General features: G+C 69.4%; 101 protein-coding genes, 1 tRNA gene and 1 pseudogene (1 of these 103 cut by a window edge). 65 read left to right on the forward strand and 38 right to left on the reverse strand.

The genetic code is table 11. From position 1 onward, the window contains the following. Positions 1 to 335: 335 nt before the first annotated feature. Genes B9Y70_RS04975 through B9Y70_RS05010 form a run of 8 tightly spaced genes read left to right on the forward strand, consistent with a single transcriptional unit; the run spans position 336 to position 7,002 of the window. The gene (locus B9Y70_RS04975; protein ID WP_240309141.1) at positions 336 to 632 is read left to right on the forward strand and encodes a hypothetical protein; all 297 of its coding nucleotides are present in this window, start codon (positions 336 to 338) and stop codon (positions 630 to 632) included. Then, positions 622 to 924, forward strand: coding sequence for a monovalent cation/H(+) antiporter subunit G (locus B9Y70_RS04980; protein WP_085549167.1), 303 nt, complete (start codon positions 622 to 624; stop codon positions 922 to 924). Before B9Y70_RS04975 ends, B9Y70_RS04980 begins: the two co-directional genes overlap by 11 nt. After that, positions 921 to 1,844: a hydrogenase subunit MbhD domain-containing protein gene (locus tag B9Y70_RS04985; RefSeq protein ID WP_085549168.1), complete on the forward strand. Its 924-nt coding sequence runs from the start codon at positions 921 to 923 to the stop codon at positions 1,842 to 1,844. Before B9Y70_RS04980 ends, B9Y70_RS04985 begins: the two co-directional genes overlap by 4 nt. Further along, positions 1,841 to 2,110: an NADH-quinone oxidoreductase subunit K gene (locus tag B9Y70_RS04990; RefSeq protein WP_240309142.1), complete on the forward strand. Its 270-nt coding sequence runs from the start codon at positions 1,841 to 1,843 to the stop codon at positions 2,108 to 2,110. Before B9Y70_RS04985 ends, B9Y70_RS04990 begins: the two co-directional genes overlap by 4 nt. After that, positions 2,107 to 3,540 carry a complex I subunit 5 family protein gene (locus B9Y70_RS04995; RefSeq protein WP_085549169.1) on the forward strand — a complete coding sequence of 478 codons (1,434 nt, stop codon included), beginning with the start codon at positions 2,107 to 2,109 and terminating at the stop codon, positions 3,538 to 3,540. The genes B9Y70_RS04990 and B9Y70_RS04995 overlap by 4 nt, the downstream gene beginning before the upstream one ends. Beyond that, a complete protein-coding gene (locus B9Y70_RS05000) occupies positions 3,534 to 5,030 on the forward strand; it encodes a complex I subunit 5 family protein (protein WP_338025217.1) in 1,497 nt (498 codons plus the stop codon). The genes B9Y70_RS04995 and B9Y70_RS05000 overlap by 7 nt, the downstream gene beginning before the upstream one ends. Next, positions 5,027 to 6,523, forward strand: a complete 1,497-nt coding sequence (locus B9Y70_RS05005) for a complex I subunit 5 family protein (protein WP_085549170.1) — start codon at positions 5,027 to 5,029, stop codon at positions 6,521 to 6,523. Before B9Y70_RS05000 ends, B9Y70_RS05005 begins: the two co-directional genes overlap by 4 nt. Further along, positions 6,520 to 7,002, forward strand: coding sequence for a Na+/H+ antiporter subunit E (locus tag B9Y70_RS05010; RefSeq protein WP_240309143.1), 483 nt, complete (start codon positions 6,520 to 6,522; stop codon positions 7,000 to 7,002). Before B9Y70_RS05005 ends, B9Y70_RS05010 begins: the two co-directional genes overlap by 4 nt. On the opposite strand, the gene B9Y70_RS05015 is transcribed toward B9Y70_RS05010, so the two are convergent. Then, positions 6,962 to 7,966: a pseudouridine synthase gene (locus B9Y70_RS05015; RefSeq protein ID WP_143337528.1), complete on the reverse strand. Its 1,005-nt coding sequence runs from the start codon at positions 7,964 to 7,966 to the stop codon at positions 6,962 to 6,964. The two genes, B9Y70_RS05010 and B9Y70_RS05015, sit on opposite strands and share 41 nt — an antisense overlap. On the opposite strand from B9Y70_RS05015, the gene B9Y70_RS12855 reads away from it, so the two are divergent. The 4 genes from B9Y70_RS12855 (at position 7,965) to B9Y70_RS05030 (ending at position 10,408) form a co-directional block, all read left to right on the forward strand. Continuing rightward, positions 7,965 to 8,111 carry a hypothetical protein gene (locus tag B9Y70_RS12855; RefSeq protein ID WP_162841653.1) on the forward strand — a complete coding sequence of 49 codons (147 nt, stop codon included), beginning with the start codon at positions 7,965 to 7,967 and terminating at the stop codon, positions 8,109 to 8,111. The genes B9Y70_RS05015 and B9Y70_RS12855 overlap by 2 nt on opposite strands. Positions 8,112 to 8,250: 139 nt before the next feature. Next, positions 8,251 to 9,147 carry a universal stress protein gene (locus B9Y70_RS05020; RefSeq protein WP_085549173.1) on the forward strand — a complete coding sequence of 299 codons (897 nt, stop codon included), beginning with the start codon at positions 8,251 to 8,253 and terminating at the stop codon, positions 9,145 to 9,147. Between the two features lie 207 nt (positions 9,148 to 9,354). Further along, the gene (locus B9Y70_RS05025) at positions 9,355 to 9,624 is read left to right on the forward strand and encodes a GlsB/YeaQ/YmgE family stress response membrane protein (protein ID WP_085549174.1); all 270 of its coding nucleotides are present in this window, start codon (positions 9,355 to 9,357) and stop codon (positions 9,622 to 9,624) included. A 151-nt stretch (positions 9,625 to 9,775) separates the two neighbouring features. Continuing rightward, positions 9,776 to 10,408, forward strand: coding sequence for a TetR/AcrR family transcriptional regulator (locus B9Y70_RS05030; RefSeq protein ID WP_143337529.1), 633 nt, complete (start codon positions 9,776 to 9,778; stop codon positions 10,406 to 10,408). On the opposite strand, the gene yidC is transcribed toward B9Y70_RS05030, so the two are convergent. Then, on the reverse strand, positions 10,335 to 11,591 hold the full coding sequence (gene yidC, locus B9Y70_RS05035; RefSeq protein WP_159449783.1) for a membrane protein insertase YidC: 1,257 nt from the start codon (positions 11,589 to 11,591) through the stop codon (positions 10,335 to 10,337). The two genes, B9Y70_RS05030 and yidC, sit on opposite strands and share 74 nt — an antisense overlap. A 97-nt stretch (positions 11,592 to 11,688) precedes the next feature. On the opposite strand from yidC, the gene B9Y70_RS05040 reads away from it, so the two are divergent. After that, entirely contained in the window at positions 11,689 to 12,516 is an 828-nt protein-coding gene (locus B9Y70_RS05040; protein WP_085549176.1) for a class E sortase, read from the forward strand. Continuing rightward, positions 12,517 to 12,669, forward strand: a complete 153-nt coding sequence (locus tag B9Y70_RS12860; protein ID WP_143337530.1) for a hypothetical protein — start codon at positions 12,517 to 12,519, stop codon at positions 12,667 to 12,669. Here B9Y70_RS12860 and B9Y70_RS13025 read toward each other — a convergent pair whose 3' ends face one another. Continuing rightward, entirely contained in the window at positions 12,670 to 13,254 is a 585-nt protein-coding gene (locus tag B9Y70_RS13025) for a DUF2020 domain-containing protein (protein WP_085549177.1), read from the reverse strand. It abuts the gene before it with no gap. On the opposite strand from B9Y70_RS13025, the gene B9Y70_RS05050 reads away from it, so the two are divergent. Both B9Y70_RS05050 and B9Y70_RS05055 read left to right on the forward strand, forming a co-directional pair. After that, positions 13,253 to 14,536, forward strand: a complete 1,284-nt coding sequence (locus tag B9Y70_RS05050) for a sensor histidine kinase (protein ID WP_085549178.1) — start codon at positions 13,253 to 13,255, stop codon at positions 14,534 to 14,536. The genes B9Y70_RS13025 and B9Y70_RS05050 overlap by 2 nt on opposite strands. Positions 14,537 to 14,543: 7 nt before the next feature. Continuing rightward, positions 14,544 to 15,182, forward strand: a complete 639-nt coding sequence (locus tag B9Y70_RS05055; protein ID WP_085549179.1) for a LuxR C-terminal-related transcriptional regulator — start codon at positions 14,544 to 14,546, stop codon at positions 15,180 to 15,182. Here the strand turns inward: B9Y70_RS05055 and B9Y70_RS05060 are convergent. Both B9Y70_RS05060 and B9Y70_RS05065 read right to left on the reverse strand, forming a co-directional pair. Further along, positions 15,179 to 15,532 (reverse strand): histone-like nucleoid-structuring protein Lsr2, encoded by a 354-nt coding sequence (locus B9Y70_RS05060; protein WP_085549180.1) that lies wholly within the window; start codon positions 15,530 to 15,532, stop codon positions 15,179 to 15,181. The genes B9Y70_RS05055 and B9Y70_RS05060 overlap by 4 nt on opposite strands. Before the next feature lie 151 nt (positions 15,533 to 15,683). Further along, positions 15,684 to 16,319 carry a DUF6474 family protein gene (locus B9Y70_RS05065; protein ID WP_085549181.1) on the reverse strand — a complete coding sequence of 212 codons (636 nt, stop codon included), beginning with the start codon at positions 16,317 to 16,319 and terminating at the stop codon, positions 15,684 to 15,686. A gap of 56 nt (positions 16,320 to 16,375) precedes the next feature. On the opposite strand from B9Y70_RS05065, the gene B9Y70_RS05070 reads away from it, so the two are divergent. After that, positions 16,376 to 17,908, forward strand: coding sequence for a TM0106 family RecB-like putative nuclease (locus B9Y70_RS05070; RefSeq protein ID WP_085549182.1), 1,533 nt, complete (start codon positions 16,376 to 16,378; stop codon positions 17,906 to 17,908). On the opposite strand, the gene B9Y70_RS05075 is transcribed toward B9Y70_RS05070, so the two are convergent. Then, a complete protein-coding gene (locus B9Y70_RS05075; RefSeq protein ID WP_085549183.1) occupies positions 17,905 to 19,440 on the reverse strand; it encodes a cupredoxin domain-containing protein in 1,536 nt (511 codons plus the stop codon). The two genes, B9Y70_RS05070 and B9Y70_RS05075, sit on opposite strands and share 4 nt — an antisense overlap. A 46-nt stretch (positions 19,441 to 19,486) precedes the next feature. Then, positions 19,487 to 20,680, reverse strand: a complete 1,194-nt coding sequence (locus B9Y70_RS05080; RefSeq protein ID WP_240309144.1) for an MFS transporter — start codon at positions 20,678 to 20,680, stop codon at positions 19,487 to 19,489. A 70-nt stretch (positions 20,681 to 20,750) separates the two neighbouring features. On the opposite strand from B9Y70_RS05080, the gene B9Y70_RS05085 reads away from it, so the two are divergent. Next, positions 20,751 to 21,635 (forward strand): LysR family transcriptional regulator, encoded by an 885-nt coding sequence (locus tag B9Y70_RS05085; protein WP_085549184.1) that lies wholly within the window; start codon positions 20,751 to 20,753, stop codon positions 21,633 to 21,635. A gap of 57 nt (positions 21,636 to 21,692) precedes the next feature. On the opposite strand, the gene B9Y70_RS05090 is transcribed toward B9Y70_RS05085, so the two are convergent. Then, a complete protein-coding gene (locus B9Y70_RS05090; RefSeq protein ID WP_085549185.1) occupies positions 21,693 to 22,292 on the reverse strand; it encodes a superoxide dismutase in 600 nt (199 codons plus the stop codon). Positions 22,293 to 22,462: 170 nt separating this feature from the next. Here B9Y70_RS05090 and msrA point away from each other — a divergent pair, with 170 nt between their 5' ends. Beyond that, complete coding sequence (gene msrA, locus B9Y70_RS05095; RefSeq protein WP_085549186.1) at positions 22,463 to 23,134, forward strand: peptide-methionine (S)-S-oxide reductase MsrA; 672 nt, start codon at positions 22,463 to 22,465, stop codon at positions 23,132 to 23,134. Here the strand turns inward: msrA and B9Y70_RS05100 are convergent. After that, entirely contained in the window at positions 23,131 to 23,796 is a 666-nt protein-coding gene (locus B9Y70_RS05100; protein WP_085549187.1) for an HAD family hydrolase, read from the reverse strand. The genes msrA and B9Y70_RS05100 overlap by 4 nt on opposite strands. Before the next feature lie 102 nt (positions 23,797 to 23,898). On the opposite strand from B9Y70_RS05100, the gene B9Y70_RS05105 reads away from it, so the two are divergent. Beyond that, a complete protein-coding gene (locus tag B9Y70_RS05105) occupies positions 23,899 to 25,599 on the forward strand; it encodes an alkaline phosphatase D family protein (RefSeq protein WP_240309145.1) in 1,701 nt (566 codons plus the stop codon). Here the strand turns inward: B9Y70_RS05105 and B9Y70_RS05110 are convergent. Further along, positions 25,589 to 27,394: an alpha/beta-hydrolase family protein gene (locus tag B9Y70_RS05110; protein ID WP_085549189.1), complete on the reverse strand. Its 1,806-nt coding sequence runs from the start codon at positions 27,392 to 27,394 to the stop codon at positions 25,589 to 25,591. The two genes, B9Y70_RS05105 and B9Y70_RS05110, sit on opposite strands and share 11 nt — an antisense overlap. A 129-nt stretch (positions 27,395 to 27,523) precedes the next feature. On the opposite strand from B9Y70_RS05110, the gene B9Y70_RS05115 reads away from it, so the two are divergent. The 4 genes from B9Y70_RS05115 (at position 27,524) to B9Y70_RS05130 (ending at position 32,182) form a co-directional block, all read left to right on the forward strand. Continuing rightward, a complete protein-coding gene (locus B9Y70_RS05115; RefSeq protein ID WP_085549190.1) occupies positions 27,524 to 28,477 on the forward strand; it encodes an L-lactate dehydrogenase in 954 nt (317 codons plus the stop codon). A 79-nt stretch (positions 28,478 to 28,556) separates the two neighbouring features. Beyond that, positions 28,557 to 30,425 carry a pyruvate kinase gene (locus B9Y70_RS05120; protein WP_143337531.1) on the forward strand — a complete coding sequence of 623 codons (1,869 nt, stop codon included), beginning with the start codon at positions 28,557 to 28,559 and terminating at the stop codon, positions 30,423 to 30,425. Beyond that, the gene (locus B9Y70_RS05125; protein ID WP_085549191.1) at positions 30,426 to 31,139 is read left to right on the forward strand and encodes a glycerophosphodiester phosphodiesterase; all 714 of its coding nucleotides are present in this window, start codon (positions 30,426 to 30,428) and stop codon (positions 31,137 to 31,139) included. Between the two features lie 128 nt (positions 31,140 to 31,267). Then, complete coding sequence (locus B9Y70_RS05130) at positions 31,268 to 32,182, forward strand: DUF5926 family protein (protein ID WP_085549192.1); 915 nt, start codon at positions 31,268 to 31,270, stop codon at positions 32,180 to 32,182. Positions 32,183 to 32,246: 64 nt separating this feature from the next. Here B9Y70_RS05130 and B9Y70_RS05135 read toward each other — a convergent pair whose 3' ends face one another. The 3 genes from B9Y70_RS05135 to B9Y70_RS05145 are packed head-to-tail and all read right to left on the reverse strand — an operon-like array spanning position 32,247 to position 35,396. Then, positions 32,247 to 33,461 (reverse strand): LCP family protein, encoded by a 1,215-nt coding sequence (locus B9Y70_RS05135; protein WP_085549193.1) that lies wholly within the window; start codon positions 33,459 to 33,461, stop codon positions 32,247 to 32,249. Positions 33,462 to 33,471: 10 nt separating this feature from the next. Then, entirely contained in the window at positions 33,472 to 34,197 is a 726-nt protein-coding gene (locus B9Y70_RS05140) for a CPBP family intramembrane glutamic endopeptidase (protein WP_085549194.1), read from the reverse strand. Further along, positions 34,194 to 35,396: an amidase gene (locus B9Y70_RS05145; protein WP_085549381.1), complete on the reverse strand. Its 1,203-nt coding sequence runs from the start codon at positions 35,394 to 35,396 to the stop codon at positions 34,194 to 34,196. Before B9Y70_RS05145 ends, B9Y70_RS05140 begins: the two co-directional genes overlap by 4 nt. 40 nt (positions 35,397 to 35,436) lie before the next feature. Between B9Y70_RS05145 and pheA the strand changes: the two genes are divergently transcribed. Next, positions 35,437 to 36,372, forward strand: a complete 936-nt coding sequence (gene pheA / locus B9Y70_RS05150; protein ID WP_085549195.1) for a prephenate dehydratase — start codon at positions 35,437 to 35,439, stop codon at positions 36,370 to 36,372. Beyond that, entirely contained in the window at positions 36,369 to 37,055 is a 687-nt protein-coding gene (locus B9Y70_RS05155) for a histidine phosphatase family protein (RefSeq protein ID WP_085549196.1), read from the forward strand. Before pheA ends, B9Y70_RS05155 begins: the two co-directional genes overlap by 4 nt. Here the strand turns inward: B9Y70_RS05155 and B9Y70_RS05160 are convergent. Genes B9Y70_RS05160 through B9Y70_RS05170 form a run of 3 tightly spaced genes read right to left on the reverse strand, consistent with a single transcriptional unit; the run spans position 37,052 to position 39,207 of the window. After that, positions 37,052 to 37,399, reverse strand: a complete 348-nt coding sequence (locus B9Y70_RS05160) for a metallopeptidase family protein (RefSeq protein ID WP_085549197.1) — start codon at positions 37,397 to 37,399, stop codon at positions 37,052 to 37,054. The two genes, B9Y70_RS05155 and B9Y70_RS05160, sit on opposite strands and share 4 nt — an antisense overlap. Next, positions 37,399 to 38,427, reverse strand: coding sequence for a septum formation family protein (locus B9Y70_RS05165; RefSeq protein WP_085549198.1), 1,029 nt, complete (start codon positions 38,425 to 38,427; stop codon positions 37,399 to 37,401). The genes B9Y70_RS05160 and B9Y70_RS05165 overlap by 1 nt, the downstream gene beginning before the upstream one ends. 12 nt (positions 38,428 to 38,439) lie before the next feature. Next, entirely contained in the window at positions 38,440 to 39,207 is a 768-nt protein-coding gene (locus tag B9Y70_RS05170; RefSeq protein ID WP_240309147.1) for a GntR family transcriptional regulator, read from the reverse strand. Between the two features lie 105 nt (positions 39,208 to 39,312). Between B9Y70_RS05170 and serS the strand changes: the two genes are divergently transcribed. Genes serS through glpK form a run of 4 tightly spaced genes read left to right on the forward strand, consistent with a single transcriptional unit; the run spans position 39,313 to position 43,876 of the window. Further along, a complete protein-coding gene (gene serS / locus B9Y70_RS05175) occupies positions 39,313 to 40,572 on the forward strand; it encodes a serine--tRNA ligase (protein ID WP_085549200.1) in 1,260 nt (419 codons plus the stop codon). A 10-nt stretch (positions 40,573 to 40,582) separates the two neighbouring features. Further along, positions 40,583 to 41,518: a lysophospholipid acyltransferase family protein gene (locus B9Y70_RS05180; RefSeq protein WP_085549201.1), complete on the forward strand. Its 936-nt coding sequence runs from the start codon at positions 40,583 to 40,585 to the stop codon at positions 41,516 to 41,518. Positions 41,519 to 41,521: 3 nt separating this feature from the next. Further along, positions 41,522 to 42,358 (forward strand): HAD family hydrolase, encoded by an 837-nt coding sequence (locus tag B9Y70_RS05185; protein WP_085549202.1) that lies wholly within the window; start codon positions 41,522 to 41,524, stop codon positions 42,356 to 42,358. 9 nt (positions 42,359 to 42,367) lie between these two features. Continuing rightward, positions 42,368 to 43,876 carry a glycerol kinase GlpK gene (gene glpK / locus B9Y70_RS05190; RefSeq protein ID WP_085549203.1) on the forward strand — a complete coding sequence of 503 codons (1,509 nt, stop codon included), beginning with the start codon at positions 42,368 to 42,370 and terminating at the stop codon, positions 43,874 to 43,876. On the opposite strand, the gene B9Y70_RS05195 is transcribed toward glpK, so the two are convergent. From B9Y70_RS05195 to B9Y70_RS05205, 3 genes are all read right to left on the reverse strand, one after another. After that, positions 43,873 to 44,298 (reverse strand): HNH endonuclease signature motif containing protein, encoded by a 426-nt coding sequence (locus B9Y70_RS05195; protein WP_143337532.1) that lies wholly within the window; start codon positions 44,296 to 44,298, stop codon positions 43,873 to 43,875. The genes glpK and B9Y70_RS05195 overlap by 4 nt on opposite strands. Beyond that, positions 44,299 to 45,246, reverse strand: coding sequence for a hypothetical protein (locus B9Y70_RS05200; protein WP_085549205.1), 948 nt, complete (start codon positions 45,244 to 45,246; stop codon positions 44,299 to 44,301). It abuts the gene before it with no gap. Between the two features lie 161 nt (positions 45,247 to 45,407). Next, positions 45,408 to 47,408, reverse strand: coding sequence for an N-acetylmuramoyl-L-alanine amidase (locus B9Y70_RS05205; RefSeq protein WP_085549206.1), 2,001 nt, complete (start codon positions 47,406 to 47,408; stop codon positions 45,408 to 45,410). A 181-nt stretch (positions 47,409 to 47,589) separates the two neighbouring features. Here B9Y70_RS05205 and glf point away from each other — a divergent pair, with 181 nt between their 5' ends. The 4 genes from glf (at position 47,590) to B9Y70_RS05225 (ending at position 50,661) form a co-directional block, all read left to right on the forward strand. After that, entirely contained in the window at positions 47,590 to 48,783 is a 1,194-nt protein-coding gene (gene glf, locus B9Y70_RS05210) for a UDP-galactopyranose mutase (protein ID WP_085549207.1), read from the forward strand. 91 nt (positions 48,784 to 48,874) lie between these two features. Continuing rightward, positions 48,875 to 49,495 (forward strand): arsenate-mycothiol transferase ArsC, encoded by a 621-nt coding sequence (locus tag B9Y70_RS05215; RefSeq protein ID WP_159449784.1) that lies wholly within the window; start codon positions 48,875 to 48,877, stop codon positions 49,493 to 49,495. Beyond that, positions 49,496 to 49,906, forward strand: a complete 411-nt coding sequence (locus B9Y70_RS05220) for a phosphatase PAP2 family protein (protein ID WP_085549209.1) — start codon at positions 49,496 to 49,498, stop codon at positions 49,904 to 49,906. Positions 49,907 to 50,016: 110 nt separating this feature from the next. Continuing rightward, a complete protein-coding gene (locus tag B9Y70_RS05225) occupies positions 50,017 to 50,661 on the forward strand; it encodes a three-helix bundle dimerization domain-containing protein (protein ID WP_085549210.1) in 645 nt (214 codons plus the stop codon). Here the strand turns inward: B9Y70_RS05225 and B9Y70_RS05230 are convergent. Further along, positions 50,658 to 52,016, reverse strand: coding sequence for a DUF5129 domain-containing protein (locus B9Y70_RS05230; protein ID WP_159449785.1), 1,359 nt, complete (start codon positions 52,014 to 52,016; stop codon positions 50,658 to 50,660). The two genes, B9Y70_RS05225 and B9Y70_RS05230, sit on opposite strands and share 4 nt — an antisense overlap. Before the next feature lie 76 nt (positions 52,017 to 52,092). Here B9Y70_RS05230 and B9Y70_RS05235 point away from each other — a divergent pair, with 76 nt between their 5' ends. The 11 genes from B9Y70_RS05235 to B9Y70_RS05285 all read left to right on the forward strand — a co-directional run bounded on the left by B9Y70_RS05235 (position 52,093) and on the right by B9Y70_RS05285 (position 70,927). Continuing rightward, complete coding sequence (locus B9Y70_RS05235) at positions 52,093 to 54,054, forward strand: glycosyltransferase (RefSeq protein ID WP_085549211.1); 1,962 nt, start codon at positions 52,093 to 52,095, stop codon at positions 54,052 to 54,054. Next, positions 54,051 to 54,557 carry a phosphatase PAP2 family protein gene (locus B9Y70_RS05240; protein ID WP_085549212.1) on the forward strand — a complete coding sequence of 169 codons (507 nt, stop codon included), beginning with the start codon at positions 54,051 to 54,053 and terminating at the stop codon, positions 54,555 to 54,557. Before B9Y70_RS05235 ends, B9Y70_RS05240 begins: the two co-directional genes overlap by 4 nt. After that, positions 54,554 to 55,549, forward strand: coding sequence for a decaprenyl-phosphate phosphoribosyltransferase (locus B9Y70_RS05245; RefSeq protein ID WP_085549213.1), 996 nt, complete (start codon positions 54,554 to 54,556; stop codon positions 55,547 to 55,549). Before B9Y70_RS05240 ends, B9Y70_RS05245 begins: the two co-directional genes overlap by 4 nt. 44 nt (positions 55,550 to 55,593) lie before the next feature. Beyond that, on the forward strand, positions 55,594 to 57,534 hold the full coding sequence (locus tag B9Y70_RS05250) for an arabinofuranosyltransferase AftB family protein (RefSeq protein ID WP_085549214.1): 1,941 nt from the start codon (positions 55,594 to 55,596) through the stop codon (positions 57,532 to 57,534). A 161-nt stretch (positions 57,535 to 57,695) separates the two neighbouring features. After that, the gene (locus B9Y70_RS05255; protein ID WP_085549215.1) at positions 57,696 to 58,724 is read left to right on the forward strand and encodes an alpha/beta hydrolase; all 1,029 of its coding nucleotides are present in this window, start codon (positions 57,696 to 57,698) and stop codon (positions 58,722 to 58,724) included. A gap of 280 nt (positions 58,725 to 59,004) precedes the next feature. Then, positions 59,005 to 60,933, forward strand: coding sequence for an alpha/beta hydrolase-fold protein (locus B9Y70_RS05260; RefSeq protein WP_085549216.1), 1,929 nt, complete (start codon positions 59,005 to 59,007; stop codon positions 60,931 to 60,933). A gap of 2 nt (positions 60,934 to 60,935) precedes the next feature. Then, on the forward strand, positions 60,936 to 61,451 hold the full coding sequence (locus B9Y70_RS05265; RefSeq protein ID WP_085549217.1) for a hypothetical protein: 516 nt from the start codon (positions 60,936 to 60,938) through the stop codon (positions 61,449 to 61,451). Between the two features lie 15 nt (positions 61,452 to 61,466). After that, positions 61,467 to 62,375, forward strand: coding sequence for a cutinase family protein (locus tag B9Y70_RS05270; RefSeq protein WP_085549218.1), 909 nt, complete (start codon positions 61,467 to 61,469; stop codon positions 62,373 to 62,375). Positions 62,376 to 62,555: 180 nt separating this feature from the next. Next, positions 62,556 to 64,412: a FadD32-like long-chain-fatty-acid--AMP ligase gene (locus B9Y70_RS05275; protein ID WP_085549219.1), complete on the forward strand. Its 1,857-nt coding sequence runs from the start codon at positions 62,556 to 62,558 to the stop codon at positions 64,410 to 64,412. Positions 64,413 to 64,531: 119 nt separating this feature from the next. Next, entirely contained in the window at positions 64,532 to 69,373 is a 4,842-nt protein-coding gene (locus B9Y70_RS05280; RefSeq protein WP_085549220.1) for a type I polyketide synthase, read from the forward strand. Positions 69,374 to 69,376: 3 nt separating this feature from the next. Continuing rightward, a complete protein-coding gene (locus tag B9Y70_RS05285) occupies positions 69,377 to 70,927 on the forward strand; it encodes an acyl-CoA carboxylase subunit beta (RefSeq protein ID WP_085549221.1) in 1,551 nt (516 codons plus the stop codon). 227 nt (positions 70,928 to 71,154) lie between these two features. Here B9Y70_RS05285 and B9Y70_RS05290 read toward each other — a convergent pair whose 3' ends face one another. Genes B9Y70_RS05290 through trmB form a run of 5 tightly spaced genes read right to left on the reverse strand, consistent with a single transcriptional unit; the run spans position 71,155 to position 76,388 of the window. After that, positions 71,155 to 71,517, reverse strand: a complete 363-nt coding sequence (locus B9Y70_RS05290) for a DUF3054 domain-containing protein (protein WP_085549383.1) — start codon at positions 71,515 to 71,517, stop codon at positions 71,155 to 71,157. A gap of 10 nt (positions 71,518 to 71,527) precedes the next feature. Beyond that, positions 71,528 to 72,520 (reverse strand): lysylphosphatidylglycerol synthase transmembrane domain-containing protein, encoded by a 993-nt coding sequence (locus B9Y70_RS05295; protein WP_085549222.1) that lies wholly within the window; start codon positions 72,518 to 72,520, stop codon positions 71,528 to 71,530. A 1-nt stretch (position 72,521) separates the two neighbouring features. Continuing rightward, complete coding sequence (locus B9Y70_RS05300) at positions 72,522 to 74,885, reverse strand: MMPL family transporter (protein ID WP_085549223.1); 2,364 nt, start codon at positions 74,883 to 74,885, stop codon at positions 72,522 to 72,524. 12 nt (positions 74,886 to 74,897) lie between these two features. Next, positions 74,898 to 75,575, reverse strand: a complete 678-nt coding sequence (locus B9Y70_RS05305) for an NYN domain-containing protein (protein WP_085549224.1) — start codon at positions 75,573 to 75,575, stop codon at positions 74,898 to 74,900. A gap of 30 nt (positions 75,576 to 75,605) precedes the next feature. Next, on the reverse strand, positions 75,606 to 76,388 hold the full coding sequence (trmB, locus tag B9Y70_RS05310; RefSeq protein ID WP_085549225.1) for a tRNA (guanosine(46)-N7)-methyltransferase TrmB: 783 nt from the start codon (positions 76,386 to 76,388) through the stop codon (positions 75,606 to 75,608). 121 nt (positions 76,389 to 76,509) lie between these two features. Between trmB and B9Y70_RS05315 the strand changes: the two genes are divergently transcribed. The 4 genes from B9Y70_RS05315 to B9Y70_RS05330 all read left to right on the forward strand — a co-directional run bounded on the left by B9Y70_RS05315 (position 76,510) and on the right by B9Y70_RS05330 (position 81,911). Next, positions 76,510 to 77,538 carry a YjbF family lipoprotein gene (locus tag B9Y70_RS05315; protein ID WP_143337533.1) on the forward strand — a complete coding sequence of 343 codons (1,029 nt, stop codon included), beginning with the start codon at positions 76,510 to 76,512 and terminating at the stop codon, positions 77,536 to 77,538. Beyond that, complete coding sequence (locus tag B9Y70_RS05320) at positions 77,538 to 77,915, forward strand: hypothetical protein (RefSeq protein WP_085549227.1); 378 nt, start codon at positions 77,538 to 77,540, stop codon at positions 77,913 to 77,915. Before B9Y70_RS05315 ends, B9Y70_RS05320 begins: the two co-directional genes overlap by 1 nt. Before the next feature lie 120 nt (positions 77,916 to 78,035). Next, positions 78,036 to 79,865 carry a phosphoenolpyruvate carboxykinase (GTP) gene (locus B9Y70_RS05325; protein ID WP_085549228.1) on the forward strand — a complete coding sequence of 610 codons (1,830 nt, stop codon included), beginning with the start codon at positions 78,036 to 78,038 and terminating at the stop codon, positions 79,863 to 79,865. Positions 79,866 to 80,198: 333 nt separating this feature from the next. After that, entirely contained in the window at positions 80,199 to 81,911 is a 1,713-nt protein-coding gene (locus tag B9Y70_RS05330) for an ATP-binding protein (protein ID WP_240309148.1), read from the forward strand. A 2-nt stretch (positions 81,912 to 81,913) separates the two neighbouring features. On the opposite strand, the gene B9Y70_RS05335 is transcribed toward B9Y70_RS05330, so the two are convergent. Next, the gene (locus B9Y70_RS05335) at positions 81,914 to 82,672 is read right to left on the reverse strand and encodes a class I SAM-dependent methyltransferase (RefSeq protein WP_085549229.1); all 759 of its coding nucleotides are present in this window, start codon (positions 82,670 to 82,672) and stop codon (positions 81,914 to 81,916) included. A gap of 22 nt (positions 82,673 to 82,694) precedes the next feature. Between B9Y70_RS05335 and B9Y70_RS05340 the strand changes: the two genes are divergently transcribed. Further along, positions 82,695 to 83,804: a glycosyltransferase family 4 protein gene (locus B9Y70_RS05340; protein WP_085549230.1), complete on the forward strand. Its 1,110-nt coding sequence runs from the start codon at positions 82,695 to 82,697 to the stop codon at positions 83,802 to 83,804. Here B9Y70_RS05340 and B9Y70_RS05345 read toward each other — a convergent pair. Beyond that, positions 83,758 to 85,182: an MmpA family trehalose lipid delivery protein gene (locus tag B9Y70_RS05345; RefSeq protein ID WP_085549231.1), complete on the reverse strand. Its 1,425-nt coding sequence runs from the start codon at positions 85,180 to 85,182 to the stop codon at positions 83,758 to 83,760. The genes B9Y70_RS05340 and B9Y70_RS05345 overlap by 47 nt on opposite strands. Continuing rightward, positions 85,182 to 86,270 (reverse strand): porin PorA family protein, encoded by a 1,089-nt coding sequence (locus tag B9Y70_RS05350; protein ID WP_085549232.1) that lies wholly within the window; start codon positions 86,268 to 86,270, stop codon positions 85,182 to 85,184. The genes B9Y70_RS05345 and B9Y70_RS05350 overlap by 1 nt, the downstream gene beginning before the upstream one ends. Positions 86,271 to 86,432: 162 nt before the next feature. Between B9Y70_RS05350 and B9Y70_RS05355 the strand changes: the two are divergent. Then, positions 86,433 to 87,308 (forward strand): annotated as a pseudogene (locus tag B9Y70_RS05355) (acyltransferase family protein); the annotation flags it as partial. Here B9Y70_RS05355 and B9Y70_RS05360 read toward each other — a convergent pair. From B9Y70_RS05360 to B9Y70_RS05370, 3 genes are read right to left on the reverse strand one after another with little or no spacing between them, the layout of a single operon-like run. Continuing rightward, complete coding sequence (locus tag B9Y70_RS05360; RefSeq protein ID WP_143337549.1) at positions 87,299 to 90,418, reverse strand: alpha-(1->3)-arabinofuranosyltransferase domain-containing protein; 3,120 nt, start codon at positions 90,416 to 90,418, stop codon at positions 87,299 to 87,301. The pseudogene B9Y70_RS05355 and the gene B9Y70_RS05360 sit on opposite strands and share 10 nt — an antisense overlap. A gap of 3 nt (positions 90,419 to 90,421) precedes the next feature. Next, a complete protein-coding gene (locus tag B9Y70_RS05365; protein WP_085549233.1) occupies positions 90,422 to 90,619 on the reverse strand; it encodes a DUF2613 domain-containing protein in 198 nt (65 codons plus the stop codon). Positions 90,620 to 90,630: 11 nt separating this feature from the next. After that, positions 90,631 to 91,104, reverse strand: a complete 474-nt coding sequence (locus B9Y70_RS05370; protein ID WP_085549234.1) for a universal stress protein — start codon at positions 91,102 to 91,104, stop codon at positions 90,631 to 90,633. 38 nt (positions 91,105 to 91,142) lie between these two features. Here B9Y70_RS05370 and B9Y70_RS05375 point away from each other — a divergent pair, with 38 nt between their 5' ends. Genes B9Y70_RS05375 through B9Y70_RS05385 form a run of 3 tightly spaced genes read left to right on the forward strand, consistent with a single transcriptional unit; the run spans position 91,143 to position 94,403 of the window. Further along, the gene (locus B9Y70_RS05375) at positions 91,143 to 92,321 is read left to right on the forward strand and encodes a glycoside hydrolase family 3 N-terminal domain-containing protein (RefSeq protein WP_240309149.1); all 1,179 of its coding nucleotides are present in this window, start codon (positions 91,143 to 91,145) and stop codon (positions 92,319 to 92,321) included. Between the two features lie 51 nt (positions 92,322 to 92,372). Continuing rightward, complete coding sequence (locus B9Y70_RS05380) at positions 92,373 to 94,070, forward strand: VanW family protein (protein WP_143337534.1); 1,698 nt, start codon at positions 92,373 to 92,375, stop codon at positions 94,068 to 94,070. Beyond that, on the forward strand, positions 94,071 to 94,403 hold the full coding sequence (locus B9Y70_RS05385; protein ID WP_085549235.1) for a DUF2200 domain-containing protein: 333 nt from the start codon (positions 94,071 to 94,073) through the stop codon (positions 94,401 to 94,403). Positions 94,404 to 94,522: 119 nt separating this feature from the next. Here the strand turns inward: B9Y70_RS05385 and B9Y70_RS05390 are convergent. After that, positions 94,523 to 94,593: transfer RNA gene (locus B9Y70_RS05390), tRNA-Gly, on the reverse strand. A gap of 85 nt (positions 94,594 to 94,678) precedes the next feature. Here B9Y70_RS05390 and dcd point away from each other — a divergent pair. Together dcd and B9Y70_RS05400 are read left to right on the forward strand one after the other, a co-directional pair. Further along, positions 94,679 to 95,251: a dCTP deaminase gene (gene dcd / locus B9Y70_RS05395; RefSeq protein WP_085549388.1), complete on the forward strand. Its 573-nt coding sequence runs from the start codon at positions 94,679 to 94,681 to the stop codon at positions 95,249 to 95,251. A gap of 81 nt (positions 95,252 to 95,332) precedes the next feature. Beyond that, entirely contained in the window at positions 95,333 to 96,655 is a 1,323-nt protein-coding gene (locus tag B9Y70_RS05400; protein WP_143337535.1) for a UDP-glucose dehydrogenase family protein, read from the forward strand. Here the strand turns inward: B9Y70_RS05400 and B9Y70_RS05405 are convergent. After that, positions 96,652 to 97,857, reverse strand: coding sequence for a YibE/F family protein (locus B9Y70_RS05405; protein ID WP_085549237.1), 1,206 nt, complete (start codon positions 97,855 to 97,857; stop codon positions 96,652 to 96,654). The genes B9Y70_RS05400 and B9Y70_RS05405 overlap by 4 nt on opposite strands. 33 nt (positions 97,858 to 97,890) lie before the next feature. Between B9Y70_RS05405 and B9Y70_RS05410 the strand changes: the two genes are divergently transcribed. Next, a complete protein-coding gene (locus B9Y70_RS05410) occupies positions 97,891 to 98,862 on the forward strand; it encodes an LLM class oxidoreductase (RefSeq protein ID WP_085549238.1) in 972 nt (323 codons plus the stop codon). Here B9Y70_RS05410 and B9Y70_RS05415 read toward each other — a convergent pair. Both B9Y70_RS05415 and B9Y70_RS05420 read right to left on the reverse strand, forming a co-directional pair. Further along, positions 98,846 to 100,096, reverse strand: a complete 1,251-nt coding sequence (locus tag B9Y70_RS05415) for a pyridoxal phosphate-dependent aminotransferase (RefSeq protein ID WP_085549239.1) — start codon at positions 100,094 to 100,096, stop codon at positions 98,846 to 98,848. The two genes, B9Y70_RS05410 and B9Y70_RS05415, sit on opposite strands and share 17 nt — an antisense overlap. A 16-nt stretch (positions 100,097 to 100,112) precedes the next feature. After that, on the reverse strand, positions 100,113 to 100,733 hold the full coding sequence (locus B9Y70_RS05420; RefSeq protein WP_085549240.1) for a DUF1707 SHOCT-like domain-containing protein: 621 nt from the start codon (positions 100,731 to 100,733) through the stop codon (positions 100,113 to 100,115). Positions 100,734 to 100,846: 113 nt separating this feature from the next. Between B9Y70_RS05420 and B9Y70_RS05425 the strand changes: the two genes are divergently transcribed. Beyond that, the gene (locus B9Y70_RS05425; protein ID WP_143337536.1) at positions 100,847 to 101,641 is read left to right on the forward strand and encodes a CPBP family intramembrane glutamic endopeptidase; all 795 of its coding nucleotides are present in this window, start codon (positions 100,847 to 100,849) and stop codon (positions 101,639 to 101,641) included. A 31-nt stretch (positions 101,642 to 101,672) separates the two neighbouring features. Here B9Y70_RS05425 and B9Y70_RS05430 read toward each other — a convergent pair whose 3' ends face one another. Both B9Y70_RS05430 and B9Y70_RS05435 read right to left on the reverse strand, forming a co-directional pair. Continuing rightward, positions 101,673 to 104,501 (reverse strand): (Fe-S)-binding protein, encoded by a 2,829-nt coding sequence (locus B9Y70_RS05430; protein WP_143337537.1) that lies wholly within the window; start codon positions 104,499 to 104,501, stop codon positions 101,673 to 101,675. A 589-nt stretch (positions 104,502 to 105,090) separates the two neighbouring features. Next, positions 105,091 to 106,491: an FAD-dependent oxidoreductase gene (locus B9Y70_RS05435; RefSeq protein WP_085549242.1), complete on the reverse strand. Its 1,401-nt coding sequence runs from the start codon at positions 106,489 to 106,491 to the stop codon at positions 105,091 to 105,093. Positions 106,492 to 106,819: 328 nt separating this feature from the next. Here B9Y70_RS05435 and B9Y70_RS05440 point away from each other — a divergent pair, with 328 nt between their 5' ends. The 7 genes from B9Y70_RS05440 to B9Y70_RS05470 are packed head-to-tail and all read left to right on the forward strand — an operon-like array spanning position 106,820 to position 113,240. Then, positions 106,820 to 108,493, forward strand: a complete 1,674-nt coding sequence (locus B9Y70_RS05440) for a nitrite/sulfite reductase (protein WP_085549243.1) — start codon at positions 106,820 to 106,822, stop codon at positions 108,491 to 108,493. Further along, the gene (locus B9Y70_RS05445; RefSeq protein WP_085549244.1) at positions 108,490 to 108,738 is read left to right on the forward strand and encodes a hypothetical protein; all 249 of its coding nucleotides are present in this window, start codon (positions 108,490 to 108,492) and stop codon (positions 108,736 to 108,738) included. The genes B9Y70_RS05440 and B9Y70_RS05445 overlap by 4 nt, the downstream gene beginning before the upstream one ends. Next, positions 108,735 to 109,502, forward strand: a complete 768-nt coding sequence (locus tag B9Y70_RS05450; RefSeq protein ID WP_085549245.1) for a phosphoadenylyl-sulfate reductase — start codon at positions 108,735 to 108,737, stop codon at positions 109,500 to 109,502. Before B9Y70_RS05445 ends, B9Y70_RS05450 begins: the two co-directional genes overlap by 4 nt. After that, positions 109,499 to 110,413 (forward strand): sulfate adenylyltransferase subunit CysD, encoded by a 915-nt coding sequence (gene cysD / locus B9Y70_RS05455; protein ID WP_085549246.1) that lies wholly within the window; start codon positions 109,499 to 109,501, stop codon positions 110,411 to 110,413. Before B9Y70_RS05450 ends, cysD begins: the two co-directional genes overlap by 4 nt. Further along, positions 110,413 to 111,681, forward strand: a complete 1,269-nt coding sequence (locus B9Y70_RS05460; RefSeq protein ID WP_085549247.1) for a sulfate adenylyltransferase subunit 1 — start codon at positions 110,413 to 110,415, stop codon at positions 111,679 to 111,681. Before cysD ends, B9Y70_RS05460 begins: the two co-directional genes overlap by 1 nt. After that, positions 111,681 to 112,322, forward strand: a complete 642-nt coding sequence (locus B9Y70_RS05465; RefSeq protein ID WP_085549248.1) for a sirohydrochlorin chelatase — start codon at positions 111,681 to 111,683, stop codon at positions 112,320 to 112,322. The genes B9Y70_RS05460 and B9Y70_RS05465 overlap by 1 nt, the downstream gene beginning before the upstream one ends. Before the next feature lie 9 nt (positions 112,323 to 112,331). After that, a complete protein-coding gene (locus B9Y70_RS05470) occupies positions 112,332 to 113,240 on the forward strand; it encodes a sulfite exporter TauE/SafE family protein (protein WP_085549249.1) in 909 nt (302 codons plus the stop codon). Here B9Y70_RS05470 and cobA read toward each other — a convergent pair whose 3' ends face one another. Then, positions 113,241 to 113,596 carry the end of a uroporphyrinogen-III C-methyltransferase gene (gene cobA, locus B9Y70_RS05475; RefSeq protein ID WP_085549250.1) on the reverse strand. Its footprint extends 379 nt past the window's final position, so the window shows 356 of its 735 coding nt (coding positions 380-735); its start codon lies beyond the right edge, outside the window; its stop codon occupies positions 113,241 to 113,243.

Consider the following 113,596-nt stretch of genomic DNA (forward strand, 5'->3'; position numbering starts at 1 on the left):
GGAAGCTAAGCCTGCCCGCGCTGATGGTACTGCACTCGGGAGGGTGTGGGAGAGTAAGTTACCGCCGACACTAAAAACAACAACAACTCAATAACCCGAAGGGAGGGGCTCCGCTACACAGCGAAGCCCCTCCCTTCATCCGTGATTCCGCGGCCCGAAATTTTCACATCAGTGCGCAGCTGCGCACTCTTTTCCCGCGCTGACCGCAGGTGTCAGCCGGTTGGGACAGTACATGCCGGCGTCAACTTACAAGGTCGAGGTTTTCTGTATAGTTGTGGTGTTGACGTGCGCGGATGCGCAGACGATCCCGATCGACCAGGTGGAGGAGGCCGAGCGTGGACCTATTCCTCAACGGAGTGTTCACGTTCCTGCTCCTCAATTTCGTCGTCGCGCTCGTCGTGATCCTGCGTCGCGCACAGCGGGGTTCGTGGCTCCTCGTTCTTCTCCTGTCCGGTACGACGGGTGCCGCCCTGGCTGCCGTCGCCGCGGCAACCACTCCCGTGTCGTCCCGCCAGGGAGATCTCCCTCTGACGTTCACGGCACTTGCCGCAATCAGCGCGTTGGTCGCGGTGGCGGCGTACCGTACCCGCCTTCGTCGAGAAGCAGCCGGGGAGGCGGGCCATGATCACTGATGCGCTCGGAGCCCTGAGCATCACCATTGGCGTCGTGTTCTTCACCGCTGGCACGATCGGTCTCATCCGTTTCCCGGATGTGCGCAGTCAGCTGCATGCCCTGACCAAGGCGGACAATCTCGGTCTCGGCCTGGTGCTGCTCGGCGTCGGGATACTCTCCGGGAACCTGCTGGTTGCCGTGGTTCTGTTGCTCGTGTGGGTGGTGGCGCTCGGCTCGGCGTCGGTGTCCGCACAGTCTCTGGCGGAGCTCGACGCCGTGGAGGAGCACAGGGGCGAGGGGGCCGCCGCATGACCGTGACAGTCGTGGACGGGGTGCTCGGGCTGGCGACGCTCGCCTCCCTGGCGCTCATCGTGTTCGTCAGTGACCGGCGCGTCCAGGTGGGTTCCTTCCTGAGCTTCGGGGTCATCATCAGCCTGGTGTGGCTGCGGCTCGGGGCCCTCGATGTCGCTTTCGCGGAGGCGGCCCTGGGGACGGGCATGCTCAGCGCGGTTCTCGTCTGGCTGGCGGTCCGTCACCCTGTCGCCCCCGCCCATTCCCGGGACCCGGACGGGCCGGCCGCCCCGCACTGGCTCAAGGCGGGCGTCGGTGTGCTCAGCGGCGCGGTGCTCACCGTCATCCTCGGATCCCTGGTCCTGCAGGCCCGCCACCTGGAACCCGCCTGGACCACTGATGTTCCGCGGTCCATGCCGGAGGGCGTGAGCCACGGGATCACCGGGGTGCTCCTGGCGTTCCGCGCCTACGACACCCTGCTCGAGAGCGCGGTGCTGTTGTTCGCCGGTGTCATCGCTCTCGTGCTCAGCGACAACCGTATCCCCGCCGGCCCGCGGGCCGAGCTTCCCCCCGTCGCCGTGTGGTTCGTGCGGATGGCGGCTCCGGTGCTGCTGCTCCTCGGGCTGTGGCTGCTGTTCGCGGGCAGTTCAGACTCCGGGGGCGCGTTCCAGTCCGGCTCGGTCCTGGCGGCGCTGCTCATCCTGCTGCAGATGGCGGGCGTCGACATGCGGCGCACGCATCGCCTGCTGCGCCCCGCGCTCATCGTCGGGGTCGTCGTGTTCATCGTCGCAGCGGCCCTCGGGCCGGTGCTCGGGGATGCCTGGCTCACGTGGCCGGAGACGGGCGCGTTCGCGGTGATCCTGCTCGTGGAGATCGCCCTGACCATCGGTATCACCGCCGGCCTCTACCTGCTCTACCTGACGCTCGAGGTGGCCCCGTGACGCTCATCCAGTTCTACCTCGGGCTCGCCGTACTGCTCATCGTCGTGGGCATGGTGCGCATGTTCCTCGTCCGTGACCGCGTCGCACGACTGGTGGCCATGAATGTCGTCGGGGCCGGCACGCTGCTCATTCTCATCGCCCTGGCGGCCCGTACCGATTCCGTGGATCCGGTGCTCACCGCGCTGGTCATCACCGGGCTCGTCATCACGGTGGCGTTCACGGCGGTCGGGGCGCTGCTCATCTCCCGGATCGAGGAGGAGCCGTGACCCTCGCGCAGTTCTGCCTCGGCGGGCTCGTCCTCGTTCCCCTCCTCGCGGCCGCGCTCGCCGTGTACCCGCGGCTCGGACGCGCCGTCGGGCTCGGCGTGGCGGTCATCGTCCCGGTGCTCCTCGCGCCCGTGCTCATCGACGCCACCCGCGCCCCCGTCGAGCTCACCCTAGGCGGGTACGACGTCCCCCTCGGCATCGCTCTCCGCGCTGACGGCCTGTCGGTCCTCTTTCTCCTGCTCACCGCCGTGGTGGGTGGGTTGGTGACATTGGCCGCCCGGAAGGAGCGGGGCTTCTGGCCGCTGTGGTTGGGTTGCTGGGCGGGCCTCAACGCGGTGTTCCTGGCGGGGGATCTGTTCAACACCTATGTCGGGCTCGAGGTCGTCGGCCTCACCGCCGTGGGGCTGGTCGCGCTCGGGGGAGCAGAGGCCCGGGTCGCGGCGCTGCGGTACCTCTTCGTCGCGGTCGTCGGCTCCCTGCTCTTTCTCCTCAGCGTCGGGCTGCTGGTGGCGGTGACGGGCACCCTCGACATCCGGCAGGTGGGGGAGCGTGCGGCGGCACACCCCGAGGTGCTCAGTGTCGCGCTCATCCTCGCCTCCGTCGGCCTGGGCATGAAGCTGGCGTTGGCCCCCATGCACGGCTGGCTCATCCCGGCGCACGCCGCCGCCCCCAGCCCCGTGTCGCCGCTGCTCTCTGCGCTGGTGATCAAGGCGGCCTTCTTCGTGCTGCTGCGCCTGTGGCTGTGGGTGGCCACCCCGGAACTCGTCGCGGAGCTGGCGGTGGTCACGTGGGTGTTGGCCGGGGCGGGTGTCCTGGCCATCGTGGTCGGGTCCGTCATGGCGCTGCGGCAGACGCACATGAAACCGCTCGTCGCGTACTCCACCGTGGCGCAGGTCGGGTACTTCTTCCTCTTCTTCCCCCTCATCCCGGACGCCGATGCCATCCCCGGTGCCCTCGCCGGCACGCTGGGCCTCGCGCTCGGGCACGGCATCGCCAAGGCGGCGCTCTTCCTGGCGGCGGGCTACCTCAAGGAGCTCTACGGCACGGACGAGATCGCCCGGCTCCACGGCGTCGGGCGTGACCACCCCGGGCTCATCCTGGCGATGGGTCTGGCGGCGGTCGGCCTGGCCGGTATGCCGCTGTCCCTGTCGTTCTCCGGGAAGTGGCTGCTGAGCACCGCCGCGGTGAGCAACGGCCACTACTGGCTCCTCGGTGTGGTGGTGTTGGCGACGCTGCTCTCGGCGGCGTACCTGCTCAAGATGATGGGTCCGCTGCTCATCGAGGAGGACACGGACGGGGAGGTCGCCCAGCGCACCTCCCTGCCGGCCGTGGCCCTCGCCCCGCCGTTGGCGCTGGGCACCGTGACGCTGCTCGCCGGTTTCGGCGGCGTGTGGCTCACCGGGCTTCTGGAGGTGGGCGCACCGTGGTAGATCTCGTCCCCACCGCCTGGCTGACCCATGTGCCGCTGCTCATGCTGCTCAGCTCGCTCATCGCGGCGGTCCTCATCTTCCCGCTGCCCGAGCAGGCGCGGCGCGCCAGGTCGACGATCAACCTGGCGGCGGCCGTCGTCAAGCTGGGTCTGGTGTTCCTGCTCTTCCCGGTGGTTCTCGACGAGGGCCTGCGGCCCGAGTTCGCCGTCCCCTTCCTGCCGGGCATCGACCTGGTGCTGCGGGTGGATGAGTTCTCCCTGTTCTTCGCCACGCTGTCAGCGGTGTTGTGGCTGCTCACGACGATCTACGCCATCGGCTACCTGGCGGAGGGGCAGCACCGTTCGCGCTTCTTCGGCTTCTTCAGTCTGTGTGTGACCGCGACTGTGGGCATCTCGTTCTCCGGCAACCTCATCACCTTCCTCGTGTTCTACGAGATGCTCACCCTGGTCACCTATCCGCTGGTGGCGCACTGGGGGACGGCGGCGTCGATTCGTGCGGCCCGCCTCTACCTGCGGTACACGCTCAGCGGCGGGCTGGCGCTGCTCATCGGTGTCGTCTGGCTGACCAGTTATGCGGGGCCCGTCGATTTCGCCCCGGGTGGCGCGATCGGGGTGGCGGAGCTTGTCGACGCCCGCCCCGTGGTCGCGGCCCTCATCTTCGCCCTGCTCATCGGTGGTCTCGGCGTGAAGGCGGCACTGTTCCCGCTCCACGGCTGGTTGCCGACGGCGATGGTCGCCCCCGCCCCGGTCTCCGCGCTGTTGCACGCCGTGGCGGTGGTGAAGGCCGGTGTGTTCGGCATCGTGCGCGTCATCGACGACGTTTACGGTGTCAACGTCGCCGCCGACCTCGGGGTGCTCGAACCACTGCTCATCGTCGCGGTCGTGACCATCCTCTACGGCTCCTACCAGGCGCTGCGGCAGGTGGATCTCAAGGCGCGGCTGGCGTACTCGACGGTCTCGCAGGTCTCCTATGTCACGCTCGGCATCGCACTGGTGTCGGTCGCGGGCGCGACCGGCGGGGTGGTGCATCTGGTACACCAGGGGGTCATGAAGATCACCCTGTTCTTCTGTGCCGGCCTGTACGCGGAGGAGGCGGGGGCGAAGAAGATCACGGAGCTCGACGGCCTGGGCCGCCGCATGCCGGGGACGTCCGCGGCGTTCACGGTGGGCGCTTTCGGCATGATCGGCCTGCCGCCGACGGCCGGGTTCATCTCCAAGTGGCAGCTGGGGCTGGGGGCGCTGGACTCCGCGCACCCGTGGGTGATCGCGGTGCTGCTGGCCTCCTCGGTGCTCAACGCCATGTACTTCCTGCCCGTCGTTTACCGCCTGTGGTTTCGACCGGCCCCCGGGGAGCGGATCCGCGAGCCGCTGCCCCTGCTGGTCCCCGCCTTGTCGACGACCGCCCTCGTCCTCCTCTTCGGCACCGTCGCGTCCGCGCCGTTCATGCCGCTCGACATCGCCGGCCAGGTGGCGGAGAAGGTGTTCCGATGACCCTCGACATTCCCTGGCTGCTCTTCGGCTCCAGCTTCCGCCTCGACGAGGTCTCCGGACCGCTCGTGGCGGTGGCCACGGTGCTCTACGCCGTGGCGCTCGTCGCCTCCCGCGACCGCCCGCTGCGGGCCTTCCTCCTGGTCAGCTACCTGGGCAACATCGGCGTGTACCTCGCGGCGGACATCATCAGCTTCTACCTGGCGTTCGCGGTGATGAGTTTCGCGGCGGTCGGCCTGGTCATCCACACCCGCACGGAGGCGGCCCACCGGGCGACGGGGGTGTATCTCGTCATGACCGTGCTCAGTGAGACCGCGTTGCTCGCCGGCCTGTGGCTCACCGGGGCCGCCGGCGGCACGCTCATCGACGACGCCCCCGCCGCCATCGCCTCCTCCGACCACCGCGGACTCATCGTCGCGCTCCTGCTCGTCGGATTCGGGGTGAAGGCGGGCCTGGTGCCGCTGCACGTGTGGCTGCCACTCGCCCACCCGGCCGCCCCGCCGGCGGCCAGCGCGGTGCTCTCCGGCGTCATGGTCAAGGCGGGCATCGTCGGCTGGCTGCTCTTCCTGCCCACGGGTGTCGACGACCTGGCCCGGGTCCTGCTCGTCCTCAGTCTCATCGGGGCGTTCGGGGCCCCGCTCATCGGCGTGCTGCAGACCGACCCGAAGGTCATCCTCGCGTACTCGACGATCTCCCAGCTCGGCTTCCTCGGGGCCGTCATCGCCGCCGGACTGCTGGTGCCGGAGGCCTCCGTCACCGCGGCGGTGGTGGTGTACGCGGTGCACCACGGACTGGCGAAGGCGGCGCTCTTCCTCGGGGTCCCGGTGTGGCAGGCCGCCGCGCCGGGCGCGCGTCGTCGGCTGGCGGCGGCGGGACTCGGCTGGGCGGGCCTGGCTCTGGTCGGTTTCCCGTTCACCTCCGGGGCGCTGGCGAAGTACGACGCGAAGTACGCCGTCGAGGACCACTGGGTGGCGCTCGTCCTGCCGCTGGTGGCCACCGGTTCGGCGCTGCTGCTGGTCCGGTTCGCGTGGGCCCTGCGTCGCGTGGAGCCGGAGCCGCGCGGGGTCGACGGCGAACTGATCGGCTGGCTCACCCTCTGCGTGTTCGGACTGGCGCTGCCGCTCGTCCACGCCCATCCCGCCCCGGCACCGGACACCCTGTGGGACATGCTGTGGCCGCTGCTGCTCGCGGCACCCCTGGGCTGGTGGCTGTGGCGGCGTGGGGAGCAGGAGCCGCCGGTGCCGGCGGGCGACCTCGTCGTCGTGGGCGAACGCGCCCTGGCCGCCACCCGGGCCACGGGTGGGGCCGGGTTGGAGCGGGTGCACGGGGTGACGCGCGGCGTCGCGAAGCAGTGGGCCCGCACGTGGCGCGGCGCGGGTGGCCTCACCGAACGCAGTGTCGAGGGGCTCGAGTCCCGGGTCCGGGTGTGGACGTTGTCGGGCCTGGTCACGCTGGTGCTGCTCGGCACCCTGCTGGCGCTGGGGTGGTGGATGTGATCCGCGCCCTCTTCCTCGCCCTGCTGTGGGTGCTGCTCGCCGGGTGGGACGCCGACTACCTGGCGTACGGCGTGGTCAGCGTCGCCGCGGCCACCGCACTGAGCCACCTCCTCGTGCCGCGTTCCCGGCTGCGTCTGCACGTGGTGGGCACCGCCCGGCTCGTGGCGTGGTTCCTGCAGCAGACCGGCATCGGCGGCGGGGACGTGGCGCGCCGGGCCGTTACGCGCACGCCCGACATCGAACCGGCGGTCGTCGAGACGCAGGTGTGGCTGCCGGAGGGACCCGCCCGGCAGACGGCGATGCTGCTGATGAACCTCATGCCCGGCTCCATGGTGCAGCGCGAACTCGCCGCTGACCGGGTGGAACTGCACACCCTCAGCCCGACGCTGGCACCTGCCCAGCAGTTCGATGAGCTGCAGCACCGGGTTGCGGCGGCGTTCAGCCTGCCTGGCCGGGCAACAGACGCCGCGCAGCGGTGAAGCGGCGCTGCTCACCGCTGAGCGGATCGACGAAGGACAGGCCCGTGGACACCAGGTGCAGGGGGCGGGAGTGGTCCTCCTCGTCCTCGGCGTGGATGCGCGGGTAGAAGTTGTCGCCGAGGATCGGCACGCCGTGCTCCCACATGTGCAGCCGCAGCTGGTGGGTGCGGCCGGTCTCCGGGGCCAGGACGTAGTGCGCCAACGGCGGCTGCGGGCCGTGGACGGCCTCGAGGGTGGCCTGCTCCGCGGCGGTGAGCGGGATGACGTCGACAAGCGCCGTCACGGCGTTGGGCTCGCCGTCGACGATGTGTCCCTGGATCTCCCCGGCGACCTTGAGCATCCGGGAGCGCCACACCGTGCCTGGGCGCAGGGCCGGGTCGAAGGGGGCGATCGCCTCGTAGGTCTTGTGCACCTCGCGGGCGGCGAAGAGCTGCTGGTAGGCACCCCGGACCTCGCGGCGCAGCGTGCACAGCAGCAGGCCCGAGGTGAGGCGGTCCAGCCGGTGGGCGGGCGTGAGTTCCGGCAGGTCGAGGGCACGGCGGAGGCGGACGGTGAGCGTCTCCGTGATGTGCCGGCCGCGCGGCATGGTGGCCAGGAAGGGCGGTTTGTAGGCGACGAGGATGTCGTCGTCGCGGTGGAGCACGTCGATCTCGTAGGGAACGCGCGCCTCCGGGGCGGGCATGCGGTAGAAGAAGACGTCCTGACCGGGGGCGACCACATCGTCGAAGGCGAAGGGCACGCCGCGGCGGTCGACGACGAGGCCGGCGTCGAAACGCTGTCGGAGCGCGGCGGCATCGTCGAGTGGATGGCGGTGGCGCTGGGTGGCGATGAGATGCCCCACCCACTCGCCGGCGCTCAGCGGTGCGGCGTCCTCGGGGAGGCGGGCGCGGGTCGCGGTGAGGCCGTCGCGGACCGGCAGCGGCGACCGTTGCCCGCGTGGGGGCTGTACTACTCTGTCAGACATGAACTTCGACGCAATCCTTAACCCGGCCATCGCATTCTCCTCCGAGGGTATCGGAGCGGTGCTGCTCGACTTCGCACAGGTCATCTACACCTTCCTGTTCCCGGCGAACTCCGACGCGGCGCACCCCATCGAGATCCCGGCCTAAGCGCAGGTAAGACCAGGCTATCCTGGCTTGTCCGTCCTTCATCAACTGGTTGTAACATCTCAGTGAAAGCTGTCATCAACGGCTACAATTGTTGGTGATACTCAATATCTCATCCTCACAAAGGAAAGGGCGGAACGAGATGACTCAGGAAGATATCGTCGTCGTAGCAGTCGACGGCTCCGCAGCTTCACACAACGCTGTCCGATGGGCCGCGAACACGGCCAACAAGCGCGGTATCCCGCTGCGACTGGCGTCCTCCTACACGATGCCGCAGTTCCTCTACGCGGAGGGCATGCTCCCGCCGCAGGAGCTGTTCGACGACCTGCAGTCCGAGACCATGGAGAAGATCGACGAGGCCCGCGCCATCGCGCACGAGGTCGCGCCGGAACTGAAGATCGGCCACACCATCGCCGAGGGCTCCCCCATCGACATGCTGCTGGACATGTCCCGTGACGTCACGATGATCGTCATGGGTTCCCGCGGCCTGGGCGGACTGTCCGGCATGGTGATGGGTTCGGTCTCCGCCGCCGTCGTCTCCCACGCCTCCTGCCCCGTCGTGGTCGTCCGCGAGGACAACACGGTCGACGAGACCACCAAGTACGGCCCCGTCGTCGTCGGCGTCGACGGTTCCGATGTCTCCCAGAAGGCCACCGAGATCGCCTTCGCCGAGGCCTACGCCCGCGGCGCCGAGCTCGTCGCCGTCCACACCTGGATGGACATGCAGGTCCAGGCGTCGCTCGCCGGCCTGTCCGCCGCCCAGCAGCAGTGGGAGGAGGTCGAGCGGGAGCAGATCGACATGCTCACCGAGCGCCTCCAGCCGTTGACCGACGCACACCCGGAGGTGCAGGTCCGCAAGGTCATCACCCGTGACCGGCCGGTCCGCGCGCTGGTGGAGAACTCCGAGGGCGCGCAGCTGCTCGTCGTCGGTTCCCACGGTCGTGGTGGCTTCAAGGGCATGCTGCTCGGTTCCACCTCGCGCGCGCTCCTGCAGTCCGCACCGTGCCCGATGATGGTGGTCCGCCCCGAGAACGTCTAGGTTCCCGCGCCGCCCGCTTGTCGACGTCCCCCTGTGGTTCCCACGGGGGGACGTTGCGTTTCTGTGGGTTTCGGGGCGGTTAAGTTCTGTGTACTTATCTGCAACGATCCGATTACGTTGTGTTCTCAGGTTGCGCATAACCGCCCGGTTCGTGGCACACTAGGTATGTTCAATAGCGCATGAATCACAGAATTTAAGGAGAACACAATGCTCGGTATGGGAATCATCGGTTGGATCATCATCGGCGGCCTGGCCGGTTGGATCGCCTCCAAGATCAAGGGCACTGACGCCCAGCAGGGTCTGCTGCTCAACATCGTCGTCGGTGTCGTCGGCGGTCTGCTCGGTGGCTGGCTGCTCAGCCTCTTCGGTGTCGACGTTGAGGGTGGCGGTCTGATCTTCAGCTTCCTCACCTGTCTGCTGGGTGCGGTTATCCTGCTGACCATCGTCAACATGGTGACCGGCCGCAGCCGCAAGTAGCGGTCCCCGCTGCCTGACCCGCCCCTCGGGGCGGGTTTTTTCATGCCCGTCCCCGGACCGGACTGTCACAAGACGTACCGGTTTGTCTATATTGTGTAGGAGAGCCAGTATCGAGCATCCCGCACAACCCCAGAAAGGACCGGGTACGTCCGTGGCCGCAGGCACAGCGAAGAAGAAGACGACGAGCAGCCGCCGTCGCAACCGCCCGAGCCCCCGTCAACGACTCCTGGATTCGGCGACCAACCTCTTCACCACCGAGGGCATCCGCGTCATCGGCATCGACCGGATCCTGCGCGAGGCGGACGTGGCCAAGGCCTCCCTGTACTCGCTGTTCGGATCCAAGGACGCCCTCGTCATCGCCTACCTGGAGACGCTCGACGAGCAGTACCGCCAGGCGTGGGAGCAGCGGACGAGGGACATGACGGACGCGGAGGACAAGATCCTCGCCTTCTTCGACATGGCCATCGCCGAGGAACCGGGCAAGGATTTCCGCGGCTCGCACTTCCAGAACGCCGCCAACGAGTACCCGCGCCCGGAGGCGGAGTCGGAGCACGGCATCGTCGCCGCCGCCCACGAGCACCGCCGCTGGATGCACCAGACGATGACGGATCTGCTCACCGCGAAGAACGGTTACCCCTCGGCGACGCAGGCCAACCAGCTGCTCATCTTCCTCGACGGCGGCCTGGCGGGCGCGCGTTTCGCCCGGGAGGTCACTCCGCTGCAGACGGCCCGCGATCTGGCTCGTCAGATGCTGTCGGCTCCGCCGGCGGATTACTCGATCTAGTCTTCTTCTTCTCCTGCCGCCTGGCCTGCCAGGCGGCGATCCGGCGGACCGTCGGCCGCTTCTCCCACTCGGCGATCTTCTCCTGGGTGCGCTCCCGCTGGATCTCGGAGCGCACCTTCTGCTTCTCCTTGGCCAGCGCCTTCGCCTCGGCCTTCTGCTCCTCGAGTTCCGCCCGGCGGGCGGCCTTCTCCTCGTTGAGCTCGCGCCGGATCGCGGGGATCTTCCACGGCATCACCGCGCCCGCTGCTTTACGACGCCGCGTATCCCACTTCACCTGCCGTTTCTCCCGGTCGGCGCTCTTGGCGATGTCGCGTCGTTCGCGGGAGAACTCCTCGAAGTCCTCGCTCAGCGGGATCCTGCGGTGGACGAGCGGGTAGATGATGAGGGTCTGGACGAGGGTCCACAGGTTGTTGGCGAACCAGTAGAGGATGATCGCCACCGGCAGGGGGCCGGTGAGCGCCAGGGTGATGAGCAGCACCGGGATGAACAGCGTCATGCCGATGAGGAACTTGTTCATGCCGCGGGCCAGGCCGGAGTCCCAGTCGAGGGTCTGCATGTTGCGCCAGATGGAGGCGATCATGTTGCCCGTGGTGAACACCACGGCCGCGATGAGGAACGGCAGAACGAAGTCCCGGACCTCCCCGCTGGTGGTGCCCAGGCGGGCGAGGATGTCCTCCGGCATGGCGATGTACGCCGGCAGCGGAACACCGTTGACGGTGGCGTCGAGGAAGGCGTTGATCTCGTCCGCGTTGAGGAAACCGATGCGGGTCTCCGGGGTGACCTCCAGGCCGTCCCCGGGGCGGGCCATGCGCAGCAGCACCTGGTAGAGGCCCAGGAACACGGGGATCTGGATGAGTGCGGGCACGCAGCCCGCGGAGATCCTGTGCCCGTACTCCTCCCTGAGTTCCTTCTGTTTCCGCTCGAACTCGAGGATGGACTCCCGGTCCGTCTTCGTCGCGTACTCCTCCTTCAGCGCCGCCAGGGCGGGGCGCATGGCCACGCCGATGCGGGCCGTCTTGGCCTGGGCCCAGAAGAAGGGGATGAGGAAGGTGCGCACCGTGAGGACGAGGCAGAACATCGACACCAGCCAGGCCGTCGAATCGTCGATCCCGAACACCGAGTGGAGCAGCAGGTGCCACAGTTTGAGGATGCCGGAGACGGGATAGATGAACGGTTCGAGCACGGTGGAGACACACCTGACCTTTGACGGGACATGCAATTGGGACGCTAGACTGCAGTGAGCCTCAGTCGATCGTAGCGTTTCCAGGAGTGAATCCCGCATGAGTCACCGTTCCGGAGGGCAGCAGGCCCCGTCCCGGCAGGGATTCAGCGTGACGCAGTTCCTGGGTGAGCTGCTGCTCACCGCGGGCGTCATCATCCTGCTCTTCGCCTTCTACGAGTCCTACTGGACGAACATCGCCTCCGGCCGTCTCCAGGACGAGAAGGCCTCCGCCCTGCAGGACCGGTGGGGTGAATCCGAGGAATCCGGGGAGCGCGTCAACCCGCGCCAGAAGATCACCCCGGAGCTCGGCGAGGCCTTCGCCCGCATGTACATCCCCGCCTTCGGCTCGGACTTCCAGTTCGCCATCGTCGAGGGCACCGACGACGCGGACCTCATCGCCGGGCCGGGGCGCTACGTCGAGACGCAGATGCCCGGCGAAGCCGGCAACTTCGCCGTCGCCGGCCACCGTGTGGGGAAGGGCGCACCGTTCAACGACCTGGGCAACCTGCAGGTGTGTGACGCGATCGTCGTCGAGACGCAGACGGAGTGGATCACCTACCGGGTGCTGCCGATCGACGTCGCCGGGGACGCGCGTCGCGCCGAGGCCACCGGCTGCCTCACCCCGGAGCAGGTCGACCGGGTCACCCACGGCGAGTACGCGTCGGTGCAGGGCCGCCACATCACGCTGCCGGGTGCCGTCGAGGTGATCAACCCGGTGCCGGGACTGGCCGCCACCCAGGTCAGCCCCGAACTCGAGGGCATGATCACGCTGACGACGTGCCACCCGCAGTTCTCCAACGCGGAGCGCATGATCGTCCACGCCATGGAGGTCGAAGCGACCCCGAAGATCGCTGGCGAACGCCCGGCAGTACTGGAGGAGAGTTAGATGTACGGACCACTGTGGCGGGCCCTGCCGGGCCCCTGGCCGGTGAAGCTGCTCCTCGTGCTCATCCTCATCGCGGCGGTGTTCCTCCTGCTCATGGAGGTTGTGTTCCCCTGGGTGTCCACGCTCATGCCGTACAACGACGTGGCGGTCTAGCTAGAGGCCCAGGGTCGCGATGACCTCCTTGGCCACCAGCTCCGCCTTGAGGGACTGGTCCTGGTTGGTGAACACCACCACGGCCCGGTCGTCTTTCTGCACGGCGTAGAGCGACCCCTCCCGGTCGGGCACCAGCCCCGCGCCGGCGCGGCCGCCCGACCAGCCCTCCGGCTCCTCGGCGGGTTCCGTCGTGTCGATGGGGGCCGCCCAGTCCACGACCCGGATAGCGGCGTCGGTGTCCGGCATGTCCCGCACGATGACGGTCAGGTGCGGCTCCTCCGGGTACGACCAGAACACGCAGGACGGCGTGTCGAAACGCGTATCGACGCCCACCCCCAGCGTCCGCTGCCCGTTCGTGTCCGAGACCCACGCGGTGTCCAGGTACGGGCACTCCTCCCAGCTGTCCCGTCCCCCGGGGACCTCCGGCAGCGCGTCGTGCGGCAGGCCGGAGTCAGTGACCGGCGCCTCCTCTGCGGTGGGGGCGGGAGCCGCGACGTCCTCAGTGGTGTCGTCCGTGGGGGTGCAGCCGACGAGTAAGGCGGTGAGAAGGGCGGCGGGGAGGACGCTCGGTAGGCTCAGACGCATGGAGACCAGCCTAGATCCCCGGCCGGACATCGAGAAGTTCGGGCGCACCCGCGCGCCGGACGAGGACGCACTCATCGACGGCGTCCACATCCTCACGACGATCCTGCTCATCGCCACGCTCGTCTCCTCCGTCAACCTGCCCTTCGGGGAGGCCGCGCTCAACCTGCTCCTCGGGTCCGGTTTCGCGGTGCTCTACTTCTACGGCACCGCACTGCAGCCCGGGTGGCGGGAGGGAACGAGCCTGGCGTGGCTGCTCAGCCTGACGATGCTGTGGGTGCTGGCGATGCTCATGTCGCCGGTGGGCATCTACCTGGTGTTCTCCCTCTTCTTCCTCTATCTCCGCGTCATGGACGATGTACGCGGCGTGGTGGCGGTGGTGGCGGCGACGGCGGCGTCGATCCTCACCCAGGTGCCCGGCGGGCTCACCGTCGGCGGCGTCATGGGTCCGGCGGTCTCCGCGGCGGTGGTCCTGGCGATCCACTACGCTTTCCGCACCCTGGTGCGCATCAACCGGGAACGTGAGGAACTGATCACCCAGCTCATGGACACCCGCCTCCAGCTCGCGGAGACCGAACGCGCCGCCGGTGTCACTGAGGAACGCCAGCGTCTGGCGCACGAGATCCACGACACCGTGGCGCAGGGGTTGTCGAGCATCCAGATGCTGCTGCACTCCGCGGAGCGTGACCTGCAGCGCCTGGGTCTCAGCGAGGAGGAACTGGCGGGGCCGACCCGCTTCATCGACCTGGCACGCACCACCGCCAAGGACAATCTCGGCGAGGCCCGCGCCATGATCGCCGCCCTCCAGCCGGCGTCGCTGTCGGAGACCTCGCTCGAGTCGGCGCTGGAGCGCATGGCGGCCGGGTTCGCCGCGGCCGGGGACCTGCGGATCGAGGTCGGTGTCGAGGGCGCGGAGCGCCAGCTGCCCATGAAGACGGAGGCTGCGCTGCTGCGTATCGCGCAGGGGGCGGTGGGCAACGTCGCGAAGCATGCGGAGGCGAGTCGCTGCCGGGTGACCGTCACCTACGAGGCGGACGAGGTGCGGCTCGACGTGGTGGACAACGGCCGCGGTTTCGACCCGGCGGCGGTCGCGGAACAGCCCGCCGGGCTGGGCCATGTCGGCCTCGACGCCATGCGCCGTCGCGCGGCGGAACAGGGCGGGGCGGTGGAGGTGGAGTCGACTCCCGGGCACGGCACGGCCGTGTCGGTGGCAATCCCCGTTCCTGCCGACGCCGGTGCGGCGGCTACACTCGAACCAGAAACGCCGACCGAGGAAGGGGTCTGATGCTCTCATGATCCGAGTGCTGCTGGCCGATGATCATGAAATCGTCCGGATGGGACTCCGCGCCGTGCTGGAGGAGGCCGAGGACATCGAGGTCGTCGGCGAAGTCGCCACCGCCGATGCCGCCGTCGCCGCGGCTCAGGCCGGGGGCATCGACGTCATGCTCATGGACCTGCGCTTCGGCCCCGGCGTGGAGGGCACGCGCGTGACCACCGGCGCGGAGGCCACCGCCCGCATCAAGGCATCCATGTCGAACCCGCCCCAGGTGCTCGTGGTGACGAACTACGACACCGACGCCGACATCCTCGGCGCCATCGAGGCCGGGGCCGTGGGCTACATGCTCAAGGACGCCCCGCCGGCCGAGCTGCTGGCCGCGGTGCGGTCGGCGGCGGAGGGTGATTCGGCGATGTCGCCGGTCGTCGCCGACCGCCTCATGACGCGCGTGCGTACCCCGCGCACCTCGCTCACCCCGCGTGAGCTGGAGGTGCTCACCCTGGTGGCGGCCGGCTCCTCCAACCGGGAGATCGGCCACGAGCTCATGCTCTCGGAGGCGACGGTGAAGTCCCACCTCGTCCACATCTACGACAAGCTGGGTGTGCGCTCGCGGACCTCCGCCGTGGCGGCCGCCCGCGAGCAGGGTGTTCTCTAGGAGTTGGCCTTGTCGTAGGCCTCGATGACCGACGCGGGGATCTTGCCGCGATCGGAGACGTCGTGGTCGTTGGCGCGGGCCCACTCGCGGATGGCGCGGGAGCGCTCACGCTTGGCCGCGGCGGAGGGGCCGGACTGGCGGGAGCCAGAGGACTTCTGCTGGGTGGGGGCCGGCTGGGCGGCGTCGATCCACGGCTTGAGTGTGGCGCGGAATTCGGCGGCATTGTCCTCGGAGAGGTCAATGACATAGTTGTTGCCATCGACGCTGAAGCGGATGATGTTCACCTCATTGTCCGTGAGGGGGGAATTGTCCAGGTCGTCGAAATACTGGGTAATTTCACGGCGTGCCATATCGTTACTCCTCATTGGGTTAATGGACAATCCTCATGGTACGTGCAAATGGTTCATGAGTGGGGCCAGGGAAAAGAAAAAAGCCGCCGAATTACCTTTGTGGAAAAGAGTAATTCGGCGGTTAATTATTTAATGCCGGTAATGCAATGCACTAAGGGCGGCGGAGTCGCTCCTGAATCTCCTGGGTGACGCCATCGATATCGCGGTTGATGGTGGCGTGAGCGCGCTTGCGCTGCTCCGGAGTCATGAATTCCGCATTGTCGGTGGCGGTGTGGAGTTCGGAGAGACGATCCTCCACGTCCTTGACGAAGCCCACCGGTAGGTGATCCTTGTTGAGGGTGCGGTTGATGCCGTCGATACGCGCCTTGAGCTCGGCACCGTGGCCGGAGAACTGGGCCAGCTGATCGGCGCTGACACCGAGGCGGCGGGCGCGGGTGTCCACGAGCTGCTCGCGACCGGCGGTGATGGCGCGGTAGAGGAGCGGCAGCATCACCGGGAGGGCCACGCGGGCGAGTCCGGCATAACGCTTGAAGGTGCCCGCATTGAGGCGACCCTGCTTGAGCTGCTCCAGGGTGTTCTCGGCCATCTTGCGCTCATGCTTGCGCTTGGCCTTGAGGCCCTTCTTCTCTTCCTTGAGCAGGTTCTTCTCGAACTTGTGCAGCAGCTTCTCCTGCTTCAGCTGCAGCTTCGCCTCCTGCTTGGCGTCGTGCTTTGCGCGCGCCTTGGCGGCCTGGATCTCCGCCTTCGTCCTGGCGCGGCCCTTACGGATGGCCTCGAAAATGCCCATGTGGATCAGCCTCAGTATTCATCGTAAGTCAGTGGTCGGGTTCAACATTACCTGTCATGGTGGGTTATGCTCACGCCATTGTGAATGCCCAGTACGTGAGCGCCGCTGATCTGGTGGGCTGCCGCTACCGGCAGGTCCAGCGGTTCGTGCATCCGGAGGTGCCGCGCACCCGCGCCGCCCGCATGCGACTGGAGCGCGTCGCCGCCGCCCGCGACGCCGTGCACGCGCTGCTCCCCGCCCGCCCCGCCCGCGGCGACCGGCAGCGCTTCGTGCGTGTCGACGTCCCGCCCGTCCCCCACGACACCGATCCCTTCCCGGCAGAGATGGCGACGCTGGAGGCGTTGGCGTCGGAGGCGAACCTCATCACCGGTGCGGTGTTCACCGGGCGTTCCGTCGGGGTGGACTGGCGGGTGGACGTCGACCTGCTCGTGCGGCGTCCGGACGGGACGTATCTGCCGGTGATCATCAGCAACCACCGGGTCGCGCGTGCCGACGACCGCGTCACCACCCCGGTCATCGCCACCGCCCGCCTCGGGTTGGGCGGGCCGGTGCCCGGCCCCTTCCGCCTGCGCCATCACGTCGCCGACGGCTACCGCCTGGCCCTGGCCGCCCGCGCGCTGGCCGACATCGGGGTGGACTCCGGGGTGGGTGGAGCGGTCGGGCAGGACCGTTCCCGTGCCTTCCTCGCCCCGACCGGGCCGCTCCAACCGGCCCTGCAGGCCGCCCTCGAGCAGGAACTGCCGACCTTCCCGCGCCGGGTGAAGGAGTGCGCCTCGTGCCGCTTCTGGCCTTTGTGCGAGAAGGAGCTTGTCGACGCCGACGACATCTCCCTCTACCTGGCGGGTGACCGCGCGCGGAAGTGGCGGGAGGAGGGCATCACGACGGTGTCCGCGCTCATCGAGGCGGACCTCGGCGAGCCCAGCCGTCTGGCCGCCGCCTGGCGCGACGGGGTCGTGCTGCTCAGGAAGGTCGACGAGGTGAGCGCCCCGCGGGCCGACGTGGAGATCGACGTGGACATGGAGGCCTACCTCGACCAGGGCGCCTACCTGTGGGGTGCCTTCGACGGGGAGAGCTACCACTCCTTCGCCACGTGGCTGCCGCTCGGCGGTGAGGCGGAGGCCACCAACTTCGCCCGTTTCTGGCGGTGGCTCATGGGCCGCCGCGCTGCGGCCCACGCCGCGGGGCAGAGCTTCGCGGCGTACTGCTGGTCCAACCACGGGGAGAACCACTGGCTGACCATGAGCGCGCGCCGCTTCGCCGGCGTGGAGGGCGTGCCCACGGAGGAGGAGGTGCGGGAGTTCATCTCCTCCCCGGAGTGGATCGACGTGTTCCGCCTCGTCCGCGCGCAGCTGGTCGGCCCCGGCGGGCTGGGGCTCAAGGTCGTCGCCCCGGAGGCCGGCTACACGTGGGAGGACGGCGACTTCGACGGCGAGGAGTCCGTCAACGCCCGCCGCATCTCCCGGGGGTCCGACGCTGCGGCCCGGGAGGCCCGCCGCCGCCTCCTGCGCTACAACGAGGACGACTGCCGGGCGACCGCCGCGGTGCGGGCCTGGCTGCGGGCGGGGGTACCGGGCGTCGAGAAGCTCTAGACCACGCGGACCGCGAACACCATGCCCTGGGCGTGGTGGCCGGCGATGGTGCAGCGGCCGTCGAGATCCGCGGTGAGCACGCCGAGGTCCAGCTCCACCTTGTCGCCGGGCAGGAGGCGACCGCAGTCGACGCCGGAGTCCATCCGGAGATCGTGGGCGAGCTCGGGGTCGTCGTTACGCAGGCGGACGATGACGCGGTGACCGGACGGCACCTCGATGACCTCGGGTTCGAAGCGGTAGCCGACGGCGCGGACCTCCACCTCCGTGACCTGCTCCGTGCCGGTGCCCGCCACCGTCGAAGACGGGACAGCGGGGCCGGCGAGTCCGCCGAAGGCGCCGAGCAGCAGGGCCAGCACCGCGACGGCCGCGGTGACCTGGTTCCACGCCGGCCGGGGATCGGCGGGGCGCGGCGGGGCCGCGGCCTGCTTCCGCAGCACCGCCACCTGCGCGCGGGAGGCGCGTCGCATGAGCGGCAGGAAGAGCGCCAGCGCGCCGAGGCACAGGACGGAGGCGGCCACCTTGAGCCAGGAGGAGTCGGCGGCCAGCCACACGGCGAGCCCGCCGTTGACGAGGGTGACGCGGAACAGGCCGATGCGTTCCATCTCCCGGGTGCCCGCACGCACCGCCCCCGGGCCGCCGCGCATGGCGGCGGGGAGCTGGTGGCTCATGACGCCGAGCAGCAGCTGGGCGGCGAAACCGACGAGCAACGGGAGGACCGGGCGGTGCCCGAGGCCGAGGGCGACCAGCGAGCCGGTGAGCCACAGCACCGCCGCGAGGACGGAGACGGAGGCGTAGCCGATCCGGTCGCGGGGGTCGGCGAGGACGCGGGCCACCTGACGGCTCCAGCCCACCAGGCCCACGGCCCAGCCGGCGGCGTAGAGCAGCACGCCCGCCGGGTGGACGAGTGCCGCGACGGCGCCCGCGAGGAGCAGGACGAGGACCGGGGTGAAGGGGATGGTGCCGTTGACCCGCCAGATGGCGGGGAAGAGGATGGTCAGCGACGCGGCGGCGGCGATCCCGACGAAACCGAGGAGGGTGGCCACGACATGGGCGGTGCGGAGGGAGTCGGCGTCGTCGAGAAGCACGCCCAGCACGCCGCCCACCGGGAGGAACAGTGCGGAGACGACGTAGCCCGCGACGAGTGGACGGTGACGGTGCCCGGCGGCCGACCACCACAGGCGGCCGAGGGCGAGGGCGTGCCACACGAGGGCCGCGGAGATGACGCCGACGCCCGCGTGGGTGAGTGGCGTGAGGTCCGCGATCTGCCCGGCGACGGTGAGGACGACGCCGAAGTTGAACACCCCGAGCCGCCCCACCAGCGGTTTCCAGGCGGTCTCGCGGCCGAGGAAGCGGCCGCTGAGGGTCTGCGACCACAGGATGATGGAGTTGCCCACGACGCCGAGGGTGAACAGGTGGATGAGCACCCAGCGGTACCCGGGGATGAGGGTGTGGGTGGCTCCGGCGAGGAGAAAGAGCAGCATCCACACGGTCACCGGGCGGCTGGCGATGCGGTGCCAGGGCAGGGAGGTCATGCCCCTGACTTTAACCCCTTATTGACACGGATAAAACCGTGGGAAATCAGGCGGGGGCGTGGCGCTCCGCACGGGCCAGCGCCGCGGCCGTGACGACCACGCCCAGCAGGATCGCCGTCAGGATGAGGATGAACCCGGACCACGACGTCCACGCGAACACCACACCCGTCGCCGCACCCACCAGCGAGGAGCCCGCGTAGTAGGAGAACAGGTACATGCTCGAGGCCTCCGCGCGGTGGCTCGTGGCCGCCAGCCCGATCCAGCTCGACGCGGTCGAGTGCATGGCGAAGAAGGAGGCGGTGAACAGGAACAGGCCGATGAGCGCGCCGGGCAGCCAGGCCGACATGGTGGCCAGCAGGCCGACGAGCATGAGTGCCGCGCCCGCGATGAGCACCCTGCCACGGCCGTACTTGTCGGTCATCGCGCCGGCGCGGGCCGAGCTCCACGTACCGGAGAGGTACATGAAGAACACCACACCGACCAGGGCCGGGGACAGTCCGAAGTGGTCGATCATGCGGAAGCCGAAGAAGTTGTACAGCGACACGAACACGCCCATGCCCACGAACGCGATGATGAACAGGCCCAGCAGGCGGGGGTTGCCCAGGTGGCCGAGCATGGCGGCGATCTCCGAGCGCGGGCCGATCTTCTTCGGTTCGAAACGGCGCTGCTTCGGCAGCAGCACCGTCATGACGACCGCCATGGCCAGGGCGACGGCGGAGCTGGCGATGAGGGAGGTGCGCCAGTCGACGATCTCCAGCAGGCCGGCGGGGATGAGGCGGCCGGTGAGTCCGCCGACCGTGGTGCCCGCCACGTAGATGCCCATGGCGCGGCCCAGGTGGGCGGGGTCGAGTTCCTCGGAGAGCCACGTCATCGCCACCGCCGGCACGCCCGCGATGGCGATGCCCTGCAGGGCGCGCAGCAGGATGAGGGTGGTGGCGTCGGGGGCGAGCGGCAGGACCAGGCCGAGGGCGGTGGCCGTGAGGGCGGAGATGATGAGCAGGCGGCCGCGCCCGAAACGTTCCGAGAGGATGGACATCGGCACGATGCACACCGCGAGCATGCCCGTTGTCGCGGAGACGGTGAGGGCGGCCTCGGTGGGGGTGATGCCGAGGTCGTCGACGAGTGTGGGCAGGAGCGCCTGCGTGGCGTAGAGAGCGTTGAAGGTGGCCAGGCCGGCGGCCAGCATGGCGAGGACGGCGCGTCGGTAGTCGCGGTCGGTACGGGTCAGGCCTGGGCTCATACGCCTATCGTCCACTACCGGGGGTCATGTGTAAAATGTCAGTAACAGTGCTGAATGATACAGTTTGTGCATGAACGATATTTCCGTGGTTGACCTGCGCGGATTCATCGCCGTCGCCGAGTCCGGGCACCTCACCGAGACCGCCCAGGCCCTGGGGATCCCGCAGCCCACCCTCACCCGCCGCATCCGCCGCGTGGAGAGGGCCGTCGGAGCCAGCCTCTTCGACCGCGTCGGCCGCCGCCTGGCGCTCAACTCCCGCGGCCGCGCCTACCTCCCCCACGCCCGCGCCGCGCTGGGTGATCTCGCCGAGGGCGGCGCCAAGGTCGCGCGCCTCATGGACCCCGAACGCGGCACGGTCCGCCTCGACTTCATGCACTCCCTGGGCACGTGGATGGTGCCCGACCTGCTGCGCGACTACCGCGCCCTCCACCCGGGCGTCGATTTCCAGCTCCATCAGGGGGCGGCCCGCGTGCTCATCGAACGCGTGCTTGCCGACGCCGCCGACGTCGCCCTCGTCGGCCCCCGCCCGGCCGAGGCCGGCGACACCCTCGGCTGGCACCAGCTCGAGCTCCAGCGGTTGGCCCTCGCCGTCCCCGAGGGTCACCGCCTCGCCGTCGAGGGCCCCGTCGACCTGCGCGAGGCCGCGGATGAGGCGTTCATCGGCATGCTCCCCGGCTACGGCACCCGCATGCTGCTCGACCGCATCGCCGGCGGACTGGGCTTCACCCCGCAGCTCGTCTTCGAGTCGATGGAGCTGACCACCGTCGCCGGCCTCGTCTCCGCCGGCCTCGGGGTGGCGCTGCTGCCCCTCGACGACCCCTACCTCGCCCCGCAGGGGCTCGTCCTCCGCCCCCTCGACCCGCCCCAGCACCGCGAACTCGGCCTCGTGTGGCGGGCCGGGGCGCAGGAGGCGCCGCCGGTGGATCAGTTCCGCCGCTTCGTCATGGGGGTGTGACACGGCAGACGCCGCCGACCCCGAGGGGGTGCGGCGGCGTCGGGAAGCAGTCGGTGACTACTTGGCGTCGGCGTAACGTGCGGCGACGTCCTCCCAGTTGAAGACGTTCCAGACGGCCTTGACGTAGTCGGCCTTGACGTTCTTGTACTGCAGGTAGAAGGCGTGCTCCCACATGTCCAGCATGAGCAGCGGGGTGAAGTTCACGGAGATGTTGCCCTGCTGGTCGGTCAGCTGCTGGATGATGAGGCGCTCGGCGATGTGGTCGAAGCCGAGGACGGCCCAGCCGGAGCCCTGGATGCCCATGGCGACACCGGTGAAGTGGGCCTGGAACTTCTCGAAGGAACCGAAGTCGCGGTTGATGGCCTCAGCCAGCTCGCCGGTCGGCTCGCCGCCGCCGTTGGGGGACAGGTTCTTCCAGAAGATGGTGTGGTTGGTGTGGCCACCCAGGTTGAACGCCAGGTTCTTGGACAGGGCGCGGATCTTGTCCGGGTTGGCCTCGCCGTTGCGCTCCTCCTCGAGGGCGTCGAGAGCGGCGTTGGCGCCGGCGACGTAGGTGGCGTGGTGCTTGGAGTGGTGCAGCTCCATGATCTCGGCGGAGATGTGCGGCTCGAGAGCGTCGTATGCGTAGTCGAGCTCCGGAAGGGTGTACACGGCCATGGTGGTCCTCATTTCTGTTGCTAACGGGTTGCGCCATCGACTGTACCGTCGAAAAGCGCGATGCCACCATGATAGGCGAAAATGCGAATTCGGCAACAACAATGTTGCCTAATTGGCGGCGGGGGCGCATCGTGGGAGGGGCCTGCCTCCCGGCAGGTATCCTGGGTCACATGTCCTGGATGTTTGTACGAACCCCCGAACTGGTGCCCGCCGACCAGGCCCTCCCCGGCCGCGACACCCCCATCCTGCCGACCCCCCGGCCGCACATGGTGCTGGGCACCCCGCTGACCGGCCCGTGGCGGGATGGGCAGCGCTCGCTCATCGTGGGCATCGGCTGCTTCTGGGGCGTGGAGAAGATGTACTGGGAGACCGAGGGGGTGGAGGGCACCTCCGCCGGGTACGCCGGCGGCGTCACCCCGAACCCCACCTACCGCGAGGTGTGCTCGGGGAAGACCAACCACACCGAGGTCGTCGAGGTCGTCTACGACCCGGAGAAGGTCTCCCTGGACACACTCGTCGCCATGGCTCTGGAGAACCATGACCCCACGCAGGGCATGCGGCAGGGCAACGACGTGGGCACCCAGTACCGCTCCGCGCTCTACACCACCGGCCCCGATGCGGCGGCGGAGGCGGAGCGGGTGCAGGCCATCGTCGACAAGTATGCCGCGGACCTGCAGGAACAGGGCTTCGGTGAGGTGACCACGGAGGTGCTGCCGCTCGCGGACACCCCGGCCGGCGAGTACTACCTCGCGGAGGACGAGCACCAGCAGTACCTGCACAAGGTGCCCCACGGCTACTGCCCGCACCACTCCACCGGCGTGGCCTGCCGCCTGCCGGACTAGGGCCAGCGCAGCTCGTCCAGGCTGCTTATCGACGCCCCGTCCGTCCCCGTCCGGTCGAGGTGGACGGCGTGCATGCCGGCCCGCCGCGCCCCCTCGACGTCGTTGGCCAGTGAATCGCCGATCATCACCGCCCGGTCGGCGCTCACGCCGAGTTTGGCCAGCGCCGCGCGGTAGGACTCCGGCTGCGGCTTCGGGGCGCCGAGTTCCACGGTGGCGCACATGACCATCTCGTCGAGCCACAGGCCGGTGCGCTCGAGCTTGGCGCGCTGCATCTTCTCGGCGCCGTTGGTGAGGATGCCCACCTTCAGCCCCCGTCCCAGCGCCTCCTGCAGGGAGGGCAGGGCGTCGGGGTAGGCCTGCCAGTTGGAGCGGTAGACGGCGAGGTAGTCCTCGTACATGGCCAGGGCCTCCTCGTCGCTGAGCCCGGGGCGGCCGATGAACTCGCGGCAGCGTTCCACCCGCTGCCCCAGGTGGGTGACCTCGCCGTTCTCGAAGGCGGTGAACCACTTCCGCTCGATGACCGCCCACCGCTCCCACTGGTCCCCGGTGAGCCCCAGGGTGGCACTCCAGGCGTTGACGCCGAGCCGGGCGGCGTGGTCGTGGTCGACGAGGGTGCCGTCGAGGTCGTAGAGGACGGCCTCCAGAGGGGCGGGGAGTTGCATGGATCACACCTTATGTGAAGACACTCTTACATTTATGAAGCCAGGATGAATTTTTGGCTTCCCGGGCTGCGGATCCGCAGGCCAGGGCACATACTAGGCGCCGTGAGGCAACCAGGTGAACGCAGGATCACGCGACGGGGCCTGCTGCAGGGCACCCTCATCGCGGGTGCCGCCGTGGCCGCCCCGAGTTCACTCGCGCGCGTGCGCGCCTCGGACATCCAGGCCTACGCGGACGCCGACCTCGACGCGCTCCACGCCCCCCACCCCTACGGCGACGGCGAGCACCACGTGTTCATGCACGGCGTGGCCTCGGGAGACCCGGTGCCCAACTCCGTCATCCTGTGGACCCGCGTGACGCCCGCCCCCGAGTGCGTCCCCGGTTCCGGCCTCGGGCCCGACGTGCTCGTGCGCTGGGAGGTCGCCACCGACCCGGAGTTCACGCAGCTGGCCCGCGCCGGCACCGCCACCGCCGGCGCCGCGCGCGACCACACGGTGCACGTCGACCCCTTCGGCCTACAGCCGGATACCGTCTACCACTACCGCTTCACCGTCCTCGACGGGGAGCACGCGGGGCGGATGTCGCGCACCGGCCGGACGCGGACGGCACCGGCGGACGGGGCGGGCGTCGAGAAGCTCACGCTGGCGGTGTGTTCCTGCGCCAACTTCGAGGCGGGCTACTTCTCCGCCTACTCGGACATCGCGCGCCGGGCGGAGGCCGGGGAGATCGACATCGTCGTCCACATGGGCGACTACATCTACGAGTACGCCTCCGGCGAGTACGCCGGGAAGTACGGGGTGGTCCGCCCGCACGTGCCCACCTGGGAGATCCGCACCCTCGCCGACTACCGCTCCCGGTACGGCCACTACCGCCGGGACGTCGAACTGCAGGACGCCCACGCCGCCGCCCCCTGGGTGGTCACCTGGGACGACCACGAGGTGGCCAACGACTTCTGGTCCGGCGGCGCCGAGGGGCACACCGCCTTCCACGGCGACTGGGCCACCCGCAAGGACGCCGCCATGCAGGCCTACCTCGAGTGGCTCCCGGTCCGCGGCACCTCCCCCTCGCGCGGCGGGCACATTTACCGCACGCTGCGCTTCGGCACCCTCGCCGAGCTGCACATGCTCGACCTGCGCTCCTACCGCAGCGCGCCGGGCATGATCCAGCCCGCCGCCCGCAATGCGCCGGACCGCACCATCATGGGCTCCGAGCAGTTCGAATGGCTCTCCGGCCGCCTCGCCACGGCGACGACCACGTGGAACCTCATCGGCACCTCCGTCATGATGGCCCCGCTCAACCTCGTGCACATCGACCAGGGCCTGCGTCAACAGCTCATGCAGATGGTCGGCCTCGACGTCGCCGGCACCCCCGTCAACGTCGACCAGTGGGACGGCTACGTCGCCGACCGCGACCGCCTGCTCGACCAGCTCGCCGCGCAGCACCCGGACGGTCGCACCGTGTTCCTCACCGGGGACATCCACTCCGAGTGGGCGAATCACATCTGGCACGGCGACCGGATCGTCGCGGCGGAGCTGGTGTGCTCCTCCATCACTGCCGCCAACGTCGACGAGTTCCTCGGCGCCGCGGAGGACAACCCCGTCTCGCAGACCGCCGAACGCCACGTCCTGGCCCACAACCGGCACATCAGCCACGTCGACCTCGACGCCCACGGTTACGCACTGCTCACCGTCCGCCCCGCGGGCGTGGAGATGTCGTGGCAGCGCGTCCTCGACGTCACCGTCGCCGGCTCGCCCGTCGTCGCCGGCCCGCGGATGCGTTACGACGGCGCGCTGGTCACCTCTTGATCGCGTCGTCGCGGATGAAGGCGGTGGCGCGGCGTTCCAGGTCGTGGTTCATGCGTACCGCCGCGTGCTCGCCGAGGACCGCGTCCCAGTACCAGAGCATCTCCGCGTGGTAGTTGTGCCCGTGGCCGCCGGGCACGGCGAGGGAGTTGAGCTGGTCGAGGCCCACCTGCCACCCGGAGACGAACGGCACCCAGCGCATGCCGTGGAAGACGTCGAGCCGCTGCGGCCGCGGGGCGGGGACGCCGCGTGAGCCGGGTTCGGTGAGCCAGTCCGGTTGCCGCCACACCAGGTCGCGGGACCACCAGACGATGGGGTCCGAGGCATGTTGGGCGATGACCACCCTGGGGTGGGACCACGGGTGGCGGTAGGGCATCCCCAGGTGGTTCTGCCGCAGGTGGAGCGGGGTGGCGGCGAAGCGGACGTGCCGCCCACCGTCGATGGTCGGCAGGCGTTCCGGGGATCCGGGGTCTCGGGAATCGGACAGCGTGCGGATGAGGCGGGTGAAGCGGGGAGCGCCGGAGAGGAGGGCACCGTCGGTACGCGCGAGGAGGTCCTCGAGGTCATCGAAGGCGGCGGCGGTGCCGTAGGCCCCGAGGGATTCGCCGGCGACGTAGAACCGTGGCCGGTCGTCGGGGTCCATCTGCTCGAGGCGGGAGAGCACCGCCGAGATGAGCGCGCGGGCGGCGCGGACGGGGGTCTCGCGGTCGACGACGAAGGCGAAGGGGGAGGGCAGGTAGGAGTACTGCATGGCGAGGGTGGCGCAGTTGCCGCCGGTGAGGAACTCGACGGCGCCGACGGACCAGTCCGTGACCCAGCCGGTGCCGGCGGTGGTCTGGACGACGATGGTGTCGCGTCGAAACGCACCGGTCCGGTCCATCTCCGCCAGCAGCAGCCGGGCGGCACCCTCCACGGACCGCCCGGGGATGAGCCCGGCGTAGAGGCGGATCGGCTCACGTACCTCGTTCAGGCCGGTGGCCTCGGCGATGTCGCGGGCCCGCGGCCCCAGGGACAGCACCGCGCGGCCCTGTGATCCCACCGCCGACCAGGGTTCCAGCGACCACGGCGACCCCGAACGCTCGGGCTCCCACGGCATCATCGACCCGGGGAACACCGACGTGTTGAGCTCGAAGGCGTGCCGGGAGATGCGGGTGAGGACCCGCCGCATGAGCACCTTGTCGCTGAGGACCAGTACGAGCCACGTCAGCCCGCCCGCGGCCAGCGGCCACGCCACCCACAGCGGCATCCAGCGTGACAACCGGGCACCGAGGCGGTCGACGGAGACCTGGGCGGCGTCGCCGAGTAACAGGAGAGTGCCGTACCCGGCGGTGCCCACCAGCCCGCCGACGAGCGCGTGCTTGCGGCCGCGCTTGGCGACGCGCACCAGCCGGGCCTGCTGCTTCTGGCGGCGCAGACTGGCGGCGGCCGCGCCGACCGTGATCCCCGCCATGACGGTGTGGCCCGCGCCGGCCCAGAACCAGGCGCGCGGTGACCAGCGGCGGCGCATCGGATAGGCCAGGGCCGTGCCCGCGAGGTGTCCGACGCCCTGGACGATGGCGACGTTCGCGGCGGTCACCCACCACGGCCGCGGCAGAAGGGAGGGGGAGATGGCCCACCACGTGGCGATCTCCGCGCCCAGCACACCGGCGCCGAGTGCGGCGGGCAGTCGGCGGCGGCGGGTCATGCGGAAGCCCGGGGTGAGGTCGTTGAGCACCTCGAGACCGAACGCCACGCCCTTGAGTGCGGCGACGGCGACCGGGGCGGCGGCGGTGAGCACCCGGCGACGGAAGACCCTCATGACCGCTGATTCTGGCAGAGATCCGGCCGTGGTGCAGTACACACTGCATGCCCGATCGGAAAAGGCAATAATAGAAGTAGTCCGTACCCAGACGCCCCATCCAGACACAATCGGAAGCACGGAGACCCCATGCGCACAGCAGTCGGAAACAAAGTCGTTCTCATCGGAGCCGGAGACGTGGGCGTGGCCTACGCCTACGCGCTGGTCAACCAGGGCACCGTCGACCACCTCGCCATCATCGACATCGACAAGAAGAAGCTCCGCGGCAACGTCATGGACCTCAACCACGGCGTGGTGTGGTCCAGTTCCCGCACCCGCGTCACCGAAGGCACCTACGAGGACTGCCGGGACGCGGCCATCGTCGTCATCTGCGCCGGCGCCGCCCAGAAGCCCGGCGAGACCCGCCTGCAGCTGGTCGACAAGAACATGAGGATCATGAAGTCCATCACCGACGAGGTCATGGGCAACGGCTTCGACGGCATTTTCCTCGTGGCCACCAACCCGGTGGACATCCTCACCTACGGCGTGTGGCGCTACTCCGGCCTGGACCACCGCCAGGTCATCGGCTCCGGCACCGTCCTCGACTCCGCCCGCTACCGCTTCATGCTGGGCGAACTCTCCCGGACCTCCCCGACCTCCATCCACGCCTACATCATCGGCGAGCACGGCGACACCGAACTGCCGGTCGTCTCCTCCGCCACCATTGCCGGCGTGACGATGAACTCCCGCGTCGAGCAGGAGCCGGGTTTCGCCGAGAACATCGAGCGCATCTTCCGGGAGACCCGCGACGCCGCCTACGAGATCATCGACGCCAAGGGCTCCACCTCCTACGGCATCGGCATGGGTCTGGCGCGCATCACCAAGGCGATCATCCAGAACCAGGACGTCGCCCTGCCGGTGTCCGCCTACCTGGACGGGGAGTACGGGGAGCACGACATCTACATCGGCACCCCGGCCATCATCAACCGTGCCGGCATCGCCCGCGCCGTCGAGCTCCAGCTCAACGAGCACGAGCAGGAGCTCTTCACCCACTCCGCCGCCACCCTCCGCGCCATCAAGGAGGAGTTCTTCCCGGCGGAGTGACTCGAGATGCCGAACCTCCCGGAGGCAGGCACAATGTGGGGTACCAAACATTGTGTCCAGCGCGTACGGAGGGACAGCCGTGGAAGCCAGGCTGCAGGAACTGATCACCGAGGTCGACGGACTCATCGACGCCGTCCGGGCGGAGGAGTCGCGGGCGTCGGAGGCCATTTCCCGCGTCGCCGAGAACCACCGGGACGGCGCGGTCAACCTCGTCCACTACGCGGAGCTGCGCCAGCACGACATCCGCTCGGTGCAGGGCGGCCTGGCGTCCATCGGCGCCACCCGCCTGTCGACGGCCGAGCCCGCCGTCCTGGCCCGCCTCCAGGCGGCCCGCAACGTGCTCTCCGCCTACAACGGCGAGCCGCTGAAGTACACCGACGTCGAGGTCCGCGACGCCTTCGCCCTGGCGGACGACATCCTCGAGGACCACGCCACCGACCTCTTCGGCTACTCCTCCGACGAGACGCACTCCCGCATCATGGTCACCCTGCCCACCGAGGCCGGGGACGACCTCGACCTGGTCCGTGGTTTCGTCGACGCCGGCATGGAGCTGGCCCGCATCAACTGCGCCCACGACGGCCCGGACGTGTGGAAGCGCATGATCGACCACGTCCACACCGCCGCCCGCGAGGCCGGCCGGGAGATCAAGGTCGCCATGGACCTCGCCGGCCCGAAGGTGCGCACCGGGCAGATCGCCCCCGGCCCCGAGGTGGGCCGCGCCCGCGTCACCCGCAACGAGACCGGCCTTGTGCTCACCCCGTCGAAGATCTGGCTCACCGCCAACGATCTTCCCGAGGGCGAGCACCCGCCGGTGCCCGCCGACCTGCCCGGCCGCCCCACGCTGCCGCTGCGCGTCGACCGCCCGTGGCTCGAGGGCCTCGCCGAAGGCGACGTCATCGACCTGTGGGACAACCGCGACTCCAAGCGCAAGTTCACCGTCACCCGCCTCGAGAACGGCGGCGTGCTCGCCGAGGGCCAGCAGAACGCCTACATCACCAACTCCACGCTGCTGCAGTGCGACTACACCAAGTCCCGCGTCTCCGGGGTGCCCGCCACCGAGCAGAAGCTGCGCCTCCACGTCGGAGACACCCTCATCCTCACCGACGACCAGACCCCGGCCCACCCGGAGCCGGGCCGAACCCCGCGCATCAGTTGCACCCTGCCCGAGGCGGTGCGCGCCATCGAGGTCGGTCAGCGCGTGCTTTTCGACGACGGGTCGATCGCCGGGCGCGCCGTCGACAAGCGGGCCGACGGTGAGCACACCGAGGTGGAACTGACCATCGACTACGCCGGCCCGAACGGCACCAACCTCGCCGCCTACAAGGGCATCAACCTGCCGGAGACCGTCCTGCCGCTGCCCAGCCTCACCGAGGAGGACATCGAGGCGTTCCGCTTCGTGGCGGAGCACGGTGACATCGCCAACGTCTCCTTCATCCGCGACACCGACGACGTCGCCTTCGTCCTCGACACCCTCGAGCAGATCGCGCAGGAGTCCGACAACCCGGAGCGCGTGCGACAGCTCGGCATCGTGCTGAAGATCGAGACGATCCCCGCCTACGAGAACCTCTGCCAGGTGCTGCTCGCCGGCATGCGCCACCCCAACCTGGGCATCATGATCGCCCGCGGCGACCTGGCCGTCGAGCTCGGATTTGACCGCATGGCCGAGGTCCCGCGCCTCATCGCCCAGATGGCGGAGGCCGCCCACGTGCCCGTCGTCATGGCCACGCAGGTGCTCGAGAGCCTGGCGAAGTCCGGCCTGCCCACCCGCGCCGAGATCACCGACGCCGCCTACGCCCTGCGCTCGGAGGCCGTCATGCTCAACAAGGGACCGCACATCACCGACGCGATCCGCATCCTGCACACGTTGTCCACCAAGCTGGGCCGCTCCCAGCGGAAGAATCGGCAGATGCTGCGGCAGATCGGCAGCTGGATGCCTGAGAATGGATAGATGGAGATCATTGCCCACCGCGGTTACTCCGCGAAGTACCCCGAACTGACCGAGGTCGCCTTCGATCGTGCCCTCGAGATGCCGATCCACGGCGTCGAATGCGACGTCCGCCTGTCCCGTGACGGTGAGATGGTGGTCGTGCACGACCCGATCATCGACCGCGTCGCCGACGGCCGCGGGCGCGTGTCCCGCATGACGCTGGATGCGTTGCGCGAGTTCAACTTCGGCACCGAGGAGATGCCGCAGTCCGTGCTCACCCTGCACGAGCTGCTGGAGATGATCAGGCCGACGGACAAGCACCTCTACATCGAGACGAAGCACCCCTCCCGCTACGGCCCGATGGTCGAGGAGCAGGTGGTCCGCGTGCTGCAGCACGCCGGCATGCTCGACGACGAGCGCATCCACCTCATCACCTTCTCCGCCGCCGCCGTGGTGCGCATGAAGCGCCTCGCGCCGCAGGTCGACCGTTTCCACCTGCGCCGCAAGTACGAACGCTGGGCCAACCCCATCGACGCGCACCCCGGCCAGCCGACCGGGCTGGGGCTGTCGCTGTGGCGGGCGAAGCGGCGGCCGGACCTCATCGGCAAGCACGGCCTGCCCACCTACATGTGGACCGTCAACGAACCGGAGGACATGCTCTGGGCGCGGGACAACGGTGTCGACCTCATGGCCACCGACGAGGTGTCGCTGGCGCTCGAGGTGCTGGGCCGCTGAGGCATATCACGGTAGGGATATCACGGCACGTGTAGGTCGAGGAGCGGTCGCGACAGAGGCGTGCTCCACTCGGCCCATGCCTGGGGTGATATGCCTCTGGGCAGCACCGCTGAGGGTATCTTTGACCCATGGCCAAGAAGAACAAGAAGAACGAGAACCTGCCCGAGGGCATGAGCCGTCGACAGGCGAAGCTCGCCGCCCGCGCCGCCGAGCGCGCCGCCCTGGAGAAGGACGTCCGCCCCTACGCCGGCATCGGCGGTGAGGCCGACCTCATCGCTCTGCAGGAGTTCGTCCCCGCCGCCACCGCGAAGGTGGCCGTCGCCGGCACCGACCGCGACGTCCATATCGCCACCGTCCTGCCCGGCGGCGCCGCAGCCCTGGTCCGCGAGAACGGCAACGAGGCCTTCGTGGCCCTGCAGACCCGCATCCCCTCCCAGAACCCGGGCCGCGACCTGGCCTACGCCCTCGCCTGGGTCCGTGACGCCGCCGCCGGCGCCACGCTCGAGCAGGGTGTCGCCGACGGTTCCCAGCCGGCCCTGAGCGAGCTGCTCTCCGCCGACACCGAGCCGGAGATCACCGAGTACCAGGACTTCAACTGGTGGATGCCGGAGGGCACCCAGCTCGACCCGGTCACCGCGCAGGCCCTGCAGCAGGCCAACGACGCCGTCGTGGAGTCCCACCGCGTCGACACCGAGATCCCCGGCGCCGTCTGGTGGGTCAACCCCGGTGGCGGCAAGGCCCACATCCGCTGGGTCCGCCCCGACGACAACGAGGACGGTCTCCTCAATGCCCTGGCCCGCGTCGCCGCCCGTGGCGAGCTCAACCTCGGTGAGGGCACGAAGTTCGCCGGTGTGTTCCGCACCCACGGCATCATCGTCCCGGTCTTCGACCTTGACCCGGGCGTCTCCCACGACTCCTACGGCGCGGAACTCGACCGCGTGGCCGAGGCCGTCGCCGCCGAGGTGTCCAACGATGCACAGCTCAGCGCCGACGAGCGCAAGCAGCTGCAGAACATCAAGTCCCGCCAGGTGACCATCCGCTAGGATCGCCGCAGGTCAGACGGTGGAAGGAGTGCGCAGCTGCGCACTCCTTCCGGCTTTTCGCAGGTCAGCGCATCGAGTTCCACAGCGCCTGCGCGCCCTCGAGATCCCACAGCACGACGTTGCCCACGGCGTAGTCCGCGAACCCGCCGACGGGCACGGTCTCGGTCTGCACGCCACCGCGCATGGCCAGGCCGACGCGGGCCAGGTTCCACACGTGATCGCCCTTGCCCACGGTGAAGGAGTTCGCCGTGTTGGTCACCAGCGGGAAGAACTCCAGCGGGTTGAGCAGGGTGTTGGGGGCGGTGGCCTCGTCCATGAGCGCGGCGAAGAACTCGCGCTGGCGGTCGACACGGTCGAGATCCCCCATCGGGGTGGCGCGGGTGCGCACGTACCCGAGGGAGGTGGCGCCGTCCATCTTCTGGCAGCCGGCCTGGATGTCCAGGTTGGCGAGCGGGTCGTTGATGGGTTCGGTAGGGCACAGCTCGACGCCGCCGATGGCGTCGACGACGTTGGCCAGCCCGCCCATGCCGATCTCGGCGTAGTGGTCGATGCGCAGGCCGGTCGCATTCTCGACGGTCGCCGTGAGCAGCTGCGGGCCGCCGTACGTGAACGCGGCGTTGATCTTGTCGTCGCCGTAACCCGGGATCGTGACGTACGAGTCACGCGGCAGCGACACCAGACGGGCCTCACCGACGGTGGGGATGTGCAGCAGCATGATGGTGTCGGTGCGTCCGACGCCGACGTCACCGCCCGTGCCCAGGCGGGCAGCCTCCTCATCGCTCAGGCCCACGCGTGAATCCGAACCGACGAGCAGCCAGTTCGTACCCGCCGTGTTGGCCACCCGCTGCTCCGGCATCGCCTCGACGCGGTTGAGCTGGGCGTCCGCCCACAGCATCATCGACAGCGCCAGCACCACGACGATCGCGACCAGCGCGCCGAGGATCTTCAGCGGCCCGAAGGAGCGCCTCTTCCGCTGGCGGGGGGCCTGCCGGCGGGGCGGCTCCGGTGGCCGGTAGCTCGCCGGCGCAGGGCGGTACTGCGGCTCCTCCCGCCGAGGCGGCATGTACTGCTGCGGTGCCGCTTCTCGACGCGGCGGTCGCTGCGCCTCCCGCCGGGGAGGCCGCTGCTGCGGACGCCGACGTACCGGCCGACCGAAGCGGTCGACCAGAGGTTTGCCGTCGCGGCCGAGGACGTGGTCTCCGGAGTCGCGGGGGTCGGCGGAACGGCCGGGCTGGCGGCGGGGCGGGTCCTGCCGCCGCCGGGGGTCACGTTCATGCATGGGGATAAGACTAGTGCCCGATCCCCAGCCACGGGAGATTCCCACCGAGGGCGGCGTAGCCGACGAAGGCGACGGCGTCGATGAGGAAGTGCGCGATGATGAGCGGCCACACGCGGCCGGTACGCCAGTAGAACCAGCCGTAGAGCATGCCCATGAGGATGTTGCCGACGCCCGCGGACACGCCCTGGTAGAGGTGGTAGGAGCTGCGGAGCATGCTGGAGAAGGCGAGCGCCCCCGCCAGGCCCCATCCGAGTTGCCGGAGGCGGGTGAGCAGGTACATCACGACGACGATCTCCTCGCCCCAGGCGTTGGCGAAGGACCACGTGAGCAGGACGGGCACCTCGGTCCACGGGTGGGTGAGTGCGGTGGGCACGACCTCGCGGGTCAGTCCCAGGTGCAGGGCGGTGGCGTAGAAGGCGAGGCCGGGGATGCCGATGATCGCGGCCAGTCCCGCGCCCCAGCCGATGTCCGACCAGCGCGGGCGGGGGAACTGCCCGGCGAGCAGGTACAGCGCCAGGGCGCCGTAGGCGAAGAGCGTGCCTGCCGACGCCAGCTGCAGGCCGAGGTCGATCCACGGGGCGTTGGACAGGGACTGGTGGAGGGTGACCTGCTGCTCGTTGAGGGGGCGGGCGTCGAGAAGCGCGTCCGTCACCCGCAGCAGACCGCGCAGCCCGGAGATGCCGAAGCTGACGGCGAGGACGATGAGGATCTCGGTCCACAGGCGTTGGCGGGTCACGGGTGCAGCTCCCGGGCGAGGCCGAGGAGTTCGGCGTCGCTCAATCGCACCGCGCCGAGGTGCACGCCGACGGGCGGGCGTCCGGGCAGCTCCCACGGCACGGACACGGCCGCGGAACCTGTCATGTTGAACAGGGTTCCCCACGGAGACCAGCGGGTCTGCTCGCGGAAGTTGTCCTCCGGGTCGAGGGCGGCGAAGTACCCGAGCGGTGGGGGATCGGTGGTGGTCATGGGGGTGAGCAGGGCATCGACGTCCCAGTATTCGGCGAGGTGGCGGCCGAGGTGGTCGGCGTGGCGATTCGCCTGGTCCAGGCGGGTGCGGGTGACGGCACGGCCGTGCGCCCGCAGCCAGGCGACGAGCCCCTCGGCGGGGCCGGGCAACCCGGCGAGCTTGGCGGTGAAGATGGTCCGGAAGGCCTCGAAGGTGATCTCGGTGTCCGGGTAGGGATGGACCTCGACCACGTCGTGGCCGGTCGCGCGGAGGCGCTCGGCGGCCTCGGCCACACCGCGCAGGTGCGCCTCCTCCACGGTGGCACCCGCGAACAACGGCCGGGTGAGCACGCCGATGCGGCGGCGGCCCGCAACTGGGGTGATGTGGAGGAGGAAGGCGGCGTCGATAAGCGAACGGGTGATGAAGCCCTGCGCGGCCAGGCGTGGGGCGGAGGGTTTGAACCCGACGACGCCGCAGGCGGCGGCCGGCACGCGGATGGAACCGCCGCCGTCGGAGGCGTGCGCGGCAGGCACGAGGCCGCGGGCGACGAGCGCGGCCGCACCACCGGAGGACCCGGCGGGGGTGCGCCCCGGCCAGAGGGGGTTGGCGGGGGCGTCGAGGCCCGGGGGTTCGGTGTAGATCATGAGGCCCAGCTCCGCGGTGTGGGACTTGCCGGGGATGATGGCGCCGGCGTCGAGAAGCGCCGCGGGCAGGGGGTCGGTGGTCTCCGCGCGGCGGGTGCGGTGCGCGGAACCGAAGGTGGTGGGCATGCCCGCGACGTTCGCCAGGTCCTTGACCGGCAGAAGCAGCCCATGGAGACGCCCGCGGTTGAGCCGGCGGTCGAGGCGCCCGGCGGCGTCGTGTGCCTGCTCCAACGCCAGGTGGGAGAAACCGTCTCCGGGCCGGACCCGCGCGGCGAGCTCCTCCACCGCGTCCACCGCCGAGCGTTCGCCGGAGCGCAGCTGGTCGGCGAGGGCGGGCAGGGACATGGTCATGCGGACCAGAATACGACTGGATAGGCTGGCAGTCATGACTGAGACCACCACCGTCGCCTACCTCGGCCCAGCGGGCACGTTCACCGAGGCCGCGCTCATCCGCTTCCAGGATCAGGGGGCGTTCGGCCCCGGTGAGGTGACCCAGCTGCCCGTCAACTCCCCGCGTGAGGCGCTCGACGCGGTGCGCGCCGGGCGGGCCGACTTCGCGTGTGTGGCCATAGAGAACTCCGTCGACGGTGCCGTGACCTCCACCTTCGATGCGCTCGTCGAGGCCGGCGGCGTGCAGATCTACCACGAGCTGGAGATCGAGATCGCGTTCTCCATCATGCTGCGCCCCGGAACGGAGCTGTCCGACGTCAGGACGTTCGCCACCCACCCGGTGGCGCATCAGCAGGTGCGGCAGTGGCTCGCGGAGAACATTCCCGACGCCCGCTTCGTCCCCGCCTCCTCCAACGCGGCGGCCGCCGAGGCCGTCGCCGAGGGGCGCGCCGACGCCGCCGCCGCCCCCGACCGCGCCGCAGTCCTCTTCGGGCTCGATGTCGTGGCGAAGGACGTCGCCGACGTGGCCGGGGCCCGCACCCGCTTCGTCGTCGTCGGACCCCGGGGCGTGCCGACGCCGCGCACCGGCACCGACCAGACCACCGTCGTGTTCACCCTGCCCAACGAGCCCGGCACCCTGGTCGCCGCCCTCACCGAGTTCTCCCTCCGCGGTGTCGACATGAGCCGCATCGAGTCCCGCCCCACCCGCAAGGTCTTCGGCACGTACCACTTCTACGTCGACCTCGTCGGCCACATCGACGACGTCCCCCTCGCCGAGGCCCTGCGCGCTCTGTGGCTGCGCGCCGAGGACATCACCTACCTCGGTTCCTGGCCCACCCCGGGACGCGACGGGGAGGCGACGGTCGCCGACCAGGCCCGACTGGAGCGCGCCACCGACTGGGTGCGCGCCGCCCGGGAGGGACGGGCATGACCGGACGGCTCATCCTGCTGCGCCACGGCCAGACGCACAGCAACGTCGCCCGCAAACTGGACACCCGCCCGCCGGGGGCCGAACTCACCGACACCGGCCGCAACCAGGCGTGGAACGTCGGCGTCGAACTCACCGAGTACTGCGAGGCCGGGGGCGGCTCCCCGGGGCGTCTCGGAGCGGTGGTCTCCTCGGTGGCGCTGCGCGCCCAGCAGACCGCGCTGCTCGCCATGACCGCCTTCGAGCAGACCGCCGGCCTGCGGGAACGCGAGATGCTCATCGACGTCGAGGTCGGCCTGCACGAGATCTTCGCCGGTGACCACGAGATGCTCTCCGACGAGGACTCCCACCGCTCCTACGCCACCGCCCTGCGCGGCTGGCTCGATGCGGACGCCGAGGCCCGGATCCCGGGCGGCGAAACCTACCTCGAGCTCATGGACCGCTACCGGCCCGTCATGGAGAACCTCGTGCTCTCCCACCTGGCCGACGGGGCGGCGAAGGATGTGCTGGTGGTCAGCCACGGCGCGGCGATCCGCACCATGGCGGCGCACGCCGCCAGCGTCGACCCCGACTTCGCGTTCGCCGGCTACCTGGGCAACTGCCGCTTCATCGTCCTCGAGCCCGGGGACCGTCCCTTCGGCGAGTGGAAGCTCGTGCGCTGGGCGGACCTGGACCACCAGATCTAACCCCAGCCCAACCTCTCGAGGTCGTCCTCCTCCAGCCCGAAGTAGTGGCCGACCTCGTGGAAGACGGTCACCTTCACCTGCTCCGCCAGATCCTCCTCGGAGTGGCAGTAGCGCTTGAGCGCCTCCTTGTAGATGAAGATGGCGTCGGGAAGAAAACCGGTGTGGTGGTGCGTGCGGTCGGGGAGGGCCACGCCGACGTAGAGCCCCAGGTAGGTGGGGTGCTCCTCGTTGTAGTCCGCGACCTGGATGGCCACGTTGACCAGGCGGCGGGCGAACTCGTCCGGAATCTGGTCGAGGGCGTCGTTGACCAGATCGTCGAAGGCCTCGTCGCTGATGTCGACCATTACGGGGCGGGCTGCTCTCGGAGGGGGTTGCGCTCGGGCTGCTCGGCCGGGGGCTGGCCGTCGATGAGCAGGCCCTCCCGGCCGTCCCGGGCGGTGCCGTTGAGGTTGGAGAACCCGCCCTCCGGGGTGGCGTGGAACAGGGAACAGTTCACGGAACGGGAACCACCGATCCACGAGGCCTGGCCGAGGGTGCCCCAGTAGGGCTGCAGCGTCGACCGGTACAGGTTCTCCTCCCCGCCGAGGTAGTCGATGGCGGCCTGGGTGCACGCATCCTGCAGGTGACGGTCCTGGTCCTCGACGCTCGGGGTGCCCTCCGGGAACACCGGCGCCAGGTCGACGATGGCGGTGGTCTCCAGCTGGTGGTTCTCCGCACAGTCGACGGTGCGCAGGGAACGGGAGTCATCGACGTAGACGCACTGCCCCGGCTGGGCGACGACGGCCTGGTCCTGCTCGGCGGCGGCTCCCGTGGTGAGCATCGGCACGCCGGAGGCGTCGGTGGACTGGATGCCGCACAGCATGGTGCGGTCGCCGGCCTCCCACGCCTCGGCGGGCGGGAGGATCGGGGCGATGGAGTAGCGGCCCACCGGATCGAAACGGCCGCCGAGGTAGCGCAGGGTAGGGGTCTGGCACAGCTCCTCGCGCAGCTGGGCCTGGCGGGTGAGGTCCGGCATGGAGGCGTTGCGTCCGAACTCCGACGATGGGTAGGCGGCGAGGTTCTCCCGGGCGGAGATCTCGAAACGGTGCTCGCCGTCGCAGGAGGCCTGCTGGAAGTTGCTGACGGTCCCGTCCTCGGCGATGTCCCAGGTCAGGCAGGCACCGACGTCGGCCGTGGTGAAGGGGGCCGCACCGTTGCCGCCGTTCTCCCCGTTGGCGGGCCCGGCCACGCTGCTGACGGTGCTCCCGTTGCCGTTGTCCCCCGGGGTGTCCACGGAGAAGTAACCGTAGGAGCCGACGGCAACGGCGGCGGCGAGTGCGGCCACCAGGCCGGTGCGTACTGCTGCCGCGGAACGTGCGGTGGAAGTCGTCATAATGATCGAATCCTACTCACTCTCCCGCGTGACACGGGTGTTCAGACGATAACGGTCGGTGCGGTACACCGAGGAACACCACTCCACCGGCAACGTCCCGGAACGGGAGTACCGCACGATGTGGAGCAGGGCGGTGCCGGGCGCGACGTCGAGAAGCGCGGCCTGCTGCTCGTCGGCGCTGACGGCGGTGACCACCTGATCGGCCTCCGTGACGGGCACGCGGTAGTGGTTCTCCAGGATGGAGTAGACGGAGTTGTAGACGTCGTTCTCCAGCAGGCCGGGCACGTGCTCGGCGTTGTACCAGCCGTCGTCGATGGAGTACGGCTCCCCGTCGCCGAGGCGCAGGCGGCGCAGATGCGTGTGCAGCGTCGCCGGTTCGGAACGGAAAAACTCCAGGACCTCCGGCGGGGCGGGTGCGCGTTCGGAGAGCAGGATCTTCGACGCCGCCGACACGTCCTGCGCCTTCATCTCCGAGCTGAACGACGCCAGGTGCAGGCGTGAGACCAGCGGATTCGGGGCGACGAACGTGCCCTTGCCGCGGGCCCGGCGCAGGCGGCCACTGGCCACCAGGTCACCGATGGCGCGACGCACCGTGATGCGGGAGACGCCGTACGTCTCCTCCAGCACGCGCTCACCGGGCAGCAGATCACCCGGATGGAGCTGGGTGGTGCACATCTCCTCGAGGATCGCCCGGAGCTGCGCATGCTTGGGTTTCGGCCCGTCCGTGATGGGGATGGCGGGCAACTGGGGTGGGGAGGTCATCCGCGATGCAGCAGCCATGTGATCGATCCTACGCCGCTGGTTATGACCAGTGCAGGGTGTCGGCCTGACACCGTGCCCCCACCATCGGCGCGACCGGCGGGGACGCGCGGTAGGCTCGTATGCGTGATTGATCTCAAATTCCTCCGCGAGAACCCCGACGTCGTCCGCGCCTCCCAGGTGACCCGAGGTGAGGACCCGGCGCTCGTCGACAAGCTCATCGCCGCCGACGAGCAGCGTCGCTCCGCCATCTCCGAGGCCGACGCTCTGCGCGGCGAGCAGAAGGCCTTCGGCAAGAAGATCGGCCAGGCCGCCCCGGAGGACCGCCCCGCCCTGCTCGAGGGCTCCAACGAGCTCAAGGCCAAGGTCAAGGAGGCTGAGGAGGCGCAGAAGGCCGCCGAGGAGGCCGTCAACCAGCTGCAGATGCAGCTGTCCAACGTCGTCGAGGGTGCCCCGGCCGGCGGTGAGGACGACTTCATCGTCCTCGAGCACGTCGGCGAGCCGCGCCAGTTCGACTTCGAGCCCAAGGACCACCTCGAGCTGGGCACCTCCCTCGGGCTCATCGACATGGAGCGCGGTACCAAGGTCGGTGGCGCCCGCTTCTACTACCTCACCGGCGACGGCGCGTTCCTGCAGCTGGGCATGATGATGCTCGCCGCACAGAAGGCCCGTGCCGCCGGCTTCCAGCTCATGATCCCGCCGGTGCTCGTGCGTCCGGAGATCATGGCCGGCACCGGCTTCCTCGGTGACCACGCGGAGGAGATCTACTACCTCGAGCGCGACGACCTCTACCTCGTCGGCACCTCCGAGGTGGCGCTGGCCGGCTACCACAAGGACGAGATCATCGACCTGTCCCAGGGCCCGGTGAAGTACACCGGCTGGTCCTCCTGCTTCCGCCGCGAGGCCGGCTCCTACGGCAAGGACACCCGCGGCATCATCCGCGTCCACCAGTTCGACAAGCTGGAGATGTTCGTCTACTGCAAGCCGGAGGACGCCGCCGCCCAGCACCAGGCGCTGCTCGACATGGAGCGCGACATGCTCTCCGCCGTCGAGGTCCCGTACCGCATCATCGACATCGCCGGCGGTGACCTCGGCCAGTCCGCGGCCCGCAAGTTTGACACCGAGGCATGGGTGCCCACCCAGAACACCTACCGCGAGCTCACCTCCACCTCGAACTGCACCACCTTCCAGGGTCGTCGTCTGCAGACCCGCTACCGCGACGAGAACGGCAAGGCCCAGATCGCCGCGACCCTCAACGGCACGCTGGCCACCACCCGCTGGCTTGTCGCCATCCTGGAGAACAACCAGCAGGCCGACGGCTCCGTCGTCGTTCCGGAAGCGCTGCGCCCGTTTGTGGGCAAGGATGTTCTCGAGCCGAAGAAGTAGGGGAGAGACCATGGCCAAGCGACCGTTCACCAAGCGCGCGGGCTTCTACGTCCCGCGTGAGCTGCCCGAGGTCCCCGACCACCCGGTCGAGGCGAAGGAACGTCCGTACAACAGCACCATCATCCCGATCGCCAAGTCGCTGATGAAGGCCCAGGGCATCCGCCTGACCGTCTTCGGGGCGGAGAACATCCCGCTCGAGGGCCCGGCTCTGCTGGCGATCAACCACACCGGTTACTACGACTTCATCTTCGGCGGGATCCCCGCGCACCTGCGCGGGCGCCGCCTGGTGCGGTTCATGTCGAAGAAGGAGATCTTCGACGCCCCCGTCGCCGGCCCCCTCATGCGTGCCATGAAGCACCTCCCGGTGGACCGTTCCGCCGGGGCGTCCTCGCTGCTCGACGCCGTGGAGCGCCTCCGCGCCGGGCAGCTGGTGGGCATCTTCCCGGAGGCCACGATCTCCCGCTCCTTCGAGCTCAAGGAGTTCAAGAACGGGGCCGCGCGCATCGCCGCGGAGGCCGACGCCCCGCTCATCCCCATGGTCATCTGGGGGTCGCAGCGCATCTGGACCAAGGGGCACCCGAAGCGCCTCGGCCGCACGAACACCCCGGTATTCATCCGCATCGGCGAGCCGATCGACCCCTCCGGTTCGCCGGACGAGGCGATCGCACGCCTCAAGGACGCCATGCAGGTGCTCCTCGACCGGGTCAAGGACGACTACACCCGGGCCTACGGCCCGTTCCCGGCCGGCGAGTACTGGATTCCCGCCGAGGACGGTGGCTCCGCCCCCACGCTTATCGACGCCCGCCGCATCGACACCGAGGCCAAGGCCGCCAAGGCAGCCAAGGCGGAGAAGAAGGCGGCCGCGAAGCTGGACAAGCGGGCCGACGCCAAGCTCGGCAACGCACGCTCCTTCATCGACATGGTGAAGGAAAAACTCAGGAGATAAATCATGGAGACACCCGGTCCGGCCCCGAAGCTCGTGGCCAGTGACGTCGACGGCACGATCATCACCTCGCAGGAGCGCATCCTGCCGCAGGTCCGCGACGTCATCGTCCGCGCCGTCCAGGCCGGGACCGAGGTGGCCCTGGCCACCGGGCGCCCGCACCGGTGGATCTTCCCCGTCCTCGACCAGCTGCCCATCCGGCCGGTGTGCGTCACCGCCAACGGCGCGGTGGTCTACGACTCCGCCAACGACCAGGTCATCGCCTCCCACACCCTCGCCCCCGACACCATGACCGAGGTGCTCGACCTGGCGAAGGAGGCGTTCCACGGGGTCGGCGGCGTGGCGGTCGCCTGCGAACGGGTCGGACGCTCCGCCTTCGACCCGGAGGAGGAAATGTTCGTCGTCGCCCCCGACTTCCTCAACACCTGGGAGGAGCAGGGCTTCGGTGTCCTTCCCGAGTACGAGGTCATCAGCGAACCGGCCGTGAAGATGCTCCTGCGCCATGAGGGTCTGAGCGCCCCGGAGATGTTCGACATCCTCGCCCCGTTCCTCGACCCGGACGTCGCCCACGTGACCTTCTCCATGAACGAGGGGCTCCTGGAGGTCGCCGCCCCCGGCGTGACCAAGGCCCTCGGCGTCTCGACACTGGCCACCATGCACGGCATCGACCAGAGCGAGGTCATCGCCTTCGGGGACATGCCCAACGACATCGAGATGCTCGCCTGGGCGGGCATCGGCGTGGCCATGGGCAACGCGCGGGACTCGGTGAAGGACGTCGCCGACTTCGTCACCGGCACCAACAACGAGGGTGGAATCGCGCAGGTCCTCGAGCGCTGGTTCTAGGATTGAGCCATGACGGCTTCCCACCCGAAACAGTATGTGGCGGCGATCGACCAGGGCACCACATCCACACGCTGCGTCATCATCGACGAGGCAGGGCAGGTGGTGTCCTCCGGGCAGTACGAACACCGGCAGATCATGCCGCAGCAGGGGTGGGTGGAGCACGACCCTCTGGAGATCTGGGCCAACACCCGCCGCGCCGTGTCCACCGCGATGGTGGACATCGACGTCTCCCCGGACCGCATCGCCGCGCTGGGCGTGACCAACCAGCGGGAGACCGCGGTGGTGTGGGACAAGGCGACCGGCCGGCCCATCCACAACGCCATCGTGTGGCAGGACACCCGCACCGCCGACATCGCGGGGGATGATCCCCGGCGCTGGCTCGACCGCACCGGATTGCTGGCCAACTCCTATCCGGCGGGGCCGAAGATCGCGTGGATCCTCGACCACGTCGACGGTGCCCGGGAGCGCGCGGAGGCCGGGGAGCTGCTCGCCGGCACCATCGACACGTGGCTGCTGTGGAACCTCACCGGCGGGGCCCGCGGGGATGAAGGACGCCCGGCGGTCCACGCCACCGACGTCACCAACGCCTCGCGCACCCTCCTCATGGATCTGCGCACCTGCCAGTGGGACGAGGAACTGTGCGCCGAGATCGGGGTGCCGCCCCGGGTGCTGCCCGAGATCCGTCCCTCGCTCAGCGAGTTCGGCGCGGTGCGCCGGCGCGGCACGCTCGCCGGGGTGCCCATCACCGGGGTGCTCGGTGACCAGCAGTCCGCCATGTTCGGGCAGGGCTGCTTCGAGGTCGGCGACGCCAAGAACACCTACGGAACGGGCCTGTTCCTGCTGCTCAACACGGGTGACCGGCCCCAGTTCTCCGAGCACGGCCTGCTGTCCACCGTTCTCTACCAGCGCGACGGGGAGCCCCCGGTCTACGCACTGGAGGGGTCCGTCGCGGTGGGCGGATCCCTCATCCAGTGGCTGCGCGACCAGCTGGGGATCATCCGCTCGGCGGACGAGGTGGAGACGATCGCCGCCGATGACAACGGCGGCGTGTTCATCGTCCCGGCGTTCTCCGGGCTGTTCGCCCCGCGCTGGCGTCCCGACGCCCGCGGTGTCATCGTCGGCCTCACCCGCTTCGCAGACCGCACCCACATCGCCCGCGCCGCCCTCGAGGCCACGGCGCTGCAGTCGCGCGAGGTCGTCGAGGCGATGATCGCGGACTCGGGGATCGAGCTCACGAGCCTGCGTGTCGACGGCGGCATGACCGCCAACGCAACCCTCATGCAGCTGCAGGCCGACGTGCTGGGTGCCGAGGTGGTGCGTCCGGGCAACATCGAGACCACCGCTCTCGGGGCCGCCTTCGCGGCGGGCATCGGTACCGGTTACTGGTCCTCCCTCGAGGAGGTCCGTGCCCTGCAGGCCCCGGACGAGGCGTGGACGCCGACCTGGGAGGCCGCGCGGCGTGAGGAACTGGTGGCGGACTGGGATCGAGCGGTGGAGCGCAGCTTCGATTGGGCCTAAACCTCCACTGTCCGGGGTTCGGCTTCCTCGTGCCTGCGCCAGGGCAGGTAGCGGCGGGGTTCGGGTGGGGTGTCGAGGCGGTGACGGTACTCGTCGAAACGTGCGGCGGCGGCCTTCGCGGCGCGGATCTCCCGGCAGCGCCGACGCCGTTGTGAGAAGGTCTGCACCCAGTTCCTCTGCTTCGGGGCCAACGGGCCGGTGGCGGCGTCGACCATGTAGGTGCCGTCGGCGAACAGCCAGTACACGTCACCGGTGTGCGGATCCAGCAGGTAGAAGGCCTGTCCGTCGGTTTTTCGGTTGTGGTGGTGCCGACACAGCATGACCATGTTGGCGGCGGTGGTCGGCCCACCGTCATCGTGGTCGATCCGGTGATCCGCGTCGCAGTGGGTGGCCTTGCGGGAGCACCCCGGCCAGCGGCAGATCTAGTCGCGGCCGTAGAGGTAGGCGCGGATCGGTCGCGTGGTTTCGTAGGAGCGGGTCGCGGCCTCCGCGGCCTCGTCCATGTCCAGGGTTGCGGTCACCAGATCGTTGAGGGTGGCGGCGGCGTCATCGGTGAGGATGCCGCGCTCCGGGTGGAACACGGGTGCGTCCTCGACGTCCTTGGCCTGGTAGACCATGGTGGTCACCTTCGTGGTGATGTTGCCGAGGATAAGGCCGGTCAGAGCCGTCGCGGGGGGACAGTCCTGCTCGCTCGCGGCCTGCGCCACGGCGTCGGCGATCTGCGTGCCGTCCCCCTGTCCGACGGTGAGCTCAAAGCGCACCTTCCCGCCGGCGAGGTCCTGGATGAGCAGCTGGTCCGGCTCCTCCTCCACCGGCGGCAGGGTTGACATGAGTTCCCCCGGGTTCTCGCACGGCTCGGGGCCCTCCGTCGGCTTGTCGCCCAACGGGTGGGCGTCCGGCACGGCCAGGTTCTCCACGCTGCGGATCGTGCCGATGATGGTCGCCTTGATGGTGGAGTTCGTCGGGGTGAGCTGACGGGGGCGCGACGGAGTGAAACGGCCCATGAGGTCCTCGTCCAGGGCCTGCCAGAAGAAGTCGTCGTTCTGGATCGCGATCGGTGCCTCACCGACCGCGCGCTCGATGGCGGAGAGCTGCTCCATGTCCAGCAGCCACGTCTCCTCCACGAACGCCTTGAGCCGCGGCAGCCGGTCGAGGCACTCGAGGGCGTCGAGGAAACGTGCCTGGCGGTGCTTGGTCACCCCGAGCTGGCTGTAGAGCACCGAGGACAGGGTGGTCCAGTCCTCGTCGGTGCGGACATCCGTGATGGGCTGCGCCGACCGCCACATGAGGTAGTCGGCCTTCACCTTGGCCACGCGGAACTCGTAGTGGAAGTTGCTCTCGTCGAGCACCGCCCAGGACGGCTGCGCCATGGTTCTCACCCCCCTCCCGATCTCGATTACCTGTTCGAAACACAACCTAGAGCACGCACCGGACACGGGGGTGATGAGCGGGGGTGGATGACATCATCTACGCAGCTCACAGCCCCCTGCCGCGTGCGGTCAGGGGGCTGGAAGGGGCGTCGATGAGCGGGTCAGTTCAGCTTGACGTCGACGTTGCCGTCGGCAGGATTGAAGGTGGCGTAGCCGCCCTCGAAGTCGACGCGGATGAGGTCGCCCTCGTTGTACTGCTCGTTGAGCGGCATGCCCAGCGGGCCGAGGTCGAAGCCCTGAGCGGCCCACAGGTCACCGATCGCACCCCACAGGGCGCGGGCCTCGGGGGTGCCGTTCTCGTTGATGACGACACCGTTGTCGAACAGCGCGTACGTGGCGTCGGCGGTGTTGAGGCCACCGCGCGGCTCGCCGAGCACGGCACCGTAATTGGTGCCCACGCGGTCAACGGCCTGGTTGATCTGCGGATCGCTGGCCAGGGTGGACACGATGTCGAGGATCGGCTTGAGGTCCTCGAGCCTGACGCCGTCGAGGATCTGGACGTCACCCACCTGCTGGGTCGTGCCCGGCAGGGCGCCGTCGGCGGCCAGGAAGGCCACGGCCAGACCGGCCAGGGTGCCCGCGATGGTGAGCAGGGAGGTGGTGTCACCACCTGCGGCGTTGCGCAGCATGGCGAGCGGGTCGTTCGGCTGCGGCTCGGGGGCCGGCGGCTGCTGCTGGGTGGGCTCCGTGGGCTCCGTGGGCTCCGTGGTCCGAGTCGTCTCGGAGGTTGTCTCCGTCGGCTCTGTGGTCTCGGTCGGAGCAGTCGGGCTGGTCGTGGTCGTCGCGGTCGCCGAGGTGGCGGTGCCGGACTTGATCTCCTGGTACTTCTGCGCGGCGATGGAACGGATGGTGTCCATCTGCGCGTAGCCGTACTGGCCCGGGCAGGCGTTGTTGTGCGCGTCGCGGTGGGCGAAGACGTTGGGCAGGGTCATGGCGACGCCGCCGGTGTACTTCGAACCGCCGAAGGACAGCGGGGTGTAGGACGCGGAACCCTGCGGGTCAAAGTCGCCGAGGGCGGCCTTCCAGCCGATCATCTCGCCGACGGACCGGATCATCACCGGGGTGGTGGGCACGGTGTCGTAGTTGCCCATCATGGAGATGCCGAAGGTGCCGCGGTTGAAGCCGCCGACGTGGGCACCCTGGACGTTCTTGTCGAGGCCGCCGTAGCGGCCCTCGTAGATGGTTCCGAACTTGTCGACGACCGCGTTGTACCCGATGTCGCACCAGCCCAGGGTGTTGGCGTGGTAGTTGTGCATGCCGCGCATGATGCCGGCGGCCTGGGCCTGGGTGTAGTTGTTGGAGCCCGCGGTGTGGTGTACGCCGGCGGCCTGCAGGTTCTGGTCGTAGGTGGTGTTGCAGCGGCTGCCGGAGGGCGCGCCCCAGCCGGCACGGGTGACCACCGGCGGCATTCCGTCGGTGACGGAGTCGGTGGCCAGGGCGATGCCGCCCTCCTCGGCGTTGCCGTCGATGAAGACGACGTCGAGGTCCTCGGGCGCGGCGACGTCGGCCACGGGCTGGATGTCGCCGTAGTTGGTGGGCAGCGGGGCGAGTCCGGCGTTCACCGGGATGTCGACGGCGGCCTCGTCGGCGATGTTGATGTCGACCTCGGGGGCCTCCTCCGGGGTGCCGAGGATGTCGACGCCGACGATGGAGACCTGGACCTTGGTGGTCGGCTCGACGTAGAGCAGCTCGGTGCCGTTCTCGCCGTTGGGTCCCAGCTCGCCGATGGGCTCGGCGTCCCACCAGGGGCCCCAGGAACCGTCGGGCTGCTCGGCGCGGACGTAGGCGGCGATGTCGCGGTGGTCCAGCCAGGTGATGGCGAACATGGAGAACTGCTCGTCGCGGGTGAACTCCTTCACCGTGCGCGGGCCGGGGACGCCGGACTGCTGGGCGATGGCGGCGTCGTCGACGACGACGTTGTCACCGGAGGCGAAGGAGGCGGAGGCCTGCGACACCTCGATGGGGCCGGAGCCGATGTCCTGGGTCTTGAGGATCTGGTTTCCGCCGAGGGCGGCGGAGACGATGAGGGCGAGGGTCAGGACAACGGCCAACGTCGGGTTGACGCTGGTCTGCCCTGTGGCGATACGGCGTCGCTGCTGCACGGTGGGGACTCCCTGGGAAAATTGCTGGGGAAATAGCGGATACACGTGTGGCCAAACTGGTCACGAGTGAACTCTAGTACACATTCGGGGATGATGATACTGGTGTGACAATAATCTGCATGGCGTGTCGCCCCGGTGTTGCAGCGGGTGGGGGAGGCGGGCGTCGATTAGCCTGTCTTCCATGACATACGACCTCATTGTTGTCGGCTCCGGCCTGTTCGGACTCACCGTCGCGGAGCGCGCGGCCAGCCAGCTGGGAAAGAAGGTGCTCATCGTCGAGCGCCGCACCCACCTCGGTGGCAACGCCTACTCCGAGGCGGAGCCGGAGACGGGCATTGAGATCCACAAGTACGGTGCGCACCTGTTCCACACCTCCAACAAGAAAGTGTGGGAATACGTCAACCAGTTCACCGACTTCACCGGCTACCAGCACCGGGTGTTCGCCATGCACGACGGCACCGCGTACCAGTTCCCCATGGGTCTGGGCATGATCAACCAGTTCTTCGGCCGCTACTACACCCCGGACGAGGCGCGGGAGCTCATCGCCGAGCAGGCCAGTGAGATCGACTCCAAGGACGCCAACAACCTGGAGGAGAAGGCGATCTCGCTCATCGGCCGCCCCCTCTACGAGGCGTTCATCCGCGACTACACCGCCAAGCAGTGGCAGACGGACCCGAAGAACCTGCCGGCGTCGAACATCACCCGCCTGCCGGTGCGCTACAACTTCAACAACCGCTACTTCAACGACACCTACGAGGGGCTGCCCGTCGACGGGTACGCCGCGTGGCTGGAGCGCATGGCCGACCACGAGCTCATCGACGTCCGTCTCGACACCGACTGGTTCGACGTCCGCGACGAGCTGCGCGCGGAGTCCCCGGACGCGCCTGTCGTCTACACCGGCCCGCTCGACCGCTACTTCGACTTCTCCGCCGGAAAGCTCGGCTGGCGCACCCTCGACTTCCACACCGAGGTGCAGCAGACCGGTGACTTCCAGGGCACCCCGGTGATGAACTATAACGACGCGGACGTGCCGTACACCCGCATCCACGAGTTCCGGCACTTCCACCCGGAGCGGGAGGACCGCTACCCGAAGGACAAGACGGTCATCATGAAGGAGTACTCGCGCTTCGCCGAGGAGGGCGACGAGCCGTACTACCCGATCAACACGCCCGAGGACCGGGAGATGCTCAAGGCCTACCGCGAGCTGGCGGCCGAGGAGGCGCGTGACAACAAGGTCCTCTTCGGCGGGCGCCTGGGCACGTACCAGTACCTCGACATGCACATGGCCATCGCGTCGGCGCTGACCCTGTGGGAGAACAAGCTCGTGCCCTTCTACGAGGAGGGCGTGGCCCTCGAGCAGGAGCGCGGCCACTAGTTGTGTTGACGGAGGCCGCAGAGTAAAGTTAACGCTAGGTTAACAAATGGGAAACTCAAGGTTTTCCGGCTTACAGAAAGGCATCCGAATCATGAGCAGCGACCGCTACGCCATCGTCCGTGAGGATCTGCACCGCCGCTACGGACAGTACTTCTACGCCCGGACCATCGACGAGCTTCTCGACGCCACCATCGCCGAGGCCGAGGCCAAGGCCAAGATCGACACCTTCCTGCCCATCACCGTCGAGCGCGAAGTCTCCGAGATCCTCGAGGAGCGCGCCGAGGCGAAGGGTCGCAGCGGTACCGCCCGCCCGGAGGTGCTCTTCGTCTGCGAGCGCAACGCCGGCCGTTCCCAGCTGGCCTCCGCCATCACCGCCCACGCCGTCGGTGACCGCGTCTTCGTCCGCTCCGTGGGCCTCAACCCCGTCGGCGGCATCGACCCGCAGGTCCTCGAGGTGCTGCAGGAGCGCGGCATCGCTACCGGCCACCTCTATCAGAAGGAGATCGTGCCCCGCACGGTCCACCGCGCCAATGTCGTGGTCCTCATGGGCGTCGACGAGGTCCCCGGCATCCCCGGTGACCGCATCGAGCGCTGGGACATCGCCGACCCGGCCGGCCAGCCCATCGAGAAGGTCCGTGAGATCGCCGACGACGTCGAGCGCCACGTGAAGGAACTCCTCGTGGAGCTCGGCAAGGCCGACTACGCCGCCTAAATGCCGCTTATCGACGCCCCCTTGTGGGGCGTTTTCTCTTTGCTCACCGACCCCACCGCGTTGGCGGTGCTGGCGGTGCTGGCCGCCAACCTGACGAGTCACGTGCTCAAGCGGCTCATCGGGCGTGAACGTCCCCCAGCCGAACAGTGGCTGGTGGAGGCGTCCAACTACTCCCTCCCCTCGGGACACGCCACCGGGGCGGCGGCTTTCGCGATGGCGCTGACGCTCATCATCCGCTGGCGGGCGTGGTCGCTCCTCGCCTGGGTGGGGGCCCTGGTGATCGGTCTCTCGCGCCTGGCGTTGGGTGTCCACTGGGTGGAAGACGTTCTTACGGGATGGATTCCCGGGGTGGTTGTGGCGGCTGTCACGTGGTGGATTTCCTTAAAGTTAACTCCAGGTAAACGCGTCTGACCTGCGGATTGTTGAGGTTCGACCACAAACTCCCAGCGCGCCTACTTGCATGTTTACTTTCTGTTCACCTAGGGTTAACGCTAGGTAAACAACAAGAAAGGGACTTCATTATGAACACCACCACCTTCCGCACCGTCCGCAAGGATCTCTACACCCGCTTCGGCCACCGCGCCGATTCCGCCGTCATCGACGAGATCCTCGACACCGTCATCGCCGAGCACACCGCCACCGCGCGCATCTCCGACTTCCTCCCCGTCCTCGTCCACCGCGAGGCGGCGGGCCGGATCGAGGATCACCTGTGGACCCACGGGGACGTCGGGACTCCGCGGAAGCGGATCCTCTTCGCCAGCCGCACCAACGCCGCCCGCGCCGTTCTGGCCGCCGCGCTGGCCCGCCGGGTGAGCGACAACGCGATCGTCGCCACCGTCGCCGCCACCCACCCGGAGAACCGCGAGGACGCCCTCATCGAGTGGGTCATGGACGAGCGGGGCCTGGCCGCCGACGGCGCGAAGTACAAGACTGAGCGTCGCCGCACCCTGGCCGCCGCCGACGTCGTCGTCTACCTCGACGCCGAGGAGCCGCACGACCTGCCCGGCCGCACCTTCGTCCAGTGGGACGTGCCCGCCACCGACGGCATGGGCATCGAGGGCATCCGCACCTTCGCCGACGACATGGAGGCCCGCGTCGTCGGCCTGCTCACCCGGCTCGACATCCCGGTGCGTTCCCGCGAGGACGCCCGCGAGCTGGCCGCCTAGTAACTGCTCGATCCGCCACCGCCGGAGAATCCTCCCGAGGAGTATCCGGTGGTGGCGCTGCTGCCCGCGGACTGCGCGGCCTCCACGTCCGCGGAGTGCCACGAGTACACCATCGCGTACGGGACGTAGTTGCCGGGACGCCACCCGGCGTCCCACAGGGCGGGGGCCCGCCGCCCGTCGTCGGAGACCTCCGCGGTCCCGGACTCCTCGTAGAGCTTCTCCTGCGCCGCCTCGACGAGCACGCGGTGGTCGGTGACCAGGTCCGCGAACTCGTCCATGAACTGCGGGGCGTCGAGGCGGGCGCGGAGGTCGAGGACGCGGGCGTCGAGAAGCTCGAGGCGATTCTTCAGATCCACATCGTCGATGTCCGTGATCGCGCGGAGGTTGTCCTCGTGCAGCTCCGTGAGCCCGCGGCGCCGGACGTCGGCGTCCCCGTGCTCCATGCGGGCCAGCTGCTCGATGTTCTCCTCCGCCGTGCGCAGGCGCGTGACCTGCTCATGTGCGGTGGCGATCGATGCCCGCCGCTCCCGGAACTCCTTGTCCGGGGAGTCGGCCGTGAGCCCCGCGAGCCGGTCGAACGTGTCGTTGAGACCGAGGAAACCGGTCTTGACCTCCTCCCACTGGCCTCGCAACGCATCGTTGGCCAGGGGAGAGGTGAGCGAATGCGCGCGCACGTCAATGGCCTGCAGCTCCCCGGCGACCCGGCCGTAGTCGCGCTGGACCACGTCGAACTGCTCGCGGGCGGTGGCCACCTGCCTGCGTCGCGAAGCAGCGGCGGCCGCCCCCACGAGCCCCAGGCCGAACGCCACACCGCCGCCGCCGACGGCCCAGCCCAGCCACGCGGGCGCATCGGAACTCTCCCGCACCGCCGTGGGGTCCGCCACGGCCTTCGTGCCCTCCAGCATGCCGGCGGCCAGGTTGCCGTCCCGCAGCGGCGGGCGCATGCGGTCGAGGATGCCGTCGAGGCGACCGTCGGCGTAGATGTCCGCGGCGTCGCACACGTCGTCCCCGCAGTACACGCCCATGCGCTGCGGGTCGCGGCCCACGGCGACGATGAGCGCACCCGGCGCCCACTTGTCACCCGCCTCCGAGATGAGGTCACGGCGCTCGTTCTCACCGAAGGAGCGGACCGTGTCGTTGAGGTTGTCGTCGTTGACCGGGAAGAGGACGTACGTGACGGCGGTGACCTCGGGCGGCAGATCGATGCCTGGGGTGCGGTCGCGGAGGAACTGCTCGTCGGCGTCGGACAGCTCGTCGGCGAGGTCGAGGACCTCGATGCGCTCCGCGGCGGAGGCGGCCGGCGTGAGCCCGAGCAGACCGATTCCGAGGACGAGGGCGGCGATGAGGGATCTCATGCCGTCAAGGATAAGCGCCGGCCGTCGGTGAGTGCGGCGCGATTTCCGGCCCGGGAGCACTACCCTTGTTCCGGAGATGAGTCGAAAGGCGGATTCACCCGACGTGAAGAACAACCCGAATGCCCCCGTGCGCGAAATGCTGCAGCGGATCCTGCTGCCGCGCAAGGGCGAGCCGCATGACGTACGCATGCTCTACCTCGTCGAGGCCGAGCAGAACAAGGAGCGCCTGACCTGGGAGGACCGGGTCACCGTCACGGTCCCCGCCGGTGCGGAGGCCTCTTTCCAGACCTACTTCAACGCGTTCCCCGCCAGCTACTGGCGCCGCTGGTCGCAGCTCGAGCACGTGCTGCTGCGCATGAATGTCGCCGGACAGGCCAGCATCGAGGTCTACCGTTCCAAGATCGACGGCACGCGCGTGGCCGTCGCCGGACAGCTCGTCACCGACGATGTGGCGGAATTCACCATCCCGCTCTCGCACTTCGAGGACGGCGGCTGGCTGTGGTTCGACGTCACCGCCGAGACCGAGACCACCCTCACCGAGGCCGGCTGGTACGCCGACCGGGAGCCCGGCCCGCAGATCATGCCGGACGGCACCGAGGTCGGCCCCTTCGACAAGCGCGTCACCGTCGGCATCCCGACGTTCAACCGCCCCGCCGATGCGGTCGCGGCACTGCAGGCCCTCGGCGAGGACCCGCTTGTCGACGCCGCCATCGACGCCGTCATCATGCCCGACCAGGGCACCCAGCACCCCGCCGACGAGCCCGGCTACGACGCGGCGGTCGCCCACTTCGGCGGGCGCTTCCACGAGTTCCGCCAGGGCAACCTCGGCGGCTCCGGCGGCTACTCCCGCATCATGTACGAGGCCCTCGGCGACGGCGCGGCCGGTGCGCCCGAGTCCCCGTTCATCCTCTACATGGACGACGACATCGCCATCGAGCCGGAGTCCATCCTCCGCTCCGTGCAGGTCGGCCGCTACGCCAAGTCCCCGATCATCGTCGGCGGACAGATGCTCAACCTGCAGGAACGCTCCCAGCTGCGCACCATGGGCGAGATCGTCCAGGGCCACGACTTCATGTGGGGCCCCGCCCCGCACTCCACCTACGACCACGACTTCGCCGAGTACCCCCTGGGTGACACCGGCGAGGAGACCCGCGACCTGCACCGCCGCATCGACGTCGACTACAACGGCTGGTGGATGTGCATGTTCCCGCGCGTGGTGAGCGAGCAGATCGGGCAGCCGCTGCCCCTGTTCATCAAGTGGGACGACACCGAGTACTCCCTGCGCGCCGGCAGGGCGGGCTTCCCGACGGTCACCTGGCCTGGCGTGGCCATCTGGCACATGGCGTGGGCCGACAAGGACGACGCCATCGACTGGCAGGCCTACTTCCACCTGCGCAACCGCCTCATCGTCGCCGCCCTCAACCACGACGGCCCCGTCGACGGCATCATCACCTCCCTGCGCAAGTCCACCTTCAAGCACCTCATGTGCATGGAGTACTCGACGCTGGCCATCCAGATCGAGTCGATGAAGGACTTCCTCGCCGGCCCGGACCACCTCTTCGACATCCTCGAGTCCTCCCTGCCGCGCATCGCCGAGATCCGGAAGAACTACTCCGACGCCGTCGTCCTCCCCTCCGCCTCCCAGCTGCCGCCGGCCTCCGGCGCACCGGGTGTGCCCACCGCGGACATCGGCGGTCGGCTGGCCAAGATCAAGAAGGTCGGCTGGCTGCTCAAGGGCCTCAAGCACTCCCTGGGCAAGGAGGACCCGCGCCACCACGAGACGCCGCAGGCCAACCTGTCCCCGGCCGAGGCCCGCTGGTTCTCGCTCTCGCGTCTCGACGGCGCGACCGTCACCACCGCCGGCAACAACGGCGTCGCCTACCGCAAGCGCGACCGCGAACTTGCCGAGCGCCTGCTCAAGGAGACCTGGGCCCTGCAGAAGGAGATCGCCGAGCGTTTCGACGACCTCCGCGACACCTACCGCGCCGCCCAGCCCGAGCTGGTCAGCCGTGAATCCTGGAAGAAGATCTTCGAATGAGCAACCGTGAAGTGGACCTGCTGGTCCGGGTCCAGGACGCGCTCGTCGATAAGCCGGGTGTGATTCCCACCGCAACGGCACTGTCCCATTTCGGTGAGCACGCCCTGGGATGGTTCGCGCTGTCCGGCGCGGGCGCGGTCGCCGACGAGCGGCGGCGCCGCCGGTGGCTGGCGCTGGGTGCCTCCGCCTTCACCGCGCACGCCGCATCCGTGGTGATCAAGCGCATCGTGCGCCGCACCCGCCCGCACGATCCGCGCATCCGCGTGGGCGTGGGCACCCCGTCCCGCCTGTCCTTCCCGTCCTCGCACGCGACGTCCACCACCGCCGCACTGGTCAGCCTGTCCGACCTCACGGGGTCGAAGGCCCCGCTGCTCGGCATTCCGGTGATGATGTTGTCGCGTATGGTTCTGGGGGTGCATTACCCGACCGACACCCTGGCCGGCGCCGTCCTGGGAGCCACGACGGCCAAGGTCATCACCGCAATCGAGAGGAAGAGCGCGTGACCGAGTCTCACCCGGTTGAGGAGAAGACCGGCATCTTCTACCCGGAGCCGCACACCGAGGGCATCGACAACACCCGCAAGCGACGCCCCCCGAAGAACCTCCCCGACGCCATGATCAAGGCGCTGCGCCCCAAGCAGTGGGTGAAGAACGTCCTCGTCGTCGCCGCCCCCGCGGCCGCCGGCGCCGAGGCGCTCACCGACGGGCGCACGCTTCTCGACGTCCTCCTCGCCTTCATCGTCTTCTGCCTCGCTGCCTCGTCGATCTACCTGGTCAACGACGCCCGCGACGTCGAGGCCGACCAGCAGCACCCGACCAAGCGCTTCCGCCCCATCGCCTCCGGCATGCTGCCGGTGGGCCTGGCGTACGCCATGGCCGTGGGGCTCATCATCGCGGCCGTCGGCCTGTCCTTCCTGGCCTCCTCCGGCTGGGGACTCGCCGCGGTGGTGGCCGTGTACATCGCCCTGCAGCTGGGCTACTGCTTCGGCTGGAAGCACCTGCCGGTGATCGACATCGCGCTCGTCTCCTCCGGCTTCATGCTCCGCGCCATGGCCGGTGGTGTCGCCGCGGGCATCGACCTCTCCCAGTGGTTCCTCCTCGTCGCCGCCTTCGGGTCGCTGTTCATGGCCTCCGGCAAGCGATACGCGGAGCTGCAGCTCGCCGAGCGCACCGGCAAGAAGATCCGCCGCTCCCTGCAGGGCTATACCGCCACCTACCTGCGCTTCGTGTGGACCCTGGCCGCCACCGCCGTCGTCATGAGCTACGCGCTGTGGGGCTTCCAGCTCTCCAACTCCGTCGAGGGTATGGCCGGCGTCTGGTACCAGGTCTCCATGGTGCCGTTCACCATCGCCATCCTGCGCTACGCGGCCGACGTCGACCGCGGCGCCGGTGGTGCCCCGGATGAGATGGCCCTGTCCGACCGCGTGCTGCAGCTGCTGGCCGTGCTGTGGATCCTGTGCATCGTCATGGCCGTGTACCTCGTGCCGATGATGTAGTCGGTCCCCGGACCCCTCCCGTCCCCCTGCTACCATCTGCACCCATGACCACAGCTGCCGGGGTGTCCGGTCAACCAGCACGAACCCGCCCCACCCTCACGCTGTGGAGCGGTGTCGGGGCCGCGCTGCTGCTGGCCGTCCTCGCCTTCATCGGCGGGTGGCGGCGGCGCTGGATGAGCGATGACGGCCTCATCGTGCTGCGCACCGTCCGCAACCTGCTGGCGGGCAACGGCCCCGTGTTCAACGCCGGGGAGCGCGTCGAGGCGAACACCTCCACGTTGTGGCAGTACCTCATCTACCTGGTGGCACTGGTGAGTGACGCCCGGCTGGAGGTCATCGCCACGTGGCTGGCGCTCATCTTCACCACCCTCGCCCTCGGCATCGGTGCCTGGGGCACCGCGCTGCTGTACCGGCGGCGTGCCACCCTCCTGCTCATCCCGGCGGGTGGCCTCGTCTACCTGGCCCTGCCGCCGGCGCGGGACTTCGCCACCTCGGGCCTGGAGTGGGGGCTCAGCCTCCTGTGGATCTCCGGCCTGTGGTGGCTGCTGGTCAGCTGGGCGCAGCGCGAACCCCGCGTCGGAAAGCACTCCACCGGGCCGGCCCCCGACCGCATCACATACGTCCTGGCCTTCTGGGCCGGCATCTCCTGGCTGGTGCGCCCCGAGCTGGCGCTCTACGGCGGCCTGGCCGGGCTGCTCCTGCTCGTCGCGGCGACGTCGTGGCGGCAGCGGGCGCTCATCCTGGCGGTGGCGCTGCCGGTCCCGGCGGGTTACCAGATCTTCCGCATGGGCTACTACGGGCTGCTCACCCCGCACACGGCCGTCGCCAAGTCGGCGGGCGACGCGGAGTGGGCCTCGGGCTGGAACTACGTGCAGGACCTGGCGGACCCGTACCTCCTGTGGCTGGCGCTGGCGCTGCTCGTCGCCCTGGGCGCCGTGACGCTGTGGCGCGTGTCCGCGTCCGCCCCCGAACGGGTCACCGGCCGGGCGCGCCTGCGCACCCCGGTGGCGGTGACCACCCTCATCCTCGTGGCCGGCACGATCCACGTGCTCTACGTCCTGCGCGTGGGCGGTGACTTCATGCACGGCCGCATGCTGCTGCTGCCGCTGTTCGCCCTGCTGCTGCCCGTGGCGCTGGTGCCCCTGTCGGACCTGCGCAACACCTCGATGCGCTGGGACGCGATCACGGCGGTGGGCCTGGCGGCGGTGTGCTGGTGGTCCGTGAGCACGACGCTCACCGGGCACCCCATCGACTGGGAGACCGATTACGAGGAGCTGGGGATCGTCGACGAGCGCGACTTCTGGACCTACGCCACGTTCCGCGACCAGAACGACCCCCCGATGTTCGCCACGGACTTCCTCACCGCCAAGGCCATGAACCACTACCCGGAGGTCATGGAGCAGGCGATGGAGGAGGACGCCGGCCTCATGACGATGTTCCTCCTCAACGAGGAGGAGTTCTCCTGGACCACCGCGCCGCGCATCCCGCGCGAATTCACCGACGGTGACCCCACCGGGCTCGTCGGCCAGCCGCCCACGGTCTTCCACATCAACCTGGGCATGACGAGCATGAACGCCCCGCTGGAGATGCGCGTGCTCGACACCGTCGGTCTGACGACCCCGCTGGCCGCCCGCCAGCCGCGTGACCCGGACGCCCGCGTCGGCCACGACAAGTGGCTGCCGTTCTCCTGGCAGGCCGCCGACACTTCCCTGCACCTGGATTTCCTGCCCCCGTGGTACGACCCGGAGGAGACCGGCCGGGCCCGGGAGGCCCTGCAGACCCCGGCGCTGGCGGCGCTCATGGCCTCCTACCGGGAGCCGATGAGCATGGACCGCTTCCTGCGCAACATCCGCTTCGCGCTCACCGACGGCCGGACCCTGGAGTTCAGCCTCGATCCGGAGGAGGTTCTCGCGGAGTTCGGGCCGCCCACCCCCGGAATTAGGTTGGCATGGGAAAACGACATTTCCCCCGAAGTCCCCAGGTAGCATCGCAGAACGTCACAGACCTATAACGAAACAATGAGCTTTTCGTTACCTTTTGCTCTAGAGTGTCACGGGCAGGGACAGTTTCCACGGCTGCGCGGTTCGTAACGAACTGGCGGGCGCGGTCGATAGTCCCGTCGAAGTACGCCAAGCCGAGGAGAAATATGTCCGTCATCACCGGAGCCCGCAGCGTGAGCAGGAAGATCGTTGCGGTGGTCACCGCCATCGCCACCGCGCTGGCCATCATGGTCGCAGGTGGCACCGGCGTCGCGAACGCCGACAACCGTGGGTGGCTGCGCCCTGACGCCACCGGTCACTGCGAGTGGGATGCCGTCGCCTACTGGGTCCAGCGCTGCGACGTCTGGTCCCCGTCCACCGGTGCCAACATCACCGTGCAGGTGCAGCCTGCCGGTCGTGGTGGCAACGCAGGCTTCTACCTGCTGGACGGCCTGCGCGCCACCAACCACGCCAACGCCTGGACCGTGGACGTCAATGCCCCGGAACTCTACGCCGACTCCAACATCACCCTCGTGATGCCGGTCGGTGGCGCAGCCTCGTTCTACGCGGACTGGGACCACCCGGCCACGTACGACCTGAACAACCCGGTCACCTACCAGTGGGAGACCTTCCTCACCTCTGAGCTGCCGGCCTACCTGCAGCAGCACTTCGGTGTCGCGCCGGACAACAACTCCATCGCCGGCCTGTCCATGGGTGGCACCGCCGCCCTCAACCTGGCCGCCAAGCACCCGGGTCAGTTCCGCCAGGCCCTGTCCTGGTCCGGCTACCTCACCCAGACCATGCCGGGTATGCAGACCCTCATGCGTGTCGCACTGCTCGACGCCGGTGGCTTCAACATCAACGCGATGTACGGCACCGTCGTCAGCCCGCGCCGTTTCGAGAACGACCCGTTCCTCAACATGGACGGCCTGCGCGGTAAGGACGTCTACATCTCCGCCGCCACCGGCATCCCCGGCCCGGAGGACGCCAACTACCCGGCGAACCTCAAGCTCTCCGGTGCGCCGCTGGAGATGCTGGCCCGCGTGTCCACCCACCTGTGGGAGGGTAAGGCCCGCGCCACCGGTATCAACGTCACCGCTGACTACCCGATGACCGGCATCCACAACTGGACCCAGTTCGGGCACCAGCTGCACGAGACCAAGCCGCGCGTCCTCGACGTGATGAACGCCTGGTAACAGCGCGGCAGCGAGAACCCCGGAAGGTCATCTTCCGGGGTTTTTCCATTCTCCTCGGCGTGCCGTACGCTGAAGTCTCAAGTTCAACTTAAACTTGAGCACGACCAGAGGGGCCCCACAGCCCCACGGCGAGAACTACTGAACACACCATGCACCGGCGGGCGACGTCGGGTACGGGTGGGCGTCGACAAGCGCATCCCGGGGGAGGGGAACCCCCGGGCACCACCCGGCCCCCGCGCACGCCGGGGTACACGACCGCGAACCCACAAGGATCCACACCATGCGCGACACCGCATCCCGTTCCCCGCAGCGCCGGCGCCCCTGGCTCGCCGCTGTCGTTGTCCCGACCACGCTGGCCCTCGGCCTGGCCGTCGCCCCCGCAGCACACGCTCAGGGCGCCCTGCCGGGCAGCAGCGACCTCTCCGACTCGTTCCGCCCCACCGACCCGCCGCAGCGCACCCCGATCAACACGACCTACCCGGACATTGCCAACCTGCCGGCCGGCGTCGAGGTCCAGCGCGTCGAGTGGATCACCAACCGTCGTGTCGCCCTGTTCATCAGCTCCGCCGCCATGCCCGACGAGCTCATCCAGGTCCAGATCCTCCTGGCCCGCGACTGGCACTCGAGCCCGAACCGCACCTTCGCCGAGGTGTGGGCCCTCGACGGCCTGCGCGCCCGCGACGACGACTCCGGCTGGACCATCGAGACCAACATCGAGCAGTTCTATGCCGACAAGAACGTCAACGTCATCCTGCCCATCGGCGGCGAGTCCTCCTTCTACGCCGACTGGCAGCAGCCCGACAACGGCAAGCACTACAAGTGGGAGAGCTTCCTCATGCAGGAGCTCGTCCCGATCCTCGACCAGGGCTTCCGCTCCAACAAGGACCGCGCCATCGTCGGCCTGTCCATGGGCGGCACCGCCGCGATGAACCTCGCGCAGCGCAACCCGCACATCTTCGACTTCGTCGGCTCCTTCTCCGGTTACCTCGACACCACCTCCACCGGCATGCCGCAGGCCATCCTCGCCGCCCAGCGCGACGCCGGCGGTTACGACGGCACCAAGATGTGGGGCCAGCCCGGCCACCAGGACTGGATCGACCACGACCCCAAGCTCGGCATCGAGGCCCTGCAGGACATGAAGGTCTACGTCTCCGCCGGCTCCGGCCGCGACGACTTCGGCCAGCCGAACTCCGTCGCCACCGGCCCCGCCAACGCCGCCGGCGTCGGCCTCGAGATCCTCTCCCGCATGTCCTCGGAGACCTTCGTCCGCCACGCCCGCGCCCAAGGCGTCGAGCCGGTCGTCCACTTCCGTCCCTCCGGCGTCCACGCCTGGCCCTACTGGCAGTTCGAGATGTCCCAGGCCTGGCCGCACATGGCCAACGCCATGGGCCTGTCCGCCGAGGACCGCGGCCCCGACTGTGTCGCCGTCGGCGCCATCGCCGAGGCCACCAAGGCCGGCCAGATCGGCTCGTGCATCAACAACGAGTACCCCGTCGAGGACGGCATGCGCCAGGACTTCCGCAACGGCGTCGCCTACTGGTCCCCGGACACCGGTGCCCACGCCCTCTTCGGCCGCATCAACGCCCGCTACCACCACATCGGCGGGCCCGCCTCCTGGCTCGGCTTCCCGACGACCGGTGAGCAGGCCACCCCGGACGGCGACGGCCGCTACGTCCACTTCGAGAACGGCTCCATCTACTGGACCCACGCCACCGGCGCCTGGGAGGTCCCGCAGAAGGCCAAGGACGCCTGGTCCCGCAGCGGCTGGGAGCGCGGACCGCTCGGCTTCCCGACCTCCGCACCGCAGGACGTCGACGGCGGCCAGGTCCAGGAGTTCCAGGGCGGCGTCATCGTCACCCCGGACAACGGCGACGCCCAGGTCGTCTACGGTGCCATCGGCGCCAAGTACAAGGAGCTCGGCAACGTCACCTCCGAGCTCGGCTTCCCCAAGGGTCCCGAGAAGTCCATCGCCGGTGGTGCCTTCCAGGAGTTCGACAACGGCAACATCTACTGGTCCGTCTCCACCGGCGCGCATTACATCAAGTACGGTGCGATCTTCGACCACTGGGGCCGGGACCGATGGGAACAGGGTAAGTTCGGCTACCCGACCGCTGACCACGCAACCATCCCGGCCGGAGGCGAGATCGTCGAGTTCCGCAACGGCACCATCCGCCAGGTCAACGGCATTATCCAGGAGGAGACCAACTGATTATGCGCACCCGGCTGCTCGCCGCCGTCATGGCCGGCGCTCTGACCCTCACCGCCTGCGGCGACGCCACCGTCGACAACGACGCCGCCACCCCGACCTCGGTCGCCCCTCTCGAGCGTGCCCCGAAGAAGAGCACCTCGGCGCAGGAGACCGCAGCCTCCGAGACCTCGGAAGAGGAAGAGGAGGAGACGGCCGCCCGGCGCCCCCGCCCGGCGGAGCCGCAGCCGCAGGACCAGGCGGCCCGGGAGGTCGATGAGGTCCCCGAGGCCGCCCTCCCGCGGACCCCGGAGGATGTCCACTACCTCGGTGAGATCAGCGACGCCGACATCAACATCGACGGCGTCGAGGACCAGCTCATCGGCACCGCGTCCACCGTCTGCGGTGGCGACGAGAGTGAGCTCAACCGGGCCACCCTCCCCGCCGTCGCGGGCCAGCTCATCGAGCAGGGCCGCACGGACAAGTCCGTCGAGGAGGTCGTCGAGATCATCGAGACCGCCGCGACCGACGCCTACTGCTAGCCGGAAGTTCCACACATGCGCAAGATCCTCACCATCCTGGCGGTCCTGATTCTGGTGCTGCTCGTCGGCGTGGGAACCTTCCGGTTCCTGCAGTCCGGCGAGGACGTACCACTGCCGCCGGGGGTGCCCGAGCCCACCGAACTGCTCCAGCCGGAGTGGTGCCCCGACGTGGAGGTCATCGCCGCGCCGGGAACCTGGGAGTCGGCCGCCGGTGACGATCCGATCCACCCGACCGCCAACGAGTGGAGCTTCATGCTCTCGATCACCCGTCCCCTGCAGGAGCGTTTCCCCGCGGAGGACGTCAAGGTGTGGACCCTGCCGTACACGGCACAGTTCCGCTCCATCCAGGCGCAGCACGAGATGACCTACGACGATTCGCGCCAGGAGGGGCAGTCGGTGCTGGAGACCGAACTGGTCACCATGCACGACGAGTGCCCGTACACCGACTACATCCTCGCGGGATTCTCGCAGGGTGCGGTCATCCTCGGAGACGTCGCCCACCAGATCGGTCAGGGCAACGGTGTGGTGCCGGCCGACCGCATCAGGGGTGTCGCCCTGATCGCGGACGGTCGCAGGGAACCTGGTGTGGGCCAGGTTCCCGGCACCCAGGTCTCCGGCGTCGGCGCCGAGGTCGCACTCCAGCCGCTCAATCTGCTGGTCCAGCCGATCGTGCCCGGTGCCACCATGCGCGGACCGCGCGTCGGTGGTTTCGGTGAACTGCACGACCGCGTGTGGGACATCTGCGCCCCCAACGACAGCATCTGCGACGCCCCGCGGCAGATCGGCAACGCACTCGAGCGGGCCCAGGCCCTGGCCGCCGCGAACGGCGTCCACGCCCTCTACGCCAGCAACCCGGACGTCATCCCCGGGACAACCGCGAACGCCTGGGTCGTGGAGTGGGCGACCGACCTCATCAACAGATGATCCCGTGCCCCGGGAACGGGGGTGTCCGGGTACCCTGTTTGGTAACGGAAACATCACAAACCGGGACTAACAAGACGTGTGCCTGCTCTGTTAGGTTGGCACGAAGAGATTAGCGTAAACAAACTTTCGACCCCGGACACACCAGTCCACGGGTGCACCACGTAGACCACGAGGAGAAGCATGGACCTGCAAGCGGCGATGAGCCAGTTCTTCAACGACAAGGGCGAGATCGTCCTGGCACCTCAGCTGACCCTCGCGGGTCTGGCCGAGCTCATGTACCAGGGTGACCTGCAGCTCGGTGGCGGCGAACGACAGTGCCTGCGCTTCTGGGACTTCTCCGAATCCCGCGAGGGCACCCCGGTCGACTTCACCCGCACGGAGATCAACACCCGCATCAAGGCCGTCGCCGCCCGCCTGCAGCAGGTGGGCAAGATCGGCGACCGCGTCGCCATCATGGCCAACAACTCCCCGGAGTACATCTTCGGCTTCATCGGCGCCCTCTACGCGGGCATGACCCCGGTGCCGCTCTACGACCCCTCCGAGCCGGGCCACGCGGACCACCTCAAGGCCGTCTTCGCCGACTGCGAGCCCTCCTTCGTGCTCACCAACTCCGGTTCCGCCGCGGCCGTGCGCGAGCACTTCGCGGAGGTTCCCTCCCGCGAGCGTCCCCGTATCCTGTCCGTGGACTCCCTGCCGGACACCCTCGCGTCCTCCTACATGAACCCGATGATGACCCTGCAGGGTCAGCAGCTCATGGCCTCCATGTCGACCATGCCGGTCGACCAGCCGGCCTTCCTGCAGTACACCTCCGGTTCCACCCGCGTCCCGGCCGGCGTGCAGCTGACCAACCGCTCCATCCTCACCAACGTGCTGCAGATCTTCACCGCGGCCCGTCTGCGCATGCCGCTGCGCCTGGTGACCTGGCTGCCGCTGCACCATGACATGGGCATCATCCTCGCCCTGTTCGTCACCATCCTCGGCCTGCCGAACGAGATCATGGCCCCGCGTGACTTCATCCAGCAGCCGAAGCGCTGGGTCGAGCAGCTCAACCGCCGCGATTCCGACGAGGGCATCTCCGTCTACACCGTCATCCCGAACTTCGCCCTCGAGCTGGCCGCCCGTTACGGTAAGCCGCAGGACGACGAGACCCTCGACCTCTCCGCCATCGACGGCATCATCATCGGCTCCGAGCCGGTCACCGAGAAGGCGCTGGACACCTTCAAGGAGACCTTCACCGAGTACGGTCTGAGCACCGACGCACTGCGCCCCTCCTATGGCCTGGCCGAGGCCTCCCTGCTGGTCACCACCCCGCAGACCAAGGAGCGTCCGGTCATCTCCCACTTCAACCGCGAGAAGCTGGCCGAGGGCGTCGTCGAGTTCGTCGAGAAGGGCTCCGAGCTGGCCGTCGCCTTCGCCTCCAACGGCCAGGTGGTCAAGCCGCAGAACCTCACCATCGTCGACCCGGAGACCCGCGCCGAGCTGCCCGACGGCCAGATCGGTGAGCTGTGGGTCAAGGGTGACAACCTCGCCGCCGGCTACCTGGGCCGCGAGGAGGAGACCGCCGAGACCTTCGCGAACACCCTGGGTGAGCGTCTGCCGGAGTCGCGCGTCGACGCCGACACCCCGGACGAGGGCTGGCTGGCCACCGGTGACCTCGGTGCCATCGTCGACGGCGAGACCTACATCACCGGCCGCCTCAAGGACCTCATCGTCATCGCGGGCCGCAACCACTACCCGCAGGACATCGAGTTCACCGTCATGAACGCCTCCGACCACGTCCGCCCGGACTCGGTCGCCGCGTTCTCCGTCATGGCTGACAACACGGAGGAGCTCGTGCTGGTCATCGAGCGCGACGACAAGGCCGACGAGTCCGGCGACGCCGCCGCCGTCGAGAAGATCCGTGCCGCCGTCACCGCCGCGCACGGCGTCACCCCGGCGGACATCCGCTTCCTCGGCCCGAACGAGATCCAGCGTTCCACCGCGGGTAAGATCGCGCGCCGTGTGATCCAGAAGGCCTACCTCGCCGAGCAGGCCTAGACCGTTCCCGCCGGGGAGCACCCAGATGTAACGGAAAGGTTCGCACAGTCGATAGAGTCCCGTACTGATCGACACCATTGACAGTGTCGGGCCAACGCAGGAAAAGGAATACCGCATCAATGAGTGAGAGCCAGACACCCGCGACGATGACCGTCGAGCAGCTGCGCGGGTGGCTCCGCGACTGGGTGGTGAACGTCACCGGGCTCACCCCGGAGGAGGTCACCGACACCAAGCCGATGGAGAACTTCGGCCTCTCCTCCCGCGACGCGGTCGTCCTGTCCGGCGAGCTGGAGAACCTCCTCGGCGTGCAGCTCGACGCCACCATCGCGTACGAGTACCCGACGATCCAGGCCCTGGCCCAGCGCCTGGTCGACGGTGAGCCCGCCTCCCGCGAGCGCACCCGTCCCCGCGTCCGCCACACCGGCGGCGGCGAGCAGACCCCCGGTACCCACGACATCGCGATCGTCGGCATGGCCGGGCGTTTCCCCGGCGCCGGGAACCTGTCGGACTACTGGTCCATGCTCGTCGAGGGCCGGGACGGCACGGGAGAGCTGCCCATCGGCCGCTGGTCCGAGTACGCCTCCGAGGAGGTCATGTCCTCCAAGATGGCGGAGCAGCCGCTCACCGGCGGTTACCTGCCGGACCTGGCGAACTTCGACGCCGAGTTCTTCGGACTCTCGCCGCTCGAGGCCGCCAACATGGACCCGCAGCAGCGCATCATGCTCGAGGTGACCTGGGAGGCCCTGGAGAACGCGCACATCGCCCCCAACACCCTGCGCGGTGAGTCCGTGGGCGTGTACCTCGGTTCCTCCAACAACGACTACGGCATGCTCATCACCGCCGACCCGGCGGAGGCGCACCCGTACGCGCTGACCGGCACGGCCAGCTCGATCATCCCGAACCGCATCTCCTACGCCTTCGACTTCCGCGGCCCGTCCGTCAGCGTCGACACCGCGTGCTCCTCCTCCCTCGTGGCCGTCCACCAGGCCGTGCGTTCCCTGCGCGACGGGGACTCCGACGTGGCGATCGCCGGCGGCGTCAACATCCTGGCGTCCCCGTTCGTCACCACCGCCTTCGGTGAGCTGGGCGTGCTCAGCCCGACCGGCCACATCCACGCCTTCTCCGATGACGCCGACGGTTTCATCCGTTCCGACGGCGCCGGCGTCGTCGTGCTCAAGCGCGTCGCCGATGCGCTGGCCGACGGTGACACGGTCCTAGCCGTCATCAAGGGTTCCGCCGTCAACTCCGACGGCCACTCGAATGGCCTCACCGCCCCCAACCCGGACGCCCAGATCGACGTCCTGGCCCGTGCCTATGCCGACGCCGGCGTGGACCCGACCGAGGTCGACTACGTCGAGGCCCACGGCACCGGCACCATTCTCGGTGACCCGATCGAGGCCACCGCGCTCGGCGCCGTCCTCGGCGAGGGCCGCGAGATGTCCCGCCCGACGCTGCTGGGCTCCGTGAAGTCCAACATCGGCCACTCCGAGTCGGCGGCCGGTGCCGCCGGCCTCATCAAGGTTGTCCAGGCGATCGGCGAGGGTGTCATCCCGCCGTCCCTGCACTACGCCGCCCCCAACCGCTACATCGACTTCGACGCCGAGCGCCTCGAGGTCGTCGAGGATCCCCGCGAGTGGCCCGAGTACTCCGGCCGCAAGGTCGCCGGTGTCTCCGGCTTCGGCTTCGGCGGCACCAACGCGCACGTCGTCGTCAGCTCCTTCGACCCGGCCGACTACGAGCCGGCCCCCGCAGCGGAGGCGCAGCTGCCCGGTGAGGGCGCGCTGCTCCCGGTGAGCGGCTTGCTGCCGTCGCGTCGTCGGCAGGCGGCCGCCGACCTGGCCGACTTCCTCGCGGAGCGTGCCGACACCGACCTCGTCCCCGTCGCCCGTTCCCTGGCCGGCCGTAACCACGGCCGCTCCCGCGCCGTCGTCACCGCGACCACCGTGGAGGAGGCCGTCAAGCGCCTGCGCCAGGTCGCCGAGGGCAAGGTGTCCGTCGGCATCACCGCCGCCGACTCCCCGGCCGCCGTCGGACCCGTCTTCGTGTACTCCGGTTTCGGCTCTCAGCACCGTCTCATGGTCAAGGAGCTCGTCGCCGCGTCGCCGATGTTCCGCGCCCGCCTGGAGGAGCTCGACGAGCGCGTCCAGTTCGAGTCCGGCTGGTCGATCCTCGAACTCGTCGGCGATGATGAGCAGACCTACGACACCGAGACCGCACAGGTGGCCATCACCGCCATCCAGATCGCCCTGACCGACCTGCTCGCCGCCTTCGGCGCGCGGCCGGCCGCCGTCATGGGCATGTCCATGGGCGAGATCGCCGCCGCCTACGCCGCCGGTGGTCTCACCGCCGACGACGCCATGCAGATCGCCTGCCACCGCGCCCGCCTCATGGGCGAGGGCGAGAAGTCCCTGCCCGAGGACCAGCTCGGCGCCATGGCCGTCGTCGAGCTGTCCACCGAGGCGCTCGTCGAGCTCAACGCCGAGGAGGCGTACGCGAACATCGAGCCGGCCGTTTACGCCGGTCCTGGTATGACCACCGTGGGTGGGCCGCGTGAGCAGGTGACCGCGCTCGTCGAGAAGCTCGAGGGCGAGGGCAAGTTCGCCCGCCTACTCAACGTCAAGGGCGCGGGCCACACCTCGGCCGTCGAGCCGCTGCTCGGCGAGCTCGGATTCGAGACCGCCGGCATCACCGCACAGCCGCTGCACACCCCGCTCATCAGCTCCGTCGACCGGGGCGTCATCCACCAGCCGGGGGAGACCGTCCACGACACCGACTACTGGCTGCGCATGACCCGTCAGGCCGTCTACTTCCAGGACGCCACCGAGCAGGCCTTCGCCAACGGGCACACCACCCTCGTGGAGATCGCCCCGAACCCCGTCGCGATCATGGGCATGATGAACACCGCGTTCAGCGTCGGCAAGCCGGACGCCCAGCTGCTGTTCGCCCTCAAGCGCAAGGTGAGCGAGATCGAGTCCCTGCGCGACCTGCTGGCCAAGCTCTACGCCGCGGGTGCCCCGATCGACTTCTCCCTCGTGTACGGCCCGGGCGAGGTGCTGCCGGCCCCGTCCATCACGTGGAAGCACCAGCGCTACTGGACCAACGCCCGCCCCGCCAGCCACCGCGCCGCGGACCTGCCGGGCCAGCGCGTCACCCTGCCCAACGGCATGGTCGCCTTCTCGACGACCGCCGACCAGGTCCCCTCCGCACTGTCGCTGCTGGAGCGTGCCGCCGAGACCGTCCAGCCGGGCGCCCAGCTCGTCGCCGCCGAGGAGCACCAGATGCTGCCGGTCAACGGTGAGATCACCACCGTGGTCCACCGCAACATCGGCGGCCTCACCATCACCGTCCACGGGGTCACCGAGGCCGGCACCACCACGCTGCTCGCCGAGGGCTTCGCCACCGCCCTGGCGCTCGGTGCCCCCGCCGCCGTGCCGGGCGTGCAGAACCCGCAGCCCGTCGCCGAGGAGGGCCCGGGTTACGCCCCGCTGTCCGACCCGATCGAGGTGGAGGAGGTCCGCTGGGACCCCGCGTCCGGCGAGTCCGTCGAGGACCGTCTCCGCGCCATCGTCTCCGAGTCCATGGGCTACGACGTCGACGACCTGCCGCGCGAGCTGCCGCTCATCGACCTCGGCCTCGACTCCCTCATGGGCATGCGCATCAAGAACCGCGTGGAGAATGACTTCCAGATTCCGCCGCTGCAGGTCCAGGCGCTGCGCGACGCCTCCGTCGCCGACGTCGTCCGCATCGTCGAGGAGGCCGTCGCCGCGAAGCAGGGGAACGGCACCCCGCTCATCGAGCCGGTCATGTCCGTCGACGCCGTCGAGGAGGCGGAGACCGACGTCCGCGAGGACACCGAGCTGCCCGACCTGCCGGAGAAGAAGGAGGGAGTCGGCGTCGCCCCGCGTGACGCCGCCGAGCGCATGGTGTTCGGCACCTGGGCGACCATCACCGGGAAGGCCCCGGCGGGTGTGACCAGCACGCTGCCGGAGATCACGGAGGACGTCGCGAAGCAGATCGCGGAGCGGCTCTCCGACCGCGTCGGCGTGGAGATCGACCCGGCCGTCGTCACCGACGCCGCGACCCTCGAGCCGCTGGCCAACGTCGTCCGCGACGTCCTGGAGACCGAGGTCGAGGGCAACATCCGCGTGCTGCGCGCCCGCCCCGAGGGTTCCACGAAGCCGAGCGTGTTCATGTTCCACCCGGCCGGTGGCTCCTCCGTGGTGTTCCTGCCGCTGGCCCGCCGCCTGCCGGAGGACATCCCGGTGTACGGTGTCGAGCGCCTCGAGGGCACCCTCGAGGAGCGCGCCGCCGCCTACATCGACGAGATCCGCGAGTACTCCGACGGCCGCCCCGTCGTCCTCGGCGGCTGGTCCTTCGGCGGTGCCCTCGCCTACGAGGTCGCCTCCCAGCTCAAGGACACCGACGTCGAGGTCGCGTACATCGCCCTGCTCGACACGGTGCAACCCTCCGAGCCGATCCCGGACACCATGGAGGAGACCAAGGCCCGCTGGGAGCGCTACAGCGAGTTCGCCAAGCGCACCTACGGCCTGGATTTCCCGGTGCCCTTCGAGCTGCTGGAGACCGCCGGCGAGGAGGCCATGCTCGGCATGCTCGAGCAGTTCCTGGCCACGACCGACGCCTCCGAGCACGGCCTCGCCGCCGGTGTCCTCGAGCACCAGCGCGCCAGCTTCGTGGACAACCGCATCCTCGACAAGCTCGACTTCGCCCGCTGGGCCGAGGTGCAGCTGCCGGTGCTGCTCTTCCGTGCGGAGGGCATGCACGAGGGCGCCATCGAGCTGGAGCCGCGCTACGCCCACATTGACCCCGACGGTGGCTGGTCGGCTATCGTTGACGACCTTGACATCGTCCAGCTCAAGGGCGATCACCTCGCCGTGCCCGACGAGCCCGCCATCGGCGTCATCGGTGCGCACATGGCCAAGCGGATTGATGAACTGGAGTGATCTGTGACTGACACGTCCACCGCCGACAAACTTGCGGATCTGCGGGCGCGCCTCGACCGGGCCCGCGATCCGGGCAGCGAGCGTGCCCGCGCCAAGCGCGACGAGGCCGGTCAGACGACCCCGCGTGAGCGCATCGCCGCGCTTCTCGACGAAGGCTCCTTCGTTGAGATCGGCGCCCTGGCCAAGACCCCCGGCGTCGCGGACGCCGTCTACTCCGACGGTGTCGTCACCGGCTACGGGCGTATCGACGGCCGCCCGGTGTGCATCTACGCCCACGACAAGACCGTCTACGGCGGTTCCGTCGGCGAGACCTTCGGCCGCAAGGTCGTCGAGGTCATGGAGATGGCCATCAAGATAGGCTGCCCGATCATCGGCATCCAGGACTCCGGTGGCGCCCGCATCCAGGACGCCGTGACGTCCCTGGCCATGTACTCGGAGATCTCCCGCCGCCAGCTGCCGCTGTCCGGCCGCAGCCCGCAGATCTCCATCATGCTGGGCAAGTCCGCCGGTGGCGCCGTGTACGCCCCGGTGACCACCGACTTCGTCATCGCTGTCGAGGGCCAGACCGAGATGTACGTCACCGGCCCAGCCGTCATCCGCGAGGTCACGGGCGAGGACGTCACGTCCGCCGAGCTCGGTGGCGCGCGTCAGCAGGAGCTCAACGGCAACATCTCCGCGGTGCTGCCCAGCGAGGAGGAGGCCTTCGACTTCGTCCGCGACCTGCTCGACCACCTGCCGCTGACCTGCCACGACCCGGCCCCGGTCTTCGCCGCCCCCTCCGACGAGGAGGTCGCCGAGGCCCCGGAGCTGGACCTGTTCATGCCGGACGACTCCAACGCGGGTTACGACATGTCGGATCTGCTGCCGCTGCTCGGTGACGACGAGAACCTCGTGGAGATCCAGGCGAACTACGCCCCGAACCTCATCACCGCCTTCGGGCGTATCGACGGTCGCGCTGTTGGTTTCGTGGCCAACAACCCCATGCACTTCGCGGGGTGTATCGACGCCGACGCCGCCGACAAGGGCGCGCGTTTCATCCGCATCTGCGACGCCTACAACATCCCGCTGGTGTTCGTCGTGGACACCCCGGGCTACCTGCCGGGCGTGGAGCAGGAGAAGGCCGGCCTCATCCACCGCGGCGCCAAGCTGGCCTTCGCACTGGTGGAGGCGACCGTCCCGAAGATCACCCTCATCGTGCGCAAGGCCTACGGCGGCGCGTACGCGGTCATGGGGTCGAAGAACCTCACCGGTGACATCAACCTGGCGTGGCCGACCGCCCAGATCGCGGTCATGGGCTCCGCGGCGGCCGTCGTGATGATCCAGGGCAAGCAGCTCGCCGCCGCCCCGCCGGAGCAGCGCGAGTACCTGAAGAAGATCTTCATGGACTTCTACGACGAGAACATGACCAGCCCCTACGTGGCCGCCGAGCGTGGTTACCTCGACGCGATGATCCAGCCGCGCGACACCCGCCTGGCGCTGCGTCAGGCCGTCCGCCAGCTGGAGACGAAGGTCGAGGAGGACCTGCCGAAGAAGCACACCATCATGCCGATGTAGATTTCTCCGCCGGTTATGTAACGAATCGGTCACTGTGAGACGATGTACTGGTTGTACCTGCTCACCGACCGCACAAGGAGATTTTCCCATGCTGAGCATCGCTGCAGACCTCGTCACCGACATCATCGGTCTCATCGTCATGATCGCCAACCAGCTGATCCACTCCATCCAGGCTTAAGGCCTCGGCGACAACCGCCTCCCCACCATCCGGTGGGAAGGCGGTTTTTTCATGCCTTTCGCCAGTGCACCACCGCGCGCCAGCCGAGCAGCAGCAGGCCCGACATGATCGTCGCGACGAGGATGAAGGACCAGTGCGGGATGTCGCCGTTGCGGAACGCCCAGATGCCCAGGCCGACGACGACGGTGACCGCCCACGTCATGAGGCCGGCGGGGAAGACCCGGTGCCCGTCGAGGTGCATGCCGGCGATGAGTGCCCAGGACACCAGCACGCCGAGGAGGAACGGCCACCACGTCGACAGCCACCCCATGACGTTGAGCGGCATGTCATCGGTCTGGTGGGCGATGCGGGCGAAGAGGGCGAAGAGGGCGATGGCGACGACGTCGGCAAGCAGAGCGGTGGACCTGTTCATGCCCTCCACCCTAATCCCCGGCCCGGACTCCCTGGCGCGCGTAGTACAGGAAGTAGATCACCCAGCCGACGGCGGTGATCAGGGCGAAGGAGACGAGGCGGTAGACCAGCGCGGCACCGGTGGCGTCGACGGCGGTCATGCCCGCGGCGACGAGGGTGGCGATGATCGCCGCCTCCACGGTGCCCAGCCCGCCCGGGGTGACCTGGGCGGAGCCGGCGATCTTCGCCGTGGTGTAGGCGAGCAGCACCCCGGCCACCGCCGGGGCGGACCCGGTCACCGCCCAGACGCAGAGGAACAGGGTGAGCACGTCGAAGGCCCGGTTGAGCAGGGACCAGCCGGCCACGAGGGCGAAGCGTCCGCGGCTGAGACGTACGGATTCCAGCTGGTGGATCTGCGTCACCGCGCCCTCGAGCCCGGAGTCCGGGGCGCGGCGCAGCACCCGGTTGACCCGCGGCAGCAGCGCCCGGGCCCATCGCTCGAGGGTCGCGGGGTGGTTGGCCGCCCACCACACCGCCCACGACAGGCCGGTCATCACCAGCAGGGTGAGCAGCAGCGACCACACGTTGACGTCGGCGCCGAGGAAGAACACGCCGGCCACGCCGATGACCACCAGCCACATCGTCGACACCGCGGAGCTGAGCACGAAGAACCAGCCGCACAGCAGGCGGCTCGCCCCCCAGGAGCGCTGCACCCGGTAGGTGAGCACCGCTGAGAACGCCGGACCGCCCGGCAGGGACGTCGACCAGGAGTTGGAGGCCAGGGTGATGGCGGTGGTGTCGCGGAGGCGGGCGCGGGTGCCGCCGGCGTCGAGAAGCAGGCGCATGACCTCCGCCATCGCCACGATCGACGCGGTGGCGGCGAGCACCGCGGCGAACACGCCCCACGGGGACGCGTCGCGCAGGCGGCGGACGCCGTCGCCAATGAACGGCATCTGGTCCCGGAAGGCCAGGCCCAGGACGACGAGGACGACCAGCGGTGCGAGCCACCGCACCCAGCGCCACACGTCAGCGACCCAGCTTGCGGGGGCCGCTCCGGTCGGCCTCGAGGCGGGCCATGAGCTCGGCGAACGGGATTAGCTCCTCATCCTCCGCCGTGGTGCGCCCGCCGCGGGCGGCCTCGTCATGGTCGACGACGACGGCCTCGTCGATGAGCAGCTCACCCTCGAGCGGCTCATCGTCCTGCTTCTCGACGTCCGCCTCCGGTTCCGGGGTACCCGGCGTCGGGGCGGGGGCCGGGACGGGCGGCAGCTGTTCGCTGTGGCCCATCTTCTCGTAGGCGCGCTTGATGAAGCCCGGCGCCCACCAGTTGTCCTCGCGCAGCAGGTGCATGACGGCAGGGACGAGCATCATGCGGATGATGGTCGCGTCGATGGCCAGGGCGAAGATCATGCCGAAGGCGATGTACTTCATCATGACGATCTCGGAGAAACCGAACGCACCGGCAACGACGATCATGATGAGCGCCGCCGCCGTGATGATGGAACCGGTCTGCGCCGTGCCGTAGCGGATGGCGTCGTCCGTGGATCTGCCGCGGTCGCGGGCCTCCACCATGCGGGAGACGAGGAAGACCTCGTAGTCCGTCGACAGGCCGTAGACGATCGCCACGATAAGCACGAGCACCGGCGACATGAGCGGGCCCGGCGTGAAGTGGAACAGATCCGCGCCGACGCCGCCGACGAACATGGCGGTGAGGATACCCAGGGTCGCGCCGAGGCCGAGGACGGTCATGATGATCGCCTTCGCCGGCAGGATGAGTGAGCCGAAGACCAGCGCCATGAGGATGAACGTGGCCACCACGATGTACAGCGCCATCCACGGCAGCTTCTCCATGAGGGCCTCGATGGACTCAATCTCCATCGCCGGGGTGCCGCCGATGTAGACGTTGACACCCTCGGGCACGTCGAGGGCCCGGAGCTGGTCGACGACGGACGAGTTGAGGTCACGGTCCTCGATACCCGCGGAGAGCACCGTCGTGCCGTCGACCGTGCCGTGGTCCGGGGTGAACTGGGAGCTGAGGCCGTCGATGTCGCGGAGCTGGACGAAGACGTCGACCAGCTGCTGCTCGGTGGCGTCGGTGACCACCAGCTTCACCGGCTCGGTGCGGAAGGCGGGGAAGGTGTCGTTGAAGTCGTCCTGGGCCACGCGGACGTCGTTGCTGGGCGGCAGGTAGGTCTCGTTGATGCCGCCGAACTTCACGCCCGCCAGCGGCAGGGTGAGCGCAATGAGCAGACCCGCGACACCGATGGTGACCAGCTTGGCGTGCTTCATGGCCCAGCCGGGGACACGGAACCAGACGGTGTCCTCGAGGCGGCGGGCGGTGCGCTTCGTGCGGCGGACGGTCCACTTGTCGATGTTGTGGCCGAGCATGCCGAACAGGGCGGGCAGCACCGTCACCGACAGCAGGGCGGCCAGGCCGACGGCGGAAATCGCGCCGTAGGCCACCGACTTGAGGAAGGCCTGCGGGAACACCAGCAGACCGGACAGCGCCACCGCGACCATCGCCGCCGAGAACACCACCGTCTTGCCGGCGGTGGCCGTCGTTGTGCCCACCGCCTCGGGGACGGAGGTGCCCTTGTCCAGCTCCTCGCGGAAACGGGAGACCATGAACAGGCCGTAGTCGATGGCCAGGCCCAGGCCCAGGAGGGTCACCACGGACTGGGCGAACACGTTGACCTGGGTGAGGCCGGCGAGGATCGAGAGCACGCCGAGGGAACCGGCGATCGAGAGGATGCCCACGATGAGCGGCATGAGTGCCGCCACGGCGGAACCGAAGACGAAGAGCAGCAGGACGGCCACCACCGGCAGGGCGATGACCTCGGCGCGGACGATGTCCCCGGCCATGCCGTCGTCGAGGGAGTCGGCCACGGCGGTGGCCCCGGCGACGCGCGTCTCCACGGGCAGGTCCTCGGCGACGAGCGAGTCCTCGATGGCGCGGAAGTCCTTGAGCGTCTGCTCGCCGTCGCCGCGCAGGCCGATGGCGGCGAAGGCGCGGGTCCCCTCCTCGTTGATGAGCTGCGCGTTGCGGGTGTCGAAGTAGCTGGTGACGTGCGCGATCTCATCCGGGTGCTCGGTCTTGAGCGACTCGAGGTGCGAGGCGATGGCCCCGAAGGTCACCGGGTCATTGAGGGAGCGCCCGTCCGGTGACTCGAAGAGCAGGATGACGTCACCGGAGTTGTCGCGGCCGAAGACGTCCTGCTCGATGTGGGCGGCGGCCGTGGAGCTGGAACCCGGATCGTCCCAGCCCTCCTGGCTCATGCGGTTGCCCAGCTGGGTGCCGAAGATCGCGTACACCGCCAGGATCGCGGCGATGACGATGAGGGGCACCAGGCGGCGGTGCCGGTAGGAGAAATATCCCCACTTCTCGAACATGGGCGGCCCCTCCTAGTGGTTGCGGCCGGCGAGCAACGCTGACAGCGGGCGGAAGGGCTGCAGCCAGGCGCCCTCGTCGGGAAGCTGGTCGAGGCTGATGCGCGGCAGCGGCTCACGGAACACGCCGGGGATCTCCTCGAGATCGACGAACTCGATCGTCTCGGAGGCCACGGCCCACGAGGCGTGCTCGTGGAAGCCGATGACGGTGACGGGCAGACCCTCGGCGATGAGCTCGTCGATGGTCTCCTTGAAGTTCTGGCCGTCCGCGGAGGCGACGACGAGGCCCCGCAGGACGCCCTCCGCGTGCCGACGCCGGATGTGCGCCAGCATGTCCGGGTCGACGTCGGAGTCCTCGTCGGTCTTCGGCTTGGCGAACACGGCGAAACCGACGTTGCGCAGCGCCTCCACCCACGGGCGGACGACGTCCGCGCCGCCGGGGGTGACGTTGGTGAACACGGTGGCCTCGGCCTCGACGCGGCTGCCCGTCTCATGGGACAGCTCGCCGGCGCGGGCCAGCAGCCAGCGGCCGATGGCGTCGAAACGCGGGCGGTAGGCGGCGGTCGGGCGGCCACCGAGGATGGCTCCCAGGCCCATGTCCAGGTTGGGGGCGTCCCAGACGAGGAGGAGGTTCTCCGGCCCGGGCGCATCCTGGGCGCCGTAGTGGTGGGTGGATTCGTGAAGGTCGCTCACGGGGGACTCTTTTCGGTTCTACGGGGAAAATCAGGAATTATCGGCGGTGCGCTGCCACAGGAACTCGGTGATCGTGTGGTCCTTGTCCAGGCCCTTGCCCTCGAACTTGGTGATGACCTGACGGTCCACCAGCTGCGGGCACTCCGGCCACGGCCAGCCCCGGAACTCCAGGAGCGGCTCGGCGTCGACGAGCTCGTTGATCCACTCGGCGTAGCCGGCGTGGTCGGTGGCCACGTGGAGGACGCCGCCCGGCTTGAGGCGGGTGGCGATGAGGTGCAGCGTGCCCGTCTGGATAATGCGGCGCTTGTGGTGGCGCGCCTTCGGCCACGGGTCCGGGAAGAAGATCCGCACCCCGTCGAGGGAGGCCTCCGGCAGCATGCGGGCCAGCACCTCGACGCCGTCGCCGCGCACCATGCGGATGTTGTCGATACCTCCGCGGACCACCGCGCCCAGCAGCTTCGCCAGGCCGGGCTTGTACAACTCGACGGCGATGATGTTGGTGTCGGCCTCCAGCGGTGCCATCGCGGCGGTGGAGGTGCCGGTGCCGGAGCCGATCTCCAGGATGGTCGGCGCGTCGGAGCGGCCGAACCATTCCTCCAGGTCAATGCGCTCATCGGCGAGGACGCGGCCCAGGCGGGGCCAGTTGTCCTCCCACAGTTTCTCCTGGTTGTCGGTGAGGGTGCCGCGGCGGAAGCTCACGGAACCCAGGCGCGGGTAGTCGCGTCCGTCATCACCGAAATCGGTCTGCAGGGGGCGGCCGGCCGGCAGGTCGCCGAGAGGTCGCTGCTCATGGGGAAAATCAGAAATAGACATCCCTCATATTCTCCCCCTGCCATGGGCAAACTTCAATTCTCCGGCCCCCGGTTGCGCGGCGGGTGGACCCGGGTGATCATGGGCGCAACAACTCGGGGGAGGGCCGGTGGAGACTCCGGACATGTTCATCCGCGCGGCCGACTGGGCACATGCGCGGGATTTCGGCTGCCCGGTCGGCCTGGCGCTGCGCCGCGTGCTGCTCGAGCTGACGGGCCCGCCGCGCGTCGGTGCCTGCACCCTCGACGGACCCGTGCCGCTCCCGCCGTGGCCGGTCCGCGAGGTGTCGGTCGCGTGGCCGGTGCTCACCCCGGGGGTCGACGTCGTGCTCCTCGTCCACCCGGGCCCGCTCACCGCGGCCCTGCGCTCGCGCATCGCCGCCGGCCCGCAGGCCGTCCTCGTTCTCCCGGCGCTGCCCGCTGAGCTCCCCGACCTGCCGCTCATCGACGCCCGCCTCCGCCTCCTCGGCGGCGAACTCCGCGCCCTCGCCTCCCGGCACCCGCACGTCGCCGGGGAGCTGCGCGCCATCGCGGGGCCGCCCGTCGCCGTGGCCGTCCGTCCGCGGGTGGCCGTCATCAGCCCGGACCCGGTCACCGTCGACCTGCCGGGCTGGGAGGTGGTGGACGGGGATCCGCACGTCGACGTCGTGCTCGCGGTCGCCCCGGACGCGGGCTGGCGGGCCGCCGACCACGCCACCCTGCGCGACGCCGCCCGCCGTGCCGGACGCCTGGTGTCGACCGCATCCCTGCCGTCCGACATCCCCGGCACCGTCGTCCGCCCCGGACAGACGCTTGTCGACGCCCTCCATCTCGCCCTCCGCCGCCCCGTCTCCGTCCCCGCGGCCCGCCCCGGGACGTGGTTGCGTGCCGCCGACCGGCTGGAGCGCCGTCGCGCCATCATCCCGGGGCGGCCACCGGTGTTCTGGGACGTCGCCGCCCAGGCCCTCGCCCTCGGCGGGGTCGCCGGGCTGGCCGCCGGCCAGACCACCCCGGCGGTGGGCGTCGTGGCGGCGGTGACGGTGGGCGGGATGCGGTGGTGGACGGGGCGTCGAGAAGCGGAGCGGGCGTGGCTCCGCGAGGAGAACGCCCGCCTGCGGGCCCGCCCCCACGCCCCCGCCACATGGCTGCGCAGACAGGTATCGGAGGAGATGTGATGCTGCACGGACTGGACGGCCTCGACGGAATCGGGGACCTGCGACTCGACCTCGGTGATGACCAGTTCCACCTGGAGGGCGGACCCGGTGAAACCGTCACCCTCGCCGACGCCGGGGGAACCACCGTCTACGCCGACCTCGACGGCGACGGTGTCGTCGACCACATCTCCTCCCTGCACGCCGACGGCGGCTTCGACGTCTTCACCGCCGATCCCCACCGTGCAGCCTGGGGGCTGGCCGTCCCTGACCCCGTTAGAACGCCTGCCGAGGAACCCCTGTCGTGGGGTTTGGGCCCCGAAACCACCCCCGAAAAGGTGACGGATGGGCCCGGGAAAACCCTGGAAAAGGCCGGGTGGCACCGGATCGAACACGGCTAAACCGGCCGGTTATGACATGTGACACTTCTCGCTTAGCCGGTGAGCCCGCCGCAACCGCGTTTTAATGGATAACCTGTAAAGAGGAAACTCTGCCGAGTGACGCAAACGTCAGGAGAACATATGACCACCGAGATCAAGGGCCTCGTCGGCCCGGCCCCGACCGATAACGAGAAGCTCCTCTCCTGGATCGCAGAGGCAGTGGAGCTGTTCCAGCCGGAGAAGGTTGTCTTCGCCGACGGCTCCCAGGAGGAGTGGGACCGCCTCACCGCGGAACTGGTTGAGGCAGGCACCCTCATCAAGCTGAACGAGGAGAAGCGCCCCAACAGCTTCCTCGCCCGCTCCAACCCGGACGATGTCGCCCGCGTCGAGTCCCGCACCTTCATCTGCTCCGAGAAGGAGGAGGACGCCGGCCCGACCAACAACTGGGCGGACCCGGCCGAGATGAAGAAGGAGATGACCGAGGTCTACCGCGGCGCCATGAAGGGCCGCACCATGTACGTCGTCCCGTTCTGCATGGGCCCCATCACCGACGAGGACCCCAAGCTGGGCGTCCAGCTCACCGACTCCGCCTACGTCGTCCTCTCCATGCGCATCATGACCCGCATGGGTTCCGAGGCCCTCGACAAGATCGGCACCGACGGTGACTTCGTCCACGCCCTCCACTCCGTCGGCGCTCCGCTGGAGCCGGGCGAGGAGGACGTGCCGTGGCCGTGCAACGACACCAAGTACATCACCCAGTTCCCGGAGACCAAGGAGATCTGGTCCTACGGCTCCGGTTACGGCGGCAACGCCATCCTGGCCAAGAAGTGCTACGCCCTGCGTATCGCCTCCGTCATGGCCAAGGAAGAGGGCTGGATGGCCGAGCACATGCTCATCCTCAAGCTCAACTCCCCGGAGGGCAAGAGCTACCACATCGCCGCCGCCTTCCCGTCCGCCTGCGGTAAGACCAACCTCGCCATGATCACCCCGACCATCGAGGGCTGGACCGCCGAGGTCGTCGGCGACGACATCGCCTGGCTCAAGCTGCGCGAGGACGGCCTCTACGCCGTCAACCCGGAGAACGGCTTCTTCGGTGTCGCCCCGGGCACCAACTACGCCTCCAACCCGATCGCCATGCAGACCATGGAGCCGGGCAACACCCTGTTCACCAACGTCGCACTCACCGACGACGGCGACATCTGGTGGGAGGGCATGGACGGCGAGAAGCCGGAGCACCTCATCGACTGGCTGGGCAACGACTGGACCCCGGAGTCCGGCACCAACGCCGCACACCCGAACTCCCGCTACTGCGTCGCCATCGAGCAGTGCCCGGTCGCCGCACCGGAGTTCAACGACCCGAAGGGTGTCAAGATCGACGCCATCCTCTTCGGTGGCCGCCGCGCTGACACCGTCCCGCTGGTCTCCCAGGCCTACGACTGGGAGCACGGCACCTTCATCGGCGCCACCCTGGCCTCCGGCCAGACCGCCGCCTCCGCTGAGGCGAAGGTCGGCTCCCTGCGCCACGACCCGATGGCCATGCTGCCGTTCATGGGCTACAACGCCGGTGACTACCTGCAGCACTGGATCGACATGGGCAAGGACGGCGGCGACCGCATGCCGGAGATCTTCCTGGTCAACTGGTTCCGCCGCGGCGAGGACGGCCGCTTCCTGTGGCCGGGCTTCGGCGACAACTCCCGCGTCCTGAAGTGGGTCGTCGAGCGCATCGAGGGCAAGGTCGGCGCCGAGGAGACCGTCGTGGGCCAGACCGCCCGCGCCGAGGACCTCGACCTCACCGGCCTCGACACCCCGATCGAGGACGTCAAGGAGGCTCTGTCCGCGCCTGCCGAGGACTGGGCCCGCGACGTCGCCGACGACGAGGAGTACCTCGCCTTCCTCGGCCCGCGCGTCCCGAACGAGGTCCACGAGCAGCTGGGCAAGCTCAAGGAGCGCATCGAGGCGAACAAGAACTAAGCCTCACTGAGACTTCCACCCTCCAGGTCGACTCCGGTCCCTGGGGGGTGGGATTTTTTGTGGGTGGGCCTCAACCCCCCCGTAAGAGAAGTGACATAACCTCAGCCCCGCGGCTGCGGACACGGAGAACGGGGATGTCCCCCACACACTCTTTATAGCGGTCACCCAGGCTGCACAGCGCGCACGTACGCGCTTCCTCGTCCCAGAAGTGTCACCGATGTGATGAGACAGGACACGGGCAATCCAAATGTTCGGGCATCATTGTGAATCGTCATTGTGAATCGTCATTGTGAAAGTCTTTCAATGAAGGGCGGTCATTCGTAGTCTGGCATTGTGAATGAGGAGTCTGGGCGGGCCATCCTCCGGGATCTGCGGCGTTTTGGAGGGGATACCACCCTGGTCGAGTGCAAGAAAGCGGCTGGTGGGGTGCCGGACAATCTCGCCTCCACGATCTGTGCCTTCGCGAACATGCCGTCGAAGGGGCTCATCTTGTTGGGGATCGATGAGAGATCCAACTTCGCAATGACAGGTGTGGGCGACCCTGCCAAGATGATGCAGGCAGTGGCTGATCAGACGCGCGGCGCCGTGGAACCAGCACCCCCGCTGGAGTTCTCGGACCTGAAGCTTGACGGAAAAGCCGTGGTTGCGGTGCAGGTAACGCCGTTGTCCCCGCTGGAGAAACCAGCCCGCTACCGCGGTGAAGCGTATCTCCGGTACGCCGACGGGGATTACGTCGTCAATGCAAATGAGCTTCGAATGATCCAGGTGGAAGCTCTTCATTCTCAAGAGAGAGTTTCCTATGACCAGGGGACTGTCGAAGGGACCAGCGTCGTCGATCTCGATCATGATCTGCTCGCTGACCTTCTCAAGTCCGCCAGGAATTCGAGTCGCCGCCTCAAGCACGTGGACAATGACGAGCAAGTGTTGCGACTGATCGGGGTGATCAATGACGGTGGCGATCTGACCCTCGCTGGGCTCTATGCGTTGGGCTATTTTCCACAAGGAAGGCAACCGGCGCTGGCGGCCACGGCTGCTGCCCGAGTGCCGCGAGACGATTCAGGAGTCAGGAACCGAAATCTCACCCATTTTGATGGACCTCTTCCGGTGATGCTCGAGGACATTGTTGAATGGGTGCGTCAAAACACGAGTTCAGAGCGTGTTTATCAGGCGTCAGGGCACATGGTGAATCGACCGGAGTTTCCCCCGAGTGCGATTCGGGAACTGGTCGCCAACGCATTGGTGCACCGTGATCTTGGGCCGGACACCGTCGGCCTGGGCAAGCGTGTGGAAGTGCGTGTCACAGACGATGAACTTATTGTGACCAGCCCGGGTGGGCTCAGAGGCGTGAGCCAGAGACAGCTTGAGAGCCCGAACGAACTTCACCGGGTTCCGGTGAATCAGAGGCTCTATGAGATCGTCAAGTTGGTCCAGACCAGTGAGGGGAACCCGGTAATCGAGGGAGAAGGAGGGGGTTTGAGAGAGGTTTTCGCGGCAACGAGAGATGCCGACCTTCCTCGGCCGAGGCTGATCGACACGGGAGTGCAATTCACAGTGAAGCTGTCGCGGCTCCCGTACTTCTCACCTGAAGACGAGAGGTGGCTGAAAGAACAGACCGCTGAATCACTCACTCACATGCAGAAAGCGGTCCTGGTGGGTTTGAGGGACGGGGAGTCGTGGTCGTTGTCTCGGATGATCAGGGAGTTTTCCCCACTGACACTGACGGAGGCCCGTGCCCAGATTGAGGATCTGCAGGAGCACTTACCTCTCGAAGTCACCGAGGACGGGGCGGTCGAACTCGAAAGCCCTGGTCCGGTGGACGACAACGTTGGCCCGGATCTTCGATCTCTGGGAAAGAACGTCCCGCTCATTGCAAGTTTCCTGCAGTCGGTGGCGGAGGCCTCCATCAATGAGATCGTCCAGAATGTGAATCTGAGTGTGGGGCAGGTCCATTACGGATTGCGCCCTCTCAGGGAGCATGGCTTCGTGGAGATGGTTGGCGCGCAAGGAGCCAAGACCACGACCTACAGGTGGCGCAGGCCCACATAACCTCAGCCCCGTTTCCGCAGGACCACCACGAGGTTGGACACCAGGAACTCGCGCAGCACCGGCACGCGCACCAGCCACCACGCCCACGCCGGGTGGTAGCGGGGGAAGGCGAGCAGCAGCTCGGCGTCGGCCGCCCGCGCCCACCGCAGCCCCTCGGCGGCGGAGACGGCGAACAGGGACTCGCCCCACACGTTCTTCGGTTCCCGCCCGTGCTTCGCCGCGTATCGACGCCGCGCGAACTCCCCGCCGACGTAGTGCTCCCACAGGCCGGTCTCGTGCCCGCCGAAGGGCCCGAGCCACACGGTGTAGCTGAGCACGACGAGCCCCCCGGGGCGGGTGACGCGCAGCATCTCCTCCGCCATCGCCCAGGGGGAGGGGACGTGTTCGGCGACGTTGGAGGAGTAGACGAGGTCGAAGGAGGCGTCGCGGAAGGGGAGGTGTTGGCCGTCGCCGCGCACGGACCCGGGGACGCAGATGCCGGCGGCCGCCATCTCGCCGACCGACGGCTCGACGGGGACGTACCGGGCGTCGCGGGCGGCGAAAGCGGCGGCGAAGTAGCCGGGGCCGCCGCCGACGTCGAGAACCGCGCGGCCGGTGAGGCCGGAGCCGGTGGCGTCGCGGGAGAGGGCGTCGAGAAGCGTGGCCGTGTCCTCGGCCAAGGGCCGGTAGAACAGCTCCGGGGCGTCCTGTTCGTGGCGGATGGCGCGCAGCAGGGACCAGGAGCGGGCGAGGGTCGCGAGGCGGCGGGTACGGCGGAACACACCCTGTAGGCTAGTCGGGAAGATGAAGATCCTTCTGTTGTGCTGGCGCGATTCGACCCACCCGCAGGGCGGGGGCTCGGAACGCTACCTGGAGCGTGTCGGGGAGTACCTGGCGCGGCAGGGGCATGAGGTGGTCTACCGGACGGCGGGGCACACGGATGCGCCGCGGCGCAGTCACCGCAACGGGGTGCGGTACTCGCGGTCGGGCGGGAAGTTCACGGTGTACCCGCGGGCGTGGGTGGGGATCGTGCTGGGGCGGATGGGGATCGGCACCCTGGGGGACATCGACGTGGTGGTGGACACCCAGAACGGCATCCCGTTCTTCGCGCGCCTGGTGTCGGACGCCCCGACGGTGCTGCTCACGCACCACTGTCACCGGGAGCAGTGGCCGGTGGCGGGGGCGTTCCTGTCGCGGGTGGGGTGGTTCCTGGAGTCGCGGGTCGCGCCGCGGGTCTACCGGGGTGCGCCGTATGTGACGGTGTCGGAGTCCTCGCGCGGGGAGCTGGTGGAGCTGGGGGTCGCGGCGGAGGACATCGAGATCATCGGCAACGGGGTGGATCCGGTGCCGGAGGATGTGCCGCAGCTGCGTCGCGCGGAGGGCACCTCCTACCTGGTGACGCTCAGTCGTCTGGTGCCGCACAAGCAGCTGGAACACGCGATCGACGTGGTGGCGGCGCTGCGGGACCGGGAGCTGGTGCTCGACGTCATCGGTTCGGGCTGGTGGGATGATCAGCTGCGGGAGCACGCCCGGCGGCGCGGGGTGGAGGACCGGGTGGTCTTCCACGGGCAGGTGACGGAGGACTACAAGCACGCCCTGCTGGCGCGCGCGAGTGTGCACCTCATGCCCTCCCGGAAGGAGGGGTGGGGCCTGGCGGTGATGGAGGCCGCCCAGCACGGGGTGCCCACGATCGGTTACCGGTCTGCCGGTGGCCTGCGGGATTCCATCGTCGACGGGGAGACCGGCCTGCTGGTGGACACGCCGGCGGAGCTCACGGTCTGCACGACCCGGCTTCTCGACGCCCCGGAGCTCACCGCCCGCCTCGGCGCCGCCGCCCGGACCCGGGCGCAGGGGTTCTCGTGGGAGCTCACCGGCGGGCGGTTCGCAGCGCTGCTGTCGCGATTAGCGGCATAGCCAGCCACCCGGCCAGGAGCCACAGGCCCAGGGTGCGGGACTGCGGTCCGGCGCCGGTCTCGGTGGCCTCCTCGCCGTCGACGACGACCCCCACCCCTAGGTCCGCCAGCCGCCCGAGATCCCCGGCCTCCCAGGCGGCCACCGCCTCCGTCCAGCGCGGTGCCGGCGGATCAACGAGCACCCCGTCGACGACGAGCGCCCCCGACTCCACGGTGGGCAGGGCCTTGAGCAGGGGGTTGATGATGACGGTGCCGTCGGCGCGGCGGGTGAGGGGTGGTTCGTCGACAAGCAGGACATCGCGGCCGGCGACGCGCTCCACGAGCATCGGGTCGACCGCCACCTCCTGGGGTGCGAGCGGCGCGAGGGCGCGCGGGGCGTCGGGGACCTGCAGCAGGGCCAGGGCGAGGACCAGCCCGGCCCAGCGGCGTATCGACGCCGCCGCCGCGACGTAGGCCGGCAGCGCCAGCGCGGTGAGCTTGGAGGCGTCGCGCAGCAGGCCGGCGCCGGGGACGTGGGCGGTGGCCCAGGCAAGGGCGTCGGGAAGCAGCCAGGCGAGGACCGCCCCGCCGAGCCCCACCCCGGCGAGGACGAGCAGCGGGGCGGGCACGCGGCGCGCCTGCGTGGCCAGTACCGCGAAGAGCACGACGCCGACGAGGGCGAAGCCGAGTTCGCGGGAGGCGGGCACGGCGTCGGCGTTCCAGATGCCGCCGAGACCGACGAGGGAACCGGGGGTGGTGGCCCAGGCCTCGGCGCGCGGCGCGAAGGCGGCGACGGACGCGGCACTCGCCCCGCCCCCGGCGAGCAGGCCCGGGATGAGCCACGGCAGGCAGCAGGCGAGGGCGAAGGCCAGCGTGGGCAGGCGGCGCCGCGCGGTGGCCACTCCGGTGAGCAGAGCGAACAGGGCGCCGGTGGGGGTGAGCGACGCGGCCCACAGGGCCAGCCACTGCCAGCCGGTGCGGCCGGTCAGGCCCAGCGCGGCGATGAGCGGCAGCAGCCAGGCCGCGATGACCAGCGACCAGTGGCCCTGCAGGAGGCGCTCCACGGTGTAGGGGTTCCACAGGGTGAGGGTGAGGGCGGCGAGCGTCGGTAACCGGCCGGCCCCCTGGTGCCGGGCCAGGAGCACGGCACCGTACGCCCCGGCCACCGCCCCGCCGACCAGGAACGCGCGCGCCACCCACGAGGCCGGCAGCACCCCGCCGAGCAGGGCAAGCAGGCCGTCCTGCGGGGCGTTGCGGGCGGGCAGGTCACCGGTGCCCAGCGTCCCGGCGGACAGGGCGGGGGAGTCGAGCACCACCATGTCGCGCAGCGCCAGTTCCCCCGGCAGCAGCAGCGGCCACAGCAGGGCGCCGATGAGCACCGCGGCCCACAGCGCGGGCACTAGCGGCCCCGACGCTCGCGGAGCAGCAGCACCACGCCCGCCAGCACGGCGATGAGCGCCGCCGTCTTGAGCACGACGGCGAACACCTGCAGGGCGCGCAGGGTGGACAGGACGGCGGCCGCCTCCTCCGTCTGCTGGCCGATGGTGGCGGCGTCCCACTCGGCGACCGTGTGGTAGATCGTGTAGTCGGGGGAGGGGGTGAAGGCGCGGGTGGTACTCTCCGCGGAGTCGTCGGCGAAGAAGAGGTGGATCTCCGTGCGGCTGTCGACGATGGTGCCGGATTCCGGCTCCACCCACACGCGCCGGTCGACGGCGTAGCGGGGGATACCGAAGTCGGCGGCGGCCATTTCGTCGAGGGTGGCGTTGACATCCGCGCTGAAGGTGATGGCGTGGGCGGAGTTGCGGTCCATCGCCAGGTCGGGGAAACGGTGGTGGAACTCGTAGGTCTCCATCCCGTGGCGTTCGGTCTCGCGGACGTAGTCGAGCAGCAGCGCCTCCTGCGCGGTCATGTCGAACCACGGGTAGGACTGCCGGGAGGAGGGGAACGGGAAGAAGTACTGCAGGCCCTCGCGGACGAAGTAGTCCGTGGCCATGCCGCTGGCCAGGTTGGGCACGGAGATGCTCATCTGGCTCACCGGGTCGGAGACGGGGTAGGTGGAGCGGGCGTCGAGGACGACGATGTCGTGCATCTCGGTGGCGACGGTTTCCCCGAAGAGCACCTGCATGACGGCGTCGACGGTGACCTCGCTGTCGTCGGCGGCCTCGCTGGTGGTCAGCGCGGTGGTCTGGTGCGAGGGCAGGGTGACCACGAAGCAGGAGTAGGGCACCTCGGGCATGCCGCCGCCCGCGCACTCGGGGCGGTCCCGGTTGGGCTGCGGGATGCCCTGGGAGCCGTCGACGGGTGCCATCAGACTGACGGTGTCGTTGGGGAGGGTGGTGAAGGTGAGCGACTGCCCGACGGCCAGGGGGCGCATGAGGCTGATGAGGGCGGGCGGCACGGCGGAGCCGATGACGAAGAGCAGGGCGGCGACGAGCAGCAGCTGGATCGATCTGCGGCGCCACAGGTGCCGGAACAAGCTCTGGGACACGTCGTCGGGACCTCTTCGTTAGACTCGCCGGAAAAGGAGGTGATCCGCGTGGTGGTGGCAGCGGAGGCCGTTCCGGTTTCCTCCACATACTACAAACCCCGGCACCTCCCCGGGCTGGAAGGGCTGCGCGCGGTCGCGGCGTTCGGCGTCATCCTCACGCACGTGGCGTTCCAGACGGGCGTCGACCCGGCCACGCCGGTCGGCGCGGTCCTGGCCCGCTTCGACTTCTTCGTGCCCGTCTTCTTCGCCCTGTCGGCGTTCCTGTTGTGGCGGGGTCACCGCACGGATCGTCGCTTATCGACGATCACCCGGTACCTCCTCAACCGCACCGGCCGCATCCTCCCCGCCTACCTGGGGTGCGTCGTGGCGGTCATCCTCCTGCTGCCCGAGGCGGCGCGGATGAGCGGGGACCAGATCCTGGCGAACCTCACCCTCACCCAGGTGTACTGGGCCGACGGCCTGGCCCCGGGGTTGACGCACCTGTGGTCGCTGAGCGTCGAGGTGGGTTTCTACCTGGCGTTGCCGCTGCTGGCCCTGAGCATCGGGCGGCTGGGGCGGCGGGGGAGGATCCTCGCCATCGTCGGCCTGGCGGTGCTCTCCCTCGGCTGGGCGTACCTGCCGTTCGTCGTGGATTCCGAGGTCAACCGCCAGATCTGGCCGCCCGCCTACGCCCCGTGGTTCGCGGTGGGCATGCTCGCCGCTGAGGTCGAGGGCCGGGTACCCGCCCTCGTGCGCCGCGCGCTGCGGGTGCGGTGGCTGTGGTGGCTCGTGGCGCTGGCCACCGCCTGGGTGGCGGGCCAGGAATGGTACGGGCCGCTGGGGCTGACCCACCCGGAGCCGGACGAGTTCGCCCGCCGCGTCCTCGCGGGCACGGTGTTCGCCGCGGCGATCGTCCTGCCGGAGGCGCTGGCCCCGGGGGCGGTGTGGCTGCGCCACCCGGTGATGCAGGCCCTGGGCCGCTGGTCCTACTCCGTCTTCCTGTGGCACGTGGCGATGCTCTCGCTCGCCTTCCCGCTGCTGGGACTCGACTACTTCTCCGGCGGGTTCTGGCCCGTGCTGCTGGTGACGCTGGGGCTGACGCTGCCGGTGGCGGTGGCCAGCTTCGTCTTCCTCGAGGACCCGGGCAAGAGGCTGGTGAGGGCCGCGACGAGCAGGATCGCCAGGACCCCGGAGTCGCCGGCGTAGTCCCCCACCGGCCACGGGCCGCGCGCCAGCCACGCCCCCGCGATGCCGACGAGCGTGAACGCCAGCAGCCCCGGCGGGATGAGCGTGAACCGGCGCACCGCCAGGGCGGCCGCCGCGGCGAGCAGCCCCGGCCACGAGGCCACGAGTCCCGCGCTCAGCGCCGCGAGCAGCACGAGTCCGGAGCTTTCCGACGCCCGCAGCTCCTCCTCCCGCCGCCTCGACACCGCCAGCACCACGCCGGCGGCGAGCACGCCGAGCAGGGCGAGGATCCCGCCGCCGAGGAGGATCTGCCGGTAGACGGCGTCGGGGCCGAAGGTGATCTCGACGTCGCCGGAGGCCCCGGCGGGGACGCGGAAGGCCTGGGTGGCGGCGTCGAGCGTGACCGGTTGGAGCTCGGTCTCCCCGAGTGTGGCCTGCAGCCCGGGGTTCGCGGCGCGGCCGGTGAGCAGGAAGCGCTCGTCCCCGCTCGCCTCGATCCGGCCGTCGGTGGGCTCCCAGGCGGGGGAGGGGTGGAAACCCTCCTCGGTGAGGGTGACCCACGCGGCGTCGGTACGCAGGGCGTGGCGGCCGGGCGCGAGCTCGACGACGTCGCCGGGGGAGTGGGGGGTGCCGTCGATGAGGACGTCGGCGGGGGCGTCGAGAAGCAGGGTCAGGGGGCGGGGCGCGGTGAACGCGCGGATGAGGTGCCCGGTGTCGAGGGTGATCCGCTGGAAGAGGAACTGGCGCACGTCCGGGGACGTGTCGGGGACGGTGACGATGCGCTCGAGCGGGTGCCCGGCGATGGCCACCTCCGCGATGCCGACGGATTCCCGGAGGGTGAGGCGCAGGGCGTCGTGGGTGCCGTCGAGCGTGACCGTGGTGGGGTCCTCGCCCAGCTCGACCGCGGCGCCGTTGATCTCGACCGTCGTCTCCTCCGTGGCGGTGACGGTGAGCTCCGGGTCGGTGAGCGGGCGGTCCGGGACGAGTTCCAGCCACTGGCCCTCCGCGGGGCCCGGGGTGGGCCACCACGCGGTGTCCTCCTCGCCGTCGACGGCCGCGGTGGGCGAGCGCGCCGGGTCGGCCCCGCCGAAGCTGGTGGCGTCGGAGGCCGAGGAGCTGGCGCGCACCTGCCCGCCGATCGTCTCGACGCGGGTGAGCGGCCCGGCGGAGGGGTAGTCGGGGACGGCGTTGCGCACGTCCGCCCCCTCGGAGGGGTCGGCCAGCGGCGCGGACACCGGGCCGGTGAGGGAGCCGTAGTTGCGGACGGTGAGGGCGGGGGTGTCGGTGACGACCTCGGCGTCGGCGTCGACGAGTAGGCGCGGGCCGGGACCGTGGAGCATGTCGAGGACGGCGAGGATTTCGCCGCCACCGGCCACCCGGACCGGGTCTTCGCTGGTCAGCGCCATGTCGGCGGCCGGGTCGAGGAGGAGCACCTCGACGTCGCCGAAGCGCTGCGCACCCGGCAGGTCGAGCTCGCGCCCGGACTCGAGGTCCTTCCGGTGGAGGACGGCACCGACGCCGAGGCGGCGCAGGGCATCCAGCCCGGCCTCCGTGTCGTGGTGGAGGACAGCCATGACGCCGTCGAGGCCGCGGATCGCCTCGGCGGGGATGAGGGGGACGGCGTCGCGGACGGCCCAGGGGACGTCGAGCAGCGGCTGGGCAGGCTCGTCGCGGGTCCAGCCCCACGTCTGCCGGGCGAAGGAGGACTCCGGGACGATGAGCGTGCGCGTGCCCGCCGCCTCCCGGTTGAGCAGGTTCGTCGCCTCCTGCCAGTAGCCGGGCACATAGTCCCAGGTGCCGCGCGGCAGCAGACGCCCTGACCAGGCGGGGGCCAGGGCCGCGACGCCCACCACCAGCACCAGGGCGGCCGCCGCTTCCCGACGCCCCGGGTGCAGCGTCCGCGGCAACGGCAGGTGCGTGCCCAGCCCGGCCACACCGACGAGCAGGGGGATACGGACGAGCGGGTCGAACTTGTGGAGGTTGCGGAAGGGGGCGAGGGGGCCGTCGAGAATCGCGAGCCACTGGGCGGACAGCGGGCCGTGCGCGGCGCCGAGGACGGTGACCCCGACGAGCAGCATGCCCACCCACAGCCCGCGGTGCGGGGTGGACGACAGGGTGAGTCCCCACATGCCCAGCGCCGCGACGGCCGCCGTGAGCAGCACGAACGTCGGGGAGCTGACGAGCAGGAACCCCGCCTCGCGCTCGGTGTCGACGAACGGGGCCCAACTGGTCGTGCCGCGGAGGATCTCGATGAGGTTGAGCCAGCGGGTGGTGACGAAACTTGACTCGATGAAATCCGTGAACGGCGGGGCGTAGCGGCCGAGGATGAGCAGCGGGCCGATCCACCACAGGCTCACCACCGCGCAGCCCGCCAGCCAGCCGAGGGTGGTGGGGACGGCGCGGGCGTCGCGACGCAGCATCCGCCACACCAGCACCAGCCCCGCGGGCAGGCACGCCGCGATGGTCGCCGTGGCGTTGACCGCGCCCATGAGCGCTACCGGGATGACCGCCGCCGCGACCGCGCGCACCCCGAGGCGGCCCAGGAACGGCACGATCACCCACGGTGCGAGCATGACCGGCCACGTCTCCGAGGAGATCGCCGTCAACGTCGTCAGTGTGCGCGGGGACAGGGCGAAGAGGAACGCCGCGAGCACCTGGAACGGGAGCGTGCCCGTGCGGCTGCGGCGTAGGAGCAGCAGGAACCCCGAATAACCCACGCCCATGACCAGCCACCACCAGAGGCGCTGCGCCACCCAGTCCGGCAACGGGTCCGTGAGCACGAAGAACGCGCCGTGCGGGAAAAGATACCCGTAGGCCTGATTCTGCAGCTGTCCCAACGTGAACGTGTCCGTCCAGGCGTGCGTCGCCTGTGTGAGGAAACCGAGGGGGTCGGCGGTGAGATCGTGCTTCGTGTCGGCGGCGACCTGCCCGGGCTGCTGCAGGAAACTGACGAGCCCGAGGAGGAGCCAGCCGAGAAGATGCATCAACTAGCCGCGGGTGCCGTACTCCGGGCCACCCAGCAGGGCCTCATCGGCGGGCACGGCATTGCCCTGCGGCACCGTGTCCTGGCCCGAGAAAGAGGCGATTCCGATCACGGACACGACGCCGAGAGCGACACCGACGACCGCACTGGCGATCACGGAGCTCACGGAGCGACGATCAACGGATCCGGAAGAGTAGGACATGGCCATTCATTCTACTCGTCCGACAGCGGCGGAACAACGAACACGGGGATGCCGGCGTTGTGCAACACGCCACTCGTCGTCGACGACTGCCACAGGGACTTCCAGCCGCTCGCCCCGCGCGACCCGGTGACGATGACGTCCGGGCCCAGTTCCTGCGCCGCCTCACAGATCGCCGACCACACGGTGGTGTCCGCCTCCACGAGGTGGGCGCGGGCCTCCAACCCCAGGTCGGCGGCCAGTTCCACGCCCTCCCGGCAGGTCTCGTGCGCGCGCTGGTAGGCGGCGTCCTCCTGCTCCGCGTCCGTCACCCACTCCGCCTGGTGCAGGCCGGAGATGCTCACCGCGCGGGCCGCCGTGCGGTGCACGGGTTCCCAGGCGGTGAGGACCTCCACCCGGCGGGGCGTGAGCAGCCGGGCGGCGTACTCCAGGGCGCGCCGGGACTCCTCGGATCCGTCGAAGGCGATGAGCATGGTGGCGGGAGTCATGCTGCCACTCTATCGGGCAGACTGTTAGGGTGCGCGTCGTGACGTTCCTCCGCTGTGTCTCGACAATTCTCGCCGCCGGTGTCCTGGCGTCGGGTGTGGTGGCGTGCGCGGCCGGCGATTCCGTCGAGGAGACGACGACCACCACCACCGAGACGGTGACGGAGACCGAAACGACCACGACGTCGACAAGCAGGCCCCCCACCACGGAGGAGATCGCCGCGGAACGCGTGCCGGAGGAGCAGCGGGCGAAGGCCGCGTCGCTCATGGTCGTCGGTGTGGACAATTACGACGACGCGCTGTGGAAGCTACAGCAGGGCGTCGGCGGGATCTTCATCCCCAGCTGGGCGAACCCGGAGCTGCTCACCACGGAGGGCCGCAACATCGTGGCCCTGCGCCGCGAGATCGGGCGGCCGTTCTCCGTGTCCATCGACTTCGAGGGCGGGCGCGTGCAGCGCCACGCCGGGGTGCTCGGCGCGCGGATGTCGCCGCGGGAGATGGCCGCGACGATGAGCCCGGAGCAGGTGGAGGCCTACGCCCACGACCTGGGCAACGTGCTGCGCTGGCACGGGGTGACGGTGGACTTCGCGCCGGTGCTCGACGTCGACGGCAGCGGCCTGGAGATCGTCGGCGACCGCGCCTTCTCCACGGACCCGGTCGTGGCGGGCGAGTACGGGGCGGCCTTCGCCCGGGGGCTGCGGGCGGCGAACGTCACCCCGGTGTTCAAACACTTCCCGGGCCACGGGCAGGCGAGCGGCGACACGCACCACATGCTGGCCGTCACCCCGCCCGTCGAGCACGTCATCGCCCACGACCTCCCGCCCTACGCCGTGGCACTGCCACAGGCGGATGCCGCGGTGATGGTCGGGCACATGGTGGTGCCCGGCCTCGGCGACGGCGTCACCCCCTCGAGCCTCGACCCGGCGGTCTACGGGCTGCTGCGCTCCGGCGACTACCCCGGCGGGCAGCCCTTCGACGGCGTCGTCTACACCGATGACCTCACCGGGATGCGCGCGATCACCGACCGCTACTCGCTGCCCCAGGCCGTCGTCGCGGCGGTCCGCGCGGGTGCCGACCGGCCGTTGTTCTCCACCGGCGGCGGGCTCGTCGCGGCCATCGACGCCCTCGACGCGGCGGTGGGAAACGGTGAGATCCCGGCCGCGCGTCTCGACGCGGCCGCCCACCGTGTGCAGCTCCAGCTGCTGCATTCCGGTACTTGATTCGGGACCGGAAAGTAGGCAAAGACAGGTGGGGCCACTAATGTGTCCAGTGTGAGTGAGTCAAACAGCCAGGACAGCGGCGGGACGGGACTCCGGATCGCCCTGGGGGCGGTCGTGGGCCTGTTCGCGCTCTTCGGAATCGTGTACGGAGTGGATTACGCCCTGACCAAGGGTGATGTCCCCCGTGGCACCACCGTCGGCGGCGTCGATATCGGCGGCATGAGCCCCGGGGAGGCGCAGTCGGTCCTGGAGCGGGAGCTCGGCGGCAAGGTGGACGAGCCCGTCACCGTCACCGGCGGCGACCGCGAATCCACCTTCGTCCCGGCCGCCGCCGGGCTGTCGATCGACTTCGCGGAGACCGTCGCTCAGATCGGCACGGAACCGCTCAACCCCTTCCTCCGCCTCGAGGGCCTCATCGGCTCCGGGCAGGAGGCGGACATCGTCTCCGGCGTCGACGACGCCGCCCTGGCCCCCGAACTCGAGCGCGTCCAGGCTGAGCTCACCGCCGAGCCCGCCGACGGTGCCGTCGCGCTTGTCGACGGCCGCGTCGACGTCCTCGACCCCGTCAACGGCCAGCAGATCGACGCCGCGCAGCTGCGTGAGCGCGTCACCTCCGACTGGCTCGACCCCGCCGGCATCGAGGTCGACGCCGACATCACCCCGCCCGCCATCGACTCCGACGTCGTGCGTGCCGCCGCCGAGGGCGACGCCGCAGCCGCGGTCGCCGGACCCCTCACCGTCCGCGGCCGCGACGACGTCAACGGCGTCATCGATCCCGCCCGCATGGGCGAGGTGGTGACCTTCGTGCCCGTCGACGGTACCCTGCAGACCGAGATCAACGCCGAGGCCGCCCAGGGCATCCTCGCCGAGACCCTCTCCGAGACCGAGGCCCAGAAACAGAACGCCCGCATCAGCTTCGCCGGCGGCTCCCGCCAGATCACCCCCAGCGTCGACGGCGTCAAGCTCGACTGGGAGACCACCATGGAGGGCTTCCCCGAGCGCGTCCTCGCCACGGGTGACGAGCGCGAGTGGGAGGCCACCTACGAGGACGACCCCGCCACCTTCACCACCGAGATGGCCCAGACCGCCACCTTCGACGAGGTCGTCGGCGAGTTCACCACCTCCGGCTACTCCGCCGCCTCGGGCGTCAACATCTCCCGCGTGGCCAACGTCGTGCAGGGCGCGATCGTCGCCCCCGGTGACGTCTTCTCCCTCAACGGCTACACCGGCCCCCGCGGTGCCGCCCAGGGCTACGTCGAGTCCGGCATCATCATCAACGGTCGCGCCGGTGAGGCCGTCGGCGGTGGCATCAGCCAGTTCGCCACCACCCTTTACAACGCCGCCTACTTCGCCGGCATGGAGGACGTCGCCCACACCGCGCACAGCTACTACATCTCCCGCTACCCGGCCGGCCGCGAGGCCACCGTCTTCGAGGGCGCCATCGACCTGCAGTTCCGCAACAACTCGCAGTACCCGGTGCGCATCGAGACCGCCGTCGGCGGCGGCAACGTCACCGTCCGCCTCACCGGCGTGAAGACCGTCTCCGTGGAGTCCGTCAACGGCGGCCGCTGGGCGCCCACCCAGCCGCGCGAGCAGACCGTGACCGGCGACGACTGCATCCCCTCCGGCGGCATCCCCGGCTTCACCACCTCGGACACCCGGATCATCCGCGACCTCGCCGGCAACGAGATCAGCCGCGAGACCCAGACCACCCGCTACGACCCCCAGCCGATAGTGCGGTGCGCCTAGATGTCCCGGGTCTTCGCCTATCCCTGGGCCGACATCTACCGCCTCTACGTGCAGAAGGTGGAGCGGAAGGGCCGGACCGTCGAGGAGCTCGACGAGGTCCTCGGCTGGCTCACCGGCTACACGCCCGCCGAGCTGCGGGATTTCGGCGGTGACCTGCGTGCCTTCTTCGCGGAGGCGCCGGCGGTGACACCGGACGTCGACAAGATCACGGGCGTGGTGTGCGGCGTGCGCGTCGAGGACATCGAGGACCCGCTCATGCAGCAGATCCGCTGGGCCGACAAGCTTGTCGACGAGCTCGCGAAGGGCAAGGCCGTCGAGAAGATCAAGAGGTAGATCATCGTGCAGGAGGGTCCGGAAACGGCCTGCAAAAACTCACTGCTGCACGATGATCTACCTGAACAGGGTGATCGCCGGTACGAACGGCTTACGTACCGGCGATCACCTCACACGAGAGCCGGCGACGGGAATCGAACCCGCACTCTCAGCTTGGGAAGCTGATGTTCTACCACTAAACTACGCCGGCATCGGTGCAGCTCAGTGCACCGGGATCAACTCTAGCACCGGGGTGGGGGCCACCGGGAAATCGGCTGGTCGGTATGCTCGGGAACGTGCTTCTCTCCGACCGTGACATCCGTGCCGCCATCGACTCCGGCTCCCTGGGTATCGAGCCCTATGAGCCCGGGAACGTCCAGCCGTCGAGCGTCGATGTCCGCCTGGACCGCTTCTTCCGCGTGTTCAACAACTCGAAGTACACGCACATCGACCCGAAGCTGCAGCAGGATGAGCTGACCAGCCTCGTCGAGGTGGAGGAGGGTGACGCCTTCGTGCTGCACCCGGGGGAGTTCGTTCTGGCGTCCACGCTGGAGAAGTTCACCCTGCCGGACAACCTCGCCGGCCGCCTGGAGGGCAAGTCCTCCCTCGGTCGCCTGGGGCTGCTCACGCACTCCACCGCCGGGTTCATCGATCCGGGTTTCTCCGGGTACGTCACCCTGGAGCTGTCGAACGTGGCGAACCTGCCGATGACGCTGTGGCCGGGGATGAAGGTGGGGCAGATGGCGATCTTCAGGATGTCCTCGCCCGCCGAGGTGCCCTACGGCACGGGGTCGCTGGGCTCGAAGTACCAGGGGCAGCGCGGGCCGACGCCGTCGCGGGCGTACCTGAACTTCCCGCAGGAGTCGTAGGGTACCCCCGCCCACCCCCAAAAGCTGACATTCAGTTTCAGTTCAGACCCCGTTCACCCGGTGCCGGTACAAAGGTCTGTTATGCGTATGACTGTCATCGGCACCGGATACCTGGGTGCGACCCACGCGGCCTGCATGGCTGAGCTCGGCCATGAGGTTCTCGGCGTGGACGTGGATTCCGCCAAGATCGATTCCCTCAAGGACGGCGTCGTGCCGTTCTACGAGCCCGGCCTGCCGGAGGTGCTCACCCGCAACCTGGAGGCGGGGCGCCTGGACTTCACCACCGACTACGGGAAGGTCGCGGAGTTCGCGAACGTGCACTTCCTCGGCGTCGGTACCCCGCAGGAGCGGGGCTCCTACGCGGCGGATCTCACCTACGTGTACGCGGTGATCGAGGATCTCGTGCCGCTGCTGGAGGGGGATCACATCATCTTCGGTAAGTCGACCGTGCCGGTGGGTACCGCCGATGAACTGCAGAAGCGGGCCGACGAACTGTCGAAGCCCGGCACCACCGTCGAGATCGCGTGGAACCCGGAGTTCCTGCGCGAGGGTTACGCCGTGCAGGACACGATCACCCCGGACCGCATTGTCCTGGGTGTGCGTCGCGGTGAGACGAAGGCGGAGGAGGTCGCCCGCGAGGTGTACGCGCAGTCCATCGCGGACGGCGCTCCGTTCCTCGTCATGGATCGCGTGACCTCGGAGCTGGTGAAGGTCTCGGCGAACGCGTTCCTGGCGACGAAGATCTCCTTCATCAACGCCGTCTCGGAGATCTGCGAGATCGCGGGCGGTGACGTGACCAAGCTGGCGGACGCCATCGGGTACGACGACCGTATCGGCCGTAAGTTCCTCGGCGCCGGACTCGGTTTCGGCGGCGGCTGCCTGCCGAAGGACATCCGGGCGTTCATGGCGCGCGCCGGCGAGCTGGGCGCGGATCAGGCGCTCACCTTCCTCCGTGAGGTCGACGCCATCAACATGCGTCGCCGTGACCGCGTCGTCCAGCTCACCCGCGAGCTGTGCGGCGGCAACCTGCTGGGCCACCGGGTGACGGTGCTGGGTGCGGCGTTCAAGCCGAACTCGGACGATGTGCGTGACTCCCCGGCGCTGTCCGTGGCAGGTTCCCTGTCGCTGGCGGGCGCCGACGTCTCCGTCTACGACCCCAAGGCCATGGACAACGCCCGCAAGGTGTTCCCGACCCTCGGTTACGTCGACTCGATCGAGGAGGCGCTGGAGGGCGCGGACGTCGTCGTCCTGGCCACCGAGTGGCAGCAGTTCCGCGATCTCGATCCGCAGGCGGCGGGTGAGCTGGTCAACAAGAAGATCATCATCGACGGCCGCAACGTCCTCGACGTCGACAAGTGGCAGGGCGCGGGCTGGGACATCCACGCCCTGGGCCGCACGCTCTAACGCTTCTCCGGCACCGTCCACGCCGCGATGAGCGTGGTGAGGGGCACCGCGAGGGTGAGGGCGAGCGCGCCGATGCCGGAGCGGAGCAGCTCTGTGGCGACGATGTCGCTGGTGAGCGTCTGTGTCAGCGGGCGCTGCGCCACGGAGATGAGCAGCAGCAACGGCAGCGCCGCACCGGTGTAGGTGAGCACGAGGGTGTAGACCATCGAGGAGATGTGGTCGCGCCCCACCTTCATCGCGCCGAGGAACAGACGCCAGGGGGAGGCGTCGGGGTCGAGCTCCGAGAGTTCGGTGACGGTGGAGGACTGGGAGATGGTGACGTCGTTGAGCACGCCGAGTGCGCCGATGATGAAGCCGCACAGGAGCAGTCCGACGATGGACACCTCGGGCAGGTAGAGCAGGATGGTGAGGTTGTCGTCGGACCCCAGGCCGCGCAGGTGGGTGGTGTCGATGGCGACGCGCGCCAGGCCGGCCGCCACGGCCAGGGCGATGAGCGTGCCGGCCAGCGCCGACGCCGACTTCCAGTTGACGCCGTGGACGAGCGGCACGACGACCATGAGGATCGCCGCGCCCGCCACGAGTGCCAGGGCGAGGGGGTCGCGGCCGTGCAGCAGGGCGGGCAGCAGGAATACCGCGATGCCCACCAGGGTGATGATGAGGCCCGCCAGGGCCCGCACACCGCGCCACGCCGCGAAGACGACGATCATGAGCGCGATGAGCACACCCCACACCGCCAGCGACACCGTGCGCTGGTAGTCACCGAAGGTGTAGACGGTGCCCTCCGGGGTCTCCGACGAGGTGAGCAGGATCGCGTCGCCCTCCGCCAGCTCGGGCTCGCCGGGCATGCCGTAGTGGACGAGCTGGGTGCGCCGACCCTCGTCGGGGCCGGAGGTGATCTCCACGAGCGAGCGCTCGCAGGTCTGGCCCGACTGCTCGAGGGGGACGGTGGGGGAGTCGTCGAAGGCCCGGCCGGTGGACGGGGAGGTGCAGGCGGCGGCGTCGACAAGCAGGACCTCGCCGGTCACCTGCGTGTGGTTGAGGTTGAATGTCGTGGCGAAATCGGGGCTGACCTGCGGATCCTCCGCGGGCGGCCAGAGTCGCCACAGTCCCACCGCCGTCGCCAGGACGGAGAGCACGAGGAAACCGAGCAACACCCGGCGCCAGGGGGAGGGGGAGGTGTCGCGTGCGCGGTGAGAACCCATAGTTCTGCACCATATCGCGGTTAGCATGAATGCATGAGCTCACCCTTCTCGCTGTCCGACGCCCCCGTCACCTCCCTGCCGGGTTTCCGCAGGATGTTCCCCCGCGGGCGGATGACACTGGGGATCGCGCTGCCACTGGCGGCCGGGGATCCGGAGAATCCCGGCGTCGGAATAGCTCGCCAGGTGGAGCTGGTGCAGCAGGCGGAGGCCGGGGGATTCGCGGCGGCGTGGCTGCGCGACATCCCGCTGCGGGTGAGTGATTTCGGGGATGTGGGGCAGGTGTGGGACCCGTTCACGTATGCGGGGTATCTGGCGGCGTCGACAAGCGAGATCGCCCTGGCGACCGGGGCCGTCGTCCTGCCGGTCCGCCACCCGCTGCACCTGGCGAAGGAGGCGGCGAGCATCGATCACCTGTCAGGCGGCCGGTTCCTCCTCGGGCTGGCCACCGGCGACCGGCCGACGGAGTACAAGGCCTTCGGCCTCGAGGAGGGGGCGCGCGGGGACGTGTTCCGCGAGCATCTCGACGTGATGAACCGGGCGTGGACCACCGAGAACCAGGGGATCCGCTGGTCGAAGGGCCGGATGTGGGGCGGGGACATCGTGCCGAAGCCCCTGGCCACGCGCCCTCCGGTGCTCACCGTCGGGTCGTGTCTGCAGCCGATGGAGTGGCACCGCGAGCACGCCGACGCCCACGTCACCTACCACCGGCCGCTGGGGACGCAGCAGAAGTACCTGGCGGAGTGGCGGGCGGACGGCGTCGACAAGCCTTTCGCCATGAACATCGCCCTCGACCTGCACCGCGACCCCGAGGCGGAGGCGGGGCCGATCAAGTTCGGGTGGAGCGTCGGCGCGAAGGCGCTGGTGCGCATCCTCCACGAGCTGGAGGACATGGGCGTGGACCACTGCCTGCTCGGGCTCAAGCGGGGCAGCCGCCCGGCGGACGAGGTGCTCGGTGAGCTCATCGAGCACGTCGTGCCGGAGTTCGAGGCTACTGCTTGTAGCTGACCAGGAAGTTGCCCAGACGCTCGATGGCGTTCTCCAGCTGGGACGCCCACGGCAGGGTGACCAGGCGGAAGTGGTCGGTGTGCGGCCAGTTGAAGCCGGTGCCCTGGACCAGGAGGATCTTCTCGGCGCGCAGGATGTCGAGCATGAGCTTGGCGTCGTCGTGGATCTCGTAGACGTTGGGGTCGAGCTTCGGGAACGCGTACAGCGCACCCATCGGCTTGACGCAGCTGACGCCGGGGATCTCGTTGAGCTTCTGGTGGGCGATGTTGCGCTGGTTGAGCAGGCGGCCGCCCTCGCCGGTGAGCTGGTAGATGGACTGCTTGCCGCCCAGCGCCACCTGGATGCCGTGCTGGGCGGGCACATTCGGGCACAGTCGGGTGCCGGCGAGCAGTTCGAGGCCCTCGATGAAGCCGCGGGCGTGGTCCTGCGGCCCGGTGAGCACCATCCAGCCGGCGCGGTAACCGGCGACGCGGTAGGCCTTGGACAGGCCGTTGTAGGTGATGGTGAGCAGGTCCGGGGCGAGGGTGGCCAGGGAGATGTGCTCGGCGTCGTCGTAGAGGATGCGGTCGTAAATCTCGTCGGCGAGGATGAGCAGCTCGTGCTCACGCGCGATGTCGACGATCTGCTCGAGCACCTCCTTCGAGTACACCGCACCCGTCGGGTTGTTCGGGTTGATGACGACTATCGCCTTCGTCTTCTCCGTCACCTTCGAGCGGATGTCCTCGATGGACGGGTTCCAGTCGTCCTCCTCGTCGCACAGGTAGTGCACCGGGGTGCCGCCGGACAGGGAGCAGGCGGCGGTCCACAGCGGGTAGTCCGGGGCGGGGATGAGGACCTCGTCGCCGTCGTTGAGCAGCGCCTGCATGGTCATGGTGATGAGCTCGGACACACCGTTGCCCAGGAACACGTCCTCGACGTCGAAGTCCGGGAACCCCTCGATGACCTCGTAGCGGTGGAACACGGCACGGCGCGCCGGGATGATGCCCTTCGAGGTGGAGTAGCCCTGGGAGGTCGGCAGCGCGGCGATCATGTCGCGCATGATGACGTCGGGGGCGTCGAAACCGAAGGTAGCCGGGTTGCCGGTGTTGAGCTTGAGGATGTGGTGACCGTCCGCCTCCAGCCGCTCCGCCTCCGCGGACACCGGGCCGCGGATCTCGTAGAGGACGTCCTTCATCTTGTTCGACTGATCGAACGTGCGGCGACGTCGGCGGATGTGGTTCGGGGAGTCAGTCATGGCCTACATGTTGCCACTACTTCTTGCCGCGCTCCAACGCCTTGTTGACGAAGTTCATCGCGTTGTTCGTCAGTTCGGCCGTCTGCGCCCGTCGTTCCGCCCGCAGCGCGGCCAGCTTGTCCTGCTCAGCGAGGCGTAGCTCGGCGGCGCGGAGGCGTTCCGCCGTCCGCAGTTCCTTGATGCGCTGCCTGTCGACGGCCCGGGCGCTCGGCACATGCCAGCTCTTCGGGCCGACCTTCATGACGTACAGCAGCAGCCACAGCGTCGGCAGCAGGAACCACAGCAGGCCGGCCATCGGCGTCCCGATGAGCACGGTGCCGACCGTGACACCGACCGTCGACAGCCCCATGATGCCGAAGCGGATCTTGCGTCCCTCGCGGAACGCCGCCTCGATCTCCTGCGCCGAATACAGCTTGTCGACGTCCTGCGACACCCCCTGGAACTGCGGGATGTCCACGAACAGCGGATCCAGATCCCGGCGGAACTCGGCGCGGGCGATCTCCTGGCAGCGGGCGTCGTACTCGTCGACGGTCAGGCGCCCCTCGCCGAAGGCGCGCCCCAGTGTGGACATGGCTGCATTGCGTTCGGCGTCGCTCAGTCTCATGTCCGGCTGGTGGGCGGGGTACCTCATACTCATGCGTCCCAGTCTAACGACGCTTATCGACGCCGCCCTCGGGGAAGTCCCCGATCTTTCGATCTCCGGGCGAATCCCGATGGTCACCGGCCGTGCGCGGTGCGACCATCAGACGCATGAACCGGCTGACGGCACACGTGACCACCTGGCGGGCGTGGTACGCGGTCCTCGCGATGAGCGCCTTCGTCCTCTCCTCCTTCGCCGCGGTCGCAGGTGCCGCCTTCACGCCCCTGTCGTTCCTCCTGTTCGCCGCCCTGTCGTTGCTGTTCATCACGGTCGCTTCCCGACGCTGGCCCTCCCGCCTCGACCTCGGCCTGCGCCGCGGACTCACCGTGCGCGACATCGTGGTGGTCCTCGTGGTCTTCGCCGTCACCCACCTCTCCTTCTGGCTGCTCGGGATGGTCGATGGTGGCGCGCAGGGGGATCAGGCCGCTCGGCTGTTCACCGAGACGGGTCTCGACGGACCGCTCCTGCCCGCCGTCGCCGTGGTGGTCAGCTCCGTCGTCCTGGCACCCGTCTGCGAGGAGATCCTCTACCGCGGTGCCATGCTGCGCCCCCTCCACGACTCCCTCGCCCGCCGCGGACGCGCCGGACTCGGTGCCGTCATCGGTATCACCGTGAGCACGCTGTTCTTCGCCATGCCCCACCTAGCGGAGGACACCATCAACGTCATGAGCATCGCCTACCTGCTCACCGGCGCCGGCCTCGGCCTGGTGTACGTGCTCACCGGCTCCCTCACCGCCGCCATGCTCGGACACTCCCTGCAGAGCATGGTCGTCTTCGGGCAGGTCCTCATCTTCGGGCGCGGCGACACCGACGTCCACCCCCTCCTGTGGATCCTCGTCTTCGGCTGCCCGATCTGGGTCTACCTCGGCTCGCAGCTCGTGCGGGTCATGTTGCCCCCGCGCTGAGGAAGCCAGCTGGTCAGGGGGGGGCCAGCGACTAACTCTCCTCGTCGGAGTCGGGGAGCGACGGGCGGGCACCACCCGGGGGCGGCACCGCTCCACCGGGAGCCGGGGGAACTGCCGGGCCGGGTGCGGGCGGAGTGGCCGGGGCTGGAGGGACTGCGGGTGCTGCGGGAGCAGCAGGTGCGGGCGGTGCAGCCGGAGCCGGAGGAACAGCTGCCCCGGGGGCCGGCGGGACTGCGGGGGCTGCGGGAGCAGCAGGCGTGGGTGGTGTGACCGGAGCCGTAGGGACTGCAGCACCGGGTGCTGGCGGGACAGCTGCCCCGGGAGCCGGAGGAACTACCGGGGCTGCGGGAGCAGCAGGTGCGGGAGGTGCGGCCGGGGCCGGAGGGACCGCCGCACTGGGTGCTGGCGGGACAGCTGCCCCGGGAGCCGGAGGAACTACCGGGGCTGCGGGAGCAGCAGGTGCGGGCGGAGTGGCCGGGGCCGGAGGAACCGCAGCGCCGGGGGCTGGCGGGACTGCCGGGGCTGCGGGAGCAGCAGGTGCGGGCGGAGTGGCCGGGGCCGGAGGGACTGCAGCACCGGGAGCCGCAGGCACCGCACCACCGGGAGCCACCGGTGCGGCCGGTGCGGCGGGAATGACAGGAGTTGCCACCGCCTTCGGCCCGGGGGCCTGCTTCGGCTCCGGAGTCGCCTCTCCCACCGGCTTCGGGGCACGCTTCGGGCGGATGACCTCGCCGAGGAACTGGGGTTCGCGGGGCGCGGGGAGGTGGCCGTCGATAAGCACGGAGTCGCGGAGCATCTGGGCGACGTCGCGGACGACGGGGCGGTCGGGGGCGTCGGTGAGCGCCTTGACGCCGCCGGTGAACATGGTGTTGCAGAAGGGGCAGCCGGTGGCGATCTCCTCGGCACCGGTGGCCAGCGCCTGTTCGGAGCGGAACTCGTTGACGCGGCGGCCGATGGTCTCCTCCATGTACATGCGCGCGCCGCCGGCGCCGCAGCAGAAGGCTTCCTCGCGGGCGGGGGAGATCTCCACGAGCGAGGCACCTGCGGCGGAGACGAGTTCGCGCGGCGGGTCGTAGACCTGGTTGTGGCGGCCGAGGAAGCAGGGGTCGTGGTAGGTGACGGGACGGCGGTTCTCGGGGCCGCGCGGCACGGGCGTGAGCAGGCCTTCGCGGACGAGGCGGTTGAGGAGCTGGGTGTGGTGGAAGACGTCGAAGTGGCCGTCGAAATCCGGGTACTCGTTGCGGATGGTGTTGAAGCAGTGCGGGCAGGTGGTGATGATCTTGCGCTGCCCGGCGGGCACACCGTCGAAGACGTCGTTGAGGGTGGCGATGTTCTCGGTGGCGAGCATCTGGAAGAGGAACTCGTTACCCGCGCGGCGGGCGGGGTCACCGGTGCAGGTCTCTCCGGTCGACAGGACGGCGAACTTCACGCCCGCGGTGTGTAGCAACTCGACGACGGCGCGGGTGGTGCGCACACCGTCGTCGTCGAAGGCGCCGGCGCAACCGACCCAGAAGAGGTACTCGGTGTCGGTGAGGTCGTCGATGTCGTCGCCGACGACGGGGACGGGGATGCCGTCGGCACGCGCGGCCTCGACCCAGGACGCCCGGTCGGAGCTGTTGCGGCCCCACGGGTTGCCCTTGGCCTCGAGGTTCTTGAACAGGCCGGTGAGCTCGGAGGGGAACTCCGAGTCGGCGAGCACCCGGAAACGACGCAGGTCGGCGACGTGGTCGAGGTGCTCGATGTCGACGGGGCACTGGTCGACGCAGGCACCGCAGTTGGTGCAGGCCCACAGCACGTCGTCGGGGATGACGCTGGTCATGCTGAGCACGTCGAGGTCCGCGTGCGGGTTGAACGCCGCGTCGCGGATGTCGGTCATGAGCAGCTTCGGGTTGAGCGGCTTGCCGGTGTTCCAGGCGGGGCACAGGTCCTGGCAGCGACCGCAGTCGGTGCAGGTGGAGGCGTCGAGAAGCATCTTCCATGAGGCGTCACCCAGCTTGCCGACGCCGAGCGTGTCCTCATCCTCCGTATTCTCCAGCGTGAGCATCCTCCCGCCGGAGGTCATCGGCTTAAGGCGGCCGGTGGCCTTACGGCCGTCCGGGTTCGTCTGGAAGAAGATGTTGAAGTAGCTCAGGAAACGGTGCCAGCCGACACCCCAGTCGAGGTTGCGGGCCATGAGCAGCAGGAACGCCATGCCGCCGAGGAGCTTGAGCAGCGCGAACGCGGACACCATCACCGGGGACGCCGGCAGCAGGTTCGCCAGGTGCAGCGACAGGAAGTCCGCGACCGGGTGGCCGCCGCCGAACGTGGCGATCTTGCCGGCTTTGACCAGCAGCATGCCCAGACCCTCGAGGAGCACGATCGCCTCGATGGTGCGGGCCGCGACATGGTTGGACGCGAAGAAGCGCGACGCCCGCGACTCCGTCCCCTGCCGCAACCGGATGATGATGAGCGCCAGGATGCCGCCGATCGTGCCGACCGCCAGCACCTCCTCCACGAACCGGTACACACCCCACGACCCGAGCAGCGGCCACCCGCCCGCCGGGTTGAATGTCTGGATGTACGCCTCGAACCACACCAGCACGCCGAAGAGGAAGCCGACCATGACCAGCCAGTGCGCCACATTGACCACCGGCCGCCCCTTGAAGTGCGTGTGCCCGAACACCTCGATGACCACGCGCGACGCACGCTGCAGCGGATTGTCCGTCCGCCACCCGGCGGGCAGCGGCTGCCCCGCGCGCACGAAGCTGTACATCTTCCAGCCCGCGCGCAGGAACAGCAGCCAGGCAGGAAGGGAGAGGACGACGCCGAGAACACCCAGCACGATCGTGGTGGTGGAGATGGCCTGGTCAACCGGAATCATGTGCCCAGTCTAAAGGGAGCGGTGGACACGTCCCGCTTCGTGCTTATCGACGCCGCGCCAGCCGCCGCCTCGCCCGCTGCTCACGCGCGGGATCGGTGGGTGGGGAGAAGTGAAAGATAAGGGGCGGGGACGCACGTATCCCCGGCCCTCCGCAGAGGAGCCGGGGATACGTGTCTCGAGGACAGATAAGGGAAGACGGGCAGACGCTGGTTCTGCCCGTCTCCGGGAAACTACATTGCCGACATGATCCAGATGATCAGGGCGATGATCGCCAGGATGCCGACGATGGTCCAAATGAGTCCGCCTCCGCGCATGATGTTTCTCCTTAATTTCGTTTGATGTTCTTTACGCACTCAAGGGTAACAGTGATCACATCAACCCTGTTGAATTTGAGGGGTTGCTGAGCGGTAACAATTTGCTAACTCGGCTGTTATCGCAGGTCAGCGAGCCTCGGGAAAAGTCGGGAAAATATGCGGATTCGGGCATGTCGGCTCCCGGTCGGGCGGTGAGGGTGTCGCATGAGGGGTCCGACCGGGCGTCGATAAGCGTTCTCTCAGCCATCGTCGACGACCCTTCGGTGGACCAAATCTCACACGTAGGCCGGTGCGACGTGGGCGTGGGCGACCATGTCCTCCCACTCGACGATCTTGCGGCGCTCGCGACCCTCGACGCCGGACTCCTCGCCGAGGCGACGCTCCTCGGCGTCGAGGCGGTACCAGCCCTCCCAGGTGGTGACGCGGATACCGCGGGCGTCGAGAAGCTCGAGGATGGCGTCGGCCTCGCGGGTCGGGGCGGTGAGGCGGCCGGCGGCAGCGTCGGCGAGGAGGAGGTCGGTGGTCTCCTTGGCGTCGGACTTGGTGTTGCCGATGAGCCCGATGGGGCCGCGCTTGATCCAGCCGGTGGCGTACAGGCCCGGGACCGGGGTGCCGGCGTGGTCGAGGACGTGGCCGCCGTCGTTGGGGATGACGTGCTCGACGTGGTTGAAGGGCACGCCGGCGATCGGTTCGGAGCGGTAGCCGACGGCGCGGTAGACGGCCTGGACCGGCCAGTCGGTGAACGCGCCGGTGCCGCGGACGTGGCCGGAACCGTCGAGCTCGGTGCGCTCGGTGCGCAGGCCGACGACGCGGCCCTCGTGGGTGAGGATCTCCACCGGGGACTCGAAGAGGTGGATCTGCAGAGTGTGCGGGGCGTCCTTCGGCTCCCGGATGGCGTAGCCCTCGAGGATCTGGCACACGAGGTCCTGGGATTTCGAGGAGCTGCGGGCCTCGATGCTGGCCTCGTCGTAGTCGATGTCCTCCGGGGCGACGACGACGTTGACGGTGGGGGAGTGGTCGAGCTCCTTGAGCTCCTGCGGGGTGAACTTCGCCTGGGCGGGGCCGCGGCGGCCGAAGACGTGGACCTCGGTGGCCTGGTTGGTGCGCAGTGTCTCGTAGACGTTCTCCGGGATCTCGGTGACGTTGAGTTCCTCGGCGGTCTTGGCCAGGACGCGGGCCACGTCGAGGCCGACGTTGCCGACGCCGATGACGGCCACCGACTGCGCCGACAGGTCCCAGGTGCGGGGGAAGTCCGGGTTGCCGTCGTAGAAGCCCACGAAGTCGGCGGCACCGTGGGAGCCCTCGGCGTCGACGCCCGGGATGTCCAGGTCGCGGTCCTGGACGGCGCCGGTGGCGAAGACGACGGCGTCGTAGTGCTCCTGCAGCTCCTCGACCGTGACGTCCTTCCCGATCTCGATGTTGCCCAGGAGGCGGATCTCCGGGCGGTCGAGGACCCTGTGCAGCGAGGTGATGATGCCCTTGATGCGCGGGTGGTCCGGGGCGACGCCGTAGCGGATGAGGCCGAAGGGGGCGGGCAGCTTCTCGATGAGGTCGATGTGGATCTCGCGGCCGATCGACGCGGCGTTCTTCACCAGCAGGTCGGAGGCGTAGATGCCGGCGGGGCCGGCGCCGATGACGGCGACGCGGAGGGCGGTGGCGGGTGCGGGGTGGCTCATGGTGTCCTTTCGGGGACGTTTCCTAGACTGACTGGTCTGTGAAAGTAGCAGGGATCCTGAAAAGTGCAACGATTCCGCTTTCTTTCATTCATGTTGGGCGGGGAGAAATGAATGGAAACAATTCAATTCAGTGAATGAAAGTCGAACATAAATGCTGCGTACAGCGATGATGTCAGTTTCGTAGGCGACCCTCACCACTCTGCCCATTGTGGTGAACCAAGTTGTCTGCTTGACTGCCTGTCATCCGCCCTGGAGGGCGACCGGCGGGGCGTCGATAAGCGTCCCGCAGGTGAATGAAATAGACAGAACGGTACATTAGGAGCACGTCATGACAACGGCCACCACCACGCGCCGCAAGCGCGTCCGCAAGCCGGAGGGCCAGTGGAAGATCGACGGCACCGCGCCCCTCAACCACGTCGAGGAGGTCAAGCAGGACGGCGAGGTCCTCGACGTCTACGACCGCGTGGTCAACATCTACTCGAAGCAGGGATTCGACTCGATCCCCGCCGACGACATCGCCCCGCGCTTCAAGTGGCTGGGCCTGTACACGCAGCGCCGACAGGACCTTGGCGGGGAACTCACCGGCCAGGTCCCCGACGCCGAGCTGCAGGACAGGTACTTCATGATGCGCGTGCGTTTCGATGGCGGCCTGGTCACCCCCGAGCGCCTCCGTGCCGTCGGCGAGATCTCCCGCGACTACGCCCGCTCCACCGCCGACTTCACCGACCGCCAGAACATCCAGCTCCACTGGCTGCGGATCGAGGACATCCCGGCGATCTGGGAGAAGCTCGACACGGTGGGCCTGAGCCCCCTGCTGGGCTGCGGCGACGTGCCCCGCATCATCCTCGGCTCGCCCGTGGCGGGCGTCGCAGCGGAGGAGATCATCGACGCCACCCCCGCCATCGAGCGGATCCAGCGCGAGCATCTGCCGAACCCGGAGTTCCACAACCTGCCGCGCAAGTTCAAGTCCGCCATCTCCGGCCACTCCCGCCAGGATGTGACCCACGAGATCCAGGACGTCGCCTTCATCGGCTCCGTCCACCCCGAGCACGGCCCCGGTTTCGAGTGCTACGTCGGCGGCGGCCTGTCCACCAACCCGATGCTCGCGCAGTCCCTCGGCGCGTGGATCCCGCTCGACGAGGTTCCCGACGTGTGGGCCGGCGTCGCCCGCATCTTCCGCGACTACGGCTATCGACGCCTGCGCAACCGCGCCCGCCTCAAGTTCCTCGTGGCGGAATGGGGTGTGGAGAAATTCCGCACGGTGCTCGAGGAGGAGTACCTCGGCCGCCGCCTCACCGACGGCCCGCACCAGCCCATCAACCCGGGCTACCGCGACCACATCGGCATCCACCCGCAGAAGGACGGCAGGTTCTACCTGGGTGTCAAGCCGACCGTCGGCCACACCACGGGCGAGCAGCTCATCGCCATCGCGGACGTCGCCGAGCGCTTCGGTATCACCCGCATCCGCACCACCGCGGAGAAGGAACTGCTCTTCCTCGACGTCGAGCGCACCGACCTCGCCGCCCTGGCCGCTGCCCTCGACGAGACCGGGCTGTACTCCAAACCCAGCGAGTGGCGCCGCAACATCATCTCCTGCACCGGCCTGGAGTTCTGCAAGCTGGCGCACGCCACCACCAAGTCCCGCGCCGTCGAGCTCGTCGACGAGCTGGAGGAGCGCATCGGCGACATCGACGTCCCCGTCCGCATCGCCCTCAACGGCTGCCCCAACTCCTGCGCCCGCACCCAGGTCGCGGACATCGGCTTCAAGGGCCAGACCGTCACCGACGCCGACGGCAACCGCGTCGAGGGCTTCCAGGTGCACCTCGGCGGCTCCATGAACATCGGCGCCAACTTCGGCCGCAAGCTGCGCGGACACAAGGTCCTCGCCGACGAGGTCGGGGACTACGTCACCCGCGTGGTCACCCACTTCAAGCAGCAGCGCACCGACGGTGAGACCTTCCAGGAGTGGGTCCAGCGCGCCGCCGAGGAGGACCTGCTGTGAGCTTCCGCCGCGCCCCCAACCCCAACCGCAACCACCCGCTGCACTGCCCCTGGTGCGCCGGCGAGGAGCTCTTCCCGAATGAGGCCGACGAGTTCGCCTGGCTGTGCCGCGACTGCACCCGCGTGTTCTCCGTCCGCTACCACGGCCAGGACGACCCGGAGCACCGCCCCGCCCCCGCCCGCTCCACCAGCGAGGCCATCCGGACCTCGCTCACCCGACACGGACACCAGGAGGTGACCCGATGAACCTGCTCACCCAGACCACCCGCCGTGACCCGGAGGTCAGCCCGGCAGGCCCCACCACCACCGGTGACCTGACGGAGGAGGTGCGGGAGGCCAACGCGCGGCTCGTCGACAAGCATGCCGCCGCACTTCACGACGCCCCCGCCCACACCATCCTGGCCTGGGCCCGGGAGCACGCGCCCGGTGCGATCGCGGTGACCCTGTCCATGGAGAACACCGTGCTCGCGGAGCTCGCCGCCTGGCACCTGCCGGAGGCGGACCTCCTCTTCCTCGACACCGGCTACCACTTCCCGGAGACCCTCGACGTGGCGGCCGCGGTTGACACCCGCTACCCGCAGACCCTGGTCACCGCCCGGCCGACCCTCACCCGGAAGGAGCAGGACGCGACCTACGGCGCGAACCTCTACCGGAACAACCCCACCGCCTGCTGCCGCATGCGCAAGGTCGAGCCGTTGGCCGTGCACCTCACCCCGTACGCGGGTTGGGTCACCGGGCTGCGCCGCGCCGACGGCCCCACCCGGGCGAACGCCCCGGCGCTGAGCCTCGACGCGACCGGCCGTCTGAAGATCTCCCCGCTGGTCACGTGGTCGCTCGAGGACACGGAACGGTTCATCGACGAGCGCGACCTCATCATCCACCCCCTCACCCGGCAGGGTTACCCGTCCATCGGGTGCGCCACCTGCACCCTCCCCGTCGCCGACGGTGAGGATCCCCGGGCCGGTCGCTGGGCCGGCAACGCCAAGACAGAATGCGGACTCCACTCATGACCACAGCACTTTCCACCCGACTCTCCCCCCACCTCAAGGACCTGGAGAACGAGTCCATCCACATCCTCCGCGAGGTTGCGGGCCAGTTCGACAAGGTCGGACTGCTGTTCTCCGGCGGCAAGGACTCTGTCGTCGTCTTCGAGCTCGCCCGCCGCGCGTTCGCCCCGGCGGCCGTCCCCTTCGAGCTGCTCCACGTGGACACCGGCCACAACTTCCCGGAGGTCATCGAGTTCCGCGACCGCCTCGTCGAGCGCACCGGCGCCCGCCTGCGCGTCGCCGCGGTCCAGGACTGGATCGACCGGGGTGACCTCGTCGAACGCCCCGACGGCACCCGTAACCCTCTGCAGACCGTCCCCCTCGTGGAGACCATCGCCGAGCAGGGTTACGACGCCGTGCTCGGCGGCGCCCGCCGCGACGAGGAGCGGGCCCGCGCCAAGGAGCGCGTCTTCTCCGTGCGCGACTCCTTCGGCGGCTGGGACCCGCGCCGCCAGCGGCCGGAGCTGTGGCACCTCTACAACGGCGGCCACCTGCCGGGCGAGAACATCCGCGTGTTCCCCATCTCCAACTGGACGGAGGCCGACATCTGGGAGTACATCGGCGCCCGCGGCATCGAGCTCCCGCCGATCTATTTCGCACACGACCGCGAGGTCTTCGAGCGCGACGGCATGTGGCTCACCGCCGGCGACTGGGGCGGGCCCCGCGAGGGCGAGAACCTCCAGGTCAGGCGCGTGCGTTACCGCACCGTCGGTGACATGTCCTGCACCGGCGCGGTGCTCTCCGAGGCCTCCACCATCGACGAGGTCATCGCCGAGATCGCCACCTCCACCCTCACCGAACGCGGGGCCACCCGCGCCGACGACCGTCTCAGCGAGTCCGCCATGGAGGACCGCAAGAAGGAAGGCTACTTCTGATGACCACCTCCACCCTCCTGCACACCCGCGAGACCCTCCGCCTGTGCACCGCCGGGTCCGTCGACGACGGCAAGTCCACCCTCGTGGGCCGCCTGCTCCACGACACCCGCTCCGTCCTGGCCGACACCCTCGCCTCCGTCGAGCGCACCTCCGCCGACCGCGGCTTTAACGGCCTCGACCTGTCGCTGCTGGTCGACGGCCTGCGCGCCGAGCGTGAGCAGGGCATCACCATCGACGTCGCCTACCGTTACTTCGCCACCGACCGCCGTACGTTCATCCTCGCCGACACCCCCGGCCACGTGCAGTACACCCGCAACACCGTCACCGGCGTCTCCACCTCCCAGGTCGTCGTCCTGCTTGTCGACGCCCGCCACGGCGTCGTCGAGCAGACCCGCCGCCACCTCACCGTCGCGGCCCTGCTCGGGGTGCGCACCGTGCTGCTGGCCGTCAACAAGATCGACCTCGTCGACTGGTCGGAGGACGTCTTCCGGGAGATCGAGACGGAGTTCCGCGCCCTGGCGGACGCCGTCGGTGTCGATGACGCCCACGTCATCCCCGTCTCCGCGCTGCTCGGCGACAACGTCGTCGAACCCTCCCTGCACCTGCCCTGGTACACCGGCCCCACCATCCTCGAGCTGCTCGAGAGCATCGAGGTCCACCGCGGCCGCGCCCACGACCTGGGGTTCCGCCTGCCGATCCAGTACGTCATCCGCGAGCACGCCTCCGACTACCGCGGATACGCCGGGCGTATCGACGCCGGCTCACTCACCGTCGGCGACACCGTCCGCCTCCCGGAGGGCCGCACCAGCACCGTCACCCACATCGACACCGCCGACGGTGCCGTGGAGACGGCCGCCGCCGGGGACTCCGTCGTCCTCCGCCTGGCCGACGACATCGACCTCATCCGCGGCGACCTCATCGCCGGGGCCGACCACCCGCAGCCGGTGCGCTCCTTCGACGCCACCGTTGTGGGCCTGTCCGACCGCCCGCTCCGCCCGGGCGCGCCCGTCAAGGTCCGCTACGGCACCTCGCTGGTGCGCGGCCGGGTGACCTCGGTCGACCGGGTCCTCGACATCGACGGCCTCTCCGACGACATCGCCCCCGCCGACTGCGGCCTCAACGACATCGCCCACGTGCGTATCGACGTCGCCGCCGACCTGCCCGTCGAGCCCTACGCCGCCCGCGGCGCCGTCGGCTCCTTCCTCCTCATCGACCAGGCCACCGGCGACACCCTCGCCGCCGGCCTCGTCGGACACCGCCTGCGCTGATGACCGCCCTGCTCACCCTCTCCCACGGCTCCCGCCACCCGCGCGCCGCCGCCGGCATCGACCGACTCACCGCGGCCGCGGGGGAGAGGCTGGGCGTCACCGCCCGCGCCGCGCACCTGGAGTTCTCCTCCCCCTCGCTCATCGACGCCGCCCGCGACCTCGCCGCCCACGGCCACCACTGTGCCGTGGTCGTCCCGCTGTTGTTCACCGACGCCTTCCACGCGCGTCACGACGTCCCCGCCGCCCTCGCCGCCGCCCGGGAGGCCTCGGGCCTCGAGCTCGTCCCCGCCCGGGGGCTGGGTACCGGCGGGGACATCGCCGACGTCCTCGCCGCCCACACCCGCCCCGCCCCGGACAAGAACCTCGTCCTCGCGCACGTCGGATCCTCCGACGCCGCCGCCGAGGAGGCCGTCGCCACCCTGGCCGACCGCCTCGCCGCCCGCCTGGGGCGGGCGGTGGCGGTGCGCCGGGCGACGGGGGAGAGGACGGGGGCGTCGATAAGCGGAGACCACCACCTCATCCCCCTCTTCGTCACGCACGCCCTGCTCCTGGACCGCCTGCACACCTCCGGTGCCAGCGCCGATCCGCCGCTCGGGACGGCGCTGGCCGGCATCGTCGCCGACCGCTACCTCACCGCCTAGGACCCCACCATGACCACACTCCTGCTCATCGCCCTCGCGGGACTCGCCGCGCAACTCGTCGACGGTGGCCTCGGCATGGGCTTCGGCGTCACCTCCACCACCATCCTCATCGCGCTCGCCGGCCTCGGCCCCGCCCAGGCCAGCGCCGTCGTCCACACCGCCGAGCTGGGCACGACGCTCGCCTCGGGCGTCTCCCACTGGCGTTTCGGCAACGTCGACTGGAAGGTCGTCCGCCGCCTCGCCGTCCCCGGCGCGGTCGGTGCCTTCGCCGGCGCGACCGTCCTGTCGAGCCTGTCCACCGAGGCGGCCGCCCCGCTCACCGCGACGATCCTCAGCCTCATCGGTGTCAACCTCGTGTGGCGCTTCTCCCGCGGGCGCATCCGGCGCGAGGGCGGGGGCGAGCACTCCCGCGGCTTCCTCGGCGGGCTCGGCCTCTTCGGCGGCTTCATCGACGCCTCCGGGGGCGGCGGCTGGGGGCCGGTGACGACGTCGACGCTCATGACGCTGGGCCGCACCGAACCGCGGCGGATCGTCGGCACGGTGAACACGGCCGAGTTCCTCGTCACCGCCGCGGCGACGTTGGGTTTCGTCATCGGGCTGTGGGACGACCTCGTGGCCAACCTCGCCGCCGTCCTCGCCCTGCTCATCGGCGGTGTCATCGCCGCCCCGATCGCCGCGTGGCTGGTCACGCGCACCAACCCGGCGGCCCTCGGCGGCATCGTCGGCACGCTGCTCGTGGCCCTCAACCTGCCCAAGGTCCTGCCGCTCGGCTGGGGCGGGGTGGCCCTGCTCGTGGTGCTCGGCCTGGCGCTGTCGTGGGTCGGCTACCGACGCTCCGTCACCGCCCGCGCCGCCGCCGGTGAGCCCGTCACCGGGTCCACCAGCGAGCCGCAGGGGCAGGAGGTGCGGGTGCGGTGACTACAGTCCGGCGACGTCGCCGATGACGTAGACCGCGGGGGAGGTGACGTCATTCACCTTCATCGTCTGCGCCAGGGTGCCCAGCGTGCAGCGGAAGCTGCGCTGCTGATCGGTGGTGCCCTCCTGGATGACGGCGGCCGGGGTGGTGGGGTGCAGGCCGGCGTCGATCAGCGTGGCGGTGATCGCGGCGACGTGGCGCACGCCCATGATCACCGAGATGGTGCCGCCGGCGCGCGCCAGGGCGGGCCAGTCGACGAGCGAGTGCGGGTGGCCGGGCGGCAGGTGGCCGGACACGACCGTGAAGGAGTGCACCACCCCGCGCTGGGTGATCGGGATGCCGGCCGCGCCGGGCACGG

The organism is Corynebacterium pollutisoli (genome assembly GCF_900177745.1).
Lineage (GTDB): Bacteria > Actinomycetota > Actinomycetes > Mycobacteriales > Mycobacteriaceae > Corynebacterium > Corynebacterium pollutisoli.

Excerpts from the sequence above, each read along its gene's own strand:
- B9Y70_RS05220 (WP_085549209.1), top strand. The coding sequence starts at position 49,496 with ATGCCGCTTATCGACGCCCCCTTGTGGGGCGTTTTCTCTTTGCTCACC.
- B9Y70_RS05385 (WP_085549235.1), top strand. The coding sequence starts at position 94,071 with ATGTCCCGGGTCTTCGCCTATCCCTGGGCCGACATCTACCGCCTCTAC.
- B9Y70_RS05225 (WP_085549210.1), top strand. The coding sequence starts at position 50,017 with ATGAACACCACCACCTTCCGCACCGTCCGCAAGGATCTCTACACCCGC.
- B9Y70_RS05290 (WP_085549383.1), bottom strand. The coding sequence starts at position 71,517 with ATGAACAGGTCCACCGCTCTGCTTGCCGACGTCGTCGCCATCGCCCTC.
- B9Y70_RS05240 (WP_085549212.1), top strand. The coding sequence starts at position 54,051 with ATGAGCAACCGTGAAGTGGACCTGCTGGTCCGGGTCCAGGACGCGCTC.
- B9Y70_RS05400 (WP_143337535.1), top strand. The coding sequence starts at position 95,333 with ATGCGTATGACTGTCATCGGCACCGGATACCTGGGTGCGACCCACGCG.
- B9Y70_RS05365 (WP_085549233.1), bottom strand. The coding sequence starts at position 90,619 with ATGTCCTACTCTTCCGGATCCGTTGATCGTCGCTCCGTGAGCTCCGTG.
- B9Y70_RS05405 (WP_085549237.1), bottom strand. The coding sequence starts at position 97,857 with ATGGGTTCTCACCGCGCACGCGACACCTCCCCCTCCCCCTGGCGCCGG.
- B9Y70_RS05160 (WP_085549197.1), bottom strand. The coding sequence starts at position 37,399 with ATGGTCGACATCAGCGACGAGGCCTTCGACGATCTGGTCAACGACGCC.
- B9Y70_RS05050 (WP_085549178.1), top strand. The coding sequence starts at position 13,253 with ATGGAGACCAGCCTAGATCCCCGGCCGGACATCGAGAAGTTCGGGCGC.
- B9Y70_RS05090 (WP_085549185.1), bottom strand. The coding sequence starts at position 22,292 with ATGGCCGTGTACACCCTTCCGGAGCTCGACTACGCATACGACGCTCTC.
- B9Y70_RS05230 (WP_159449785.1), bottom strand. The coding sequence starts at position 52,016 with ATGAGATCCCTCATCGCCGCCCTCGTCCTCGGAATCGGTCTGCTCGGG.
- B9Y70_RS13025 (WP_085549177.1), bottom strand. The coding sequence starts at position 13,254 with ATGCGTCTGAGCCTACCGAGCGTCCTCCCCGCCGCCCTTCTCACCGCC.
- B9Y70_RS05420 (WP_085549240.1), bottom strand. The coding sequence starts at position 100,733 with ATGAGTATGAGGTACCCCGCCCACCAGCCGGACATGAGACTGAGCGAC.
- B9Y70_RS05065 (WP_085549181.1), bottom strand. The coding sequence starts at position 16,319 with ATGGGCATTTTCGAGGCCATCCGTAAGGGCCGCGCCAGGACGAAGGCG.
- B9Y70_RS04985 (WP_085549168.1), top strand. The coding sequence starts at position 921 with ATGACCGTGACAGTCGTGGACGGGGTGCTCGGGCTGGCGACGCTCGCC.
- B9Y70_RS05450 (WP_085549245.1), top strand. The coding sequence starts at position 108,735 with ATGAACCTGCTCACCCAGACCACCCGCCGTGACCCGGAGGTCAGCCCG.
- B9Y70_RS05015 (WP_143337528.1), bottom strand. The coding sequence starts at position 7,966 with ATGTCTGACAGAGTAGTACAGCCCCCACGCGGGCAACGGTCGCCGCTG.
- B9Y70_RS05115 (WP_085549190.1), top strand. The coding sequence starts at position 27,524 with ATGCGCACAGCAGTCGGAAACAAAGTCGTTCTCATCGGAGCCGGAGAC.
- B9Y70_RS05075 (WP_085549183.1), bottom strand. The coding sequence starts at position 19,440 with ATGACCTCCCTGCCCTGGCACCGCATCGCCAGCCGCCCGGTGACCGTG.
- B9Y70_RS05180 (WP_085549201.1), top strand. The coding sequence starts at position 40,583 with ATGGCCAAGCGACCGTTCACCAAGCGCGCGGGCTTCTACGTCCCGCGT.
- glpK (WP_085549203.1), top strand. The coding sequence starts at position 42,368 with ATGACGGCTTCCCACCCGAAACAGTATGTGGCGGCGATCGACCAGGGC.
- B9Y70_RS05130 (WP_085549192.1), top strand. The coding sequence starts at position 31,268 with ATGGCCAAGAAGAACAAGAAGAACGAGAACCTGCCCGAGGGCATGAGC.
- B9Y70_RS05170 (WP_240309147.1), bottom strand. The coding sequence starts at position 39,207 with ATGGCTGCTGCATCGCGGATGACCTCCCCACCCCAGTTGCCCGCCATC.
- B9Y70_RS05340 (WP_085549230.1), top strand. The coding sequence starts at position 82,695 with ATGAAGATCCTTCTGTTGTGCTGGCGCGATTCGACCCACCCGCAGGGC.
- B9Y70_RS05085 (WP_085549184.1), top strand. The coding sequence starts at position 20,751 with ATGAACGATATTTCCGTGGTTGACCTGCGCGGATTCATCGCCGTCGCC.
- B9Y70_RS05100 (WP_085549187.1), bottom strand. The coding sequence starts at position 23,796 with ATGCAACTCCCCGCCCCTCTGGAGGCCGTCCTCTACGACCTCGACGGC.
- B9Y70_RS05215 (WP_159449784.1), top strand. The coding sequence starts at position 48,875 with ATGAGCAGCGACCGCTACGCCATCGTCCGTGAGGATCTGCACCGCCGC.
- B9Y70_RS05080 (WP_240309144.1), bottom strand. The coding sequence starts at position 20,680 with ATGAGCCCAGGCCTGACCCGTACCGACCGCGACTACCGACGCGCCGTC.
- B9Y70_RS05260 (WP_085549216.1), top strand. The coding sequence starts at position 59,005 with ATGCGCGACACCGCATCCCGTTCCCCGCAGCGCCGGCGCCCCTGGCTC.
- B9Y70_RS05145 (WP_085549381.1), bottom strand. The coding sequence starts at position 35,396 with ATGTCCCTGCCCGCCCTCGCCGACCAGCTGCGCTCCGGCGAACGCTCG.
- glf (WP_085549207.1), top strand. The coding sequence starts at position 47,590 with ATGACATACGACCTCATTGTTGTCGGCTCCGGCCTGTTCGGACTCACC.
- cysD (WP_085549246.1), top strand. The coding sequence starts at position 109,499 with ATGACCACAGCACTTTCCACCCGACTCTCCCCCCACCTCAAGGACCTG.
- B9Y70_RS05270 (WP_085549218.1), top strand. The coding sequence starts at position 61,467 with ATGCGCAAGATCCTCACCATCCTGGCGGTCCTGATTCTGGTGCTGCTC.
- B9Y70_RS05185 (WP_085549202.1), top strand. The coding sequence starts at position 41,522 with ATGGAGACACCCGGTCCGGCCCCGAAGCTCGTGGCCAGTGACGTCGAC.
- B9Y70_RS12860 (WP_143337530.1), top strand. The coding sequence starts at position 12,517 with ATGTACGGACCACTGTGGCGGGCCCTGCCGGGCCCCTGGCCGGTGAAG.
- B9Y70_RS05370 (WP_085549234.1), bottom strand. The coding sequence starts at position 91,104 with ATGACTCCCGCCACCATGCTCATCGCCTTCGACGGATCCGAGGAGTCC.
- B9Y70_RS05320 (WP_085549227.1), top strand. The coding sequence starts at position 77,538 with ATGCTGCACGGACTGGACGGCCTCGACGGAATCGGGGACCTGCGACTC.
- B9Y70_RS05025 (WP_085549174.1), top strand. The coding sequence starts at position 9,355 with ATGCTCGGTATGGGAATCATCGGTTGGATCATCATCGGCGGCCTGGCC.
- B9Y70_RS12855 (WP_162841653.1), top strand. The coding sequence starts at position 7,965 with ATGAACTTCGACGCAATCCTTAACCCGGCCATCGCATTCTCCTCCGAG.
- B9Y70_RS05020 (WP_085549173.1), top strand. The coding sequence starts at position 8,251 with ATGACTCAGGAAGATATCGTCGTCGTAGCAGTCGACGGCTCCGCAGCT.
- B9Y70_RS05060 (WP_085549180.1), bottom strand. The coding sequence starts at position 15,532 with ATGGCACGCCGTGAAATTACCCAGTATTTCGACGACCTGGACAATTCC.
- B9Y70_RS05250 (WP_085549214.1), top strand. The coding sequence starts at position 55,594 with ATGACCACAGCTGCCGGGGTGTCCGGTCAACCAGCACGAACCCGCCCC.
- B9Y70_RS05055 (WP_085549179.1), top strand. The coding sequence starts at position 14,544 with ATGATCCGAGTGCTGCTGGCCGATGATCATGAAATCGTCCGGATGGGA.
- B9Y70_RS05410 (WP_085549238.1), top strand. The coding sequence starts at position 97,891 with ATGAGCTCACCCTTCTCGCTGTCCGACGCCCCCGTCACCTCCCTGCCG.
- B9Y70_RS05325 (WP_085549228.1), top strand. The coding sequence starts at position 78,036 with ATGACCACCGAGATCAAGGGCCTCGTCGGCCCGGCCCCGACCGATAAC.
- B9Y70_RS05070 (WP_085549182.1), top strand. The coding sequence starts at position 16,376 with ATGGTGGGTTATGCTCACGCCATTGTGAATGCCCAGTACGTGAGCGCC.
- B9Y70_RS05235 (WP_085549211.1), top strand. The coding sequence starts at position 52,093 with ATGAGTCGAAAGGCGGATTCACCCGACGTGAAGAACAACCCGAATGCC.
- B9Y70_RS05315 (WP_143337533.1), top strand. The coding sequence starts at position 76,510 with ATGTTCATCCGCGCGGCCGACTGGGCACATGCGCGGGATTTCGGCTGC.
- B9Y70_RS05135 (WP_085549193.1), bottom strand. The coding sequence starts at position 33,461 with ATGCATGAACGTGACCCCCGGCGGCGGCAGGACCCGCCCCGCCGCCAG.
- B9Y70_RS05430 (WP_143337537.1), bottom strand. The coding sequence starts at position 104,501 with ATGATTCCGGTTGACCAGGCCATCTCCACCACCACGATCGTGCTGGGT.
- B9Y70_RS04980 (WP_085549167.1), top strand. The coding sequence starts at position 622 with ATGATCACTGATGCGCTCGGAGCCCTGAGCATCACCATTGGCGTCGTG.
- B9Y70_RS05425 (WP_143337536.1), top strand. The coding sequence starts at position 100,847 with ATGAACCGGCTGACGGCACACGTGACCACCTGGCGGGCGTGGTACGCG.
- B9Y70_RS05165 (WP_085549198.1), bottom strand. The coding sequence starts at position 38,427 with ATGACGACTTCCACCGCACGTTCCGCGGCAGCAGTACGCACCGGCCTG.
- B9Y70_RS05360 (WP_143337549.1), bottom strand. The coding sequence starts at position 90,418 with ATGCATCTTCTCGGCTGGCTCCTCCTCGGGCTCGTCAGTTTCCTGCAG.
- B9Y70_RS05415 (WP_085549239.1), bottom strand. The coding sequence starts at position 100,096 with ATGACTGACTCCCCGAACCACATCCGCCGACGTCGCCGCACGTTCGAT.
- B9Y70_RS05465 (WP_085549248.1), top strand. The coding sequence starts at position 111,681 with ATGACCGCCCTGCTCACCCTCTCCCACGGCTCCCGCCACCCGCGCGCC.
- B9Y70_RS05470 (WP_085549249.1), top strand. The coding sequence starts at position 112,332 with ATGACCACACTCCTGCTCATCGCCCTCGCGGGACTCGCCGCGCAACTC.
- B9Y70_RS05005 (WP_085549170.1), top strand. The coding sequence starts at position 5,027 with ATGACCCTCGACATTCCCTGGCTGCTCTTCGGCTCCAGCTTCCGCCTC.
- B9Y70_RS05155 (WP_085549196.1), top strand. The coding sequence starts at position 36,369 with ATGACCGGACGGCTCATCCTGCTGCGCCACGGCCAGACGCACAGCAAC.
- B9Y70_RS05275 (WP_085549219.1), top strand. The coding sequence starts at position 62,556 with ATGGACCTGCAAGCGGCGATGAGCCAGTTCTTCAACGACAAGGGCGAG.
- B9Y70_RS05460 (WP_085549247.1), top strand. The coding sequence starts at position 110,413 with ATGACCACCTCCACCCTCCTGCACACCCGCGAGACCCTCCGCCTGTGC.
- B9Y70_RS05110 (WP_085549189.1), bottom strand. The coding sequence starts at position 27,394 with ATGAGGGTCTTCCGTCGCCGGGTGCTCACCGCCGCCGCCCCGGTCGCC.
- B9Y70_RS05125 (WP_085549191.1), top strand. The coding sequence starts at position 30,426 with ATGGAGATCATTGCCCACCGCGGTTACTCCGCGAAGTACCCCGAACTG.
- B9Y70_RS05200 (WP_085549205.1), bottom strand. The coding sequence starts at position 45,246 with ATGGCGCAGCCGTCCTGGGCGGTGCTCGACGAGAGCAACTTCCACTAC.
- B9Y70_RS05440 (WP_085549243.1), top strand. The coding sequence starts at position 106,820 with ATGACAACGGCCACCACCACGCGCCGCAAGCGCGTCCGCAAGCCGGAG.
- B9Y70_RS05300 (WP_085549223.1), bottom strand. The coding sequence starts at position 74,885 with ATGTTCGAGAAGTGGGGATATTTCTCCTACCGGCACCGCCGCCTGGTG.
- B9Y70_RS05040 (WP_085549176.1), top strand. The coding sequence starts at position 11,689 with ATGAGTCACCGTTCCGGAGGGCAGCAGGCCCCGTCCCGGCAGGGATTC.
- msrA (WP_085549186.1), top strand. The coding sequence starts at position 22,463 with ATGTCCTGGATGTTTGTACGAACCCCCGAACTGGTGCCCGCCGACCAG.
- B9Y70_RS05255 (WP_085549215.1), top strand. The coding sequence starts at position 57,696 with ATGTCCGTCATCACCGGAGCCCGCAGCGTGAGCAGGAAGATCGTTGCG.
- B9Y70_RS05280 (WP_085549220.1), top strand. The coding sequence starts at position 64,532 with ATGAGTGAGAGCCAGACACCCGCGACGATGACCGTCGAGCAGCTGCGC.
- trmB (WP_085549225.1), bottom strand. The coding sequence starts at position 76,388 with ATGTCTATTTCTGATTTTCCCCATGAGCAGCGACCTCTCGGCGACCTG.
- B9Y70_RS05435 (WP_085549242.1), bottom strand. The coding sequence starts at position 106,491 with ATGAGCCACCCCGCACCCGCCACCGCCCTCCGCGTCGCCGTCATCGGC.
- pheA (WP_085549195.1), top strand. The coding sequence starts at position 35,437 with ATGACTGAGACCACCACCGTCGCCTACCTCGGCCCAGCGGGCACGTTC.
- B9Y70_RS05265 (WP_085549217.1), top strand. The coding sequence starts at position 60,936 with ATGCGCACCCGGCTGCTCGCCGCCGTCATGGCCGGCGCTCTGACCCTC.